This window comes from Sphingobacteriales bacterium, assembly GCA_016700115.1.
GTDB lineage: Bacteria > Bacteroidota > Bacteroidia > Chitinophagales > UBA2359 > UBA2359.
The window spans coordinates 692,057-807,399 of record CP064999.1 but is presented as its reverse complement, the minus strand read 5'-3'; the positions used below and the strand labels follow the sequence as shown (position 1 = coordinate 807,399).

The 115,343-nt window shown below is 45.6% G+C and carries 51 protein-coding genes, 4 tRNA genes and 3 rRNA genes (1 of these 58 cut by a window edge); 34 read left to right on the top strand and 24 right to left on the bottom strand.

Features of this window, described 5'->3' with window-relative positions:
* Positions 1-15: 15 nt before the first annotated feature.
* From IPM47_02775 to IPM47_02765, 3 genes are all read right to left on the bottom strand, one after another.
* A complete protein-coding gene (locus IPM47_02775) occupies positions 16-816 on the bottom strand; it encodes a triose-phosphate isomerase (protein QQS29895.1) in 801 nt (266 codons plus the stop codon).
* Between the two features lie 13 nt (positions 817-829).
* Positions 830-2,050, bottom strand: coding sequence for a GlmU family protein (locus IPM47_02770; GenBank protein ID QQS29894.1), 1,221 nt, complete (start codon positions 2,048-2,050; stop codon positions 830-832).
* Positions 2,051-2,155: 105 nt separating this feature from the next.
* Positions 2,156-2,413 carry a type B 50S ribosomal protein L31 gene (locus IPM47_02765; GenBank protein ID QQS29893.1) on the bottom strand — a complete coding sequence of 86 codons (258 nt, stop codon included), beginning with the start codon at positions 2,411-2,413 and terminating at the stop codon, positions 2,156-2,158.
* 278 nt (positions 2,414-2,691) lie between these two features.
* On the opposite strand from IPM47_02765, the gene IPM47_02760 reads away from it, so the two are divergent.
* Positions 2,692-3,162, top strand: a complete 471-nt coding sequence (locus tag IPM47_02760; GenBank protein QQS29892.1) for a hypothetical protein — start codon at positions 2,692-2,694, stop codon at positions 3,160-3,162.
* Between the two features lie 371 nt (positions 3,163-3,533).
* The gene (locus IPM47_02755) at positions 3,534-3,896 is read left to right on the top strand and encodes a GIY-YIG nuclease family protein (protein ID QQS29891.1); all 363 of its coding nucleotides are present in this window, start codon (positions 3,534-3,536) and stop codon (positions 3,894-3,896) included.
* A gap of 217 nt (positions 3,897-4,113) precedes the next feature.
* Here the strand turns inward: IPM47_02755 and IPM47_02750 are convergent, their stop codons facing one another.
* The 3 genes from IPM47_02750 to prfA form a co-directional block, all read right to left on the bottom strand.
* Positions 4,114-4,404, bottom strand: coding sequence for a hypothetical protein (locus IPM47_02750; GenBank protein ID QQS29890.1), 291 nt, complete (start codon positions 4,402-4,404; stop codon positions 4,114-4,116).
* Positions 4,405-4,426: 22 nt separating this feature from the next.
* Positions 4,427-5,656, bottom strand: coding sequence for a phosphoglycerate dehydrogenase (serA, locus tag IPM47_02745; protein QQS29889.1), 1,230 nt, complete (start codon positions 5,654-5,656; stop codon positions 4,427-4,429).
* Between the two features lie 162 nt (positions 5,657-5,818).
* Complete coding sequence (gene prfA, locus IPM47_02740) at positions 5,819-6,892, bottom strand: peptide chain release factor 1 (protein ID QQS29888.1); 1,074 nt, start codon at positions 6,890-6,892, stop codon at positions 5,819-5,821.
* A 208-nt stretch (positions 6,893-7,100) separates the two neighbouring features.
* On the opposite strand from prfA, the gene IPM47_02735 reads away from it, so the two are divergent.
* On the top strand, positions 7,101-8,183 hold the full coding sequence (locus IPM47_02735; protein ID QQS29887.1) for an AI-2E family transporter: 1,083 nt from the start codon (positions 7,101-7,103) through the stop codon (positions 8,181-8,183).
* 254 nt (positions 8,184-8,437) lie between these two features.
* Here IPM47_02735 and IPM47_02730 read toward each other — a convergent pair whose 3' ends face one another.
* Both IPM47_02730 and IPM47_02725 read right to left on the bottom strand, forming a co-directional pair.
* On the bottom strand, positions 8,438-10,030 hold the full coding sequence (locus IPM47_02730; GenBank protein QQS29886.1) for a ScyD/ScyE family protein: 1,593 nt from the start codon (positions 10,028-10,030) through the stop codon (positions 8,438-8,440).
* Between the two features lie 1,078 nt (positions 10,031-11,108).
* Positions 11,109-11,522, bottom strand: coding sequence for a hypothetical protein (locus tag IPM47_02725; GenBank protein QQS29885.1), 414 nt, complete (start codon positions 11,520-11,522; stop codon positions 11,109-11,111).
* A gap of 383 nt (positions 11,523-11,905) precedes the next feature.
* Here IPM47_02725 and IPM47_02720 point away from each other — a divergent pair, with 383 nt between their 5' ends.
* The 7 genes from IPM47_02720 to rrf all read left to right on the top strand — a co-directional run bounded on the left by IPM47_02720 (position 11,906) and on the right by rrf (position 18,714).
* Complete coding sequence (locus IPM47_02720; protein QQS29884.1) at positions 11,906-12,784, top strand: YicC family protein; 879 nt, start codon at positions 11,906-11,908, stop codon at positions 12,782-12,784.
* Between the two features lie 125 nt (positions 12,785-12,909).
* Entirely contained in the window at positions 12,910-13,503 is a 594-nt protein-coding gene (gene gmk / locus IPM47_02715) for a guanylate kinase (GenBank protein ID QQS29883.1), read from the top strand.
* Positions 13,504-13,906: 403 nt separating this feature from the next.
* Positions 13,907-15,157: ribosomal RNA gene (locus IPM47_02710) — 16S ribosomal RNA — on the top strand.
* A gap of 136 nt (positions 15,158-15,293) precedes the next feature.
* Positions 15,294-15,367: transfer RNA gene (locus tag IPM47_02705), tRNA-Ile, on the top strand.
* Between the two features lie 43 nt (positions 15,368-15,410).
* Positions 15,411-15,484: transfer RNA gene (locus tag IPM47_02700), tRNA-Ala, on the top strand.
* A 123-nt stretch (positions 15,485-15,607) separates the two neighbouring features.
* Positions 15,608-18,500, top strand: a 23S ribosomal RNA gene (locus tag IPM47_02695).
* 101 nt (positions 18,501-18,601) lie between these two features.
* Positions 18,602-18,714, top strand: a 5S ribosomal RNA gene (gene rrf / locus IPM47_02690).
* Together the 16S, 23S and 5S rRNA genes with 2 tRNA genes alongside form the textbook arrangement of a ribosomal RNA operon.
* A gap of 112 nt (positions 18,715-18,826) precedes the next feature.
* On the opposite strand, the gene IPM47_02685 is transcribed toward rrf, so the two are convergent.
* From IPM47_02685 to argH, 3 genes are all read right to left on the bottom strand, one after another.
* Entirely contained in the window at positions 18,827-20,869 is a 2,043-nt protein-coding gene (locus IPM47_02685) for a hypothetical protein (protein QQS29882.1), read from the bottom strand.
* 158 nt (positions 20,870-21,027) lie between these two features.
* On the bottom strand, positions 21,028-21,987 hold the full coding sequence (locus tag IPM47_02680; protein ID QQS29881.1) for an amidohydrolase family protein: 960 nt from the start codon (positions 21,985-21,987) through the stop codon (positions 21,028-21,030).
* 121 nt (positions 21,988-22,108) lie between these two features.
* The gene (gene argH, locus IPM47_02675) at positions 22,109-23,485 is read right to left on the bottom strand and encodes an argininosuccinate lyase (protein ID QQS29880.1); all 1,377 of its coding nucleotides are present in this window, start codon (positions 23,483-23,485) and stop codon (positions 22,109-22,111) included.
* 196 nt (positions 23,486-23,681) lie between these two features.
* Between argH and IPM47_02670 the strand changes: the two genes are divergently transcribed.
* Complete coding sequence (locus tag IPM47_02670) at positions 23,682-25,112, top strand: RtcB family protein (protein QQS29879.1); 1,431 nt, start codon at positions 23,682-23,684, stop codon at positions 25,110-25,112.
* Here the strand turns inward: IPM47_02670 and IPM47_02665 are convergent, their stop codons facing one another.
* Positions 25,113-27,083 carry an ABC-F family ATP-binding cassette domain-containing protein gene (locus IPM47_02665; GenBank protein ID QQS29878.1) on the bottom strand — a complete coding sequence of 657 codons (1,971 nt, stop codon included), beginning with the start codon at positions 27,081-27,083 and terminating at the stop codon, positions 25,113-25,115.
* 131 nt (positions 27,084-27,214) lie between these two features.
* Positions 27,215-28,459 carry a DUF1015 domain-containing protein gene (locus tag IPM47_02660; GenBank protein ID QQS29877.1) on the bottom strand — a complete coding sequence of 415 codons (1,245 nt, stop codon included), beginning with the start codon at positions 28,457-28,459 and terminating at the stop codon, positions 27,215-27,217.
* A 132-nt stretch (positions 28,460-28,591) separates the two neighbouring features.
* Between IPM47_02660 and IPM47_02655 the strand changes: the two genes are divergently transcribed.
* Both IPM47_02655 and IPM47_02650 read left to right on the top strand, forming a co-directional pair.
* Positions 28,592-29,176, top strand: coding sequence for a nitroreductase (locus tag IPM47_02655; protein QQS29876.1), 585 nt, complete (start codon positions 28,592-28,594; stop codon positions 29,174-29,176).
* A gap of 351 nt (positions 29,177-29,527) precedes the next feature.
* Positions 29,528-32,803 (top strand): UvrD-helicase domain-containing protein, encoded by a 3,276-nt coding sequence (locus IPM47_02650; protein QQS29875.1) that lies wholly within the window; start codon positions 29,528-29,530, stop codon positions 32,801-32,803.
* Between the two features lie 769 nt (positions 32,804-33,572).
* Here IPM47_02650 and IPM47_02645 read toward each other — a convergent pair.
* From IPM47_02645 to IPM47_02635, 3 genes are all read right to left on the bottom strand, one after another.
* Complete coding sequence (locus tag IPM47_02645) at positions 33,573-34,496, bottom strand: glycosyltransferase family 2 protein (protein QQS29874.1); 924 nt, start codon at positions 34,494-34,496, stop codon at positions 33,573-33,575.
* Positions 34,497-34,584: 88 nt separating this feature from the next.
* Positions 34,585-35,250 carry a hypothetical protein gene (locus tag IPM47_02640; protein ID QQS29873.1) on the bottom strand — a complete coding sequence of 222 codons (666 nt, stop codon included), beginning with the start codon at positions 35,248-35,250 and terminating at the stop codon, positions 34,585-34,587.
* Positions 35,247-35,975, bottom strand: coding sequence for a sigma-70 family RNA polymerase sigma factor (locus IPM47_02635; protein ID QQS29872.1), 729 nt, complete (start codon positions 35,973-35,975; stop codon positions 35,247-35,249). The genes IPM47_02640 and IPM47_02635 overlap by 4 nt, the downstream gene beginning before the upstream one ends.
* A 316-nt stretch (positions 35,976-36,291) precedes the next feature.
* Between IPM47_02635 and IPM47_02630 the strand changes: the two genes are divergently transcribed.
* From IPM47_02630 to IPM47_02620, 3 genes are all read left to right on the top strand, one after another.
* On the top strand, positions 36,292-36,705 hold the full coding sequence (locus IPM47_02630; protein QQS29871.1) for an OsmC family protein: 414 nt from the start codon (positions 36,292-36,294) through the stop codon (positions 36,703-36,705).
* Between the two features lie 212 nt (positions 36,706-36,917).
* A complete protein-coding gene (locus tag IPM47_02625) occupies positions 36,918-37,667 on the top strand; it encodes a hypothetical protein (GenBank protein QQS29870.1) in 750 nt (249 codons plus the stop codon).
* 10 nt (positions 37,668-37,677) lie between these two features.
* A complete protein-coding gene (locus IPM47_02620; GenBank protein QQS29869.1) occupies positions 37,678-38,760 on the top strand; it encodes a serine hydrolase in 1,083 nt (360 codons plus the stop codon).
* Positions 38,761-38,911: 151 nt separating this feature from the next.
* Here the strand turns inward: IPM47_02620 and IPM47_02615 are convergent, their stop codons facing one another.
* Positions 38,912-40,315 carry a hypothetical protein gene (locus IPM47_02615; protein ID QQS29868.1) on the bottom strand — a complete coding sequence of 468 codons (1,404 nt, stop codon included), beginning with the start codon at positions 40,313-40,315 and terminating at the stop codon, positions 38,912-38,914.
* 257 nt (positions 40,316-40,572) lie between these two features.
* Here IPM47_02615 and IPM47_02610 point away from each other — a divergent pair, with 257 nt between their 5' ends.
* From IPM47_02610 to IPM47_02590, 5 genes are all read left to right on the top strand, one after another.
* Positions 40,573-43,902, top strand: a complete 3,330-nt coding sequence (locus IPM47_02610) for a T9SS type A sorting domain-containing protein (protein QQS29867.1) — start codon at positions 40,573-40,575, stop codon at positions 43,900-43,902.
* 235 nt (positions 43,903-44,137) lie between these two features.
* A complete protein-coding gene (thiL, locus tag IPM47_02605; protein QQS29866.1) occupies positions 44,138-45,199 on the top strand; it encodes a thiamine-phosphate kinase in 1,062 nt (353 codons plus the stop codon).
* 299 nt (positions 45,200-45,498) lie between these two features.
* Positions 45,499-46,575 (top strand): hypothetical protein, encoded by a 1,077-nt coding sequence (locus IPM47_02600; protein QQS29865.1) that lies wholly within the window; start codon positions 45,499-45,501, stop codon positions 46,573-46,575.
* A gap of 132 nt (positions 46,576-46,707) precedes the next feature.
* Complete coding sequence (locus tag IPM47_02595) at positions 46,708-48,717, top strand: dehydrogenase E1 component subunit alpha/beta (protein QQS29864.1); 2,010 nt, start codon at positions 46,708-46,710, stop codon at positions 48,715-48,717.
* Between the two features lie 321 nt (positions 48,718-49,038).
* On the top strand, positions 49,039-49,482 hold the full coding sequence (locus IPM47_02590) for an NUDIX domain-containing protein (protein QQS29863.1): 444 nt from the start codon (positions 49,039-49,041) through the stop codon (positions 49,480-49,482).
* Between the two features lie 1,142 nt (positions 49,483-50,624).
* Here the strand turns inward: IPM47_02590 and IPM47_02585 are convergent.
* Positions 50,625-51,941 carry a UDP-N-acetylmuramoyl-tripeptide--D-alanyl-D-alanine ligase gene (locus IPM47_02585; protein QQS29862.1) on the bottom strand — a complete coding sequence of 439 codons (1,317 nt, stop codon included), beginning with the start codon at positions 51,939-51,941 and terminating at the stop codon, positions 50,625-50,627.
* Between the two features lie 651 nt (positions 51,942-52,592).
* On the opposite strand from IPM47_02585, the gene IPM47_02580 reads away from it, so the two are divergent.
* Positions 52,593-54,518, top strand: coding sequence for a right-handed parallel beta-helix repeat-containing protein (locus tag IPM47_02580; protein QQS29861.1), 1,926 nt, complete (start codon positions 52,593-52,595; stop codon positions 54,516-54,518).
* Positions 54,519-54,524: 6 nt separating this feature from the next.
* Positions 54,525-56,450, top strand: a complete 1,926-nt coding sequence (locus IPM47_02575; GenBank protein ID QQS29860.1) for a right-handed parallel beta-helix repeat-containing protein — start codon at positions 54,525-54,527, stop codon at positions 56,448-56,450.
* Between the two features lie 126 nt (positions 56,451-56,576).
* Here IPM47_02575 and IPM47_02570 read toward each other — a convergent pair whose 3' ends face one another.
* From IPM47_02570 to IPM47_02560, 3 genes are all read right to left on the bottom strand, one after another.
* On the bottom strand, positions 56,577-57,122 hold the full coding sequence (locus IPM47_02570) for an IS630 family transposase (protein QQS29859.1): 546 nt from the start codon (positions 57,120-57,122) through the stop codon (positions 56,577-56,579).
* Positions 57,100-57,378: a hypothetical protein gene (locus tag IPM47_02565; GenBank protein QQS29858.1), complete on the bottom strand. Its 279-nt coding sequence runs from the start codon at positions 57,376-57,378 to the stop codon at positions 57,100-57,102. The genes IPM47_02570 and IPM47_02565 overlap by 23 nt, the downstream gene beginning before the upstream one ends.
* A gap of 61 nt (positions 57,379-57,439) precedes the next feature.
* Positions 57,440-57,646, bottom strand: a complete 207-nt coding sequence (locus IPM47_02560) for a hypothetical protein (protein QQS29857.1) — start codon at positions 57,644-57,646, stop codon at positions 57,440-57,442.
* Between the two features lie 189 nt (positions 57,647-57,835).
* On the opposite strand from IPM47_02560, the gene IPM47_02555 reads away from it, so the two are divergent.
* Entirely contained in the window at positions 57,836-60,214 is a 2,379-nt protein-coding gene (locus IPM47_02555; protein QQS29856.1) for a penicillin acylase family protein, read from the top strand.
* Between the two features lie 141 nt (positions 60,215-60,355).
* Here the strand turns inward: IPM47_02555 and IPM47_02550 are convergent.
* Both IPM47_02550 and IPM47_02545 read right to left on the bottom strand, forming a co-directional pair.
* Positions 60,356-60,430, bottom strand: a tRNA-Pro gene (locus tag IPM47_02550).
* Positions 60,431-60,485: 55 nt separating this feature from the next.
* Positions 60,486-60,572 (bottom strand) — tRNA-Ser (locus tag IPM47_02545).
* Between the two features lie 223 nt (positions 60,573-60,795).
* Between IPM47_02545 and IPM47_02540 the strand changes: the two genes are divergently transcribed.
* From IPM47_02540 to IPM47_02505, 8 genes are all read left to right on the top strand, one after another.
* Positions 60,796-67,977 carry a hypothetical protein gene (locus IPM47_02540; GenBank protein QQS29855.1) on the top strand — a complete coding sequence of 2,394 codons (7,182 nt, stop codon included), beginning with the start codon at positions 60,796-60,798 and terminating at the stop codon, positions 67,975-67,977.
* A gap of 16 nt (positions 67,978-67,993) precedes the next feature.
* Positions 67,994-71,737, top strand: a complete 3,744-nt coding sequence (locus IPM47_02535; GenBank protein ID QQS29854.1) for a gliding motility-associated C-terminal domain-containing protein — start codon at positions 67,994-67,996, stop codon at positions 71,735-71,737.
* A 97-nt stretch (positions 71,738-71,834) separates the two neighbouring features.
* The gene (locus IPM47_02530) at positions 71,835-72,896 is read left to right on the top strand and encodes a di-heme enzyme (GenBank protein ID QQS29853.1); all 1,062 of its coding nucleotides are present in this window, start codon (positions 71,835-71,837) and stop codon (positions 72,894-72,896) included.
* 31 nt (positions 72,897-72,927) lie between these two features.
* Positions 72,928-74,715, top strand: a complete 1,788-nt coding sequence (locus tag IPM47_02525) for a hypothetical protein (GenBank protein QQS29852.1) — start codon at positions 72,928-72,930, stop codon at positions 74,713-74,715.
* Positions 74,716-74,724: 9 nt separating this feature from the next.
* Complete coding sequence (locus IPM47_02520) at positions 74,725-75,669, top strand: hypothetical protein (protein ID QQS29851.1); 945 nt, start codon at positions 74,725-74,727, stop codon at positions 75,667-75,669.
* 1,106 nt (positions 75,670-76,775) lie between these two features.
* Positions 76,776-87,212, top strand: a complete 10,437-nt coding sequence (locus tag IPM47_02515; GenBank protein ID QQS29850.1) for a hypothetical protein — start codon at positions 76,776-76,778, stop codon at positions 87,210-87,212.
* 24 nt (positions 87,213-87,236) lie between these two features.
* Positions 87,237-92,078: a SprB repeat-containing protein gene (locus tag IPM47_02510; protein ID QQS29849.1), complete on the top strand. Its 4,842-nt coding sequence runs from the start codon at positions 87,237-87,239 to the stop codon at positions 92,076-92,078.
* A 73-nt stretch (positions 92,079-92,151) separates the two neighbouring features.
* A complete protein-coding gene (locus IPM47_02505; protein QQS29848.1) occupies positions 92,152-94,155 on the top strand; it encodes a SprB repeat-containing protein in 2,004 nt (667 codons plus the stop codon).
* A gap of 349 nt (positions 94,156-94,504) precedes the next feature.
* On the opposite strand, the gene IPM47_02500 is transcribed toward IPM47_02505, so the two are convergent.
* The gene (locus tag IPM47_02500; protein QQS29847.1) at positions 94,505-94,714 is read right to left on the bottom strand and encodes a hypothetical protein; all 210 of its coding nucleotides are present in this window, start codon (positions 94,712-94,714) and stop codon (positions 94,505-94,507) included.
* Here IPM47_02500 and IPM47_02495 point away from each other — a divergent pair.
* Positions 94,713-105,773, top strand: coding sequence for a DUF11 domain-containing protein (locus IPM47_02495; GenBank protein ID QQS29846.1), 11,061 nt, complete (start codon positions 94,713-94,715; stop codon positions 105,771-105,773). The two genes, IPM47_02500 and IPM47_02495, sit on opposite strands and share 2 nt — an antisense overlap.
* On the top strand, positions 105,742-115,343 hold the 5' portion of the coding sequence (locus IPM47_02490) for a DUF11 domain-containing protein (GenBank protein ID QQS29845.1). The gene runs 1,207 nt beyond the window's last position; 9,602 of the gene's 10,809 nt are visible here — the first part of the coding sequence; the start codon lies at positions 105,742-105,744; its stop codon lies beyond the right edge, outside the window. The genes IPM47_02495 and IPM47_02490 overlap by 32 nt, the downstream gene beginning before the upstream one ends.

Here is a 115,343-nt window from a genome sequence, read left to right as displayed (position 1 = left end):
GCTTTAAACCAACTTTTAATCAGAATCTGAACCAGAAACAATGTAAATCATTTGGTTGGCGATTTCGGTAAAGTCTTTCGCCTTGAGCGATGCTCCTCCAATCAGTCCTCCGTCAACATCAGGTTGTTCAAACAATTCCTTTGCATTGGCAGGGGTACAACTTCCTCCATATAAAATTGAAATAGAATCGGCAATTTCGGAGTTGTAGTGTTTGGCAATAAGCTGCCGGATTGAAGCGTGCATTTCTTGGGCTTGTTCTTTGGTGGCTGTCTTTCCGGTTCCGATTGCCCATACCGGTTCGTAGGCAATGACAACCTTCTGTATTTCTTCATCACTCAGTTGAAAGAGCCCGTTTTGGATTTGCCGGTGTACGGTTTCATAATGTTGTCCCGATTCGCGCTGCTCTAATTTTTCACCACAACAAAAAATGGGGGATAGATGATGGACAAGGACCATCTCTGTTTTGGCTTTCAGCAATTCGTCAGTTTCCTTAAAATATTCCCGCCTTTCGGAATGCCCTACGATAACATAAGAAATCCCGACAGATTGCAGCATTAAGGCCGAAACTTCACCGGTATAAGCACCTGCGGACAGGTGATGGCAGTTTTGAGCACCTACTTTGACGGTATTGCTTTCTGATTGCTCAAACATTTCCATAGCTTTTAACAGATAAGGAAAAGGGGGGCAGATAATTATCTGAAATTGACTCGCAGACTGCATGGTGGGTAAATCCTGTCTAAACAACTCAAAAAGTTGGGTTGCTTCCTGAAGGGTTTTATTCATTTTCCAGTTTCCGGCCACTATTTTTTTTCGCATATCGGTATTTGGTTTAAGGAGTTGAACTTTCAGTTTGACGGACTTTTTCAAAAATCATTTTGAGCAGTGCAATTTCTGTTTCGGACATGGATTTGTTTCGTCTCAAATATACTGCTTTTGCGGATGATAAAAACAGGTTGAACTGATAGGTAACCAAGCCTTGTGCGCCTCCCCACGAAAAGGAAGGAATATTTTTTGGAGGAAAATCGCCACCAAATATATTACAGCCTACGCCCACTACCGTACCGGTATTAAACATGGTATTAATGCTGCATTTTGAGTGGTCGGCCATAAACAGACCGCAAAATTGCTGTCCGGTATCTATTTGTTTTTCTTCGGCAGTGCTCCAGATTTTTATAGGGGTATAGTTGTTTTTCAGGTTGGAAACATTAGTGCCTGCACCTAAATTGCACCATTCACCTATCACCGAATTACCCAAATACCCATCATGGGCTTTGTTAGAATATCCAAAAATTACAGAGTTGGATATTTCTCCTCCTACTTTTGAGTGCGGTCCTATTGTGGTGTCGGGGTAAATCTTTGTTCCCATTCGGACAATGGAATGTTCTCCAAGGGCAAAAGGCCCGCGGATTAGAGAGCCTTCCATCACTTCGCTATGAGCACCAATATAAACAGGACCTCCCGATGCGTTTAAAAAAGCACCTTCTACTTTGGCACCGGGTTCGATAAACACAGATTCAGGGTTAATAACCGTATTGGTTGAGCTAATCGCTTCAGAGGTTCGGTTTTGGGTAATAAGTTCAAAATCCTGGCGGATAGCAGCACTATTGAGTAAAAAAATATCCCAAAGTTGATTGATTTTGAGGTAAGGAGCATCCGGAGGCAGACATTCATAATCGTCAATCATCAATCGCATTTCGCCCGAACTGGTGTTAAGCAGGTTGGGATATTTGCCTTCCACCCTGAGCGCAATCAGGATTTCTCCATCGGTAATTGCCTGATTGGATTGCAAACGGGCTATCTGATAAGCGAGCAGGTCGTTTGGCAAAATGGAACCATTGATAAAAATATTATCCCTTTGCAATTGTAATGGATACCGGGATTGCAGATAGTTGATGGTCAGAGAGGAGGTGGTTTGAGAAAAATAGTGCTCCCATTTTTGACGGATGGTCAAAATACCAATCCGGATATCTGCTATTGGACGGGTAAAGGTAAGCGGCAGAAGTTGTTGACGGGTTTTACCATCGAACAAGATGAAGTTTAACTCGCTCATAAACAGCAAATTACATTTTAATTAAAATGACAAGGAACGGCATTAAACAAAAATAGCCCCGATACCGGTATCGAGGCTATTGAACACATTGTTGAAAAACAATGGTTACTTTTTATTAAATTTTGAATATTTGTTTTGGAACTTCTCAATTCTTCCTGCGGTATCTACAAATTTGGATTTTCCGGTAAAAAACGGGTGAGAAGCACTCGAAATCTCAAGTTTAATCAGGGGATATTCGTTGCCGTCTTCCCAAACAACTTTGTCTTTTGTCTCAGCAGTTGAGCGACCTAAAAAGGCGTAGTCGCAAGAAAAATCTTTGAAAACAACAAGTCTATAATTTGCGGGATGAATATCTTTTTTCATGGTAAAAATACTTTTGATTAAAACGGAGTGCAAATTTAAGAATAATTCTTGATTCTACCACTTCCGCTACTTATTTATCTAAAAAAAAAGATTTTTGGAACTAAACTAAGGAATGAACTTGTTACTTTCGCTTAATGAAAAAGTAAATTTCATACAAACAGTCTTGAATTAGTGAATTGAAGCTATTTAAAGGGATCGAAAACGTTGAAATTTATTTAATAATAACGTAACCCAAAGTTTATTTTATAGCATTTACTTTACAAGCAAAATCACATTTTATGAACAAATGGAGACGACTGAACGGCGAACAAATCGGATCTATTAAAAAAGCCGTTGAAGAAACCATTATTAAAGAAACTGCAATCGGAAACCGCCTAAAGGTTTGTATTGGCAGTGATTCACAAGTGCGTGGCGATTCTGTTGAATTTGCTACCGTCATCGTTTTTTTGCGCGAAAAAAAGGGTGGATTTATGTTTATTTATAACGAAAAATCCAGCCAAAACTATTCACTCAAAGAACGAATGTTGACCGAAGTAGCCAAATCTATCAGCATTGCTTATGAGCTTTGTGATCTGTTTGACCGCTATCAAATAGATATGGAAGTACATGCCGACATCAACACCAACCCAAATTTCGAATCCAATACAGCGCTCAAAGAAGCAATGGGCTATATTTTGGGCATGGGCTTTGCTTTTAAAGCCAAGCCCGATGCCTTTGCCAGTTCTTGCTGTGCCGATAAGGTAGTGTAACAAAAACAGGCAGGTGTTGCTTGATTGTAAAAGCCCCGTATTGTTAATACCGGACTAATGGGAGACAGCCCCCCTGTCAAAACCGGTTTTTCAACATCTTATACCAACCACGGATCCCGTCATTGCGGGCAAATCCCCGACCTTTAAAAAAGAAGAGCACTGTCAATACAAACCAATCAAAAGCCAAAACCACCTTTATATCAAATTCGACAAAGCAAGATACTACCTTCACCCTCCCCACACGGATCCTGTCATTGCGGGCATGACCCGCAATCCCCGACAACGAACCACACCTACTATTCATGTTATTCAATACTCTGCCGTCATCACAGGGTAATCAAAAACCACCCCCTAATTCAAAAAAACAAACAATGAAAAAACAGGCATACATATACTTCATGGCAAACCAACACAACAACGTTTTATACATTGGCGTAACGAACAACCTGAGTCGCAGAGTAGCGGAGCATAAAGCAAAAGTAGTCAAAGGGTTTACTTACAAGTATAATTGCGATAAGTTGGTTTACTATGAGGCGTTTGATTTAATCACAGATGCCATCAGCAGAGAGAAGCAGTTGAAAAACTGGAAAAGGGAATGGAAGAATAAATTGGTAAATGATGAAAACGCCGAATGGAATGATTTAAGCGAAAGCGTTGGTGTTGATGATGAATTGATTAACATAGTGAGGGAATACTATAAGGAGATTGCGGGTCAAGCCCGTAATGACGGGTAGTGTTGTGCTGTTGTGGGGATTGCGGGTCAAGCCCGCAATGACGGGTAGTGTTGTGCTGTTGTGGGGATTGCGGGTCAAGTTTGCAATGACGGGTAGTGTTGTGCTGTTTGGGGATTGCGGGTCAAGCTTGCAATTACGGTTGGGGTTGTTTTGTTGAGGGGATTGCGGGTCAAGCTTGCAATTACGGTTGGGGTTGTTTTGTTGAGGGGATTGCGGGTCAAGCCCGCAATGACGGTTGGGGTTGTGTTGTTTGGGGATTGCGGGTCAAGTTTGCAATGACGGTTGGGGTTGTGTTGTTTGGGGATTGCGGGTCAAGTCTGCAATGACGGGTAGTGTTGTGTTTTTGTGGGGATTGTGGGTCGAGCCCGCAATGACGGTTGGGGGTTGTTTTGTTGTTGGGATTCCGGGTCAAGCCCGCAATGACGAGTAGTGTAGTGTTGTTGTGGGGATTGCGGGTCAAGCCCGCAATGACGAGTAGTGTAGTGTTGTTGTGGGGATTGCGGGTCAAGTCTGCAATGATGGGTAGGGAATTAATACAATATCCTTGCTTTTATGGTGTGGTCTAAGTTTTTTATATCGTGAAGAATTTTATCGGTATGGAGATGTTCAATGTCGAGTACAACGTAACCGATTTGTTCGTTTGTTTTGAGAAACTGACCAACAATATTGACATTGGAGGCCGACAAGATTGAATTAATGGCTGACAGCACGCCCGGCACATTTTTGTGAATATGCAAGAGGCGATTTGTTCCGTGAACAGGGGTTAGGTTCAATTCGGGAATAGTGAGCGAGCCAACGGTTGAGCCTTTGTCTAAATAGCCGATGAGTTTATGAGCCACATCAATTCCGATATTGCTTTGAGCCTCTTCGGTCGAGCCTCCGATATGTGGGGTTAAAATAACGTTTTTTAAGCCTTGAAGCGGCGATTGGAACGATGCACCAACGACCTCAGGTTCAGAAGGGAAAACATCAATTGCTGCTCCTGCAAGTTGTTTGCTGTCGAGGGCAGCTTTTAAAGCATCAATGACCACTACATTTCCACGGCTGAGATTTAACAAAAATGAACCCTTTTTCATAAGGGTAAGGGTCTCGGCATTTATCATGTTTTTGGTCAGAGGAGTAGCCGGAACATGCAAAGTAACAACATCCGATTTTTCCAGCAATTCTTCTAACGAATCGGCAGGTGTGGCATTACCCATAGGCAACTTTGGCTCTATATCATAATAAATAACCTTCATGCCCATTGATTCAGCAAGTACGGATACCTGTGACCCTATATGGCCATAGCCTATGATGCCTAATTTTTTGCCGCGCACTTCATTGCTTCCACCCTTTGTGGTTTTTAACCAAGTGCCCTCATGACAGGCTTTGTCTTTTTCCGGAATGCGGCGAATCAGCATGATGATTTCACCAATGACCAATTCAGCAACAGACCGGGTATTGGAATATGGAGAGTTGAACACAGCAATCCCCGAATCCAGGGCTTGATTCAAATTGACCTGATTGGTGCCGATACAAAAGCAACCGATAGCTAACAATTTATCAGCTTGTTCAATCACCCTTTGAGTAACCTGGGTTTTGGAACGTATTCCTAAAATCCTGACCTCGTCCAGTTTTTCAATCAGCTCGTTTTCAGACATGGCTTTTGAATATTGTTCAATATTGGTATAGCCCGCTTTTTCAAACAAATCAACCGCCGAAGGGTCTATGCCCTCCAGCAACAAAACTTTAATTTTGTCTTTTGGAAAAGAAGTATGCATCTGAATGTTGTTTTGAGAGGTTTGCCATCCTGTCTGCACTGTTGGTTATACTCTGTATGAGTGCCGGGCAAGCCGGATATGGCATTGGTTATTAAAATAATGGCTGTTAAAAATTGTAAAGTCTTTTGCAGTTTGGACAACTTATGTTGAGAGGATAAATCATTATAATACCTCTCCCGCTTTTAATTTTTCGGCATTTTCAGCAACCTGAAGGGCTTGTATCAATGCCGTCAAATCGCCGTCCATCACGGCACTAAGGTTGTAAAGCGACAATCCAATCCGATGGTCAGTTACCCGCCCTTGCGGGTAATTATAGGTGCGGATTTTTGCCGATCGGTCACCGGTAGAAACCAAAGTTTTCCGGCGTTTGGCAATTTCGTCAATATGTTTTTGATATTCCGCTTCATATATTTTTGTGCGGAGCATGTTCATCGCAATTTCGCGGTTGCGGATTTGCGAACGCTCTTGCTGACATTCGGCCACTACTCCAGTTGGAATATGGGTAATACGTACCGCAGATTCAGTACGGTTAACATGCTGTCCGCCTGCACCCGATGCCCTGAACACATCTACCCTCAAATCGGCAGGATTGATAACAACATCTACTTCTTCGGCTTCCGGCATCACAGCAACTGAAGCAGCCGAGGTATGAACCCTCCCCTGGGACTCAGTAACCGGTACTCGCTGAACCCGGTGTACGCCCGATTCATATTTCAATTCTCCATAAATACCGGTTCCGGTTACCGACACAATGATTTCCTTAAAGCCGCCGGTGGTTCCTTCGCTCATGCTCATCAGTTCAGTTTTCCATCCCTTTTGTTCACAATAGCGCATATACATCCGGTACAGGTCGCCGGCAAAAATAGCCGCTTCGTCCCCACCCGTTCCGGCACGGATTTCGAGCATCACGTTTTTATCGTCTTCCGGATCTTTTGGAACCAGCAACTGCCTTACTTCCTCCTCTAAAACAATAAGTTGAGCCTCTAAAATATCTAAATCGGCTTTCGCAAGCTCCCTGAACTCGGGGTCTTTGTCGGTTTTAAGAACTTCTTTGTTAAACTCTATATTATCGGTTATATCTTTATATTTGTGATATGCCTGAACTATAGGCTCTAAGTCCCGGTATTCCTTGCTTAACTGCTTATAGCGTTTCATATCGCCCATAACCGAGGGATCTGCCAGTTTTTCCTCAATGTCTTCCCATCGGTGCATGATGGCTTCTAATTTTTCCAACACAGCGTATAAATTTTAGCATTCTATCCTGACTTTCTGAATCAGAAAAGCCGGTTTTCGAACTCATTACTTTATACTAAATGCACAAGTAATGAATTTTGGCGTGCAAAGATACTTGTTTTTACCCGTTTTTCTCAAAAAATCCGGCAAACACATGCTGCTACATTTGTTTTTGGATTTTTCGATGTACTTTTCGTACAAATTAAACAGTATGTCAAACGGTAATGCGAGAATTGTTTGGGCAAGCAATATTGCCCTGGGGACACTGGCTTTTTTCACCATATTATATCTTGGCAGAAGCTTCTTTATACCGGTGGCAGCATCCGTTATTTTGGCTTTAGCCATCTATCCATTGGTTACTTATCTGGAGCGAAAACTGCCAAGGGTTTTGGCCATCTTACTCGCGCTGCTTTTTATCTTTCTGGTATTGTCTTCCATTATTACTTTGGTGGGATTTCAGATAAGCGGATTTGTTTCAGAATTGCCCGCAATTTCACGTAAATTAGAGGGGTTATTGCTGTCATTGCAGGATTTTATTGACGACAAGCTTCAAATCAACCCTGAAAGACAGTTTTCCCTATTGAAAGACAATGTAATGAGCTTTTTTGACACCGGAATTAATATTGTCAGCACAACCATCAACGTAACCTCCGGCATTGCCTTTTATGCAGGCATAATGCCGGTCTATATCTTTTTTATGATTTACTACCGCGAAATCTGGACGAACTTTTTAGTAGAAATTTCTCCGGTTAACCGCCAATCGCTGATGGCAGAAATATTGGGTAAAATGAGTTCGGTCATTAGAAACTACGTGGGAGGAATGCTATTGGTCATGATAATTGTGAGTATTCTTAACACAATCGGCTTTGCAATTATTGGGCTAAAATACTCCTTGTTTTTTGGTGCTATCATCGCCTTTTTAGCTATAATTCCGTTTTTTGGAATTATGATAGGGTCTGTTTTGGCAGTGCTTTATTCCTTTATTTCACAGGACTCTCTGTTGCAACCGCTTGGTGTAATTATAGTAACCACCGTAGTTCAATTTTTAGAAGGCAATTTTATCACACCGACAATAATGCGTTCACAGGTACAGTTAAACCCGTTAGTAGCTATTATGGGACTTTTATTTGGAGGCTTTTTGTGGGGAGGTGTGGGAATGATTTTGTCTATCCCAACGCTTGCCATCCTAAAAATGGTTTTGGATAGTGTCGATTCATTCAAACCCTATGGCAGATTGCTTGGTGTTGATAGAGCTAAATTAACACCGCCGCCGCCGCCATCCGAAACTTCATAAGCCGAACAATCAAACATTGATTATTTTAAAAAAGGCGGTTAAGGCATATTCGCTTCATCGGGCACCGGGCACCAACCCTCAGGAAGTGTTCTGAGCAATTTCAGACCTCATCAATCAGCACTTGGGTCATCTCGCTATCAAATAGTTCTTTTTTGGGATTGTTTTCAATTAATAGAATTACAGTTTAAATACAAAATCCTGCCTTACTCAAGTAAGCAAGGCAGGATTTTGCTTTAACAGATAGTTGAAATGATTTACCAGATAAATTTACCGTTCAATATACTGTTGCCGGTATCTAACTGTAAAAGGTATAAACCTTTGTTCAATTCTTGCGGCAGGTTGAGTGAGAAGGAACTTTGGTTTGCTGTATTCAGGGTTTGTTGCAACAGCAATCGCCCGCCCAGGTCGTAAATGCGAGCAGCTACAGGTTGGGATATTTCAATGCCTGCAATCGAAGCGTATAGCATATTATCTTGCACCCTTATATGCAGGTTGGTTTCTGTCTGGTTTCGGGGTACATTTATAATTCCCAAAACATGAGTTTGTCCATCAAAGTCGGTTTGAACTAACCGGTAGTAATTATTACCGGTTACCGGTGTAAAATGGGTAAACGAGTAATTTTTACTTACCGAACTGGTTCCTGCACCGTTTAAGGTGGCAATTGTAGTGAATTGCACGGCATCGGGAGAATACTGTAATGAATAAAAGTCGCAATTGGTTTCGGATGCAGTTGCCCATTGTATAGAATTGCCGTTTTTTTGTGCTTTTCCTGTAAAAGAACTAAGCGTAACGGGCAGGGTGGTTATTTCAGTGAGTGCATAAACCTCACCCAGAAAAACACTCGTCATATAAATATCAGCTCCTACAAAAGTAACTCCGGTAAGATAATTTAGAAGTCCGACTACCGGCATTGCACCGCCACCGGGCAGTAATTCGATCAACATACTGGAGTTGGGCAGAAAGTCAAAAATATCGAGGCTAAACTCTCCCAGTTGAGTAACCATGAGGTTGCCGGTGATGGGGTTAATAACCATATCTGTGATAGTTGTAAGTCCGTCAAAAAAAGTAGTAACTGTACCATCCCAGTCAACATGAAAAACGCTGGCAGATCCTGGTAGAAACGGGAAACCGGTTAGTGAAGACACATAAAAACCGGAACCATCGGGGACAGCTAAAATATCGGTAGGTACTACGTTTATAAAAGGAGGACCAAACGGCAAAGGATTAGGGAAATCGGGGAAAGTAGCAAAAACGGAGTAATCTCCGGTAATGGCATCAACACGAACAATAGCATTTGCACCGGCATCGGCCACATACATGTTCCCGTCATTGTCCCACTCAGCGGCATAAGGGTTTGAATCAATAAAACCATTGGCATATACATAGTCGCCAATATGATCAACAGAGGTAATATCGGCGGTTGTTAATGGAGTATCTCCCGGCGAAAATCCTGAGTTGCTTACCCAAGCCACCGAAGCACCATAGTCAGTACCGGCCAATCCACCTATGGTTATTGCTACCATGTCGCCCGGGCGCAAGTACACACGCCAGGGGCCAACTACCTCGCCGGTTTCTTCTACATAAATTGAGGGCAATCCGGTAATAAATGGGTATTTGTTGCCATTGGGTGTTAAAATGCTGATTTGCCCATCCGTATTTCCTGTGCCAACTTCTGCAATCCACAGATTACCATTTAAATCTGATGTGATACCTATCGGACCATTAAGTCCTGAAGCAAAAGTAGAAAGTGTAAGCGGTTGTGCCGAGGTTGTAGGGCTGTAAAACATGTTTACAGCTAATAACAAGACAGTAAACCGTAAAACCAAACTTGTAAATTTGAAATTCATAATGTTTAATTTAAGCTAAAGAAATATGGTTTTAAGAAATGCACGACTTTTATGGTATATACACCTGTAATACACCGGGCTTGTAAAAATAGGGAAACAGGTTATTACAGTATATTTTTTATGCTTAATCTGCTCATTACAATAAATCAGCTTAGTTAGTCACTGAATTTTCAAAATAAGCTGCAATCATAATGTAAAGCTGTGGCATGAAACAATTTTTTACCATTCTAATCAAACAACATTAAATTTTTTTTACCACAAACTGAACGCTAATGTAACACTATGCTAACAAAAGATTTTACTACTGCAAATCTAAACGAATAAGTTGTATCAGCGTGAATTAAGAGTTTGTTGAGGAGAAATAATATTTCAAATATAAACGGGAATTTTTAATATCCCAAACAAGACTTAAAATTTTTTTTTGTACATATAAATATGTTTTTGAGTACTCCGGAAAATTTGATTGCCGATAAAAAATGGTTTGGGGTAAAAATTGCGGTTGACAACATGTTTATGCAGAGGTGCATAGAGTCATTGCAGGGGGACTTTGAGTTAATGCAGAGGTGCAAAGAGTTATTGCAAAGGCGATTTAAAGTTTTGTAGGGGTACATTAAGCCATTGCAGCAGTACATTAAGTCCTTGCAGGGGGACTTTAAGTTAATGCAAGGGTGCAATGAGTTATTGCAGAGGCGATTCAAGTTATTGCAGGGGTACATGAGGCTAATGCTGGGGTGCATTAAGTCTTTGCAGGGGGACTATGATTTAATGCAGAGTGGATTTATGCCTTAGCAGAGGTGAAAAATAGTTTTTATTCCCACCAAATTAGCTTTGAAACGCTTGAATTTTAGCACTCAGAATTTGTATGGTTCTCGAAAACAACAAGAAGCCGGCAGTAAGAAGTTAGAAATTGAAAATCAGGGTAAAAAAAATCCGGCAAACAGTTATTTCATTTTTTTGCTGTTTGCCGGATCAATACAAGTACTGAGATGCAAAAAAATCTATCTTTTGCCTAAGTAAATGTATTTAGTAATCATTCACAAAAAGACTTTAATCATCGTAGTCTGTTTGCAAATATTGATTATTTCTTATCACCCATTCCTAAAACAAATGCTACGGTAGCACCGGTGGCAGCACCCATAATAACACAAACGACTAAATCTATCAATGTGCCTTTTAAGGTCATGATATCTGCCGTAGCATACATGATAAAATCAATGTACATGCCTATTAGCAGCCCAATAATTGCACCTGCCTGAGCGCCGGTCATCCAGTTTGTAATGCCGGCCCATCTTCCAAAAATATAAGCGTACAACATACCACTGGCGAGATTACCCAAAATTAGTGCCCACCAAACCATTGAGTTTTCGTCACGCATCACATTGTTGGTGTATTCAGTTTCAAAAAGACCACTCAACAGCATTCCGTACAAAATCCATCCTAAGAAGAAAGCAACAACACCTCCTGCGAGGCCGGAGAGTAAAATTTTGTTCATGTTCATAATTGTTTGATTTATGTGGTTAGGAGAAAAATGTTTCAGCGAAAAACAACTGCTTATCAACTGTATAGCAAAAATTGCTTCATTCTAAACAGTCAAAGAAAGGCAGTTTCTTTAATCGCCTAAATTTAGTTGTTTTTAATTGACTATGCAAAAAATTTTTTCTTTTGTTAAAAAAGATAATGGTTTTTGGTGCTCTGACGGCTTTTAGAGCTTCAATCTTTCAAAATACACAATATGCGTATGGTTGCTAAAATCTATCAATAGACGCTAAGCAATCTTAAAACTTGACAAAAACAAGAATCAGATTCCGGTCCTATGTCGCAGTTTTTTACCTAATTCTGAACAAAAAGTAATAGGTTTGCAAAAAAATAGGCATTATGGTTTCTTCAATGACCGGTTTTGGCAGGAAGTCAGCTACAATAGGCGCTAAAACTGTAACTGTTGAGATAAAAGCGATTAATAGCAAGTATTTCGATATTTACCTGAAACTTCCTCAAATATTCCGTTCAAAAGAAACAGATATCCGGCGTCAGTTATCAGAAAAACTTTTCAGGGGTAAGGTAGAGGTTATGATTAGCACAGACGATACCGACCAGGATAGAGGATATAATATTAATAAGGCAGCAGTTTTCAGTTATTACAAACAATTGTTGGCAATATGTGCCGATTTAAACATTTCAAATACAGACGGACTAATGCCGGCAATTTTGAGAATGCCCGAAGTAATGTCGGGAGCCGGTTACGATTTACCCGAAGAAGAATGGCTTCAACTTTCTGCACTAATTTATGAAGCAATCTCTGAATTGGAACAATTCAGAAAATCAGAAGGTAAGTCTTTGCAAAAAGACTTTGAACATCAAATTGACACCATATTGAATCATCTTAAAACGATCGAAGATTTAGCACCTAAAAGATTGATTGCCATTAAAGAACGCCTGACCAAATCAATCGAAGATTGGCTGCTGTCTGAAAAAGCAGATATGAATAGGTTTGAACAGGAATTGATTTATTATTCTGAAAAACTCGACATAAACGAAGAAATCGTGCGTTTAAAAACTCACTGCACCTATTTTTCTGAAGAACTTTTTGCGTCACGTACAGATAAGGGAAAAAAACTGGGGTTTATTTCTCAGGAAATAGGAAGGGAAATTAATACCATTGGTTCAAAAGCCAATGATGCCACCATTCAGGTAGAAGTGGTGCAAATGAAAGACGCATTGGAGAGAATAAAAGAGCAACTTCTCAATATAGTTTAGTTCGCTTTGATATACAGGCAGGCAAAGCAAAAAGTAACCTTACTTAATTAATCAGGCAATTTAATCCAATGCATCAACCTATTATCCAAACACCTATTCCGGATATCCAAGCAACAGATAAAAATATGTCTGAAACATTTGCCAAACTAATCGTATTTACAGCCCCGTCTGGAGCAGGGAAAACCACACTTGTCAAACATGTCTTATCTCAGATGCCCGATAAAGTTGCCTTTTCGGTGTCTGCAACAACAAGAAAACAGAGAAGCAATGAGAAAAATGGAGTAGATTATCATTTCATTAGCCGCGAGGAGTTTGAAAGGCGGCTGCAACAAAATGAATTTTTGGAATGGCAGGAGGTTTATGACGGGAATTTTTACGGAACACTGTTAAGCGAGATTACAAGAATATGGAAGGAAGGAAAGGCAGTAATTTTTGATGTGGATGTTAAAGGCGCACTTAATATAAAAAAAATTTATGAAAACCAAGCCCTGACGGTTTTTGTAAAACCCCCTTCTCTCGCAATAATCAGAGAGCGCCTGATGCAAAGAAACTCAGAAACAAACGAAATGCTCGAAAAACGAATTGCCAAAGCAGCGATGGAATTGCAATATGAATCGCTGTTCGATACCGTTTTATTAAATGACGATATCACAGAGGCAAAAACAAAATCCATAGAGATAGTGAGCAGTTTTTTGGAAGGAGTTGAAAAAAAGGGGTAGCGGGGCTTGGCTGTTTTTTTAAAGAGTAGGGGAGTAATATCAATGTCGGAAGTCTTTATGGGAAGGTGTTTTCACAGATTTCGCGATTTTCCGGCAATTTTTTTCAAAAAAGTTATCGGTTGAGTTTGGAAAATGTCGCAGGAGTGATTACCTTTGCAGCCGCTTTGGGAGAGAGGGTGTTGGTGAGAGAAAAAAGTTAAGAAAAAAAGCGGTTTGGAGTTGCGGGATAAACAGAAAGTATGTAACTTTGCAACCCGTTTTGAATGAGAGGGGATAAGATATTTTCAAAGCGGAGAAAGTTCTTTAGATAATACTGGGTAAATAGGTAAGCGGAATTCTGTTTTTTTGGAAAGGAATTAAGATATTCAGCCGGACTAACTTAGAGGTTGTCATAAGAGATTATACAATGGAGAGTTTGATCCTGGCTCAGGATGAACGCTAGCGGCGGGCTTAATACATGCAAGTCGAACGGTAACAGGTCTTCGGACGCTGACGAGTGGCGGACGGGTGCGTAACACGTACACAACCTACCCTAAAGAGGGGGATAGCTCTGGGAAACCGGGAATAATACCCCATAGTACTTGATGGTCGCATGATTATCAAGTTAAAGGTTTACTGCTTTAGGATGGGTGTGCGGGCCATTAGGTAGTTGGAGAGGTAACGGCTCACCAAGCCGACGATGGTTAGCTGGTCTGAGAGGATGATCAGCCACACGGGCACTGAGACACGGGCCCGACTCCTACGGGAGGCAGCAGTAAGGAATATTGGACAATGGGCGGAAGCCTGATCCAGCCACGCCGCGTGCAGGAAGAAGGTCCTCTGGATTGTAAACTGCTTTTAACAGAGACGAATGGTTAGGATTTATCCTGATGTGACGGTATCTGTGGAATAAGCACCGGCTAACTACGTGCCAGCAGCCGCGGTAATACGTAGGGTGCAAGCGTTATCCGGATTTACTGGGTTTAAAGGGTCCGCAGGCGGTTTAATAAGTCAGTGGTGAAATATCAGGGCTCAACCTTGATGCTGCCATTGATACTGTTGAACTTGAGAGTAGTAGAGGTGGGCGGAATGTAGCATGTAGCGGTGAAATGCGTAGATATGCTACAGAACACCGATTGCGAAGGCAGCTCACTGGACTAAATCTGACGCTAATGGACGAAAGCGTGGGTAGCGAACAGGATTAGATACCCTGGTAGTCCACGCCCTAAACGATGTTCACTCGACATGTGGGTGTTTGTATTTATGTGTCTAAGCGAAAGCGTTAAGTGAACCACCTGGGGAGTACGTTCGCAAGAATGAAACTCAAAGGAATTGACGGGGGTCCGCACAAGCGGTGGAGCATGTGGTTTAATTCGATGATACGCGAGGAACCTTACCTGGGAACATGCGAGTGTAAGCTAATCCCCAAAACCTTATCTCAGTTCGGATTGCAGTCTGCAACTCGACTGCATGAAGTTGGAATCGCTGTAATCGTAGATCAGCCATGCTACGGTGAATACGTTCCCGGACCTTGTACACACCGCCCGTCAAGCCATGGAAGTTGGGTGCGCCTAAAGACGATAACCGCGAGGAGTCGTTTAGGGTGAAACCGATAACTGGGGCTAAGTCGTAACAAGGTAGCCGTACCGGAAGGTGCGGCTGGAATACCTCCTTTTTAGAGAAAAAATAAATACTCAAAGGAGGTCAGGCGGATAGATTGAGGAGACGAGGAGAAGCAGGAGGAAGACTACCTATTACCCATGTTATAATAATGCAGATATTTGAGGAGGAGGAGAGAGAGGAGATGATAGAGTCTCGTAGCTCAGCTGGTTAGAGCACTACACTGATAATGTAGGGGTCGGCAGTTCAAGTCTGCCCGAGACTACCTACAAGATAAAGAAGTGGGAGTAACGGGAGAGAGAAGAAGAGGGGGATTAGCTCAGCTGGCTAGAGCATTAGCTTTGCAAGCTAAGGGTCATCGGTTCGACTCCGATATCCTCCACAGCATTAAGCGAGAAGCAGGAAGTTATTTTGACATTGTTGGCAGAAGTAAGAAAACAGTAAAGGTGAAGATAGGATACAGACGTTTTTGAGTAATCATAAGCGGTGTATTAGGAATAAAGAGACGAAAGCGAATAAGGGCGCATGGGGGATGCCTTGGCTCTCAGAGGCGAAGAAGGGCGTGGTAAGCTGCGAAAAGCTTTGGATAGGCGCGAACGGCCGTTAGACCCAAAGATACCCGAATGGGGCAACCCGTTCCGATGAAGTCGGAACATCCGTAAAGGAGGCAAACCTGGGGAACTGAAACATCTAAGTACCCGGAGGAAGAGAAAACAACAGTGATTTCCTAAGTAGTGGCGAGCGAACGGGAAAGAGCCTAAACCGCTTTGCTTAGCGAAGCGGGGTTATAGGGCTTAACATGATGCAGATTATCTGGAATTGGAATTACCTGGAAAGGTAAGACGAAGAGGGTGAAATCCCCGTACAAGTAAAGCGATAATTTGTAGTTAAGTACCTGAGTAGCGCGAAGCCGGTGGAACTTTGCGTGAATTAGCCGGCACCATCCGGTAAGGCTAAATACTCCTGAGAGACCGATAGAGAATAGTACCGTGAGGGAAAGGTGAAAAGGACCCCGCACAGGGGAGTGAAAAGAACCTGAAACCATGCGCCTACAAGCGGTCGGAGCCAGTAAAATGGTGACGGCGTGCCTTTTGCATAATGAGCCTACGAGTTACTGTTCACCGGCGAGGTTAAGTTACAGGGAGTAACGGAGCCGTAGCGAAAGCGAGTCTGAATAGGGCGGAAATAGTCGGTGGACGTAGACGCGAAACCTGCGTGATCTACACATGGTCAGGATGAAGTTTCGGTAAAGCGAAATGGAGGTCCGAACTGATTAGCGTTGAAAAGCTACCGGATGAACTGTGTGTAGGGGTGAAAGGCCAATCAAACTGGGAGATAGCTCGTACTCCCCGAAATGCCTTTAGGGGCAGCCTTGAGGTAAAGTGTAACAGAGGTAGAGCTACCAATTGGGCTAGGGGGTTTCATCGCCTACCAACCCCTGATGAACTCCGAATGCTGTTACATATACTCAGGAGTGAGGCACAGGGTGCTAAGGTCATGTGCCGAGAGGGAAAGAACCCAGACCATCAGCTAAGGTCTCTAAATGTGTACTAAGTTGAAATAACGATGTGAGACTGCATAGACAGCTGGATGTTGGCTTGGAAGCAGCCATTCATTTAAAGAGTGCGTAACAGCTCACTTAGTCGAGTGGTTTTGCGCGGAAAATAATCGGGCATCAAGTACACTACCGAAGCTATGGTATTAACGGGAAGTTAATAGGTAGGGGAGCATTCTGACTGCGTTGAATGGCAAGTGTGAGCTTGTTTGGAGCGGTTAGAAAAGCAAATGTAGGCATAAGTAGCGATAAAGCGGGTGAGAAACCCGCTCACCGTAAGACTAAGGTTTCCTGATCAACGTTAATCGGATCAGGGTTAGTCGGGTCCTAAGGCAAACCCGAGAGGGGTAGTTGATGGGAAACGGGTTAATATTCCCGTACCGGCTTATACTGCGAAGTGGTGACGGAGAGGCGTAGCGGCTGCGTACTGACGGAATAGTACGTTGAAGACAGTAGGCGATGAGACTTGCAGGCAAATCCGCAAGTTGAGCTGAGCGTTGATAGTACCGAGAGTCTTTGGACGATTGGATAATGCCGTGAAGCGAACTTCCAAGAAAACCCTCTAAGCTAAAGGTATAAGGCGCTCGTACCGTAAACCGACACAGGTAGTCGAGGAGAATATCCTAAGGTGCTCGAGTGATTCACGGCTAAGGAACTCGGCAAAATGGTCTCGTAACTTCGGGAGAAGAGACGCCTACCCTCTCAAGAGGGAGGCCGCAGAGAATAGGTCCAGGCGACTGTTTAGCAAAAACACAGGACACTGCAAAGCCGCGAGGCGCAGTATAGTGTCTGACACCTGCCCGGTGCCGGAAGGTTAAGGAAGGGGGTTAGTCGCAAGGCGAAGCTCTTGACTGAAGCCCCGGTAAACGGCGGCCGTAACTATAACGGTCCTAAGGTAGCGAAATTCCTTGTCGGGTAAGTTCCGACCTGCACGAATGGTGTAACGATCTGGACGCTGTCTCGGCCGTGAGCTCGGCGAAATTGTAGTAGCGGTGAAGATGCCGCTTACCCGCAACGGGACGGAAAGACCCCGTGAACCTTCACTATAACTTTGCATTGGAACTGGTTAAATGATGTGTAGGATAGGTGGGAGACTGTGAGATAGTGTCGTCAGGCATTATGGAGTCGTCCTTGAAATACCACCCTTTGTTTAGTTAGTTCCTAACTTTTTGGATAAGAAGGACATTGCATGGTGGGTAGTTTGACTGGGGTGGTCGCCTCCAAAAGCGTAACGGAGGCTTCCAAAGGTACCCTCAGCACGGTTGGTAATCGTGCGAAGCGTGTATTAGCAGAAGGGTGCTTGACTGCGAGACAGACAGGTCGAGCAGGTACGAAAGTAGGGTAAAGTGATCCGGTGGTTCCGTATGGAAGGGCCATCGCTCAAAGGATAAAAGGTACTCCGGGGATAACAGGCTGATCTCCCCCAAGAGCTCATATCGACGGGGAGGTTTGGCACCTCGATGTCGGCTCGTCACATCCTGGGGCTGGAGAAGGTCCCAAGGGTTGGGCTGTTCGCCCATTAAAGTGGCACGCGAGCTGGGTTCAGAACGTCGCAAGACAGTTCGGTCCCTATCTGTTGCGGGCGATAGAAGTTTGCGGAGATCTGACTCTAGTACGAGAGGACCGGGTCGGACGAACCTCTGGTATGCCGGTTGTGTCGCCAGGCGCACCGCCGGGTAGCTATGTTCGGAAAGGATAAGCGCTGAAAGCATCTAAGCACGAAACCAACTCCAAGATGAGACTTCTTTTAAGGGTCGTGGAAGATGACCACGTTGATAGGTTGCAGGTGTAAAGCTGGAGATAGCAAAGCCGAGCAATACTAATAACCCGTAAGCTTTCATAAATAAAAAAGAGCCTTTTAGGCTGCTAAAGAAAAGGAGAAGATGTCTGTAGATAGAGCGAAAAACTTACTTCTGCCACAAAGTCAAAACTTAATAAAGAGCATAAGGTGGCTATAGCAGGGAGGTCCCACCTCTTCCCATTCCGAACAGAGAAGTTAAGCTCCCTAGCGCCGATGGTACTATTCGAAAGGATGGAAGAGTAGGTCGCCGCCAACCTTACTAAAAACCAAAGCCGTTGTCAGCCCACGCTGCAACGGCTTTTGGCTTTTTATCCCATCCAAAACCAAAACCCTCTAAACTAATCTAAACTCATGCAGCCAATTAATTTCTATCGCGTCTTGTTGAAAAAATTTAACACCGGAATATCTATACCGGCAAATACTCCAATTCTGTAGGCAGATGTCTTTTCTTCAACATTGTTTAAATTAACTTTGCGAACCTGAGGCCCATACTGAACGCCTCCTCCAATGGAAAGGGGGGTTTTTGGAATGCCATAAATAACATACGCTCCGGGAGCAAGCATGTTTTTAAACGTTAATTCCGGCAATCCGGTTGATTTTGAATCTTTAAAACGATAGCTGACCAACGCACCTACATCGAGAAAAGTAGTAAAAAGAGTAACAGAACCCGCTCCGGATAATCCGGTACTAAAAGCAATTCCAATAGGAGCAGTTATACCAATCAAAGCACCCCAATCGCTGGACGATGGGGTATCTAAAAGGTTTTCTCCACCGAAAAAAGGCCCGGTATAGGCATTGAGACTAATGTTAATTAAGGATTCGCGCTTAACTCTCGCACTGCCCGTTGGCAACGCGGCAGCTTCTAAAGCAAAATGCAGCTCCTGCGAATTTTGAGCAGAGGCAACATTTGCAATGAACATACTGTATCTCAAAATATCATCCTTAATGGCATTGTTTTGAGGTAAAGCACTTATAAGCAAAACATTGAGATCAATTACCGCAGCAGTATAGTCTTGTTTTTGAATTGATCGCCGCATATCTAAAAGAGCTGGAGCAACTCTAAGAAGTATATTTTGTTCCTGAGGAGAACCAAATGCAGCAGTTTTAAGGCCAAGACTTAGCAGGTCTGTAAAAATGTTTACATACCCCATAATCTCATCTGTGTCTATAGGCGTGCCGTTGCGGCGCTTAACTTTTAACTGCCCTAATTGCTCATCAATATCTGAAGTCAGGTCTAAAAAACTGTTGAAATAGGGTTTGAAAATATTGTAAGCAGCATTTGAAATGGAATCGTTAAGCGGCACATAGTTATCTGTGAAGTAATTAAGGCGATATGACCCTAAAACCTCATTCATTTTCACTTTTTCGTTATTGTTGTTCAGCTTGTTCCAATATAAATGGGTTTGATAGTTTATGGGTAATTCCCGCGGATTAACCTCCAACTGTTGTATGAGATGTCCGTATCGTTGCAGGTTCAAACCCATGAACAAGGCAGGACCGGAGGGAACAGTTTCCAAATAATCTAATTGTTGTTTGCTGATCCATGAATTTGGACTGTTCAGAGAATCTCTCAGACTGTTTGATACAAATGCCAGCGCATTGAAAGAACGGGTCAGATCATCGTTTGGAGAATTTTTGATGAAGTCTATTTTAGTAAGCTTATCAATAACTACTGCCGGATGATCCCGGTTGTCAATTAAATAGCCAATTCCTGCAGCAACCGCCAATGTTGTTTTTAAAGTAGGGCGCTCATTAATGTAATTGCGGTATTTTTCAGTTTGTGCCACTTTCATAAAAGTGCTGGGTATGTTGTTCATGTCTTTTTTAAAGGCATTTCGCAACACATCTATCATCAATCCCACCTCTTTGCCCTGACCTTCAAACACCACCATGTAATTGTAAGTGGCAGGGAAAAGCATTTGAAGTTCCTGCTTTTCCATAAAATCTTTATAAAAGCGTTCAAAGAAGGCTAACAGAACTTCTTGTTTAACCCTGTCAACAATAAACTTACTGATTCCATCAGCTAAGCTCATCGGACCAATACCACCACCATTTCCTCCGGTTGCAGTAGCAGTAGGGATTACATTGCCTCTACTACTGCTCGCAAAGCCGACAATATTTCTACCACTGATTTTTCGTTGATTGAATAACTCCGAATATTCAAGTAAAACGCTGTTTCCAGACTGAACCAATTTCTGATCTACTATTTTTTTGTCTGCTGAATTTCGGTAGGGAACACCTGCATAAGTAGCTATAATTTGATAAAAAGCCTCTTCTTGGTTGCTTTCTACAGCTTCAGACAATTTTATGGCATCATAAAAAGAATTACCGCTTTGAGCAGCAACGTCTATTGTGCTAAAACATGATAAATAGACAGCGATAATGACCAAATAAAAGGATAACCTAAACATACAACTCATTTAGTTTTTGTGAATAGTAACAGCAATTAGCTATTGGCTATTATCAAAGGTAGCACAAATCAATTGTAAGTGTTTATTTTTCTTCTACTCTTACTGTAAGGGCAGAAAATATGAGATTTCGGTTATCATACTTAAATACCGGACACAATTTAATCAATGCCAAGCACTTTAAGGCCATTGGTTGTAGCGATATTAACCAGTGTTTCTACGTCATACAAACGGCAGGCTTCAAGCATTACCCGCATTTCTGTCCATAGGTCTCCATCTGAATAAGGCTTATAGATATCGCTGATATTATCTGTGCCGAAACCAACAATAAGCCCTAATGGAGCCATTTCGTCAACCGGGGTAATTGAATTGTGGCTTGGGGCTAATTTTTCAGTTCTGTTGTGATCTATCCATGCAGTTGGACAGGAAATTACCATAACCCCCGCCTCTTTCATCATTGAATATAACTGATGGCGATACGCACGCGGATGTGCGGCTACAGAAATACAATGGACTGCGGCTACTCTTCCCTGCATACCATGTTCTATGGTTTTTCGGGTGAGGAGTTCGGTTTCGCGTTCTTCGTCTGTGTTAAACTGATCAACATGGACATGCACCATTTTCCCCATTGTTTTACCTGTTGATAATAAAACATCCAAATGCTCGTCTTCACGTCCACTGTCTTTGGCCGGCAGCCCCCCAATAATATCTACAAATTGAACTGCGATATCATACCAATAACGTGCTTTGGGTTCAATGACTCCTTTTAAAACCTGATTAACAAATCTCAGTTCAATATCTTTGCCATAATTATCGCGCAATTTTTGGGCAGCAATAATCGCTTTGTCTTCAATCACCTCATCTACATCAATAAAGGTACCTAATGCCTGCGTGCCCTGTTCCATAAAATATTCGACCGCTCTTGCCATACGGCCATAGATTTCATCCGGCGTGGCTTCCCGTTTCATTTTATCAATTAAGTACCACTTGTCTTTTAATGGGGCGTTGACGTACTGAAAATTTTCTTCAGTAAGGGTGTAAGCGCGATCTAAGTGCGCGTGGGTATTGACCCAACCACCTCGTTGGTGGATTTTGCCGATAACGACTTGTTTTAAGTTCATGTTTATAGTTTATTTGTGAATAGTTTTAGTTACGTAATATTAAAATAGCAACAGCATTGAACTGTATTGTATCGGGCATAAAAAAAGCGTTTACCGTATTTAGTAAACGCTTTTTGATGAATCAGTTGTCAGGATGATCGTGTTCTTGTTTTACAAAATCGGTATCGTCAGTTAAAAGCCGGTTTAAAGCCAAATGTATTTTTTCAAAACCAAAGTGATTCAGCGTTTGCTGCATTAACCGGTTGATTTCTTCGTTACATAAATTTCCAATGCTTCCTTCGTGGGTATGCTGAACCGTGAAACTTGGTTTATATTTTCCGGAAGCAATATCTTCACCTACTATTTTGTAGGCATCTCGGAAAGTTGTTCCTTCTACAACCAACTGGTTAACAACTTCGACGCTAAACATATAGCGGTAACGGTCGTCTTTTATTGCATCCGGATTTACCTTTATGTTTTCGAGCATAAAGCAGGTTATGGCAAGGCAGTTTTTTAAGTCTTCAAAAGCAGGTAAAAAATCTTCTTTGATAACTTGTAAATCACGGTGGTATCCAGATGGCAAGTTGGCGGTTATCATAGCTATTTGCTGGGGTAAAACAGCAAGTTTGTTGCATTTTGCCCGGATAAGTTCAAACACATCGGGATTCTTTTTATGTGGCATGATGCTCGAACCGGTGGTCAAATGGTCGGGCAAACTGACAAAACCAAAGTTTTGACTGATGTAAAGGCATACATCCTGAGCCAGTTTTGACATGGTAGCGGCAATAGAAGCCATTGCATCTGCTACGATGCGTTCGGTTTTACCTCTTCCCATCTGTGCATAAACCACATTGAAGTTAAGGGCATCAAATCCCATTAAATCGGTGGTCATTTGGCGGTTTAGCGGGAAAGAAGACCCATAACCTGCAGCAGAGCCGAGCGGGTTTTTGTTGGTAATTTTATAAGCTGCCTCTAATAATATCATATCATCAACCAAACTCTCGGCATAGGCTCCAAACCACAACCCAAACGATGAGGGCATGGCTACCTGATAATGGGTGTAGCCCGGCAAAAGGACATCTTTATATCGGTTGCTCAGGGTTATCAAGGTGTTGAACAAAGGTTCCACCAATTTGACTACCTCTTCAATTTCATGGCGGATGAAAAGTTTAAGATCTAACAATACCTGGTCATTTCGGGAGCGTCCGCTATGAATTTTTTTTCCCATTTCGCCCAATCGGCGGGTTAAAATAAGTTCTACCTGAGAGTGAACATCTTCAACACCCTCTTCGATTATAAATTTTCCTTGTTGAATTTCCTGATAAATGGTACGCAATTCAAGGGTGAGCGTTTGCCATTCAGGTTGAGTCAGAAGCCCGATGCTTAACAGCATCTTTATATGTGCGAGGCTGCCTAAAACATCATGAGCAGCTAAAAGAACATCTAAATCTTTATCTTTACCAATGGTAAAAACCTCAATTTCTTTACTAATCTCAAATCCTTTTTGCCAAAGTTTCATAGTTAATAAAGTTTTGCAAATGTACGTACTTTTTAAAGAACACCAAAGATTCTGAATAGATGGCCTTAGAAAATGTGAAATTGTTCCCAATCATAATTGAACAAGGAACCTTTTTCTTTCAAATGTGGTTGCAGGCAAGACACGATAAAATATGAGTTAACATATCATTGCTTCACTGTTGATTTTTTTCTGAAACATGAGTAGCACGACAATAAAAGGACGGGATTTATTAAAAATTGGTTTTACCGAAGGGCGAGTGATCGGTATTGCGCTTAATGTTTTGGCTAAAAAACCATTTAAGGGACAAAGCAAAGCACATAAACTCACTTTGCTGGAGGGTATTTTGAAAAACCCTGAAATGTTTTTACAAGACGAACAATTGGAGGTGATTGCCCGGGAATTAATCAAGGCTGAAAAATCGGCAAATGCTTCTAACCTTTTGCCCAAACTGCTTGACAAGCCAATTGATTTTAATATTTACGGTGCGCAGCATATAGAACCGGGTGCATTAGATCAAATGTATGTGGCAATGAAATTGCCGATAACCGTATCAGGTGCATTGATGCCCGATGCTCATCAGGGCTATGGGTTGCCAATTGGTGGGGTATTGGCAACTGAGAACACAGTCATGCCTTACGGGGTAGGGATGGATATAGGTTGCAGGATGTGCCTAAGTGTTTTTCCTTTAGAATCAAACTTTGTCAAGTCCCAACAAGCCCGGCTTAAACAAATGCTTCTCGAACATACCCGGTTTGGCGGAATGGAGGTTTTTACAAAACCTTTTGATGATGCGGTATTGAACAGGCCGGTGTTTAATGAAATAAACTTTTTGAGAGGGTTAAAAGATCTTGCTTTTAAACAAATCGGTACTTCCGGTGGGGGAAACCATTTCGTGGAGTTTGGAATTGTTGAATTGACAGAAACGGACAATGAGACAGGTCTGCCTTTGGGACAATATATGGGTTTGCTCTCCCACTCGGGTTCGAGAGGTTTGGGTGCTAAGATAGCTGCACATTATACAAAACTTGCAAAAGCACAATGCAAGCTGCCAAAAATTGCGGAAAACTTAGCCTGGCTTGATTTGGATACGGAATCGGGACAAGAATACTGGTTGGCCATGGAGCTTGCCGGAGATTATGCTTCTGCCTGCCATCACCATATACATCGCCGTATTGCCAAAGCATTGGGAGAACAGCCTTTGACAATGATAGAGAATCACCATAATTTTGCATGGAAAGAAACCCTGCCGGATGGAAGTACTGTGATTGTTCATCGAAAAGGAGCGACACCTGCTGGAGCGGGAGTATTGGGTATTATTCCAGGTTCTATGACAGCTCCGGGGTTTATCGTAAGAGGAAAAGGCAATAGTTCTTCGCTTAACTCAGCCGCTCATGGGGCGGGGCGATTGTTTTCGCGCAACAAAGCCAAAGAAATGATTACCAACTCTGAAGTGCGAAAATATTTAAAACAACACGGGGTTACTTTGATTGGCGGAGGATTGGATGAAGCGCCAATGGCATACAAAAACATTCATCAGGTAATGAATGCTCAAACTGAACTGGTAGCTGTTATCGGCACTTTTTTACCAAAAATCGTGCGTATGGCAGGAGACGGGGAACCGGAATAACTACCCTGATTCCTTACGTTGTTGCTCCAGTTCTTCTAACTCCAAGGCGAGAAGTTCCCAATTTTCGACTTCCTGTTGTAATTGTTGTTTGCAGCCCTGATAATGACTCATTGCAGATTTTAGCATTTCTTCCGGTTGAGCATAAAAATCTGAACCAGACATTTGTTGTTCGTATCCGGCAATGATGGTTTCTAATTCTGCAATTACCTGTTCTGATTTCTTAACTCTGCTTTCTTGTTTTTTAATATCCTTTTCAAGGTTTTTGAGGGCTTCGCGCCTGTTAATCCGCTCTTGTTTGGCTTCTGTTTCAGTAAGCTCTTTTTCTGGTGCTGTTCTGCTTTTCATGCCCAGTTCGTCCAGAGTTTGGATATTTGTGTCGCGCAGAAAGTCGTATATATCACCCTGATATTCGCGTATTTTTTTGTTTTGAAAATGATACACTTTATTGGTCAGCCCCTGAAGGAATTCGCGGTCATGAGATACTACAATGATAGAGCCGTTAAAACTTTTAAGGGCTTCTTTCAGGACTTCCTTTGCACGCACATCCAGGTGATTGGTCGGCTCATCCAGAATAAGCAGGTTGACCGGTTCGAGCAGCATTTTTGCCAATGCCAGTCTTGATTTTTCACCACCCGACAATACCATCACTTTCTTATCAACGGCTTCCCCGCTAAATAAAAAAGCGCCCAAAAGGTTGCGCACCCTGAAGCGCATATCACCGGTAGCAACATCATCTATGGTTTGAAAAACAGTCTGGTTGCCATCCAAAGTTTCGGCCTGCCGTTGCTCAAAATAACCAATACTGACGTTGTGTCCCAATTCAAACAACCCTTCATAAGGTTCGATTCCGCTGATAATTTTTGTGAGTGTGGTTTTACCTTCGCCGTTTTTTCCAATAAATGCCACTTTTTCACCCCGTTCCAAAGTAAAGTTGATATTGTCTAAAACTCGGGTTTTATCATAACTCTTACTTAGGTTTATCATATTTACAACCACTCTTCCCGATCTGGGTGCATCGGGAAATCTAAACCGGATGGCATCTTTTTCAAGGTCGTCTATTTCTACTTTTTCTATCTTTTCCAGTTTGGTTATCAGCGTTTGGGCAAACTTGGCTTTGCTTTTTTTTGCCCTGAATTTATTGATCAGTGTTTCTGTGTGTTCAATAAACTTTTCTTGTCGTTTTGCTTCTGTAACCTGTCTTTCGTGGCGTTGTTGGCGCAATGCCACAAACTCTGAATAAGGCACACGGTAATCATAGGCATTGCCATTTACCAACTCGACCGTGCGGGTGCTGACAGCATCCAAAAAAGCAATATCATGTGAAATGAGAACAACACCTCCATCGTAATGGATTAAAAAATCTTCCAGCCACATAATAGATTCGATATCCAGGTGGTTGGTCGGCTCATCTAATAAGATAAAGGATGGTTTTTGAAGTAAAATTTTGGCCAGCTCTACCCTCATTTGCCAACCTCCGCTAAACTCCGTCATTGGCCGGTCGAAATCTCCGTTGACAAACCCCAGCCCTTTCAGGATTTTTTCAATTTGTTCGCGCATGGTCAAACCATCCAGCCTTTGATAGTGATCCTGCGCATCAGTCAGGTCTGCTACTAACTTTAGATATTCGGGCGAATCATAGTCTGTGCGGTGGGTAAGTTCTTCGGTTTTTTTTTCGATTTCTGCTCCAAGCTGCAAAACAAGAGCAAAGGCAGTTGCTGCTTCTTCATACACTGTCTTTTGGGAATGTATGGGTATTTCCTGCGGCAGGTAGCCCAATGTAGTATTGTTGTCCTTGCTGATGCTGCCGCTTTCGGGCTTCATCAGTCCGATAATCAGTTTTAGTAAGGTGGATTTTCCTGCACCGTTTTTGCCTACTAATCCTATTCTGTCGGATTCGGTAATTGCCAAACTTATGTCGTCAAACAAAAACTGCCCGCTAAACTGTACCGAAACACCGGAGATTGAAATCATATAATTTTGCCGCTTCGTATTATATACGTGCAAAAGTACGGATTTTTGCAAAAATTTAGTTTAAGACTTTTCAAACATATATATGTCCGGCCATACAGACCCCTTTAATGGGTGAAGCTGAAAGCAGTTTTTTAAAATTCGTGTATGAACAAACCGCTTCTCAACTTTGGTTCAAACCATGTTGACTTAGGGGGCATGACTTCACCGGCATCTGCAACCTGAAATAGTTGTTTGACGGTAACCGGTGGTATGGCAAAAGCAACCTGCATTTCTTTACTGTTGACCCTGTTTTCCAGTTCGCTTATACCGCGAATTCCTCCTACAAAGTCTATCCGGCTGTCTGAACGCTGATCTTTAATACCTAACAAGTTATCTAATACATATTTGGACAAAAGGCTGACAGATAGTGATTCAATGGGGTGTTTGGTATTGACATACTCTTTTTTAGCAACTAAACGGTACCATTTTGAATTGAGATACATCCCAAACATGTTGTCTTTTGGAGGCTTAGGGTTTTCGGGGTCTGGTGTGATGTTAAAATATTGGCTTAGTTTTTCCAGAAACTGTTCAGGAGTATGTCCGTTAAGGTCTTTTACTACGCGGTTATAGTCCATGATGTTTACCTGATTGTCGGGAAACAAAACAGCCAGGAAGAAGTTAAAGCCTTCTTGTCCGGTATAGCCGGAGTTTTGGCTTCTCAGGCTGAGGCAGACTTTGGCTGCTGCTTCTGCCCGGTGATGCCCGTCGGCGATATAGAGTTCTTTAACCTGATTTTCGAAATATTCCTTTAAATAGACCACATCGGTCAGCCGGTAAGTAGTCCATAAAACATGCTCTACTCCATCGGGAGAAGTGAACTCATATACAGGCCTTGTATAGTCTGTGATGCGAAGTATGATTTCGTCAATGTCGTTGTCTTGTTTGTAAGTTAAAAATACCGGCTCTGAGTGCAGTTTTGTGGCTTGAATATGGTCAATCCGGTCTTTTTCTTTCTGATATCGGGTAAACTCGTGTTTTTTAATCCCATTGTTCAGATATTCATCAACAGAAACGAGTGTAACAAGACCGGTTTGTTTTTTGCCATTCATTGTTTGAGAATAGACATACAAAGAGGGCTGTTTGTCTTGAGTAAATAAACCCTGTTGCACAAATTGATCAAAATTGCTTCTTGCTTTGAGATAGACTTGAGGGTCGTAGTCATTTACGGTATCGGGCAAATCAATTTCGGCACGAGAAATATGGAGAAAAGAGAGCGGGTTGTTTTTGGCTTCATCTTTTGCTTCCTGACGATTCATTACATCATAGGGGCGGGCAGCGATTTTAACTGCCCATTTTTTAGCCGGACGCCAGGCAGCAAATGGTTTAATAATTGACATGTTTAAGATATTGGAGTATTTAATTTGTGAATTTATTATTTTGCGGCAAAAATAATAATTTAACATTAAGTTGCTGAAAGGTTAAACAGGATAAACTAAAGAATTGCAACTTGGAGTACAATTTGAAAAATTATGTTACCAGTTTCTGAAGAGTTTAATCATTTAATTGTAAACAGGCGTACTGTAAAACCGGAACATTTCAGCGATCGTCCGGTTGAACGCGAAATTATTGAGCAAGTCCTGGAAAATGCCAGATGGGCACCAACCCACGGATTAAACGAACCCTGGCACTTTGTGGTATTTTCGGGAGCTTCGCGCCATTTGTTGTCCGGTTTTTTGGCGGACTGGTATATCCGGCATACGAAAGCTGATAAATTTAATGAACTCAAACTTAGCTTGTTAAAAGAAAGGCCGTTGATGTCAGATTATATTATTGCGATTTGTATGGTAAGACCGGAAGATACTAAAATTCCCGAAATTGAGGATATTGAAGCGGTTGCATGTGCTGTTCAAAACATGCATCTCACGGCAACGGTTTATGGGTTGGTGGCCTATTGGAGTACTCCGGGGGCTACTTATTCAAAGGAGGTCAACAGTTTTTTGGGACTCGGTGAAAGAGACCGTTGCCTTGGATTTTTTTACCTTGGTTATCCTCAAAACAAACCACCTCAAGGTAAAAGGACCCCAATTGAACATAAATTGCAATGGTTGGAGTAAATTTATTGTCAAAAAAATCGCAATTTTGAAAAATTCTTTTCGTTTATGGTTTGATTATTCTCATAAAAAACATACTTTTACACGGTTTTTCATGGCTTTAGGTTTTTAGGGTTAAACAATAAGGGTCAGGCATAGCATTTTAACCAAATGCTATGCCACCCTAATTTACCTCCTCCCCCTTATTGTAGCTTCGCCTTTTCTTCTCCAGTTTCCTTTTTCCGTCACATTGGTGTTTTTGTAATAAGAATACGCTATTTATTCAGCGTAAACAGATTCATATTTACATTTCCGGGCTATTGATTATATTTCGGTTTTTTTGAAAATCGTTAATTCGCGCCTATTAATTAACCAATGCCCATAACAGTATATAAATCATCGGCAGGCTCGGGCAAGACTTATACTCTTGTGAGCGAGTATCTGCGGTTGCTCATTCACCAACCTTCCGAGTTCAGAAATATTCTGGCAATCACCTTTACCAATAAGGCTACTGCCGAAATGAAAAGCCGGATAGTTTCAGCCTTGGCAAAAGTTAGCAGGGGAGAATTTGCCGATTTGGAAGAGAAATTGTTGCAGGAGGTGTATGGCGGGCAAATAAAAACAGAGGAGGACATACAATTTTACCGCAGTGTTTTAAGAGAAAACGCCCGTAAAGCACTCACCAATATCCTGCACAGTTATTCCGAGTTTAATGTCAGCACGATTGACAGTTTTTTTCAGCAAATCTTGCGAAATTTTTCCAAAGAGCTGAAACTGCCTATGCGCTACGAAATTGAAATGGATACAGCCTATGCTTTGGATGAATTAGTAACTCAACTGATGCAGGATGTCGGCCACGACAAAGAGCTTACCAAATGGCTGGAGGAATTTGCCTTTTCACAGGTTGATGAAGACAAAGGCTGGGATATTGCCCAAAGCATTACTCACCTTGGAATGGAAATTTTCAGGGAAGAGGTATGGGCAAATCTGAATTTGACAGACTCGGACAATGAAGGAATGACCGTAGATACAGATGCTGAAAACGGGGAAAAAACGGAACAGGAGAGCAGGGAATTGAGGAATGTTCATTATGCTTTTCTTAAAAACCTGATCGGAGAGTTGTGGAAAATAAAGCAACATTTTGAGCAGAAAATGGACGCTTTTGGCAAAGAAGCTCAAGAACTTGCGGCCGGATATAACCTTTCGGAAAAGGATTTTAAGACCGGTACTTTTGCCTTTTTTAAAAAAATCAGGTTGCGGGAATTTGAAACCGGTGTTACACTTCAAAAAATTATCGAAGGGAATACTTCTGAATGGACTGTTAAAACGTCTGCAAACAAACAGAAGGTAGAGCAGTTGGTAAACCAGGGCGGGTTGCAAACCTTACTGCTCGAAACGGTGGACTACATGAATACGCATTTTAGAACGTATCGTTCTGCTATTGAGGTGCTCAAAAACATTTATGTCTATGGCATATTGCACGACCTTAAAGCCAAACTCCGTACCTACCGTTCAGAGAAAAACCTCATGCTTGTTTCAGATACCAACAATGTGTTGAGGGCAATTATATCACATGAAGATGATGCGCCGTTTATTTATGAAAAAGTCGGAACAGTATATAAACATTTACTGATTGATGAGTTTCAGGACACCTCAAACTTTCAATGGGATAACCTGCTCCCATTGGTTAAAAACTCACTGGGTAATAATGATACTGTTTTGATAGTAGGGGATGTGAAACAAAGTATTTACCGTTGGAGAGGGGGCGACTCGAAACAACTTTTATATGGACTAAAAACTGCCCTTGGCTTGTTTTTTACAGAAAAGACAGAAAAAGAACTGGCCTATAATTACCGGAGTGCTCAAAACATAGTAACCTTTAACAATGCTTTTTTTGAAACAGCCGTTCAATTGTTGACCGGGGCTGAGTCTCAAGTTTCAGATCAAAACCTGTTGAAAAACGCCTACGCTTCTGTAAGTCAGGGCATTAAAAGAACCTCAGCCGGATATGTGAAAGCAGAATTCTGTTCCGCCAATAGTGGAAATGACGATGAGGGTTCGTGGAAACAAATTTCTCTAAAAAAGTTATTAAACACCATCAACGAACTTGAATCCCGTCAATGTCCATGGAGGAATATGGCGGTATTGGTTCGTTCCAATGCAGAAGGTTCTGAAATTGCCCGGTTTTTAAGTGCAAATGATAAGCGGGTGGTTTCGTCCGAATCTTTGTTGTTAAAAGGTTCGGTAAAAGTGCAGCTCTTGATTTCTGTGCTTCATTATCTGGCAAATCCCAACAACGACATTGCCAAAACAGAAATACTGGTCAACTATCTCGCAATACATCATCCTGATATCTCACTAACAGACGAGGTTTTTTCAGACCACCTAAAGGATGGTAAGGAGTCGCTGTTCGACCGCATCTTGCAGCCAACGGGCTTTAAGCAAAAAACGGAAGAATTGGTTAAAAAACCATTATACGAAACTGTTGAGCTTTTGCTTAAGGTGTTGAACTTAGACCTTTTGCCGGATGCTTATATTCAGCGGTTTCAGGATTTAATTTTAGAATTCAGCCGCACTAAAAGTGCAGATATTTTTCACTTTTTAGAATGGTGGCAGGAAAATAAAGAGCGGGACAAAACCTCTATCATCGTTCCTGAAGGAGAAAACGCCATCACGATAATGACCATCCACAAAGCCAAGGGACTTGAATTTCCGGTGGTATTTGTTCCTTATGCCGATTGGAACATGAAACCCAAAGATGTTTTTTTGTGGACAAAATTAGACATGCCCCCTTTCGACAGTTTAGGCACCATCCCGATGCAATGGACATCGGCTTTGGAAAAGACCCACTTCGCTGAATATTATGCCACCGAGTTGATAAATTCCTATTTAGACAACTTAAATCTGTTGTATGTTGCCCTGACACGTCCGACGGAAGAGTTGTATCTGTTTTCTAAAACTGCCAAAAATATGGACAACAAAGTGGATGGTATATACAAACTGTTGTACAATACATTTGCCAATTTTGCCCTAAGCAATGATTTTAACCCCGATACACTAATATTTGAATTTGGGCAGCCAACAGATTGGACTAAAATATCTGCTAACAAGCAGGAAGAAATTGTCCCGTTAACACGCTATCTGACCAATGAGTACCACAGCAAAATAACTCTCCGTTCTGATTCGAAACGATTTTTTACCTTGTTTGACAATACAAAGTCGAAGGCCATCAAGTTGGGGCAAAAAATTCACAGGCTTTTGGAAAAACTCAACTCACCCAACGATATAGACAAGGAGTTCCGCAAACTACAGGTTCAGGGGCTGCTTTCTGCAGAAGATGAAGTACCTGTTAAAGAACGGCTGAAAAAGATTTTCGCCATACCACAGGTAAAGGATTGGTTTGATGCTCAGTGGGAGGTGTTTTCAGAGCGATCTTTACTTTGCGATGAACTGCGCCGGATTCCGGATCGGGTGATTGTCAAAAACAAGGAAGCCATAGTGATAGATTATAAAACAGGAACCCCCCATCAAAAACACCATCAGCAGTTGAAGGGCTATGTGCAGTGGTTACAGGATATGGGTTATACGGTAACCGGTCAGTATCTGTTGTATATTTTTGAAAATGAGGCAGAGGTGGTACCTGTTTTGTAACACAACTGCCGGCTTTGACAAGCGGTTCTTATACTAATTGACTTGATAAAATGGGTTAATGGATATAGAGGCAATGACCGTATCACCAATTTTTTGTTCAAGATGATTGAACTAATACAGACATACTTTGAGTCTTACCCCCCAACCCTTCAAGTACTGCAAAATGGAATAAAATCGGTTAAAAACGGCCTTTTCATTGCTATTTTGCACCCCTGCAATGACCCGTAGCACCCCTGCATTATGTTATTGCATCCTTGCATTGGGTTAATGTACCTCTGCATTGGGTTAATGTATCCCTGCATTGGGTCAATGTACCTCTGCATTGGGTTAATGTACCCCTGCATTGGGTTAATGTACCTCTGCATTGGGTCAATGTGCCTCTGCATTGGGTCAATGTATCCCTGCATTGCGTCAATGTACCCCTGCAATGGGTCAATGTACCCCTGCATTGGGTCAATGCACCCCTGCAATAACTTAAAGTACCCCTGCAAAAAGTTATTGTCCACCGTATTTTTTGCCCCAAACTGCGTTTTATTGCACTATTTACTTGAAGTATATGGGCAGTTTTTGGTCAATGGTTGCTGCCTTTTTGATAGAAGGGGGGTAATATTTGAAGAAAGGGCAGACGGTTTTTAAATTTTCCTCCTAAAAAAAGGGGTAGGCGGGTTATTCTTAGTGCAGTAAGCCGGGTTTAAAATCATTTCCAACCACGATGAAAATCAAATGTTTTCAGATTTCGTTGCTAAAGTATGGTTCACATTAAATGGTCTTAATACCACAATCTGCCCTTTACCGAGTGTATATACTGAAGGGTTTTTTCGGATATAGGCCTTCTTGGTGTGCGCCGTATTTTAGAAAAAAGGTTGCGGAAAGCAGTTAGCAAGGTGAGAAACCGGAAGCCGGATTTCCATAAAAAATATCCGCTCCAAAAAACCAGATGGGTCAAAACATACACCCAAGGCAGATATTTATAGGCAACAACGGTTTTGTTTTCTAAATTCCACCGGGTAAGGGTTACTTCGCCTTCTCTCCCTTCCGGACTTTTTTTATGCCAAACCGTGATGCTGTCGGTATATAAAATGCGGAAACCGGCATCGAGTGCTTTATATGCCAGGTCGTATTCTTCCATCCCGTAAAAAAACTCGGTCGTATAATTTCCTACGGTGTCGAAAACTTCGCGCTTAATCAAATGCCCGCTTCCTATATAGTAGTTGGTTAAAAACTCGGATTGTTGAGCAAGCTTTTTGTTTTTAGTAGCGATATAATAATCTTGGGTAGCAGTACGAAACTCGCGGAAAGCGATAATTTTAACATGGTGAGAGGTTTCGTATTGCTCGAGCAGTCTGAGTGCTATCGGGATGATGTTTGTCTTGGTAAATCCGGCATCATCGTCCATAAAAATCAGCAAATTGCCTTTGGCCATTGAGATGCCCAGATTTCGCCCTTTTGCTACTCCTAAGTTTTCGGAATGATGATGGTAAATGACCATTTCCCTTTCCGCAACAGAAAGAGAATCTAAAAAATTGCAAAGAGGTTGATAGGTATCTGTAGAACCATTATTGATTACTACGATTTCCTTTTGATAGCCGGATACGTCTTCCAATTCCAGCACATTTTTAATGGCGGCGATGGTATCGGCTGGGCGATTGTAGCTGATGATAATAAAAGAAATATAGGCAACTTCCGGTTTCATACAATAGAAAATCAAACAACCTTTAGTAAACGGGAGGTAACCAATAAGGTTCGTTGATGGTAGAAAAGGCTGTTTGACGAAATGAGGATTATTTTGGCATCAGTTCAGCCCCTATATAAAAGCTGCCCACTGCCACCCCATATCGGCGGCGAAGTTGCCGGTCGTCCGTTTCCGGCCGCAATTTCCAGTAATATTTACCCGGTTTCAACTGCTTTGGCAAAACAACCTGAAAACTGACGGCACCTGCAGGGATGATAGCATGAGCAAGCGGTATCTCGTTTTCGCGGTTGTCCATTATAGTTACAATCACCGGAACATCTGGCGAGGGGTTAAAGGCAAAATAAAGGATGTCGCCTTTGCAGTTTAGACCGTTTTCGGGAAGTAAAACGCTGTTTTGCAGCGATTCGGGAGGTAGAGAAACCCCGCTACGGTTAAGCATTTCTGCTTCTATATAGGCCAATGGACGAAACATGTCGAGCAGTTCTTCCAAAGTATATTCAGGCGCATTTTCCTGTACAGGCTTTTGTTCATGCTCAATGTCTGCAAATAAGTCATCTCCTAATGTAGCAACAATTTGTCGCGCTTTTTCGATAGGATGAGGTGCAAGGGCGAGCAGGGTTAGCTTTTCGGCAAAAGCACGTTGGAGCAGGGGCAGGTTGTTGCCCAAACGCTGTTCAAATTCTTTTACAAGCAAAGGCTCCAATTCGCCCCTTGCGTATTTTTCTATAAGAATTATATCTTGTTCGGAAATCATGATAATTTCGTTTTAGAGTGGTAGTTTAAAATTTTGTCTGTCAGTTCGGGATAGTTTGATATAAGTTCTTTAAGTTCTTTACTTTTCATCAGTTCTTGCATAAAAGGCTCTTTACATTCCACTTTTTGTTTGCGGATAGCACCTGCAGAAACTTTTTTTATTTCAGCGATTTCATCGTAAGTAAGTTCTTTCCGGTAATAAAGATTAAAAAAGTCGCGGCATTTAGGAATTAACCGGTTGACTAATTGCCAAATAAGATTGGCAGCGTTTTTCAAGGCCAAGGTTTCTTCCAGCTTGCTTTCATCTGCAAATCTTTCAACGTTAAATCCTTTAGAAATCGTATTTGAATTTCCGGTCAACTCGTCATTCTCTTCTGTTTGTGTTTCAACACTAAATTCGATAGTTTCTTTTTTTTGTTTAATTTCTCCTTCTCTTTGCAAATCCATCCACACATTGCGGTAAGCCCTTGAGATGTAAGCACCGAAGCCGGTATTTTGGTCTTTCAGTTCAAAACCGGCTTTTTGGCAGCGTTGCCAGAATTTGGTGATGGCCCGCCATGCAACATTTTCCGCATCTTCTTTCGCCCCCCCTCTGGTCATCACAAAGGCTTTAACATTAGGAATAATGATTTTATACACCGACACAATGATGTCTTGATTGTTGGTTCTAAAACCATTCACTATTTCTTCGTCTGTCAGAATCGGTTTTTCGGCAACTTTATCCATCTTTTTCACTTTTAAGTTGGGCAAATTGTTACCCATCTTTTAAAATAGTCCCTTATCTTTAAAAAATGAAACACGATGTAAGCAAACACACGATGTTTTTAACCACAGGGAGAAGTTCAGCAACAAAGTTAAAGTTTTTATTTGCTACATAAAGAAATTTGCCCAAAATGCTTCCTGTTGAACCACACAACCGCCTGTTATATTTTCAACGGTCTTCAGGCATCATCTTATGTCATTCTTGATTATGTTTTTCAGATTTAGTCGGTTTGTGCTATCTTTACACCCATTTCTCAACATCCAAAACAAAAATGTTACCATGATTAAACGTTCAGCAACCGCCAACTGGAAAGGCACCGGAAAAGAAGGCACAGGCACCGTCAGTACTTCAAGCACTGTTTTATCTAATGCTCAATATTCATTCAACACCCGGTTTGCCGATGGAGTAGGCACAAACCCCGAAGAATTGGTCGCCGCCGCACATGCCGGTTGTTTTTCGATGAAACTGAGTTTTGTTTTAACCGGCGCAGGGTTTATTCCAGACGATATTACCACCGTCTGTACGATTCATTTCGAAAACGGAGCAATTACCGAAAGTCATCTGGATGTTAAGGTTAAGGTAGCCGGACTCGAAGCCGAACAATTTGAAGAACTTGCCACCGAAGCCAAACTGAACTGCCCCATCTCAAAACTGTTGAACACCACAATCAGCATGAATGCTGCTTTGGTTTAAATCTTGCGGATGAAATGCCACTAAAATGGGCATTTTTTGATTAAGAACTGCTACCGGGATTGTTTACACGATGCTATATTAAATGCAATAATTGCAGCTTTAAATAGGGTGGTGATAAAAGGATTTTGCAAAACCATTAAATTGGAGGAACAGGGGATGTTGTAAGTGAACTAAAACAAAAACAGATAATCGGGCATTTAAAAAAAGTTCAGATGATAAAGCCAATGTTTTTTGTTGTTAGTTTGATGTTGCTGTTTTCCTTTGGCGAAGCAGTAGCGCAGGAAAAAAAATTTAATCGCAGTTCGTTTCTTCGTGTTGAAGCACAAGAGGTAAAGGAAGATGCCAATTTTGGTTTGGTATTCAGAGGTGCCGGCATCAGTTACGGCATGAGATGGGAAAATAAAACAGACAAAAAGCTGCTCTTTATAGAGTACGACCTGGTCGTTAAATTTATGTTTTCAAGAGGCATACCCGGAATTGGCTTTTACCTTAAGCCCATCGAGGTTTCGCAAATGTTTGGGGTGTCTTTAAAAGGAAAACGGCTGTATTTTGGACCTTTTTTTAAAGCCGAATACAATTATTTTCTATACCCCGATTTACAGGCCGGTTTCGACTATTGGCTGTCTCATTTTAGTATAGGGCCAAACTTGTCCTATTCTTTTGGCTGTAAAAACTCGCTCATTACTCTCAACGCCGGTACTACCATATTAGGATTGACCTCTCGGCAACCGTTTATCCGCAACCCATATTATTACGATTTGGGGTTTAAGCACGCCCTCAAACATTTACATCAGGACATCCGTTTCGGTTCTTTTAACCGCTTCAATTCTACAAGAATAGAATTGTTATGGCAACCAAATCCTGAAAAAGAGTTTGGATTGGGTTATGCGTTAAATTTTACCGGATATTATCGTGCGCCGGTATTTGCACAGTTTTGCCATAGCCTGAAACTCGCCTTTTAAAGATTAGAATATGAGAAAGATAGGATTACTTGCAATTATATTGGCTTCGATGGTTTCCTGTTTAAAGGAAAGTCAACTTAAAAAGCCATTCATCACTTTACAGCCCTTCCAGATTTATGACGGGTGGGAATTGTCTAATCCGCAATCGGAATCGATAGATTCAGCAGGGTTGACAGAAATTTATAAATCATTTCACGAAGATGATGAACTATGGCAGGTGAGAAGTTTGCTGGTATTCAGAAATGCAAAACTTGTTGCCGAGAGTTATACTAAAGATGAGACTGATTTAACCAGACCAAGAGCAATTTGGAGTGCCACCAAACAGGTAGTAGGAATTTTAACCGGAATTGCGCTCGAACAGCAGTTGATACAATCTTTAACCGACTCTATCTACCATTACCTTCCTGAAACAGCACAGCATCCCGACAAAATTGGAATAACTGTTGAACATTTGCTCACCATGCGGTCCGGAATTAAATACAGCAATGACGGACTTAGCGGTCAGACGGATGATATTTTAAGGCAATTACCCGACAATATTACAGCATTTATTCTGAGTTTGCCAATGTCAGCTACTCCCGGTGAGCTTGTTGCCTATAAAGACGGCGACCCTCAGTTAGTTGCTTCAATCATTCAATCTCAATGCGGGAAAACTACCTACCAATGGGCAAAAGAAGTGCTGTTCGATCCGCTTGAAATTCAACATCTTGATTGGGTAAGTTACAAAGACGGTACTACGTTGGGCGGGTTTGGAATTATGACAACCCCCCGAGAAATGGCTAAGTTCGGACAATGTGTGATGGACGGTGGCCAATGGAAAGGCGTACAACTTGTAAGTAACGATTGGATTGATGAGATGACCTCCGTAAAAATTCAGGATATTTACGGATACCAGTTCGGTTATTTATGGTGGAAAGACGAAAGCAGGGGACTAATTTTTATGAGCGGACACGGAGGACAATATGTTTTTCTGATGCCGGCAAAAAACCTGATGATCGTTATGACAGCAGAGGTCAACACGCAGGGAGATTTCCAGTTTAACAGGGATAAAGCGTTAAAATGGGTGGATGAAATTATTGAAATTGCTTTTTAAAAATTTGAAAGGTCTTATTTAGAAACTTGGTATAGAATTTAAGATACCAGAAAAGAAGGGCGGGTCAAAAGCATAAACAAATTTCACAGTACCAAACAATATAGGCTTCAAGTTTGGAACAATGGTTTTCAAATCTCAAAAAAACCTTGCCTTATAACTGCTGCAGCAGCCATCGTTTATCTGCAATTGCCGGAGTTTTGGTAATTTCGGTAAGCAGGTCTTTTCGTTTTTTTGTTTCATTAGGCGGTATTTGAATGAGTTTTCGCAAAAAATAGAGCAAGTTGCGATAGGTTTGTTGTCGTGGTTTGCTGATTTCTTTGGTACGGTTGAGCCATTGTTTAAAGCTGTCAATCAATGACAATAGCGCTTCAAACTCCTTCAGCTCATAGTAGGTTTTGAGCAGCAATGTGCGGGCATCAAGGCTGTAAAACACCTCGTCATAGCTCACCTGCTGAAGCAGACGGATGGTTTGAGGATATAAACCTTTAAAAAAGTAATAATTCGCACGGTTGTAGGTATAGGCGTTTATCTGATGTTGCGGGGGTAAAAAAGTTTGATATTCTTCAATAAATTGAAGAGTCCAGTCGTAATTGCCTTGCCTTAGCCCTACAGTAACAATGTTTTTGTAGTTCCAGGGCGAAAGAACGCTGTTTTCAAAAATGAGTTGAGTGCTTAATCCAAGCTGATATAAGGTAAAAATTTCCGAAAGATATCCGGTTTGACCTGCGTTAATTTTTTCGGCGCAGTAGTTGAGCAGAAAATAATAGATTTCCCGGGATTCCACATCGGGGAGTGTGCTGTTATGATTGCCGAATAGTTGGTTCAGCCGGTCGAAATATTGGCGTTCGGAAGGTTGTGTTATTGCCATGACAATATAATAGTAAAGGGCTATAACAGGAATTTGAAGATAGTTGCTGTTCTGAAATATGGCGATGATTTCCTGTATCAGGTCAATATTGTGCGGAGAATCTATGACTTTTTTCAGGGTAGCCATTTGAGCAGCCATGCGCAGTTTGTTGGCTATATAATAGGTATCCAAAGCTTCGGAGGCATTAGACAGGTAGCGTTGTTTGTGAATTTCATTGCGGTTTTCGGTAAACAGGTCTTGATTTTGCCAAAACATAAAAGCATTGTGAAAATATGAAGCGTGTCGGTAGGTATCATTGTTAAGCAGGGTTTCCAATTGGACGGAAACATTTTTGTAGTGTTTTGCAAGATGTTTGGTGCGATAGAGTTCCATGAGTTGCAGATGAAAATGGTATGGGTCGGCAATGCTGTAATAAGCAGCAAGCGCTTGTTCGGCATGTTGGAGCGTTTCGGCGGCAAGGTGTCTCAGTTTCAGATCGTTAAAGGGAATTTCCGGAAAAAGGTGGTGAAATATTTCTTCGCGCTTCAATTTGCCGGGCTGTTCCAGATGTTGGAGGATGTAGTTGAGCAAAGCCGGCATAGCCGGATGTTTTTCAGAGTAATAGGGTTGATAAAAATAGGCCATAACGGTTTTCTGTTCTTTTGAGGACAGGTGTTTTAAGAAAGTGTATAGCTTGCTTTTTTGCATAATGTCGTATTTTTGAAGGGTAAAGCTACATTTTAAAAACAACAGGAAATTTATTTTTCGGACAAATGCGGTTAGTTTGTACCGATATTTATTTTAATACTTACTTGTTTTACTAACATTAAGATAATTTGGGCGGTTAAATTTCAGAATTGTTTTTCAGACAAACAGTAAATTTTGTATTTTTTTGAAACCGAAAGTTGAAGGACTTTTGTATCGTGAAAATCAATTTTGCCACATCCAGCTAAACACGTTTTATTATGCGCTACTTTTTATTTTGCTTATTCTCTTTAATGCTAACTTTTCAGTCTCAGGCACAGACCTTATATGCCGAAGACGATTACTATACGACTATCTCGGGGAACGCCCTCACGATGTCTGTGTTGGACAATGACTTTTCGATAACAGGCTCATTTGGCGAAATCGTCATCTCTGCCCCTCCTGTTTCGGGAGCAGAATTAATGTTAGTACCCGGCGGTTTGATTGTGTATATTCCACCAGCCGGTTTTGTTGGGGATGACGTTTTTACCTATACTCTTACCGACTTTTTTGGCGGTACTGCCTCCGCCAATGTATATGTTTCGGTAATTGAGGGCTGTCCCGATTTATTTGCCGTGCTGACCGCCACTTCACCCATCGTTTGTTATGGCTCTTGTAATGCAGTGATGACCATAGCAGTTTGGGGAGGTACAGAGCCGTACTCGGTGGTTTGGGAAACGGGAGAAACCGGAATGACCATCAGCAATGTTTGTTCGGGTCTTCATTCGGCTTATGTAACAGATGGATCGGGTTGCACCACCATTGCCACCTTATTTATAAACGAAGCGCCTCAAATTTCGGTTACCACTTCGGCAAACCCTGCTATTATTGACCTCGGCGATAGTTCTCAACTCAATGCGGTTGTTTCGGGCGGAACTCCTCCTTATGCGTTCCAATGGTGGCCGGCAACAGGCTTGAGTAACCCTTCAATATCCAATCCCATAGCAACACCAACTACAGTTACAACTTATATGGTCTATGTTACCGATGCCAACGGCTGTACTGCTAATCAATATGTTGTTGTAGGAGTTGACGGCGGTGGCGGCGGTATTTTGGCCGTTGATGATTATTACGAATCTCCTGCCCCCGGACCTTTTACCATGAATGTACTGAGCAACGATGTATATTCCGGTTCAGTAGCTATTTCTATTTCCGGAGCACCTTCTTACGGAACGGCTACTGTGAGTGGTGAATACATCATTTATGTTCCCAATCCTTTGTTTGCAGGATATGACACCCTTTCTTATACCATCTGCAATTTCTTTGGAGAATGTAGTACAGCAACAGTAGTTATTTATGTAAATCCCGGCGGAGGTTCTTGCGATGATTTTGTCGTGAACATCAATGTCTTTTCATATTCCCTTTGTAGCGGTGAATGTACCGGAACAGCCATTCCGGTTGTAACCGGAGGAACTCCGCCTTATACCTATATGTGGTCGGATGGTTCAACCGCTCCTTCATTAAACAATGCCTGCGCAGGACTTTATATCCTGACGGTTGCCGATAGCAACGGTTGTTCCTATACTGCTACCGTTCTGTTTACCGAATCTCCATCAATGGTAGCCACAGCAGTAGCCTCGCCTTCTGCCATCAATGCAGGTGAAACCTCACAACTTAACGCTGCCGTAACCGGAGGCACACCACCATATTCATTCCAATGGACACCGCAGGCCACATTGAGCAATGCGGGAATTTCAAACCCAGTTGCAGCACCTTCAGCTACCACCACCTACTTAGTTGTTGTAACAGATGCCAACGGCTGTACTGCGCAATATCCTGTGGTAGTCATAGTCGGAGGAGGTGGCGGATGCGTCCTGACGACGATGAACGCAATTTCTCCAACTTGCTGGGGCGGTTGTGACGGAAGTATGTTTGTATCTGTCACGGGCGGAACACCTCCATATTCTTACCAATTGTCAGGCCCGGATGGGTTTTTCAGCATATCCAACCCCGTTACAAACCTTTGTGCCGGAGAGTACCTGCTTGTTGTTATGGATGCCGCAGGTTGCGCATTGACAAGCAACTTTGTTCTGACCGACAGTGCTACGCCAATTGCTGTTGCAACCACTACCGACAATCCGGTTTTGGCTCCAGGCGAAACTGCAACAATCAATGCGATTGCGAATGGAGGTGCTCCTCCATACTTTTATCAATGGAATACCGGACAGACCGGAAACACAATTGAAGCCCTTTTTGCCGGAATTTACTGCGTTACAGTGGTAGATACCAACGGCTGTACTTCAGAGAGTTGTATAACCATCACCGACGAGTCTTTTTTCCCACTCGTTCTCAATAACGACACCATTTATGTAGAGGTAGGTCAGATTGCATTGATAGACCCATTAGCCAACGATGACGGAATCGGTCCTTTACAATTGGTTTCTGCTGTATCAGAAGCACCCTTTACCATTGATTACGACAATGACCAAATCAGCCTGACCGCTCCCGGCGAACCGGTAACGCTTTATATCAGTTATGTTGTTGTAGATGCTATGGGGGTTACGGCAACAGGAACAATAGTGGTGGTGGTTGTACCTGCGGGCACTTGCAACAGCTACTGCGTTTGGCCGGGAGATACCGATAACGATGGAGTAGCCAATAATTTTGATGTGCTCAATATAGGATTAGGATATGGTTTTAACGGAGTTGCGCGTGCCGATCAATCTATAGGATGGTATGCCCACAGCGCTTCAGACTGGGACAATAGCTTTTCCGATGGAACAAACTTTAAATATGCCGATTCTGACGGAAACGGTTCCATCAATGCGGCCGATACCACGGCCATCAGCCTGAACTATGGGATGACGCATGGAAAAAACGAAGGCGAGTCTGAACTCGGTGCCCCGATGTATTTCATGCTCGAAAATCAAACGGGTTCGGAAATTGGCGATATCATAACTCTCAATATTCATTTGGGAGATGCCTCCAATCCGGTAACAGACTTTTACGGCATAGCATACAGCATCAGCTACGATGCCACTTTGCTTCAGCTTACTCAACTAAACCTTCCGCCTGCCTCCTGGGCAGGAACTGCCGGCAACACACTGTTTTTCAGGAAAAATGTGGGTAATACCCAAACCGATGCAGCGTTGACCCGCACTGACCAAACCAATGTTTCGGGACAGGGATTGATTGCACAGGCTACTTTTGTGATTATTGAAAATATTGACGGAAAAAACGAAGAAGAAACAAGCTTTGACCTCAGTTTCGACTTGCAGAACATTCGTTGTATCAGCAACACAGGACTCGAAATTCCCGTTGATGGCCAAAACTTTAACCTAAGCAATACCTCCACCTTACCGGAAGAGGCCGCAAACGACATCCTGATTTATCCCAATCCGGCCAAGGGCAGCCTGCATATTCAGGGTTCTCAGGCATCGCAAATTCAGGTGATGAATATCTTGGGTCAAACGGTTTATCAAAACAACCGGCCCGAATCTGAAACATTGACCATAGACACCCGGCAATGGCAAACAGGATTGTATTTAGTTTCGGTTTCAGACTCAAAAGGCAAAAAACAAGTGTTTAAGGTGATGGTGGAAGCAAATTAGAGGGATATAATCAAACATAAGAAATCAGATCAGTAGGTTTGAGCTGTACGCATTTCAAAAATTAAAACCATACAGTTGAGAAAACCTGCCCAATAATGTTCGATGAAATAAGAATGGAAAAAGCCATTTTCAAGGGTAAAAAAAAACTTAATCAACGGCAAGTCTGTTTCAGTTATTTGCATCATATTGAGTTTGATACATTGAAAATGCTTTTTCCTTTTTTTACGATTTGACCATGAACAACCATCACAATCAGTCTTCAGGCAACAATTCCTCAGATCTGACTCCCATCAGCAAACTGGGGGAATTCGGGTTGATTGACCACCTGACCAAAAACTTTGGACTTCGGCAGCCTTCAAGCATCAAAGGGGTAGGCGATGATGCTGCAATCATTGACAATCGGGGCAAACTGACTGTTGTAACCACTGATATGCTTGTGGAGGGCATCCACTTCGATTTTATGTACACTCCCCTGATTTATTTAGGCTATAAATCGGTGGTTGTCAATTTGTCGGATATCTATGCCATGAACGCCATACCCAAACAAATCACGGTTTCTGTTGCTATTTCAAGTCGGTTTACCGTTGAGGCTATGGAAGAACTGTATGCCGGCATTGAACGTGCCTGCAACTTTTATGGCGTTGACCTGATTGGCGGCGATACTACAAGTTCCAACAAGGGCATGATAATTTCGGTTACGGCCATTGGTGAAGCTGTTGAAGAGGATTTGGTTTACCGCAACACAGCCCGCGAGGGCGATTTCATCTGCATTACCGGTGATTTGGGAGCAGCTTATTTCGGACTTCAAATTCTGGAGCGCGAAAAAAGATTATATCTCGAAGACCCGACCATTCAGCCCGATACGGAATCGCATAGCTATTTGATTGGCAGACAGCTAAAACCCGAAGCACGCGGAGATATCATTGAAATACTGCGCAACCTGAAAGTAAAGCCTACTTCAATGATTGACATCTCAGACGGGCTATCCTCTGAAATGCTGCATATCTGTAAACAATCCAAGGTAGGTTGCCGGTTGTTTGAAGAAAACATACCCATTCATCCCGACAGCCTCGAAGCAGCACAAATGTTTAACCTTTCCCCCATTACCGCAGCCCTCAACGGAGGGGAGGATTATGAGTTGTTGTTTACCGTCAGTCCTGCCGATATCCATCTGTTGGAAGACCTTGTCGGCATCTCCATCATCGGACGAATCACCAATCCTGCCGAGGAGGCCAAACTATATACGGGCGGCGGGCAATCTTACCGGCTTGTCGCACAAGGTTGGCAGCATTTGTAACAATTCCTCCGCACTATTCGTATAATTTTGTATATTAACAAGTTCTTTTGCCCTTGATGCCCGCTTTATTTTGTTAATTTTTGCGGTCATCATATTTTCTTTGTGGATAAAGGCGTTAAAAGACTTTCGGGAGCTTGTAAATATGCAAGGTTAGCATTAATGAACATTTGCAATAGCAGTTGAACACGGTTTTTGATAGTATCTAAACCTTGAATAAACCTATCAGACGGCTTGCTTCCCCCGTTTTCGGGGATTTGGGGTGATTCTGATGATTTTTTGCAATAAAAAAACTACTTACAATGCGCACAACTCTGAGAATTCCAATGTTGATTTTCTTGGTTATGACTACAAGCCTGATTCAGGCACAGTCAGTTTTTGACAGTTATATGTCTGACCCCGATGAACCGGCTGCAAACAATTACTTCATCTATGTAGGCAGATTTGCAAACAGCGAACTTTGGTCATTTAACCGGCTGAACAATTTGGATAAAATGAACAGCAAAATGATTGCCGATAGTTCGGATGTGATAAACGGCCCTTACAGAACGCAAACAGAAGCCGAAAATGCATGGATTTCGATGAAAATTTCCGGATTTACCAAAGCCAGAGTATATCAGGGAGCGTTTGAAATAACACCTATGCAGGCTCAGGCTGAAGCCGAAATTGCCGCAACAGAAACGGAAGAGCCGGTATATGTGGAGCCTGTACAGGAAAATCTGCCCATGACCATCACTACCACCACCACGACCAACAGCACATCATCAAAAGAGCATGTTCCCCCCCCTGTATTTCCGGAGTCATCGGCACAAAAAAACAAAACGGATATCGTATATACGCCGCCGCCATCTTCTCAACAGGAATATGAGTATCAAAATCTCGAACTGGATCAACTCATTGCCAATGCCGACAGTGAAGAAAACTTACCCATAGAGCGGGGAATTGACGAATATACTCCGGAAATGATTGCCAATGCCGACAGCGAAGAAAACTTACCCATAGAGCGGGGAGTTGACGAAAAAACCCCGGATGTTATTGCACCGATAAATGTGCCTGAGACAATCTGCGAAGTAAAACAGCTCTATTTTGTACAGTTAAGCGCTATGCCCGATATCAACGGAGAGCCGCATCAGCATCTGGCAAGCCGGTATAATGTTTATGTTTTCGAAGACGAAAAAGACCATCTGTTTAAAATCCTTGTCGGGCCCTTTGAGAAAAAAGAAGAGGCGAATCAGACAGTCAGAGAATTGAAAAAAACGCCAAAGTATGCCAAAGTATTTGTCAGGGAGATGTGTTATGATATTGGCCAACTGAACAATCCAGTAACACAAAATGATAAACAGTTTATGCAGTTGACAGTACTGTATAACCAACAGTAAGGCAACAGACAAGGTATATTGCCATTAAGTATTTAGTAGTACCTTTGCAGCGGTAAAAATCGGATAGCTTGAATGAAAGCTCCGGTTTTTACCGTTTTTCATTGAACAAACGCCAAACCCAACTTTTACCAAATGTCTGCTACTGCCACCCTTCCGGTATATATTCACTACAACCGCCGCGATTATTCTGACAAACTGCTGCTGGAACTTTACGAAGCCATCAAACTGCCCCGTCTGATTGAAGAAAAAATGCTCAATCAACTGCGGATGAACAAAATCAGCAAATGGTTTTCGGGCATAGGGCAGGAGGCAATTGCAGTGGGTGTTACAATGGCATTGGAACCGGATGAATACATCCTTCCGATGCACCGCAATTTGGGAGTATTTACCGCCCGCAACATGAGCCTGCAACAACTGTTTGAACAATGGCAGGGTAAATACAACGGTTTTTCGAAAGGGCGGGAACGGTCTTTTCACTTTGGCAGCAACCCTCATCATATTGTCGGCATGATTTCGCACCTCGGCCCGCAGTTGGCTGTTGGCAGCGGAATTGCCCTTGCTCATTCACTCAGTAAAGAACCCAAAATAGCGGTGGCCTTTAGCGGAGAAGGCGGCACCAGTGAAGGCGATTTTCACGAAGCGCTGAATGTTGCCGCTGTTTGGCAGCTTCCGGTCATTTTTATGATAGAAAACAACGGCTATGGATTGTCAACCCCTACCAACGAACAATACCGTTGCAAACATCTGGTAGATCGCGCAATAGGCTATGGCATGGAAGGCGTTCAGATTGACGGCAACAACCTGCTCGAAGTTTATCACACGGTTCATTCACTTGCCAAATCCATGCACAAAAGCCCGCGACCGGTGTTGATTGAAGCCATGACCTTCCGCATGAGAGGACACGAAGAGGCCTCCGGCACAAAATACGTGCCTCAGGAGTTGATGGACGAATGGGCGGTAAAAGACCCGGTTACGAATTATGAAAACTATCTCCTGAACGATGGGGTATTAACCCCTGATGCAAAAAAACAAATAGAAGCAACCCTGACCAAACGAATCTATGCCGACCTGAAAGCCGCCTATTCGCAACCGGAAGTTACTCCCGATACGGAACATGAATTGCAGGATGTTTACAAACCGCATATTCCCGTTGTTTTGACCCCTAAAACGGAATCGCAAAGCAGCAAGCGGTTTATTGAAGCCATATCAGATGGGTTGCGTCAGGCAATGGACATTTATCCAAACTTAGTGCTGATGGGGCAGGATATTGCCGAATATGGAGGAGCATTTAAAATCACGGAAGGTTTTATCGGGAGGTATGGAAAAGAGCGGGTGCGCAATACGCCGATTTGCGAGTCTGCAATTTTAGGTATTGCTTTAGGTTTGTCGGTCAAAGGTTACAAAAGTATGGTCGAAATGCAGTTTGCCGATTTTGTTACCTGCGGGTTTAATCAAATCATTAATAACCTGGGCAAGAGCCATTACCGATGGGGGCAGAACGCCGATGTTGTTGTCCGGATGCCGACCGGTGCCGGGGTTGGTGCAGGACCCTTCCATTCGCAAAGTAATGAGGCCTGGTTTTTTCACACGCCCGGGCTGAAAATAGTTTACCCCTCCAACCCTTATGATGCAAAGGGGCTGTTGCTTGCCGCTTTTGACGACCCCAATCCGGTGATGTATTTCGAACATAAAGCTCTCTACCGAAGTATCAACACTTTGATACCTGACGAACCCTATACCGTACCTATCGGCAAAGCCGCTTTGGTAAACGAAGGCACCGATCTCAGTATCATTACCTACGGCATGGGGGTTCATTGGGCACTCAAAGCCCTTAAAGACCTTCCTGATATCAGCGCCGAGGTGCTGGACCTACGCACCCTCCTGCCTTTGGATACGGAGGCTATTTTCCAAACTGTTCGCAAAACAGGTAAAGCCCTTGTGCTGCATGAAGATTGCCTGACCGGAGGGATAGGTGCTGAGGTGGCTGCCCTTATCAGCGAACATTGTTTCCAAGATTTAGATGCTCCGGTAGTGCGTTGCGGGTCTTTAGATTCACCCGTACCTTTTGCAATTCCCTTAGAGCAGAATTTTCTGCCCGAAAAAAGATTTCAACAAGCATTGATAAAGTTAGCAGAATATTAACCGGCAGAGAGGCTTTCAAATTTTCAAATTCTAAATCCTCCTCGTTGGGCTTTATGAAATAGTCGGCAATTTTGTAACTATCCGCTATCGGCTTATACAGCATTTGACCCGCTTGTTGATTTAACCGGTATCATCAATTTAGAAGTAAAAAACGGCAACAAGTAAATACAATACCCTTTTTACCTTTTTAAAACGGGAATATGGTAATAAGGTCGCGAATGCGAAACGAACACGATACTTTACAACTATTTAAGAAGGTAAATTATGACAATAGTTCGCTGAATTTTATACGAACTGTTGAATTTGAAAAGTAACTGAAAAATGTCAAGAACCTTTCCGTTTAATGTGCGGGTATATGGATTGTTAGTCAACGAAAATCGGGAAGTGCTGATTTGCGACGAAGATATTGACCTTTGGCATATCACCAAATTTCCGGGAGGAGGGCTTGAGTTTGGAGAAGGACTTAGTGATGCTCTTGTTCGCGAATTTAAAGAAGAAACCAACGCAGACATCGAAATTGAACGGCATTTTTACACCACCGACTTTTTTGTACCCTCGGCCATTGACGACCTCACTCAGGTCATTAGTGTTTTTTATCTGGTTCGGCCAACGGGACATTTTGTACTGCCCCCTAAAACCATTCAAAACGATGGTAGGGTCATAATACAGTTCAGATGGGTGTCAATCGAAACGCTGACTCCCGATGAAGTAACCTATCCCATCGAAAAAAAAGTGGTGGAGCTGTTAAAGGACAACTTTATTTAGTCACAGCCTTATTTGCCCTAAAGCCAAAGCAGGGGGATTACTACCTCATCACCGCCACCTTCTCCCTCGCCAAAACAACGCCTCCTACAGATGAGATATTGATATGGTTTTCACATTCATTTCCGTAGGTTTCACATACGGCTATTCATATTTAACCCCTTCAGGGTTTTTTGCAATTGACAATTAACCATTGACAATTAACAATGGATATTCATGTTTAGCCCCATCAGGGTTTTCTTGCTTTTCACTTTTCACTTTTAGTTTTTCACTTTTCACTTCCCCACCGCCACCTTCCCCCGCGCCAAAACAACGCCTCCTACAGATGAGATATTGATATGGTTTTCACATTCATTACCGTAGGTTTCACATACGGCTATTCATATTTAACCCCTTCAGGGTTTTTTGCAATTGACAATTAACCATTGACAATTAACAATGGCTATTCATGTTTAGCCCCATCAGGGTTTTCTTGCTTTTCACTTTTCTCTTCCCCCGCGCCAAAAAACCTCCCAATCTTATTGCAAAAAAACGAAAATCGGGTCAAAAAAAAGGGTTGACATTAAGTCATTGCAGGGGTGCATCAACCTATTGCAGGGGCACAATAAGTCAATGCAGGGGTGCATTAACTCATTGCAGGGGTGAATTAACTCATTGCAGGGGTGCATTAACTCATTGCAGGGGTGCATTAACTCATTGCAGGGGTGCAATAAAGCTTTGCAGGTTGACATTGGCTTAATGCAGGGGCGAATTAAAGCAATGCAGGGGTGAATTAAAGTTTTTTAGAGGTGAATTAAAGTTTTGCAGGTTGACATTGACTTAATGCAGGGGCGATTTAAAGCAATGCAGGGGCGCATTAAGTCTTTGCAGAGGTGAATTAAAGTTTTGCAGGTTGACATTGACTTATTGCAGGGGAGCAAAAAAGCTATGATTACCTTCAGGGCGGCTGAAAAACGGGATGATTTTCCCACGTAGAACTATAAAGTGCCGGTTTGCCTAATCATGAAGGATTGTCGGATAGCGGGGCGGTTAGAAAAGGGGGGTATGTTTTTACACCAATGTTCAGGGTGTTGATATGGAGTGCTCGGGCATCCCGCAAACAAGATTGATACTTTGGAAGGTAAAAAACAGAATCTTTGTCGCAGCTACTCCAATATCTTTTCCAACGCCATTCCCCTTGAGCCTTTGAGGAGAATATGGGTTTGCTCAAAATGTTGAGTCTGAAACCATTCTTTGGCTTCTTGGGCGGTGTTAAAATGCAAAAAGTTGCTCTTGCCAATGACTTTGCCAAATTGGGGGCCTATCAGAACGACTTGTTTAAAAGACAGTGTTTGCAGTAAATTGACCATGCGAAGATGTTCCGCCTCGCTAAACTCCCCCATTTCCAACATATCGCCTACTATGGCCACTTTGTGTTGTGCCGGCATGTCTTCAAAATTCATCAGGGCATGAGTCATGCTTGTCGGGTTGGCATTGTAAGCATCTAAAATGAGGGTGTTGCTGCCTTTTTGCATAATTTGCGAACGGTTGTTTTGCGGGATATAAGAGGCGATGGCGTTGACTATATCGAGCGGTTCTACTTTAAAATGCAACCCTACAGCAATAGCAGCCAAAACATTATCGGTATTGTAGGTTCCGGTCAGGTGGGTGTTGATGTCTAAATAGGGGGTGTCCATCTCTTGGCTCAACGATTTGGGCAAATGCCAACGTATTTGCAAAAACGGACGACAACCCAGCGACTCGGCATACACTTTTGCGCGTTTGGCACTGCCGTAAGTGGTTACTTTTTGCAGGTAATAAGCCAAGTCTGCCACATTGGAGTCGTTCAGGTTGACAAAGGCCCGTCCTTCTGCGCCTTCCAAATATTCAAACAGTTCACCTTTGCCTTTTATGACCCCTTCTACTCCGCCAAATCCTTCTAAGTGCGCTTTGCCTATATTGGTAATCAACCCGAAATTGGGAAGGGCAAAACTGCAAAGCTGATTGATGTCGCCTTGCCGGTTTGCTCCCATTTCGATCACGGCAATTTGTGTTTGAGGAGTTATGGAGAGCAGGGTTAACGGCACGCCGATATGATTGTTGAGATTTCCTTTAGTGGCCAAAGTTCGGTAGGCGGTGCTCAACACGGCGGAGACCAATTCTTTGGTGGTGGTTTTTCCGTTACTGCCGGTAATGGCGATAACCGGAATCCGGAGTTGCTTGCGGTGGTGCAAGGCCAAGTCTTGCAGGGCAGTCAGGGCATCGGGCACTAACAGATATTGACCGTTTTGTTTGTCGAATTCGGGACGGTCAATGACCACATATCGCGCACCCGATTGCAAAGCGTTATCGGCAAAGGCATTGCCATCCGTATTTCCGCCTTTCAGCGCAAAAAACAGGTTGCCCGGTTCAACAGTACGGCTATCTATGGAAATACCACTACATTTTAAAAAGGCGGTATATAGTTGTTCGGTTGTCGTCATCGGGTTGGGGTCTTTGGTAAATATTGTAGGAAGGGTAATTTGCGGGAGGTCTTGTTGAACTACAAATAAACTGCAAAGGTAACAAACTTGTTTTTGCCATCATTTTATAGAGGGGCATCTTGCAGGTTTCCCATACCGGTTGGTGTTGGTTAAAGCCTACCTTCCGCACCCCTTTGTATAAAATTTGGGAATTATACCTATTTAGGCTGTTATGCCAACTATGATTTAATTTTGTACCACGCATGAATAGCTAAAGTCTTTAAATTCCCCTCCTCGGAGGGGTTGGGGTGGGATATTTTTGACTATGTAGTGGTATAAAACGATTGTCATACCCGCTTTGAAAATATATTTTGACAAAAGTTTAAATGTTTTCAGTCGATTGATAGCCGCTTGTCCATCTTTTTTCGTTTACATTTTATTGCTGTATGAGGTATTTAACAATCAAAAATGATGGATAAGCAATTAAAAATTGTTGTTTGCCCATTCGATTTTGTACTAAAACAACAAAAAATAACCCTGCAATCTAAAAAAATGATTAAAAAGTACAATCATCATACCCGTGTATTTTAATTAATGATTAAATTGGCAGATGATGGAACCGGCACATCGAGCTATCTATTTATTTCCACCAATTATATAAACAACAAAATTATGAAAGCAATCTTTACCACGAAAAGTAAATCAATTTCAATTAACAGCCTGATTGTTGTGTTGTGTTTAATGATACATTCCTTTGGAATAAACGCAACAGTGCGTTATGTAAAACCAATTGCATCGGGCACTGCCGATGGGAGTAGTTGGGACAATGCCCATTCTGACATTCAAACCATGATCAACGCTTCCTCAGCAGGTGACAGCGTTTGGGTGGCAGCAGGGGAATATAAGCCAAATTCATATCCGGCTAATTGTGTCGGATGTAATGACTCACGCCATTATTCTTTTTGGATTAAAGGCGGCATTAGGTTGTTTGGCAATTTTGTAGGCACTGAAACAGACATCACTCAGCGTGATTTTAGTGGCAACACCACTATTTTGAACGGAGACTTGAATGGGGATGATATAGTTAGTAGTAGTTTTCCAAATTTAGAAATTTCCGGTAATGACGAAAATGTTTACCATGTCATATTGGTTTCTGATATAAATACAGTTGCTTTTAAGGTGATAATAGATGGATTTACCATTAAAAATGGAAATTCAAATATTCCGTCTGCTTATACTGTAAATGGAAACATGGTTACAATGAATGAAGGAGGAGGTATTTATGTTCAAAATCAACAGAATCTTACAACCAACTGTGTTATTATCAATAATTCAGCATTATTTGGTGGTGGAGTCAATAGTTATGCTTATTTTACTACTATAAGTAACAATATTATCGTAAACAACATCTCGGTAATGCACGGAGGAGGAATTCATTTTAACAATATTACTGGGCAAATTTTAAATAATAGCATAATTGGAAACTTAGCTTTAAATAGAGGTGGTGCTGTTTATAGTATAGGTGTCAATACTGAAATAGGTTATAATGAAATAGTTGGAAATAATTCCGGAAATGATGGTGGTGGTCTTTGTATAAGAGGAGGTACAAGTTTAGTTTATTTGAATGTGATAACCGATAATTATGCCGCAAATAATGGTGGTGCTATTTTTCACGAACTTAACTCAATCACTATAAGAAAGAATATAATTGCTTATAATGCAGTTGGTATCAGTGGAGGAGGTTTATATTTATCTTTTGATTCAAAAACAGTCGAAAACAATGTTATTTACAATAATAGTGCTGAAATGAATGGCGGAGGATTGTATATTGATGCTACTTCCAACTTTGTTACCAATAATACCATAATTGAGAATATAGCAAACAATAAGGGTGGAGGAATATATGTTAATGCAGGATCAAACAATATAAGAAACAATATATTTAGTGATAATTGGCTAAATACAGAACAAAATGTGATAAGCACAGACCTGTTTTTAAACGGAGGAACAAACACTTTCCAAAACAATATCCTTCAATTAGATAGTACACTTTATACTGGCACAAACTATAATCTTGGTGCAACCGCTCAGGGAAATTTATTTGCACAAGACCCTATGTTTTTAAACAATACCACTCCCGAAGGTGAAGACCTAATATATTTTACCGGAGATGATGGCCTGCGATTGCAAACAAACAGCCCGGCCATAAACGCCGGAACATTAATCAATGCTCCCACAACGGACATTTTAGGAACATTTCGCGACACTCAACCGGACATAGGAGCGTATGAACACGGAGTATTTGTAGGCATCCAACCCAACCAGAATGGAAAGCCAACTATCTCCTTAGACGCTTTTCCAAACCCCGCAACCGAGTCCATCACCTTCACCTTCACCACCCCAACAACTGACATCACCTCCCTAATCCTCTACGCAATAGACGGCAAAAACAAAGTTTCTTTATATAAAGGAACAACCCAAGCCAACGAAACCAACACTGTAATCGTTTATACCAATAACTATACCCCCGGCATCTATTGCGCAGCCCTACGATGCGGTACCGGAATGGTCGAACATCGAACTATAATCATTAAATAGAAAATTATGAAAGCAATCCTATCTATTTCATGCAAATCCTCATCAATCAACACCCTAATCATGCTGTTTTGCCTAATAATTTACTCGCTGGGAGCAAGCGCAACGGTGCGGTATGTAAAACCAATTAATTCGGGCGCAGCCGACGGCAGCAGTTGGGCAAATGCTAATTCAGACATTCAAGCCATGATCAACGCTTCCGCCCCCGGCGACAGCGTTTGGGTGGCGGCGGGCGTGTACAAGCCCAATTCCTGCCCGCCCAATTGCCTTGAATGTGACAATCCTCGATTTTATACCTTTTATATAAAAGACGGAGTTAGCTTGTTTGGCAATTTTATCGGCAACGAAACAGACATCAATCAACGCGACTTTAATGGTAATACCACTTTGTTAAAAGGAGATTTTAATGACGATGATGTCTTGATTGATAGCACTTTTTACAAGATAATTAACGGTAATGACGAAAATGCTTACCATGTAATATTGGTTTCCGATACAAGTGCCGGCAATTTACCGGTAACAATTGATGGGTTTAACATCAGTGGTGGAAATGCAAATGAATATTTTAGTTATCTTGTAAGCGGTATGACTATTTCAACTTTAGAAGGAGGCGGCATTTATATCAATAATGAATGGATCAACATAACAAATTGCTTTTTTTATTATAATTCTGCATTTTTTGGAGGAGGAATATTAAGCAATTCTCAAAATACAGTTGTTAATAACAATATCTTTGCTAACAATATAGCATTATCGAGTGGAGGAGGCCTTGCCACCTACAATAATTATAGCACTATATCAAACAACAGTTTTATTGGAAACTTTGCGAGTCGGCGTGGCGGAGGTGTTCATAGTTTCTTATCTGAATTCAATCTACTAAACAACGTATTTAATGGAAATACAACCGCAATGCAAGGGGGTGGTATATTTTTTTGGGGTGGAACAAATTCCGTTTCTTATAATACTGTAACAAACAACTATGCAGCATTCTCCGGTGGTGGCAGTTTCGACCAAAGTAGCACAAATACATACAGCAACAATATCATAGCGAACAATACAGCCGGGCAAAATGGTGGTGCTTTATTTATAAATTTGAGTTCAAACACGGTCGTAAACAACGTTATTTATAAAAACAGTACAAGCTCTTTTGGAGGTGGAATATATAGCACCAATAGTTTGAACACTATAACAAACAATACGATTAGTCAAAATACTGCGAACAGCGGAGGAGGTGCAATATGTGTTGATTCAGGGACAAACGACATAATCAACAATATAATTTGGCAAAATGAACAAGATATGGAAGCAAATGTATCAGGTGCAGACTTATTTATAAACATCAGTACAAACACTTTTAAAAACAATATCCTTCAGTTAGACAGTTCGCTCTACATAGGCACAAACTTTAGTCTTGGTGCTAACGCTTCGGGCAATCTGTTTGCTCAAAATCCCGAATTTTTAAGCGACAGTAATCTGACAGGTGAAGACATACTTTATTATACCCAAGACGACGGCTTGCGATTAAAAACAAACAGCCCCGCCCTAAACGCCGGAACAACAGAAAACGCCCCCGAAACCGACATTTTAGGCACAACCCGCGACTCCCAACCCGACATAGGAGCGTATGAACACGGAGTATTTGTAGGCATCCATCCCAACCCCAACCATAAGCCGACCGCCTCGCTCAACGCCTACCCAAATCCCGCAACCGATGCCATTACCTTCACTTTTACCACCCCAACAACCGACAACACTTCCCTAATCCTCTACGCAATAGACGGCAAAAACAAAGTTTCTTTATATAAAGGAACAACTCAAGCCAACGAAACCAACACTGTAATCGTTTATACCAATAACTATACTCCCGGCATCTATTGTGCAGCCCTACGATGCAGCACCGGGCTGGTCGAACATCGGACTATTATCATTAAATAGAAAATTATGAAAACAATGCTTTTACTCTATGCAAATCTCAGTTCATCAACAGTCTGATAAAGGCAAAGGAAAGGCAAAATACCTAAACTGCTTGCCCAAGACTATAAATTATACGAAAATGACATTTTAAACAGCCCAAAAGGTATTTAAGCAGATATATTGGTAACTACAGATAGATTTTACCATATCCGGTGTAATGTTATTTATTGTTTCAGTAAAGAAGTTGCTGATTAGTTCAAGGCTTGTGAAGTGTTTGTTGGTGAACTTTCTTTTGATGTGGTGCCATATTTTTTCAGCTGGATTGAGTTCGGGACTGTAAGGAGGCAGAAAGACAAGAAAAATATTTTCGGGTATTTTGAGCTTTTTTGCCTTGTGGAAAGCCCCGTTGTCTAAAACAATGATTTTGTATTCAGCAGGAGTTTGAAGGGAAAATTCATGGAGAAACACCTGAAAGGTATTTGCACTGCAACAAGGCATTTCCAACTGAAACTGATCCCCGGTTACGGGAGAAAATGCTCCGAAAAGATAAGTGTATTGAAACACCTGCTGAAAATTGCAAACCGGCTGTATGCCTTTGGCGGTCAATCCCCTCCCGTGCCTGGTATGCAGACCAAAGCGGCTCTCGTCCTGAAAGTATAAATTTATGCTGTCATAGCATGGCGGAACAGACAACGCTATTTCCGCTATTTTTTGAACTAAAGTTTTTTAAAAAAACTACAGCCTCCGCATCCTTTTTCACATGACTTTTGCGTGCTGCCTTCACTTTGCTGCCAAATTTCCTGCCCGCATATTTTAGTAGCGTGTTATACTTAACTTCCTTTTTAAATTCCTGCTCTACCCATTGCTGCAACTCTATATACCCCGCCAAACCATTATTGGGATCCTTTAACTTCTCTTCTATTCTATCTTGTTCTTCTTGCGTAAACACCGAGTGTCTGCCTGTTTTTCCTTTTCTGCCATTGTGAAGCAAGGCTTCTATTCCCCCTGTTCTATAATTTTTTACGCCATGTGTTAATACTTTGACCCCATACCCCTACTCGTTCCATTAACTGCTGCTTCGTAATACCTTTTTCTCCGACCTTCTTCATCTCTATCAACATCAACAGTCGTAAACGAATCATCGCAGGTGACTGACGAAGTAGTTTCCTTATTTCCTCAAAACTCTCTTTTACAGGTATATATAGTGCCTTTGACATAACTATGACTCGGTTTTAAAATGACAAAGATAAAATTAATAACACAATTACTAAATCAAGGCTAAATTGTTTTTCATTTCTGTATAAGTCATCCAAAAATCTACCGGAAGCATTGGGGTTTTGTGTGAATTTCAGGTGGCAATGTTTACCTTTAATCGGTCATTGTTCACCGTGTAAAAACATTCAGTTATGTCGCTCTTGTTCGATGTATTAGGTGCCGCCGGAAAAATCGGGCTGACCGGATTAAGCAAACGAAGCCTGCCCAAAACGCAAGGTAAAATCGAGTTGAAGGGTTTGCAGTCAGAAGTAGAAATTATCCGCGATGCCTGGGGCATCCCGCATATCTATGCTCAAAATCTGCCCGATTTGGCGTTTGCGCAAGGGTTTACCCATGCCCAAGACCGTTTCTGGCAAATGGAGCTAAGTCGCCGTGCCGCCACAGGAACGCTGAGCGAGTTGTTTGGTAAAATAGCCCTGCCGACCGATATAGCAAGCCGGACTTTTGGGTTTAACCGGTTGGGAAAGAATGACCGGGATGCATTGCCGGAAAATATAACAGACCTTCTTCGTGCTTATGTGGATGGGGTAAACGCTTATCTGACCAACCACAAAAATCGAATATCGGTAGAATTTAGCTTGCTGCGGCACGAACCCGGGTTATGGACACTGGAGGACACCTTTGCCTTCAGCCGCCTGATGAGCTGGCAACTCTCCCATGCCTGGCAGGGCGAACTTATCCGCGCAAAACTGACAGACCTGGCAGGCAAAGAACTTGCCGCAGAATTAGATATCCAGTATCCACACGGAAACCCCGATATATTACAAACGGCAGCCTCGGTCAACCTGTTGGGAAATGCAGTGCTGAACGGAACCGACAACCCCCTGTTGCAGCAAAACAACGGCAGCAATTCCTGGGCTATTTCGGGCGGACGCACACAATCAGGGCTGCCTTTATTGGCAAACGACCCGCATCTTCACCTCGGAACTCCCGCTATCTGGTACGAAAACCACCTGCACTGCCCCGAACTGCACGCCACCGGCGTAACAATTGCAGGACTTCCCCTCGTTCTGATTGGGCATAACGAGCATATTGCCTGGGGCATTACCCTCGCCTACACCGATTGCGAAGATTTATACATCGAAAAATTTACTGACCCTCAAACAGGACGGTATCAATACAAAGACTCCACCGAACAGGCGCAGATCATTGAAGAGTCAATCAAGGTGAAAGGACAAAAAGAACCGTTTGTCGAAAAAGTATTCATCACCCGTCATGGGCCGGTGATTTCGGAAGTAATAGATTACCCGCAACACCGGATTGCCCTTCAATCTATGGCATTATTGCCAAAGCAGCCCTTGTTCCGGGCATGGTGGCAACTCAACCGGGCTAAAAATTACAATGATTTTATTGAAGCCCTTAGTTTTATGAGTGCGCCTCAATTGAACATCGTTTTTGCCGATACCAAAGGCAATATCGGCTATTGCACGACCGGAAAAGTACCCGTCAGGCAGCAGGGGGACGGCAAACTACCTGCTCCCGGATGGACAGGAACCCACGAATGGACTGATACCGTTCCGTTTATGCACATGCCCCATGCCCTGAACCCCGATAAGGGATTTATTATCACGGCAAACAACCGCATCGTTTCCGGTGATTATCCCTATTTTCTGGGCGATGTGTGGATGAACGGTTATCGTGCCAACCGGCTCGAAGCCCTGATTTCCCAAAAGAACCCGATCGGATTGCTGGACTGCATGGCCATGCAAACCGATGTCTATTGCATTCCGGGCAAGGCGGTGGCCGAAATATTTAAAGCGCATCTTGCAGTTGCCGAAAACCTGCCGGTTCGCTACCGCCGGATTTGGTACCTGCTTGCCGATTGGGACGGCTATCTGACGGCCCATACTGTTGGCGGCACGATCTATGAGCTGGTGCGCAAGTTTGCCGTTCAAATTCTTCTCAAAGAATCGTTAGGTCAAAATTTTTTAGACACCTTTACCGGTAAAGGATTTGACCCGGTGCTGAAAAACTTCAGCGAATACATGGGGCACGATATCAGTGCTCTGATACGGATTTTGAACAGTCCCGACAGTTTATGGCTGAAAAATGCCGGCGGAAAACCGGCCTTGTTGCAACGAAGCCTGACCATGGCTGCCAACTGGCTGACCGATCGCATCGGCAAGCATCCCGAACAGTGGGAGTGGGGTAAACTCCATAAATTTGTTGCACCTCATGCCCTTGGAATCAAAAAACCCCTGGATAAAATATTCAACCCAAAACCCGTACCAATGGGAGGAGACGGCGATACCCCCCTGCAGGCAGGAACTCCCGACAACGAAATTCCCAACTCGCACCTCGTGAGTGCCTCCTACAGGCAGGTAATTGACCTGAGCGACTTCGGACGTTCTTTGGCAGTTATTCCAACCGGACAATCGGGACATCTGAGCAGCCCCCACTACAAAGACCAGACCGACTTATGGCTAAAGGGGCAGTTGCGCCCCATGCTATGGGATAGGGAGCAGGTGTTGGCTTACAGCCGCGAGCAATTGATGCTGCGACCGGATTAAGGTTTGGTAAATATTGGAATTTTTACGGGTAGTGTTAGCATTTCAGACTGCCGGAAGCACGGGATATGGCGGAACGAAAAAAGGCAGGTACCCACGAAGATACCTGCCTTTTAACACTTTGAAATTTCATCTGTTGTTTTGTCGGGGTGACTGGATTCGAACCAGCGACCCTCTGCTCCCAAAGCAGATACGCTAACCGGACTGCGCTACACCCCGAAAACCTTAAAAGAAAGCCCGAAAATGCAGATGAATACCTTCGGGGCTTTCTTTGCGGTGAGGGCGGGATTCGAACCCGCGGTACCCTTTCGAGTACGACAGTTTAGCAAACTGTTGGTTTCAGCCACTCACCCACCTCACCAAGGCTTTTTAAAAACGGCTGCAAATATAGCAACCTTTACTTCATATTAACCCCCTTAGCCGCAACTTTTTGTATTTTTTCGTTAAATTTAAATGGACAGCCCTCCTAAAACATGATTTTTTACAAAAAAACTCCCCTAAAATAAATTATTCCTAACTTTATACGCTTTTTTTCTACGCATAAATCATTTTAATAAAGAATAATCACTACACGAAAATAGAGTATGAAAAAAATTTTACTACTCAGTTTGTTTACAATTACTAACTTCCTCAATACAACTGCGCAGCAACTACCGCTCTACTTTGAACCGGAGCAGGATTGCATCAGTGCAACACCTATTTGCGGGAACTCTTACTATCAGGATGATTATTATCTTGGTTTTGGAGAAAACTTTGAAGCACTGCCATTACAAAACTGTATTGAGCCGGGCGAGATCAACTCTGTTTGGTATGTATTCAGCATAGCTTCAAGCGGAACACTGGGATTTACCATCAATTCAAGTGTGGACTTTGATTTTGCTATTTGGGACATCAGTGTCGGAGGATGCGGAGAGATAGGACAAGCCCAGCCTATCCGGTGCAACTATTCGGGGTCAAATTCTCCAACAGGCATGACGGCTGCTACTACTGTGGCCGGAAATCTGAGCTACGGGGATTCTCAGCCTCCCATTATGCCGGGTATTAACGCGGTTGCCGGACAAACTTTTGCACTTTGGGTCAACAACCTCTGGCTCAATCCGTTTACGTTCAGCGGGTATAATATCAACTTTAGCGGCAGTGCTACTTTGGTGGGAAGTGCATCGCCACCTCCCACAATTACGGTGGAAGCCTGCAATATCGGACAACCTATTGTGGTCTATACCTCAGCCCCTATTGATTGCAACACCATTGACAACGGCGCTTTTACGATGAGCGGTGCCGTAATTACCGACATCACCGGTCTTGATTGCGGTGATTTTAGCACGCGTATAGAGATAGAATACACGCTGATCGGTGCGCCGGCAGCCTCTTATACCCTAACCCCGACCGGGTTGACCGATTTATGCGGTAATGTGGTTACAGCTCCGACAAACTTCACCTTTCCAACACCTATACAACTTACCGCCTCTGCAAATGCTATTTGTGGAGGAATTGGCGCAAGCGTTACCATTACTTCCAATATTCCGGGAGACTGGAGTACCGGAAGTTCGGGTAGTTCCATCACCGTTTCTCCCAATGCAACTACCATATATTCGATTGAGGTAATCAACGGTAATTGTTCGAGAACAGAGTCTATTGAAATCACAGTTCATCCGACAGCTTACGCTCAAATTACCCCGCAAAACCCGGCAGTATGTACGGGAGGTTCAGCTTCTCTCAGTGTTTTAGCGCCGGCCGGCTCTTCCATCACCTGGTCAGGAGGGCCGTTTAGCGGCAGCGCAAATGCACAGACTATTCAGGCGACCCCTTCGACCAATACCACTTACAATGTGAGCATCACTACCCCCGAAGGCTGCACCGCCACCAACAGTACTATGGTCTATTCCGGTGCTCCGGCACCTGACCCGGCCTGTGTCAACCTCTATGTAACACCCGGCGGCAGTCCGAGCGGAGACGGAACAAGGGTTGATCCGGTCAACCTGCCCACAGCCATCTCGTTGGCACAGTGCAACAATGCAGTGATCAAATTGTCGGTTGGGGTTTACAACTTTAACCAAACCATTCAACTGTTTGATTATATCACCATAGAAGGCGGCTTCCTGCCCGGTTCTGATTGGGAAAAAGTCAGTACAGACGGTACGCCTGCCACGACTACCATCATCAACCGCACAGCAAGCGGGGCATATCCTTATGACGGAATAGCAGGTGCGCCTGCACTCATCGCTGTTCAAGGTAACAGCATCAGCAATTTCAGATTACAAGACCTTACTTTTACAACCGCTAATGCCCCTGCTTCAACTGTGGAGGGGGTATCTACTTATGGTATATATCTGAACAACTGCTCCAACTACAATGTAGTCAGATGCCGTGCCTTGCCGGGCAATGCTTCGGCAGGGGCTAATGGTGTTGCCGGAACAGCCGGTGCTGCCGGAAGCCCGGGCGGAAACGGAGCAGTAGGGTGCAGCGCAGCACCGCTCGGTTCTCCCAGCGTGAATTGTTCCGGTAATGTGTCGAGCGCGCCCGGTACCGGCGGTGGTGCTGTCAATGCATCTGGTGCAGGCGGGGCAGGGTCAAATGCCGGCGGTCAGGGCGGAAAAGGAGGCTGGCGCTCGTTTAACATGGGCAACGGTCTGAACAACGGACAAAGCGGCGCAGCAGGTGCCGGCCCGGGCGGCAACGGTGGAAACGGCGGTACAGGAAATGGCCCCGGGGGAATCAATATTTACAACTGTGTCTGCGATGCAACAGCTATCACGAACGGTACCAATGGTCAACCCGGTTCGGCAGGATCTGCCGGAACTCCGGGTTCGGCAAGTGGCATTACACCTACTTATTCGGTATTGTTTATTCCGGGTGGGTTGGGCAGCAATGGCACTAATGGAACAAACGGCACCGGCGGCGGCGGCGGTGGGGGCGGCGGTGGTCAGGACTCGGTAGAAGGGTTTTGTCTTCCCAATCCTCCTTTTGGAAACGTATGTATCAGTGCTGACCTCGGCAGCGATGCCGGTGCAGGCGGCGGTGGCGGCGGTGGCGGAGGATATTTGGGCACAGGCGGAACCGGAGCATATAGCGGTGGCGGCTCTTTCGGAATTTTCCTTTGGGCCAACGGGGCCAATGGCAATTTTGTGGATGCTAATGCGGCTGCAGGTGCTGTAGGACCGGGTGGCAACGGCGGTGCCGGTGGCGCAGGCGGAGCCGGTGGTGCTGCCGGAAATGGCGGACAGGTTTTTGCATGCAACCTCGATTGTATAACTTGTTTGCTTCCTAATCCTCTTCCTTTTGGACCGAGTTGTCTGATCAGTATCTCTCCGGGTTTTCCCGATTTTGACCTAAGCCCGCTATCAGTTGGCAATAACAACTGGGAGCGCGATTTTGGAAGCGGGGGTAATGGCGGTGCCGGTGGAGCAGGCGGTGCAGGTGGTGCCGGTGGAAACGGACATCCTGGACAAGCCCAGGCTGTATATATTAATGGAACTCCTTTAACAACCAATATTACCAACTTCAACCTAACTGCACAACCGGTTATTCAGTATAGCGGTGAAAGCTGTGTGGATACCGATATCACCTTCTCCGGCCCTTCTTCACAATCCTGGAACTTAGGTATTAATGCCAATCCCGCAACCCTTAGCGGAGCTTCGGTTACTACTCAATATGATGATATCGGCAGAAATACCATCACCTACGGCAGCCAAACTTATACCGGTTTTGTCAATATCGTTTTGGACTATGTGCCCGAAGCCGATTTCTATACAATGGCCGCCCTCATCCCACCCACTATTGATGAATACCAAGCCTGTGCAGGCGATGCCATAGATTTTCAGGCATTACAACTCGGCATTGATTACGAGTGGGAGTTTATCACCATCAGCGGTGGACCGGCACCAAGTCCTTCAGTTTACCCAAGCAACCCACTTTCACCCTGGGAAACGCTGAACGACATCGTTTTTGCCAATGCAGGCGTGTATAATATCCGTCACCGCGTAAAATCGGACTGTTGCGGATGGTCTGAGTGGGAGTTGATTATCTTAAACGTCGAACCGGTACCGGATTTTACCATACTTCCCAATCCGGCCTATCTCTGTGGATCAGGCACGGTTACATTGAACGTGGTGATTAACAACCCCGCAAGTGTAGATCCAACAACTATTTTATGGACTCCTGCTACGGGATTAAGCGACCCGACAAGCCTAAGTCCAACGGTGAGCGCACTCATCAGCACCACTACCTATACAGTCTTGGCCTATAACCCGGCGGGAAATTGTTATGAAGAAGAAACCATTACGGTCAATGTACAAAACGACCTTGCCTTAGCCGCAACGGTCAATCCCGCCAACTGCGGACCCAATGGCAGCATTGTTATCAACAGTGTTCTCAACGGCATTGGCCCATACACCTACACCTGGCAGCCACCGCTTAGCGGCTCCGGAACAAGTGTAAGCAATTTGGCTGAAGGAATGTATGGCGTTTCGGTTACAGACAACACGACTGGATGCACCGTTTTACAGGAATTTGCCATCAATCCTTCTGCGACAAGTTTGCAGGTTTCGGTCAAAGACATTGTGCCCAATTGTAATGGCGGTGGAAGCAACAACGCCTCGGCGGAGATTAACTGGCTGAATGGCATAGGAGCGTTTACCTTTACCTGGTCAGGTCCTACATCGGGCACAGTACCTGTTGCTGCAGGTGAAATGGGTTATATTCTGACCGCTTTACCGACAGGTTCATACAGCGTTACGGTTACCGATGCCGGAAACGCCAACTGCGCGGATATAGTTACCTTTATTGTTCCCGATGCCATTCCTATGTTCCTTAACCTGCTGACGAGTACCGGTGAAACCGGATGCGGCACAGGAGATGGCACGGCAAGCGTTGTTGCTACCGGAGGAACACCTCCATCCGACCCTTTTATCCCGCAATATACATATTCATGGAGCCAGGATCCTGCGCTCAATTCGCCCGATGCTGCCAATCTTGGGGCAGGCACTTATACGGTGTCTGTTACCGATGATGCGGGTTGTGTGGTGTCGCTCGATGTGGTCATTGATGAACCGGTGCTTGTTTTTACGCTCAATCCCCCTCCCAGTCTTTGTGCGGGAAGCAGCCTCGATTTAAGTACCCTTAACGGAACAGGTGCCGGCACATTTGCATGGTTTGACGCTGCTCCGCCTGCAGGTAATCCCATTACTACGGTATCGCCTACAGTCAACACTACCTATTGGGTGGTTTATTCAGAAAGTGGATGCTCCGAAGTATCCAGTATCACGGTTACCATTAGCGGAGCGCCTACCTTTAGTGTGAATACCCCACCCGAATTATGTGCCGGCGAATCGTTAGACCTCAATAGTCTCAATGGTTTTGGCGGCGGAACTTTTGAATGGTTTGACAATCAACCTGCTTCGGGAAATCCGGTAAACACGATTACCCCTGTTGGAACTACGACTTATTGGGTGCTTTATTCTGAAGGAACCTGTAACGACTCTACCACTATTACGGTGGTTGTAAATCCAACACCGGTATTTACTGTTACCCCGGATGCTACCATTTGTCTGGGCGACAGTTTTAATTTGCCCGACCTGAACGGCCCCGAACCCGGTACTTTTGATTGGTTTGATGCCGAACCGGCTTCCGGTAATTCTGTAACCTCTGTTTCTCCGGCAACCACTACAACTTATTGGGTGCTTTATACTGAAAACGGTTGTACCGATTCAACACAAGCTGAGATTATCATCGCTCCCGTTCCCGATTTAAGCCCAATGACCAACCCACCCGTCTATTGCTTGGATGTGGGGGGTACGATAGACCTTACTTCTTTTAATCCCACCGAAATAAACGGCCTGACCGGAACTTATCAATGGTATAGCGATGCCGGGTTAAGCAACCCTGTCCCCGACCCCACATCTGTGGCTAACGGAGGCACTTATTACGTAGTCTTTACCTCTGCCGATGATTGTACCGATACCGAAAGCATTACCATTGATACCAGTCAGTTGCCTGCTCCGCCGGATAGTCCTGCCGATGCCATCGCTTGTTTCGGGATGCCGATGCCAGATATTTCGGTTGCAGACCCGGGTGCAGGGTTTATCATTACCTGGTATGATGCGCCTTCGGGAGGCAGTGTTTTAGGAACAGGAAACATACTGACGGCACCCTCTCCCGGTACTTTTTACGCCACGATGACCGACATTACCAACGGTTGCGAAAGTACGGCAATCCCGGTATTAGTAACTGCCGGCAATCTGCTTATACTTGGTGAACTTGGCACAACTTGTGCCGCCGATTTGCAAACTTTTGAAATTATTGTGTTTCCTGCCGGAGGCAGTGGTATGGGATATTCGGTTGATGCAGCCCCTTATACCGCTACCTTGAATGTTGATAACAGCTATACCATTAGCGGTATTCCGAATGGCACCTCAATTCCTGCAACCCTAACCGACAGCAACGGTTGCAGCACAACCTTCGACCTAAGTCCTGCTTTATGCGCCTGTCCGGTAATTGCTCCTCCAACCGGTGCTGTCAATGCCGTAGCTTGCCCGGGTGAACCCCTGCCTCAGGTTTCGGTTGCCGATCCGGGAGCCGGATATGCCATCTATTGGTATGATGCCCCAAGTGGGGGTAACTTGTTGGGTGCAGGAAACCCCTTTACCCCATTTTCATTGGGCACTTTATACGCCTCAGTTGTTCAGGTGGTGAACGATTGTGAAAGCAACACCATCCCTGTAACAGTTACAGAAAATCCAGCTTTGCTGTTTAGCGAAACCGGGTCAGACTGCTCGGCAGATTTAACTTCATTCAGCCTAAACCTGTCGGTTAGCGGGGGAAGCGGTTCGGGATATACGATCAATGCTGTGCCTTATACCGTAACCAATAATGGTGGAGGTAGTTTTACGGTTTCGGGGATTCCCAACAATACAACAGCTACGATAACGATTACCGATTCTAATGGTTGTTCGACAACGGGCAATTTGTCTTCGATTGATTGCAGTTGTCCGGTAATTCCGTCACCAACTAATCCGGTTGGGGCAACAATTTGCTTTGCAGGAGTTCCAACGGGTATTTCAGTAACCGATCCGGGAGCAGGATTTACCGTCAACTGGTATGCTACTGCGGCAGGAGGCGCGCCAATTGGAACCGGCGCATCTTTCGTTCCACCGGCTTCGGGCACCTATTATGCCGAGGTGGTAGAAAACGCTACCGGTTGCGCGAGTTTGCGGACTCCAGTTACCCTGACCGAAGCCTCACAGTTGCAGTTTAACATGGACGGAATGAGTTGCTCGGCAGACCTCAATTTTTACAATGTGGATATTACTGTTTCGGGAGGTACGCCTCCTTATACCGTTGATGGAGACATTTACATCGTTTCCGACAATGGAGGCGGCTCTTTCACGTTGATGGATGTGCCGGTAACCACAATGTCGGCGGTCAATATCAGTGATGCGCTTGGATGCAGTATGCCGACCATAGATTTTATCCCGCCTTCCTGTCCATGTCCGGCTGTTATACCTCCGGCAAACCCAGCCGATGCCTTTATTTGTAACGGAGACCCGTTAGCGGATTTATCTGTTGCAGACCCGGGTGCCGGGTTTACCATAGTTTGGTTTGATGCAGCAACCGGTGGAACTCTTGTGGGAACGGGCAATATGTTTACCCCTCCATCAGCAGGAACCTGGTATGCTGCCGTTCAGGACAATGTAAACGGATGTGTCAGTACTACTACTGCGGCTACGCTGACAATTGGTTCTGCCGTTATAGCTGCTTGCGGTCAATAGCACTTGTTCCGCCGATTTGAACAGTTTTACCGCTCAAATCAGTGTGAGCGGCGGAACTGCTCCCTATACCATTGATGCAGGAGGATTAGGTGTTACGGATAACGGCGATGGCACTTACGACATTGCGGGTATTGCCGATAATACAGCAACTTCAGTACAAATTACCGATGCTCAAAACTGCGCTATTCAGCTCAATATCCCCGCACTTGATTGTGTTTGCCCTGTCATAGCACCTCCGGCCAATCCGGCCGGCAATTTCTATTGCTTTGGCGAAACCCCGTCTGCCCTTTTGGTGGATGATCCGGGAGCGGGTTTTGAAGTAAATTGGTACAACTCGCCGATTGGCGGTGCATCTTTAGGAAACGGCATTACCTACACTCCGGCAGCTTCCGGCACTTATTATGCCGAAGTTACCGAATTGGTCAACGGTTGTGTGAGTACCCGCATTCCGGTGGTGTTGACAGAAACCCCGCAAATTTTAGTTATACAGGGAATACATACCTGTTCGACCGACCTGCTTACCTACGATGTGGACATCACAGTCAGCGGAGGTACAGCACCCTATACCGTCAATGCCGGAGCAGCAACAATTACCGACAATGGCGGAGGAAGTTATACTGTTGCAGGAATAGCAAGCAACACCGCAGCAACGGTGAATATTACCGATGCCAACGGTTGTATTGTTTCAACCGGTCTTAATCCGGTGAACTGTAGTTGCCCGCCCATAGCGCCACCTGCTAACCCCATAAATGCTTTCGTATGTTTCGGACAATCATTGGTTTCTTTAAGTGTGGATGATCCGGGCGCAGGGTTAACCGTCAATTGGTACGATGCTCCTGTTGGAGGCACAATGGTGGGAACGGGTACAAGTTATACCCCTTCAACACCGGGAACCTACTATGCTGAAATAGAAGATATTTCCGGATGCAACAGTACGCGTGTTCCTGTTGCGCTTACTCAGGGCGCAGATCTCAATATTGTGCAGATTGACGGCTATTGCTCGGCAGACCTGAATACCTATAATGTCAATCTGCTTATCAGCAATACTTCAGGGTTGGTTACCGCAACCGCTACCGACGACGGTGGGGTGAGTTATGTGGTGAGTGATATGGGCGGTGGTGCTTATTTAGTACAAGATTTGCCGTCAAATGGCACCGGCATCATCACCGTAACGGTAACAGATGCCACCAATTGTGTGGAAACGCTGGTCATTGGCCCCGTTCCTTGCAACTGTCCGGTCATTACCCCGCCTGCTAATCCCGCCGATGCCTTTGTTTGCTTTGGCGATGCACCGGTAGCATTGTGTGTGGACAATCCGGGTGCCGGCTTTACAATAGAATGGTACGATGCTGCAAGCGGAGGCGCGCTGTTGGGTACGGGCAGTTGCTTTACCCCTACGGTAGCAGGAACGTTCTATGCCCTTGCGGTTGAAGATGTTAATGCCTGTATAAGTACAACAGTCGCCGTAACCCTGTCACAAGGAACTGCTATCAACATAAGTCAGACCCCCGGCACTTGTGCGCCCGATTTATTAACCTTTGAAGTACCGGTTACCGTCACCGGCGGCACAGCTCCCTATACCGTAGCAGCAGGAGCAGCAACAGTAACCGATAACGGGGGTGGAAGCTATACCATATCGGGTATTCCAAATACCACCTCCATTACGGTCAGCATCACCGATGCAGACGGTTGTTCGCAAACACTTGCCTTGGCTTCTTTAAACTGCTCTTGCGCCACTACCCCCGAACCTGCCAACCCTGCGGATGCGTTTATTTGTGCCGGCGATGCTCCGGTGGCTTTATCGGTCAGCAACCCCGGTGCAGGATACGTGATCAACTGGTATGATTCTCCTGTAGGAGGAGTACTGTTGGGTACGGGAACAACTTATACGCCCCTTACTCCGGGCACTTACTATGCCGAAACCGAAGAAGTGGCAACCGGTTGCTTCAGTGCGCGGGTTCCGGTAACGCTTTCACAGGGAACTTCCATCAGCATCACCGATGCCGGCGCTGCCTGCTCTGCCGATTTGTTGACTTATGATGTAACTGTTTCGGTTACTGGCGGCACTGAGCCTTATACATTTGATGCCGGTGGTTATACAGTAACCCCGATACTCGATGCGTGGATAATTGAAGATATTACAAGCGGCACTTCAGTTGTGCTGAACGTTACAGATGCCGATGGTTGTCCGGCCTCGCTCGATTTGGGCGTAACTACCTGTAACTGTGCAGTAGTCGCTCCTCCTGCAAATCCGGTCAATAGTGCTTATTGTCAGGGAGCAACTCCTACATCCCTCAGTGTGGATTCCCCGGGTGCCGGCTTTGTCGTTCAATGGTACGATGTGCCTGCCGGCGGTACTCCTGTTGCTACAGGCAACAGTTTTACCCCACCTGCTGCAGGCACCTATTATGCTGAAATACTGGAAACTGCCACCGATTGTGTGAGCAACAGAATCGCCGTAACACTAACCATGACTTCCTTACCTCCTGCGCCCGTAGCTGCATCGCCCAATCCATATTGTGAGGGTGCTGTCATCAATGCTCTCGGCGCAACCGGAACAGGAGGCACGCTAACCTGGTATTCCGATGCTGCTTTAACTACTCAGGTGGGAACCGGCGCAACCTTGAACCCTGTTGCACCCACTGCCGGCAACTCGGTCAGTTATTGGGTTGCTGAAACACTCAACGGGTGTCAGGGTCCGGCAACAGAGGTAACTGTTTCGGTCATCGTTTGTAACTGTATTACCCCCGATCCGCCTGTATTGGATATAACCGGTCAAACAGTATGTGAAGGCGATCCTATCGCCGCTTTTAACGCTACTGCTGCCGCAGGTTTGGAAATCAGGTGGTACTTCGGAGGCGCATTGGTAGGAACAGGCGTTTCGTTTACCCCCACCCAAGCAGGCACTTATACCTTGACCGCTTTTGACACAGCAGAAGGATGTGAAAGCGCTCCGGTAACGGCAGCCCTCATCATCCTCTCCACACCTGTTGCCAACTTTAGTTTACCGGACAATACCTGTCTGGGCGATGCAGTCAGTATTGCCTTTACCGGCACTGCCTCGGCAACGGCTGTTTATTTGTGGGATTTTGGCGCAGATGCCACCCCTGCAACGGCAACAGGCTCTGCCCCTCAATCAGTGAGTTGGAATACTGCAGGAATAAAAACGGTAACACTAACCATTGACGATAATGGATGTATTCATACCCTTTCGCTTCCCATTGCCGTTTCCGATGTGACGGCAAGCATCAGCCCGGATAATAGTTTTATTGATCAGGGGCAGAGCGTAGTGCTGGAAGTATCGGCAACTTCGGCTTTGGGAACCGTACTTTCCTATGAGTGGATTCCAGATACCGGTTGCCCGGATTGTGCTTCAGTTACCGTTACCCCAACCGGCAGTGTCAATACATATACCGTGATTGTCAGCGATGAATACGGTTGTACGGAAACGGTGCTGGCAACGGTAAATGTTATTGCTCGAAACGAGGTAGTTATTCCCAATGCCTTTTCGCCGAATGGCGATGGTATGAACGATATCTTCCGTCTGACCGGTTTTAACGTCAGCGAAGTGAAACTGCATGTATATAACCGTTGGGGCAACGAGGTCTATTTTAATGTATCGTCCAGTCTGACCGATGGGTGGAACGGGGAGTATAAGGGTAAACAACAGGAAATAGGGGTGTATGTATATTATGCAACCGTTACCTTTACCGATGGTACTACCGAAACCTTAAAAGGCAATGTTACACTCATTAAATAAATGATAGAATATCCTCGGGTATTAGTAAACGTTAAGAATAACCCGATTGTTTTTATACTGAAATAAGGTGTTTTGGTTATAGATCAAAGTTATTGCCATGCAATTCAACTGGTTTAATCTTGCGTTGCTGATAGTTGGATTACCGTTAGCAATCAGTTCGATGTTGACAATAGGGCAGCCTCCTCAAACAAAGGGCAATCAAGAAGTTGCCACCGAGTTGGGACGGCATCTTTTTTACGATTCCCGGCTTTCAGCAACAGGGGAGAAGTCCTGCGCTACCTGCCATGACCAGCGATTTGCCTTTACCGATGGTCATCGCCGCAGCCCGGGTTTGTTTGGAGATATGGTTAAGCACAATAGCCTGCCTTTGTTCAATCTGGATTATTACCGCTCGTTTACCTGGGACAATCCGGCTTTGGAAACCCTTGAACAACAGTTGTTGCTTCCGATGTTTGGCGACAGCCCGCCCGAAATGGGGTTAAAAGGACATGAAGAGGAGGTGTTGAACCGGTTAAAAAGGGATACCCTCTATCCGGCAATGTTCCAACAGGCTTACGGTGAAAACGCAATAACTATGGACAATGCCATTAAGGCTTTGGCTCAGTTTTGTAACAGCATCGAATCGTTTAACACACCCTTTAACAACGGCACTATGAGCGAAAGTGCCGAAAGAGGTTGGTTGTTATTTACGTCCGACCGGTTGAAATGTTTTAACTGCCATGCAGGCCCCAACTTTAATCAAACTCCCGAGAAGGAAGGAGCAGAAGGAAATTTTGCAAATGTGGGATTATACAATGCAGGATCAACCGGAGCATACCCCATACACGATCAGGGATTGATTGCATTTACCAAACAAAGTGCAGATATGGGTAAATTCCGCACCCCGTCCTTGCGCAACCTGGCATTTACTGCCCCATATTTTCATGATGGAAGTGCCCGCACTTTAGAGGAGGTGATAGAAATTTACGATCGCGGCGGACGTAACTGGGATGGCGCTTTGGATACAGGAGATGGGAAAGATAATCCGTACAAAAACGAAGATATTGCTCCGCTCAATCTTACAAAACAAGAAAAGGAAGATTTGATTGATTTTTTGATGAGCCTGAACGATACGTCCTTGATGACCAATCCTAAGTTTTCAGACCCATTTACCCATTAATCTTTTTTATTTTCACCATTTTCTGACTAACATGATTGTAAAACAAATTAACAGGGCCAGCCTTAGCCAATTCTGGTTCTTTGCGCTTCTTTTTACAATATTGATACCGGCTTGCTCTGTCGGGAAACAACCATCGGCAAAACTGCCAACTGAGACCAACAAGCAACAGGATATCTCCTACCTCAAAACCGGTACATCATCCGGTCAGCAAAAAGATAGTATCATTTTAAACAGAAAAGCCGCGATTGAACAGGCACTTCAACAGAAAATTCCGGTGTTACTTTTATCAGAAGGTATTAGTGAAAAGCAATTGTTTGCACAACACCTTGCCATTCGCTCGGAAACCTTTATACAACACACGCGAAGTCAGGACAACCTACCCTACCTGAATGAAATATTCGGCATTTACCCCGCCCGACAGAGCGATCTGCCGGATGGTATGCGAAACATTGGCAATCTGTTCAGAATTGAGATGTATAATTACGGGTTGAACCTGGCGACTGTGGCTATTGCAGATATCAATAGTTCTCAAATGATTTGGGTCAATCATTATCCGAATATGCAACCCGATATACCGCCACATTTGGTTGCTCTTGCTTTACACATAGCCACGGAATCGGCTCAGGTGCAGCAGGCATTGGGTTTTAAACCTACGCCGGATTCAGCGTTGATGTCCAATACCAAGACAGCCCTGAACAGAAGCCGGTGTGAGCGCAGTTTACATTTGTGCATAGCCCCTACTTTTGTAAAAGGCGACAAAGCACTATGGGCAATTGTTGATTTAACCGACCTGAAACTGGTTGGTTCGCGGTGGACCAATGTGGGTGATAGTCAGGCGGTAACAGAGCGGCGATATCAAAATGCAAATATGATGGAATGTTATTGCCTGAAGGATTCCCTGTTGGTTCAAAACAATTGGAGAATGAATTTTACCCTGACGAGTTCGGATGGTTTGCGGGTCAGCAATGTAATGTACAAAAACAAGCTGATCCTGCAAAGCGCTAAACTGGTAGATTTTCATGTCAGTTATTCCAATGCAGATGGCTTCGGCTATTCGGATGCAATTGGTTGTCCGATGTTTAGTCAGGCCGCAGTTGTCGCCATCACACCTCCGGAGGTTAAAAACATTGAAGAGGACGGGGTAAATACCGGTTTTGCTCTTGAGCAGAATTTCTTTAGCGAAGGTTGGCCGGCTCCCTGCAATTACAACTACCTGCAACGTTATGAGTTTTACAACGATGGGCGGTTTAGAGTATCGGTAGGAAGTCTTGGCAGAGGTTGTGGAAACGACGGCACTTACCGCCCGGTAACCCGAATCGCATTTGCCCCTGATTTTAATAAATTCTATGAATGGAAAAATAACAACTGGCATCCATGGACAACAGAACAATGGCAGTTGCAGCATTTACAAACAAACTATACTTCGGAAGGCTATCAATATAAGCTTGCCGCTTCCAACAAAAATGGATTTTATATTGAAGCAAACACAGGGCAGTTTAACGACAATGGCAGAGGAGATGAGGCGTTCACCTATATCACCAAACACCATCCCGACAAGGACGAAGGAGACAGCGACCTCATTACGATAGGACCTTGTTGTAATGCAGACTTTAGACAAGGCCCTGAAAAATTTATTGAACCGGAACCTGAATCCATCGAAAACAGCACTTTGGTTTTGTGGTATGTTCCACAACTTAAAAACGATGACACGCCCGGAAAAGAATACTGTTGGGCACAGTCTTACGTTGAAAATGGCATCATTAAGGTGAAAACATTTCCCTGTATGTCCGGACCTATGTTCGTGCCTTTTAAACCTTAAACTCCTGCCATGAAAAAGAATTTCATCCTTTTTGTTGCACTTTATTTTGCACTTTCAGGGATTTCAGCTCAGAATACTGAAACGAAGAAAATTCCTGTAGCCCCCCCCGATTGTAGAAACAACCCGATATTTCTACATCAAATTCCAAACATCAACCCCGCAAAAGCAGCGATAAGCACAACTGAAAAAAAGCTTCGCGGCTTGACGGTTATAGAACTTCAGTCGGCAAAAGACCCCGGTGCTAACAGAACAAATACCTATCAACACCCAACCTGGGATGATGCCGGTTATCTTGGTGCTTTTGTCCTTGATTATGCAGGAAATATCTTTGCAATACCGGCTCCTATGGTATCCGTACTTTATAACCCGCAGTCCGATCAGAATACTATTTTTAAAGTAGATTCGAAAACTGCGGAATTAAAGGCATTTTTTCAAATTCCACACAACGCACCGGACGACCGGTATAATCCTGCCAACCCTTATGGTTTGCTTGGCATTTTTTATGATTGCGACAACCATACGCTCTATGCTTCTTCCGTGTTCGGTTCTGATGCACAAAACGAAATCGGCAAACTTGTACATATTGATATTGCCACACAAACCATTACTGCACAATACGATAACGTAGATCCTTTCGGTTTGGCAGTTGCCCGCTCTACCGGTGAAAAACGCCTGTATTTTGGCAAAGCCCGAAGCGGGGATGTATTTTCTCTGGCTTTGGATAGTTTGGGTAATTTTACAGGACAACCGAGGTTTGAATTCTCCATTGAAGGAATGGGGCAAAGAGGGGATGACCGAGTCAGGCGAATAAAACCTCTTCCAAACGGCGATTTGCAAATTACCGGATTAGAGTTTTACTATAATTTGATAGCACCCACCGAAAAGCCGGAAACAACCTATTATTTCTCTTATGATTTAAAACTTAACAAGTGGTTCCTGATTGGTTTTGAATAATTCTAAAGGAAAATATTTTCATCCCTCAAATTCCCTTGCCGGTTAGCAGCACCCTGTCCGGTGCATAGGCCTACTAAGTTCGATGTTTTGTTCAATATAATTGGGCTATAAAAAACCTGCAATCAATATAAAGAGCGCATCATTCAAGTTCTAAAAAATGGAATGGATTTGGGTGAAAACAACCTGTTCAAAAGCTTTAAGTCTCTCCACAAAGCTCCAAAGCCTCCCTACATTCACTTAGAATCCCCCTGCAACGCTTAAAATCGCCTGTACAATAACTCATTGTACCCCTGCAAAGCATTAAAGCCCCTCTGCATTGCCCTAATATCCCCTTGCAGCACGTTAAATCGCCTGTGCAATAACTCATTGCACCCCTGCAAAGCATCAAAGTCCCTCTGCAATAGCCTGATGTCCCTCTGCAACACGTTAAATCGCCCCTGCAATAACTCATTGCACCCCTGCATGAACGTATTGTCAACCTTAATTTTAGCCGAAAATCTTGTTAAAATGCAATGATTGGCAAAAAAAATGGAGTAACCCTGACATCTTCGCAACCCTCCAATACATGCCATGCAAAGTTAGCCCTATAACAACAGCATCTGCAACTGTCTAAAAAGCACTCTTTAATAAAAGGCTTTTTCCCTGGTCTTAGGGCGAATCTCCCGGTTCTACAAAGCATAAGTTTTATTGGTAACCGATTTTTTATCTGACCACAAGCAGAATCAATTTGGATTGGTAATTCTACTCTTTTAGGTTGAATTAAGATACAGAAGTTGCATATTTTTTCATGCAATAGAATTTTAAAATTATTCAAGCTGTACACATTCAGGGGTTTGATTCATTGAAACAAGATACTGGAATATAGAAAGAGAAAACCTCCCGGCAATAAAACTTCAAAAAACGGTGAATGGAGCTAAGCAAGAACAAAGTGAGAAAAGTACTTAGTCAAGTATTCGGCACAGAATTTGTTTTAGAGCCTTGTGTAAAATGTTTGTTTTGGGCAAAATAGCGCAAAAACAACCACATATTACAGTTTCAGCTTGTGCAAGCTGGTTGTATTGGGGCCTCAAATTCAATTCTGTATTGGCGTTTAAAAAATCAATTCCATGAATATCTTTTACAAGGGCTTTTTAAATTATGGTTTATTATTAACGGCTATTCTGACATCTGAAATGTTATTCGGCCAAGCTCCATGTCCTCCAACCGTGGTTACAGTACCATACATAGGTGGTAAAGTTTTCTTAGATTATGGTCAGGATGGCGCATTTAATACGGGGATAGATCAACCGATATCAGGAGTAACAATATCAGTTTATTCTGCTTCAAATACCTTGGTAGGAACAGCCACTTCAACTGCGGATGGCAACTATATATTTGAAAGTGCATCCATGACAAACGGATCTCGCTACAGGTTAGAATTTACCAATGGCCCAACAGAATATGAACAAACTTTTGCAGGTACAGACAGCAAAACCTCGGTTCAGTTTGCCACAGCAAGCGGTTGTAACATCAACTTTGGATTAATGGATCCGGTTTTATATTGCCAAACCGACCCGCGGTTTGCAACCAACCGATTTGTAGAGGGTAATAATTCAGGAACCGATAATGTGATAGTATCGGTTGCATATAATGCTGCAGCTTCTGCCAATGAAAGCAACGACCCTTCTTTATCCTCTCCCGAGGCGGTCGCCAATGTTCTGGGTACTACGCTTGGGTTAGCCTATCAACGGAGTTCAAAAAACTTGTTTGTTACCGCTTATATGCGACGGTTTACCGGATTTGGCCCCGGTGGCCCCGGTGCTATTTACCGCGTGCCAAATCCACATGATGGATTGTTATCGGGATCCTTGTTTGTCAATTTAAATACCCTGTTCGGTTCTTCTGTTGCAGGAACCGACCCTCATAACTTCACTACCCAAACTTCAGGAGGAGATGTCATTGATGCAAATGCTTTTAATCAGGTCGGACGTGTGTCTTTTGGAGATTTAGATATATCAGATGACGAACTCAGTTTATGGGCAGTTAATCTTAACGACCGATCTCTGTATCGTATTCCTTTGGGTTCAGACCCTACGAATCCGGTAGCCCCTACTTTATCTTCACAGGTAACTGTTATACCACTTGCTTCGGTAGGTAGCCCGCTACCAAATCTGCCCTCAGGTATAACCAATGCTGAAATTCGACCATTTGGGTTGAAGTTTAGAAAAGGTAAAGTGTATATAGGGCTGGTTACCAATGGACAGGATGGCGGACCTATACGGGGGTTGGTTTATTCTTATGATATTGTTGCCACAACCTTTACTAAGGAATTGGATTTTTCGTTAGTATATAACAGGGGATGTGGCTTTGGACTAAATTCGACTTGTTACGGCCCTGCCACCTGGCAGCCGTGGTTGAATAGTAATGTATGGCCGACTCCTACGGTAAGTTCGTCTCAGGAATCAGGGTACCCACAACCTATGTTAACGGATATTGAGTTCGATGCCGCAGGAAATATGATCTTAGCACTTCGGGACAGATGGGGCGATCAGGGCGGAAGGAGTGCACCACAACCGAACAGCCCTTTTACGCTTCGCACGAGTGATGCTTTTGGAGACCTGCTTATGGCAACCAAAAATACAGGCGCAGGTTGGACTTTAAACATTGCAAATTTTACGGACCCCAGTACGGCAAGCGGTACTTCCGAACCCTGGTTTGGAAATGATAATTACGGGCCGGAAGATGGTTATTATCATGAAGAAACAGGAATGGGTGGTTTGGCAGTTTTAATGCGTCAGAATACAATGGTGGTTCCTGTTATGGATTCAAGAACAGCGGCATTTACGAATGGTGTGGATTGGTATAATTTAGCCGGAAGCGGATTGCCGCGTTATAAATCAATTACCTTATTATCCGGTGCAGCAAATCCATTTGGGAAAGCGCATGGATTGGGGGAAGTAGAGCTTTTATGCGATTTGGCACCTTTAGAAATTGGTAATTTTGTTTGGCTGGATAGCAACCTAAATGGCATTCAGGACCCGGCTGAAACGGCAATTGCCAATGTTTCTTTAGAACTTTATACAGATCCGAACGGAGACGGAAATCCTGCCGATGGGACTTTGGTTGGTACGACAACAACAAATTCGACCGGTAATTATTATTTTAATTCAAGCAATGTCAACCTGAACGGAGCTACCGGGTTGCTTCCTAATACAAACTATACCGTTCAGGTAGGTTCTTCAGATTGGTTTAGTGGGGCAGGGATTGCAGATTTGTTGGGTTATCAATTGACTTTGAGTAATATTGGAGGAGCCGGACAACCAAATGTTCGGGACAATGATGCTGCGTTAATTGCAGCTCGACCGAGAGTTCCTGCTACACTGGGAACTAATGGAAAAACTGATCATACATTTGATATTGGTTTCCGTCCTGTCTGTAATCTTTCGGCAGTTGGTAGCGGTACAAATGTAAGTTGTAATGGGGGGAGCAATGGCACTGCTACTGTTACGGTTAGTGGAAATTTAATACCGGTTACATATTTATGGAGTACCGGTGCTACTACTCAAAGTATAACAGGGCTTGCAGTGGGTACATATAGCGTTACAGTTACAGAAACTGTTGAATGTACAGCCGTAGCCAGTTATGTCGTAACACAACCTCCGGTGTTGAGCCTTAGCAGGACAATAACCAATGTATTGTGTTTTGGCAACTCGACAGGCGCGATCAATTTAACGGTAACCGGCGGCACAAGCCCCTACACCTATAACTGGGGCGGAGGTGTAACGACCGAAGACCGGACGGGTTTGGCTGCGGGCACTTATACGGTAACAGTAACCGATGCAAACGGTTGTACCGGGACATCGAGTGCAACGGTAACCCAGCCGGCAGCAGCATTATCCTTATCCAGGACAATAACCAATGTCTTATGTTTTGGAAATTCGACGGGTGCGATCAACTTAACGGTAACCGGTGGCACAAGCCCCTATACCTATAACTGGGGCGGAGGCATAACCACCGAAGACCGGACGGGTTTAGCTGCAGGCACTTATACGGTAACAGTAACTGATACAAACGGTTGTACCGGGACATCGAGCGCAACCGTAACCCAGCCTGCAGCAGCATTATCTTTATCAACGAGCGTGACGAATGTCTTGTGTTTTGGAAATTCGACGGGTGCGATCAACTTAACGGTAACCGGTGGCACAAGCCCCTACACCTATAACTGGGGTGGAGGTGTAACGACTGAAGACCGGACCGGCTTGGCTGCGGGCACGTATAACGTAACGGTAACCGATGCAAACAACTGTACCGCAGTGACGAGCGCAACCGTAACCCAGCCGGCAGCAGCCTTATCCTTATCCAGGACAATAACCAATGTATTGTGTTTTGGAAATTCGACGGGTGCGATCAACTTAACGGTAACCGGTGGCACAAGCCCCTACACCTATAACTGGGGTGGAGGCATAACGACCGAAGACCGGACGGGTTTAGCTGCAGGCACATATACGGTAACAGTAACTGATACAAACGGTTGTACCGGGACATCGAGCGCAACGGTAACCCAACCGGCAGCAGCATTATCCTTATCAACAAGTGTGACGAATGTATTGTGTTTTGGCAATTCTACCGGTGCGATTAACTTAACAGTAAGCGGCGGCACAAGCCCCTACACTTATAGCTGGGCGGGAGGCGTAACGACCGAAGACCGGACGGGTTTAGCTGCGGGCACTTATACCGTAACAGTCACCGATGCAAACAACTGTACAGCAGTGACGAGCGCAACGGTAACCCAGCCTGCAGCAGGGTTATCCTTATCAACAAGTGTGACGAATGTCTTGTGTTTTGGAAATTCTACCGGTGCAATTAACTTAACGGTAAGCGGCGGTACAAGCCCCTATACCTATAGCTGGGCTGGAGGCGTAACGACCGAAGACCGGACCGGCTTGGCTGCGGGCACCTATAATGTAACGGTCACCGATGCAAACAACTGTACCGCAGTGACGAGCGCAACGGTAACTCAGCCGGCAGCAGCATTATCCTTATCAACGATTGTAACTGATGTATTGTGTTTTGGTAATTCTACCGGTGCAATCAATTTAACGGTAACCGGTGGCACAAGCCCCTATACCTATAGCTGGGGTGGAGGCGTAACGACCGAAGACCGGACCGGCTTGGCTGCGGGCACCTATAATGTAACGGTCACCGATGCAAACAACTGTACCGCAGTGACGAGCGCAACGGTAACTCAGCCTGCAGCAGCATTATCCTTATCAACGATTGTAACTGATGTATTGTGTTTTGGAAATTCTACCGGTGCAATTAACTTAACGGTAACCGGCGGCACAAGCCCCTACACTTATAGCTGGGCGGGAGGCGTAACGACCGAAGACCGGACGGGTTTAGCTGCGGGCACTTATACCGTAACAGTCACCGATGCAAACAACTGTACCGCAGTGACGAGCGCAACGGTAACCCAGCCTGCAGCAGGATTATCTTTATCAACAAGCGTGACGAATGTATTGTGTTTTGGTAATTCTACCGGTGCAATCAACTTAACAGTAAGCGGTGGCACAAGCCCCTACACCTATAGCTGGGCTGGAGGAGCAACCACCGAAGACCGGACCGGCTTGGCTGTGGGTACTTATACCGTAACAGTCACCGATGCAAACAACTGTACAGCAGTGACGAGCGCAACGGTAACTCAGCCGGCAGCAGGATTATCCTTATCAACGATTGTAACTGATGTATTGTGTTTTGGCAATTCTACCGGTGCGATTAACTTAACGGTGAGCGGTGGCACAAGCCCCTACACCTATAACTGGGCGGGAGGCGTAACTACCGAAGACCGGACCGGCTTGGCTGCGGGCACTTATACCGTAACAGTCACCGATGCAAACAACTGTACAGCAGTGACGAGCGCAACGGTAACTCAGCCGGCAGCAGGATTATCTTTATCAACGATTGTAACTGATGTATTGTGTTTTGGTAATTCTACCGGTGCAATCAACTTAACGGTAAGCGGCGGTACAAGCCCCTATACCTATAGCTGGGCGGGAGGTGCAACCACCGAAGACCGGACCGGCTTGGCTGCAGGCACTTATACCGTAACAGTCACCGATGCAAATAATTGTACAGCAGTGACGAGCGCAACGGTAACCCAACCGGCAGCAGCCTTATCTTTATCAACAAGCGTGACAGATGTATTGTGTTTTGGTAACTCGACAGGCGCAATCAATTTAACAGTAACCGGCGGCACAAGCCCCTACACCTATAACTGGGGTGGAGGCGTAACGACCGAAGACCTGACCGGCTTGGCAGCGGGTACTTATACCGTAACAGTCACCGATGCAAACAACTGTACCGCAGTGACGAGTGCAACGGTAAATCAACCCCCGGTGTTGGCAGTAAGCACGACAATGACCCCGGTACTATGCAACGGCGGACCGACGGGTGGAGTGAACCTGACGGTAAGTGGAGGAACGACCCCCTATAGTTATCTTTGGTCTAATGGAGCGACCACGGAAGATATAAGCGGAGTAGTAGCAGGAACTTACACAGTAACGGTAACCGATGCAAACAACTGTACGGCGGTAACAAGCGAGACTGTCACCCAGCCGTTAGAATTATTGGTAACTTGCAGTAAAGTGGATGTGAGTATAACAAATGGCAGTGATGGAGCAGCAAACGCAAGTGTTAGTGGAGGAACGACACCTTATACATATTTGTGGAGTAATGGAGCAACGACATCAGAGATTACTGGTATTACAGTTGGAACTTATACCGTTACAGTTACAGATGCGAATAATTGTACCACTTCATGTACTACAACCCTGACAGAGCCTCCGTGCGGCATCGTGCTGAACATCAGTGCGGAAGATGCCTTGTGCAACGGAGATGCGAACGGCAGTATTGATTTGACGATAACAGGCACCCAGGGAGCGGTGAGTATCTTGTGGAATGACGGCGCAACGACCGAAGACCGGACAGGCTTAACGGCAGGCACGTACAGTGTAACCGTCACGGATGAAGGAGAATGTACCGCCACAATCAGTGTAACGGTGGACGAACCGGAAGTGTTGAGCATGACGGGAACAGTGACGAATGTAACGATCACGAACGGCAACGACGGCACGATCAACGTAAGTGTCACAGGCGGCACGACCCCGTACAGTTATCTCTGGAGCGATGGAGCAACCACGCAAGACCGGACAGGCTTACCGGCGGGCACGTACTCAGTAACGGTAACGGACGCAAACGACTGTGCAGACGAAGCGAGCTTCACCCTGACAGAGCCTCCGTGCGGCATCGTGCTGAACATCAGTGCGGAAGATGCCTTGTGCAACGGAGATGCGAACGGCAGTATTGATTTGACGATAACAGGCACTCAGGGCAGTGTATCCATCTTATGGAACGACGGGGCGACATCCGAAGACCGGACAGGTTTAACAGCAGGCACTTACAGTGTAACCGTCACCGACGAAGGAGAATGTACCGCCACGATCAGTGTAACGGTGGACGAACCGGAAGTGTTGAGCATGACAGGAACGGTGACGAATGTAACGATCACGAACGGCAGCGACGGCACGATCAACGTAAGTGTCACCGGTGGCACGACCCCGTACAGTTATATCTGGAGCGATGGAGCAACCACGCAAGACCGGACAGGCTTACCGGCGGGCACGTACTCAGTAACGGTAACGGACGCAAACGACTGTGCAGACGAAGCGAGCTTCACCCTGACAGAGCCTCCGTGTGGCATCGTGCTGAACATCAGTGCGGAAGATGCCTTGTGCAACGGAGATGCAAACGGCAGCATTGATTTGACGATAACAGGCACCCAGGGAGTGGTGAGTATCCTGTGGAACGATGGTGCGACGACCGAAGACCGGACAGGCTTGGTGGCAGGCACGTACTCAGTAACCGTCACGGATGAAGGAGAATGTACCGCCACAATCAGTGTAACGGTGGACGAACCGGAAGTGTTGAGCATGACGGGAACGGTGACGAATGTAACGATCACGAACGGCAACGACGGCACTATCAACGTAAGTGTCACAGGGGGCACCACCCCGTACAGTTATCTCTGGAGCGATGGAGCAACCACGCAAGACCGGACAGGGTTAACTGCGGGAACTTATAGTGTTACTGTAACGGATGCGAACGACTGTGCCGACGAAGCGAGCTTCACCCTGACAGAGCCTCCGTGCGGCATCGTGCTGAACATCAGTGCGGAAGATGCTTTGTGCAACGGAGATGCGAACGGCAGCATTGATTTGACGATAACGGGCACACAGGGCAGTGTATCCATTTTATGGAATGACGGCGCGACAACCGAAGACCGGACAGGTTTAACGGCAGGCACATACAGTGTAACCGTCACGGATGAAGGAGAATGTACCGCCACGATCAGTGTAACGGTGGACGAACCGGAAGTATTGAGCATGACGGGAACAGTGACGAATGTAACGATCACCAACGGCAATGACGGCACGATCAACGTAAGTGTCACCGGCGGCACAACCCCGTACAGTTATCTCTGGAGCGATGGAGCAACCACGCAAGACCGGACAGGCTTGGTGGCAGGCACGTACTCAGTAACGGTAACGGATGCCAACGACTGTGCCGACGAAGCGAGCTTCACCCTGACAGAGCCTCCGTGTGGCATCGTGCTGAACATCAGTGCGGAAGATGCGCTGTGCAACGGAGATGCGAACGGCAGCATTGATTTGACGATAACAGGCACCCAGGGAGCGGTAAGCATCTTATGGAACGACGGCGCAACGACCGAAGACCGGACAGGCTTGGTGGCAGGCACATACTCAGTAACCGTCACGGATGAAGGAGAATGTACCGCCACAATCAGTGTATCGGTGGACGAACCGGAAGTGTTGAGCATGACAGGAACGGTGACGAATGTAACGATCACCAACGGCAGCGACGGCACGATCAACGTAAGTGTCACAGGCGGCACGACCCCGTACAGTTATTTCTGGAGCGATGGAGCAACCACGCAAGACCGGACCGGACTGACTGCGGGCACCTATTCAGTAACGGTAACGGATGCGAACGACTGTGCAGACGAAGCGAGCTTCACCCTGACAGAGCCTCCCTGCGGCATCGTGCTGAATATCAGTGCGGAAGATGCACTGTGCAACGGAGATGCGAACGGCAGCATTGATTTGACGATAACGGGCACGCAGGGAGCGGTGAGTATCCTGTGGAACGACGGGGCGACAACCGAAGACCGGACAGGTTTAACGGCAGGCACGTACAGTGTAACTGTCACCGATGAAGGAGAATGTACCGCTACAATCAGTGTAACGGTGGACGAACCGGAAGTGTTGAGCATGACGGGAACCGTGACGAATGTAACGATCACGAACGGCAGCGACGGCACGATCAACGTAACGGTAACCGGCGGCACGACCCCGTACAGTTATCTCTGGAGCGATGGAGCAACCACACAAGACCGGACAGGCTTACCGGCGGGCACGTACTCAGTAACGGTAACGGATGCGAACGACTGTGCAGACGAAGCGAGCTTCACCCTGACAGAGCCTCCGTGTGGCATCGTGCTGAACATCAGTGCGGAAGATGCGCTGTGCAACGGAGATGCGAACGGCAGTATTGATTTGACGATAACAGGCACCCAGGGAGCGGTGAGTATCCTGTGGAATGACGGGGCAACGACCGAAGACCGGACAGGTTTAACGGCAGGCACGTACAGTGTAACCGTCACGGATGAAGGAGAATGTACTGCCACGATCAGTGTAACGGTGGATGAACCGGAAGTGTTGAGCATGACAGGAACGGTGACGAATGTAACGATCACGAACGGCAATGACGGCACGATCAACGTAAGTGTAACCGGAGGCACGACCCCGTACAGTTATCTCTGGAGCGATGGCGCAACCACGCAAGACCGGACAGGACTGACGGCGGGCACCTACTCAGTAACGGTAACGGATGCAAACGACTGTGCAGACGAAGCGAGCTTCACCCTGACAGAGCCCCCCTGCGGCATTGTGCTGAACATCAGTGCGGAAGATGCACTGTGCAACGGAGATGCGAACGGCAGCATTGATTTGACGATAACAGGCACGCAGGGAGCGGTGAGTATCCTGTGGAATGACGGGGCGACAACCGAAGACCGGACAGGTTTAACGGCAGGCACGTACAGTGTAACCGTCACGGATGAAGGAGAATGTACCGCCACAATCAGTGTAACGGTGGACGAACCGGAAGTATTGAGCATGACGGGAACGGTGACGAATGTAACGATCACGAACGGCAGCGACGGCACGATCAACGTAAGTGTAACCGGTGGCACCACCCCGTACAGTTATCTTTGGAGCGATGGAGCAACCACGCAAGACCGGACAGGACTGACGGCGGGCACGTACTCAGTAACGGTAACGGATGCGAACGACTGTGCAGACGAAGCGAGCTTCACCCTGACGGAGCCTCCGTGCGGCATTGTGCTGAACATCAGTGCGGAAGATGCGCTGTGCAACGGAGATGCAAACGGCAGCATTGATTTGACGATAACAGGCACCCAGGGCAGTGTATCCATTTTATGGAATGACGGCGCAACGACCGAAGACAGAACCGGGTTATCAGCAGGCACATACAGTGTAACCGTCACGGATGAAGGAGAATGTACCGCCACGATCAGTGTAACAGTGGACGAACCGGAAGTGTTGAACATGACGGGAACAGTGACGAATGTAACAATCACGAACGGCAGCGACGGCACGATCAACGTAAGTGTCACAGGTGGCACGACCCCGTACAGTTATCTCTGGAGCGATGGAGCAACCACGCAAGACCGGACAGGCTTACCGGCGGGCACGTACTCAGTAACGGTAACGGACGCAAACGACTGTGCAGACGAAGCGAGCTTCACCCTGACAGAGCCCCCCTGCGGCATCGTGCTGAACATCAGTGCGGAAGATGCGCTGTGCAACGGAGATGCAAACGGCAGCATTGATTTGACGATAACAGGCACTCAGGGAGCGGTGAGTATCCTGTGGAATGACGGCGCGACAACCGAAGACCGGACAGGTTTAACGGCAGGCACGTATAGTGTAACCGTCACGGATGAAGGAGAATGTACCGCTACAATCAGTGTAACGGTGGACGAACCGGAAGTGTTGAGCATGACAGGAACAGTGACGAATGTAACGATCACCAACGGTAACGACGGCACGATCAACGTAAGTGTCACCGGTGGCACCACCCCGTACAGTTATATCTGGAGCGATGGCGCAACTACACAAGACCGGACAGGACTGACTGCGGGCACCTACTCAGTAACGGTAACGGATGCGAACGACTGTGCAGACGAAGCAAGCTTCACCCTGACAGAGCCCCCCTGCGGCATCGTGCTGAACATCAGTGCGGAAGATGCACTGTGCAACGGAGATGCAAACGGCAGCATTGATTTGACAATAACAGGCACGCAGGGAGCGGTGAGTATCTTGTGGAATGACGGCGCGACAACCGAAGACCGGACAGGTTTAACGGCAGGCACGTATAGTGTAACCGTCACGGATGAAATATAATGTACCGCTACAATCAGAGTAACCGTGGACGAACCGGAAGTGTTGAGCATGACAGGAACAGTGACGAATGTAACGATCACCAACGGTAACGACGGCACGATCAACGTAAGTGTCACCGGTGGCACCACCCCGTACAGTTATATCTGGAGCGATGGAGCAACCACGCAAGACCGGACAGGACTGACTGCGGGCACCTACTCAGTAACGGTAACGGACGCAAACGACTGTGCAGACGAAGCGAGCTTCACCCTGACAGAGCCTCCGTGCGGCATCGTGCTGAACATCAGTGCGGAAGATGCCTTGTGCAACGGAGATGCGAACGGCAGTATTGATTTGACGATAACAGGCACCCAGGGAGCGGTGAGTATCTTGTGGAATGACGGCGCAACGACCGAAGACCGGACAGGCTTAACGGCAGGCACGTACAGTGTAACCGTCACGGATGAAGGAGAATGTACCGCCACAATCAGTGTAACGGTGGACGAACCTGAAGTGTTGAGCATGACAGGAACGGTGACGAATGTAACGATCACCAACGGCAACGACGGCACGATCAACGTAAGTGTAACCGGTGGCACGACCCCGTACAGTTATCTCTGGAGCGATGGCGCAACCACGCAAGACCGGACAGGCTTGGTGGCAGGCACGTACTCAGTAACCGTCACGGATGCGAACGACTGTGCAGACGAAGCGAGCTTCACCCTGACAGAGCCTCCCTGCGGCATTGTGCTGAACATCAGTGCGGAAGATGCGCTGTGCAACGGAGATGCGAACGGCAGTATTGATTTGACGATAACAGGCACCCAGGGAGCGGTGAGTATCCTGTGGAACGACGGAGCGACGACCGAAGATCGGACAGGTTGGGTGACAGGCTCGTACAGTGTATCCGTCACGGATGAAGGAGAATGTACCGCCACAATCAGCGTAACGGTGGACGAACCGGAAGTATTGAATATGACAGGAACAGTGACGAATGTAACGATCACCAACGGAAACGACGGCACGATCAACGTAAGTGTAACCGGTGGCACGACCCCGTACAGTTATATCTGGAGCGATGGAGCAACCACGCAAGACCGGACAGGCTTACCGGCGGGAACTTATAGTGTTACTGTAACAGATGCAAACGACTGTGCAGACGAAGCGAGCTTCACCCTGACAGAGCCTCCCTGCGGCATTGTGCTGAACATCAGTGCGGAAGATGCCTTGTGCAACGGAGATGCGAACGGCAGCATTGATTTGACAATAACAGGCACCCAGGGCAGTGTATCCATTTTATGGAATGACGGCGCGACAACCGAAGACCGGACAGGCTTGGTGGCAGGCACGTACAGTGTAACTGTCACCGATGAAGGAGAATGTACCGCCACAATCAGTGTAACGGTGGACGAACCTGAAGTGTTGAGCATGACAGGAACGGTGACGAATGTAACGATCACCAACGGCAACGACGGCACGATAGACGTAAGTGTCACCGGCGGCACGACCCCGTACAGTTATCTCTGGAGCGATGGAGCAACCACGCAAGACCGGACAGGACTGACTGCGGGCACCTATTCAGTAACGGTAACGGATGCAAACGACTGTGCAGACGAAGCGAGCTTCACCCTGACAGAGCCTCCCTGCGGCATTGTGCTGAACATCAGTGCGGAAGATGCACTGTGCAACGGAGATGCGAACGGCAGCATTAATTTGACAATAACAGGCACCCAGGGAGCAGTGAGTATCCTGTGGAATGACGGTGCGACGTCCGAAGACAGAACCGGGTTATCAGCAGGCACATACAGTGTAACTGTCCTGGATGAAGGAGAATGTACCGCCACGATCAGCGTAACGGTGGACGAACCGGAAGTGTTGAGCATGACAGGAACGGTGACGAATGTAACGATCACGAACGGCAACGACGGCACGATCAACGTAAGTGTCACCGGTGGCACCACCCCGTACAGTTATCTCTGGAGCGATGGAGCAACCACACAAGACCGGACAGGCTTACCGGCGGGCACGTACTCAGTAACGGTAACGGATGCCAACGACTGTGCAGACGAAGCGAGCTTCACCCTGACAGAGCCTCCGTGCGGCATCGTGCTGAACATCAGTGCGGAAGATGCACTGTGCAACGGAGATGCAAACGGCAGCATTGATTTGACGATAACGGGCACCCAGGGCAGTGTATCCATTTTATGGAATGACGGCGCAACGACCGAAGACAGAACCGGGTTATCAGCAGGCACATACAGTGTAACCGTCACGGATGAAGGAGAATGTACCGCCACGATCAGTGTAACAGTGGACGAACCGGAAGTGTTGAGCATGACAGGAACGGTGACGAATGTAACGATCACCAACGGCAGCGACGGCACGATCAACGTAAGTGTCACAGGCGGCACGACCCCGTACAGTTATCTCTGGAGCGATGGAGCAACCACGCAAGACCGGACCGGACTGACTGCGGGCACCTATTCAGTAACGGTAACGGATGCGAACGACTGTGCAGACGAAGCGAGCTTCACCCTGACAGAGCCTCCCTGCGGCATCGTGCTGAATATCAGTGCGGAAGATGCACTGTGCAACGGAGATGCGAACGGCAGTATTGATTTGACGATAACAGGCACCCAGGGAGCGGTGAGTATCCTGTGGAACGACGGAGCGACAACCGAAGACCGGACAGGTTTAACGGCAGGCATGTACAGTGTAACTGTCACGGATGAAGGAGAATGTACCGCCACGATCAGTGTAACGGTGGACGAACCGGAAGTGTTGAACATGACAGGAACGGTGACGAATGTAACGATCACGAACGGCAACGACGGCACGATCAACGTAAGTGTCACCGGAGGCACGACCCCGTACAGTTATTTATGGAGCGATGGCGCAACCACGCAAGACCGGACAGGCTTACCGGCGGGCACTTACTCAGTAACCGTCACGGACGCGAACGACTGTGCAGATGAAGCGAGCTTCACCCTGACAGAGCCTCCGTGCGGCATCGTGCTGAACATCAGTGCGGAAGATGCGCTGTGCAACGGAGATGCAAACGGCAGCATTGATTTGACAATAACAGGCACCCAGGGAGCAGTGAGTATCCTGTGGAATGACGGCGCGACAACCGAAGACCGGACAGGTTTAACGGCAGGCACGTACAGTGTAACCGTCACGGATGAAGGAGAATGTACCGCCACAATCAGTGTAACGGTGGATGAACCGGAAGTGTTGAGCATGACGGGAACGGTGACGAATGTAACGATCACCAACGGCAGCGACGGCACGATCAACGTAAGTGTCACCGGTGGCACGACCCCGTACAGTTATCTCTGGAGCGATGGCGCAACCACGCAAGACCGGACAGGATTGACGGCGGGCACGTACTCAGTAACGGTAACGGATGCTAACGACTGTGCAGACGAAGCGAGCTTCACCCTGACAGAACCTCCGTGCGGCATTGTGCTGAACATCAGTGCGGAAGATGCGCTGTGCAACGGAGATGCGAACGGCAGTATTGATTTGACGATAACAGGCACCCAGGGAGCGGTGAGCATTTTGTGGAATGACGGCGCAACAACCGAAGACCGGACAGGCTTGGTGGCAGGCACGTACAGTGTAACTGTCACCGATGAAGGAGAATGTACCGCCACGATCAGTGTAACGGTAGACGAACCTGAAGTGTTGAGCATGACAGGAACGGTGACGAATGTAACGATCACCAACGGCAACGACGGCACGATCAACGTAAGTGTCACCGGTGGCACGACCCCGTACAGTTATCTCTGGAGCGATGGCGCAACCACGCAAGACCGGACAGGACTGACTGCGGGCACCTATTCAGTAACGGTAACGGATGCAAACGACTGTGCAGACGAAGCGAGCTTCACCCTGACAGAACCTCCGTGCGGCATTGTGCTGAACATCAGTGCGGAAGATGCACTGTGCAATGGAGATGTGAACGGCAGTATTGATTTGACGATAACAGGCACTCAGGGCAGTGTATCCATTTTATGGAATGACGGCGCGACAACCGAAGACCGGACAGGCTTGGTGGCAGGCACGTACAGTGTAACTGTCACCGATGAAGGAGAATGTACCGCCACAATCAGTGTAACGGTGGACGAACCTGAAGTGTTGAGCATGACAGGAACGGTGACGAATGTAACGATCACCAACGGCAACGACGGCACGATCAACGTAAGTGTAACCGGTGGCACGACCCCGTACAGTTATCTCTGGAGCGATGGCGCAACCACGCAAGACCGGACAGGCTTGGTGGCAGGCACGTACTCAGTAACCGTCACGGATGCGAACGACTGTGCAGACGAAGCGAGCTTCACCCTGACAGAGCCTCCCTGCGGCATTGTGCTGAACATCAGTGCGGAAGATGCGCTGTGCAACGGAGATGCGAACGGCAGTATTGATTTGACGATAACAGGCACCCAGGGAGCGGTGAGTATCCTGTGGAACGACGGAGCGACGACCGAAGACCGGACAGGCTTGGTGGCAGGCACGTACAGTGTAACCGTCACGGATGAAGGAGAATGTACCGCCACAATCAGCGTAACGGTGGACGAACCGGAAGTATTGAATATGACAGGAACAGTGACGAATGTAACGATCACCAACGGAAACGACGGCACGATCAACGTAAGTGTAACCGGTGGCACGACCCCGTACAGTTATATCTGGAGCGATGGAGCAACCACGCAAGACCGGACAGGCTTACCGGCGGGAACTTATAGTGTTACTGTAACAGATGCAAACGACTGTGCAGACGAAGCGAGCTTCACCCTGACAGAGCCTCCCTGCGGCATTGTGCTGAACATCAGTGCGGAAGATGCCTTGTGCAACGGAGATGCGAACGGCGCATTGATTTGACAATAACAGGCACCTAGGCAGTGTATCCATTTTATGGAATGACGGCGCGACAACCGAAGACCGGACAGGCTTGGTGGCAGGCACGTACAGTGTAACTGTCACCGATGAAGGAGAATGTACCGCCACAATCAGTGTAACGGTGGACGAACCTGAAGTGTTGAGCATGACAGGAACGGTGACGAATGTAACGATCACCAACGGCAACGACGGCACGATAGACGTAAGTGTCACCGGCGGCACGACCCCGTACAGTTATCTCTGGAGCGATGGAGCAACCACGCAAGACCGGACAGGACTGACTGCGGGCACCTATTCAGTAACGGTAACGGATGCAAACGACTGTGCAGACGAAGCGAGCTTCACCCTGACAGAGCCTCCCTGCGGCATTGTGCTGAACATCAGTGCGGAAGATGCACTGTGCAACGGAGATGCGAACGGCAGCATTAATTTGACAATAACAGGCACCCAGGGAGCAGTGAGTATCCTGTGGAATGACGGTGCGACGTCCGAAGACAGAACCGGGTTATCAGCAGGCACATACAGTGTAACTGTCACGGATGAAGGAGAATGTACCGCCACGATCAGCGTAACGGTGGACGAACCGGAAGTGTTGAGCATGACAGGAACGGTGACGAATGTAACGATCACGAACGGCAACGACGGCACGATCAACGTAAGTGTCACCGGTGGCACCACCCCGTACAGTTATCTCTGGAGCGATGGAGCAACCACACAAGACCGGACAGGCTTACCGGCGGGCACGTACTCAGTAACGGTAACGGATGCCAACGACTGTGCAGACGAAGCGAGCTTCACCCTGACAGAGCCTCCGTGTGGCATCGTGCTGAACATCAGTGCGGAAGATGCGCTGTGCAACGGAGATGCAAACGGCAGCATTGATTTGACGATAACGGGCACCCAGGGCAGTGTATCCATTTTATGGAATGACAGCGCGACAACCGAAGACCGGACAGGCTTGGTGGCAGGCACATACAGTGTAACCGTCACGGATGAAGGAGAATGTACCGCCACAATCAGTGTAACGGTGGACGAACCGGAAGTGTTGAACATGACAGGAACGGTGACGAATGTAACGATCACGAACGGCAGCGACGGCACGATAGACGTAAGTGTCACCGGCGGCACGACCCCGTACAGTTATCTCTGGAGCGATGGCGCAACCACGCAAGACCGGACAGGACTGACGGCGGGCACGTACTCAGTAACGGTAACGGACGCGAATGACTGTGCAGACGAAGCGAGCTTCACCCTGACAGAGCCCCCCTGCGGCATTGTGCTGAACATCAGTGCGGAAGATGCACTGTGCAACGGAGATGCGAACGGCAGTATTGATTTGACAATAACAGGCACCCAAGGAGCGGTGAGTATCCTGTGGAACGATGGCGCGACAACCGAAGACCGGACAGGTTTAACGGCAGGCACGTACAGTGTAACTGTCACGGATGAAGGAGAATGTACCGCCACGATCAGTGTAACGGTGGACGAACCGGAAGTGTTGAGCATGACAGGAACGGTGACGAATGTAACGATCACGAACGGCAGCAACGGTACCATCAACGTAACGGTAACAGGTGGTACCTTGCCCTACAGCTATATCTGGAGCGATGGGGCTGTCAGTCAGGATAGAATTGGCTTACCGGCAGGCACGTACAGCGTAACGGTAACGGACGCGAACGGTTGTACAGACGAAGCGAGCTTCACCTTGACAGAGCCTGGTTGCGAGTTACTTGATGCAGGGATAGTTGTGGTTTGTAACGATAATGGAACTACATATACACAAACTGATGATTATTTTAATGTTCTGATTCATCCAACAGGTAATGGATTAAGCAATACATACTCTGTTTCGGGAGATATAACAGCAAACAATATTTCCTACGGAGTTCCTTATCAGGTAAGCTTAAATTATTTGATCACAGGAGGAAATTTAATCATCACCATCACAGATGACATCTCTAATAGTTGTCAACTCCTTGATGTACCGGTTATTGCTCCCGGACCTTGTTCAAATTGTCCGGTTCAGATTTGTGTTCCGGTTTCTGTAACCAAAAATTAGAATAGTGTTAATGCTCCCTGCATGATTGATAGAATGCAGGGAGCATTTAACAATGTTACAGAAATGAAAATATCTCAGGATATGGATTGAATAAACAGTGCTAAAAAATTCGTGCTTAAACGAGAGTTAATGTAGTACTTAAACTACCCAACTTAAATAAACTAACTAAATGCATTAAACACAACGAATTCATTTTTTGGGTATAAAAATTATGACTGAACAAACCTCTAAACTTTTAATATATATGAAATACATTAAACTATAAAGCGAAGGTAAAAATAGTTTAGAGCCTTAGCAATAATAGGATTTACAGAATTGAATATAATCAAGAACATAAGTAAAGAGACAGCTAATCATGTAATCGGCATAGATTTTGTTTTACAGCATCGGTGAATTGTACTTGTTTGAACACTTTAACTTTTGAAATAACAATCTCTTGCGGTTTTACAGTACTCAAATTATCAAAGTTAACCTGATAGTTTAGGATTTCGAGAACGAGTTGGCAGGGTCGAATTTTCACATTAAACAGTGTATTGGCATTTAAAAAATCTAATTCCATGAATATCGTTTACAAGAGTTTATTAACCTACGGTCTGTTTTTATCGGCTTTTTTAACTACCAATCTTATATTTGGTCAAGCCCCATGTCCTCCAACAGTAGTAACTGTACCATATATAGGCGGTAAAGTTTTTTTAGATTATGGTCAGGACGGCGCATTTAATACAGGTATAGATCAACCGGTATCAGGGGTTACAATATCTGTTTACTCTGCTTCAAATACTTTGGTAGGAACTGCCACATCAACAGCAGATGGGAATTATATATTTGAAAGCGCTTCAATGACCAATGGAGCTAGATACAGACTAGAATTCACCAATGGGCCTTCAGAATATGAGCAAACTTTTGCAGGAACAGACAGCAAGACCTCTGTTCAGTTTGCTACAGCCAGTAGTTGCAATATCAACTTTGGCTTAATGGATCCTGTACTGTATTGTCAGACAGGTCCGAGGTTTGCAACAAATCGTTTTGTAGAAGGCAACAACAGTGGAACAGACAATACAATTGTGTCTATAGAGTTTAATGCAGCTGCCTCTGCAAGCGAAAGCAATGACCCATCTTTAGCTTCTGCTGAAGCCGTGGCGAATGTAACAGGTACTACTCTTGGATTAGCATATCAGCGGAGTTCAAAAAATTTATTTGCTTCTGCCTATATGAGGCGTTTTGCAGGTTTTGGTCCGGGCGGAACCGGCGCTATTTACCGTATCCCAAATCCACATGACGGGGCTTTGTCAGGCGGGTTGTTTGTCAATTTGAATACCTTATTTGGATCTTCTGTGGCGGGAACTGACCCTCATAATTTTACCACAGAAACATCGGGGGGAGATGTTATAGATGAGAATTCATTCAATCAGGTTGGGCGGGTTTCGTTTGGCGATATAGACATTTCAGATGACGAACTCAGTCTTTGGGCAGTCAATCTTAACGATCGGTCTTTATATCGCATACCTTTGGGGTCAGATCCGGCAAATCCGGTTGCTCCAACTTTGTCTTCCCAGGTTACAGTCATACCGTTAGCTTCTACGGTAAGTCCGCTGCCGAATTTGCCTTCGGGAGTGGCTAATGCAGAACTACGGCCGTTTGCTTTAAAGTATAGAAAGGGCGTTGTTTATATCGGGATGGTAACAAATGGCCAGTCCGGAGGGCCTTTGCTGGGTTTGGTTTATTCGTACAATACCACAACTTCAACTTTCACCAAGGAGTTAGAATTTTCATTGACATATAACAGGGGATGTGGATTTGGACAAAACACAACTTGTTATGGTTCTGCCAATTGGCAAGCCTGGTTAAACAGTAATGTCTGGCCTACTCCAACAGTTAGCGGTGCCGGAGAAGCTGGTTACCCGCAACCAATGTTAACAGATATTGAATTTGATGCTGCCGGAAATATGTTATTAGCACTCCGCGACAGATGGGGAGATCAGGGCGGCAGGAACGCCCCCCAGCCCAACAGCCCCTATACACTTAGAACCAGCGACGCTTTTGGGGATTTGTTAATGGCAACAAAGAATTCAGGAGCAGGGTGGAGCATCAATATGGCTAACTTTACAGATCCAAGTACTGCAAGCGGCACATCCGAACCGGTATTCGGAACGGACAATTATGGTCCTGTGAGCGGATACTACCATGAAGAAACAGGAATGGGGGGTATGGCTGTTATGATGCGCCAGAATATGTTGATAGTTCCGGTGATGGATGCGAGAACATCTGCTTTTACCAATGGTGTTGACTGGTATAATTTATCAACATCCGGACTACCCCTTAGTAAATCAATTACATTATTATCCGGGGCAGCTAACCCTTTTGGGAAAGCACATGGCTTAGGTGAAGTAGAGCTATTATGCGACCTGGCACCTCTTGAAATTGGTAATTTTGTTTGGTTCGACAGCAACCTAAACGGTATTCAGGACCCGGCTGAAACTGCAATTGCCAATGTTTCTTTAGAACTTTATACAGATCCGAACGGAGACGGGAATCCTGCGGATGGGACTTTGGTTGGTACAACAACAACAAATGCTACCGGTAATTATTATTTTAATACAAGCAATGTCAACTTGAACGGAGCTAACGGGCTGCTTCCAAATACAAATTATCTTGTCCAGATTGGAACAGCAGACTGGACAGGTGGAGCTGGAGTTGGAGATTTAGCAGGCTATCAACTGACATCAGGTAATGTCGGAGGAACGGGTCAGCCCGATGTACGGGATAATGATGCAACCTTGATTGCTTCAAGACCGAGAATTCCGCTGACAACAGGAGCAAACGGAAAAACAAACCATACATTTGATATTGGTTTTAAACCTGCCTGTAACCTTTCTGCAACCGGTAGTGGAACTAGTGTAAACTGTAATGGAGGGAATAATGGAACTGCAACTGTTACCGTAAGCGGAAACTTTATTCCGGTTACATATTTATGGAGCAATGGGGCAACATCTCAAAACATAACAGGCCTCGTGGCAGGCACTTATAGTATAACTGTTACAGAATCCGCAGATTGTACTGCAGTCGCAAGTTATGTGGTTACCCAACCTCCGGCACTAAACCTTAGCACTAGTGTAACTAATGTATTGTGTCATGGCAATGCTTCTGGTGCAATCAACCTGACGGTTTTAGGCGGAACATCTCCTTATACCTATAACTGGGGAGGCGGTGTAACAACGGAAGACCGAACCGGACTTGTTGCAGGAAACTATTCGGTAACGGTAACAGACGCAAATAGCTGCACAGCAGTAACAAGTGCGACAGTATCCCAGCCTGCTGCTGCGTTGTCATTATCCACCGGAGTTACTAATGTTTTATGTAATGGAGGTGCTTCTGGTGCAATCAACCTGACGGTTTTAGGCGGAACATCTCCTTATAACTATAACTGGGGAGGCGGTATTACGACAGAAGACCGAAGCGGGCTGATTGCCGGCACTTATACGGTTACTGTAACTGACTCGAATGGTTGTAGTGCAACAACAAGTGCTTCAATTTCTGAACCTACAGTTCTGAGTGCCGGTACATTGACAACGCCTGTTTCTTGTAATGGCGGGTCAAATGGAATGATCAATTCAACCGTTAATGGAGGTACTCCCGGATATTCGTATAACTGGGGTGGAGGTGTAACGACCGAAGACCGGACGGGCTTGTTAGCGGGCACTTATACCGTAACAGTAACAGATGCAAACGGTTGTACCATCACAACCAGTGCAACCATAACAGAACCTACTGCTCTTTTGATAAGTTGCAGTAAAACAGATGTAAGTATTACAAACGGCAGCGATGGGTCTGCAACAGTGAACGCAAACGGAGGAACAGTTACCTATAGTTATTTGTGGAGCAATGGTCAAACAACATCAGTGATTAATGGAATTTCAGCCGGAACCTACAGTGTAACTGTAACAGATGCAAATGGATGTTCAGCATTTTGTTCTACAACGCTGACAGAACCATCTTGTACCCTGGGCTTGGCAATTTCTGCCGAAGATGCCCTCTGTAATGGAGATTCTAACGGAAGCATTGATTTAACCATTTCCGGTGCTCAGGGCAGCATAGCGATTTTATGGAATGATGGAGCGACTACCGAAGACAGGACCGGATTAACTGCCGGAACCTATAGTGTTACAGTTACTGATGATGGTAATTGTACCGCTTCAATCAGCATCACAGTAAATGAGCCGGAAGAGTTGGCTATGGCAGGAACAGTTACGGATGTAACAATTACCAATGGAACTGATGGCACAATAGATATTGCAGTTATGGGCGGAACTTTGCCTTATAGCTATCTTTGGAGTGATGGCAGTACAGATGAAGACAGAAGCAATTTGCCTTCCGGTATGTATTCAGTAACGGTTACTGATGCAAATGGATGTACTTTGGATGAAAGTTTCAGCATCAATGAACCGGGTTGTGCGCTTAGTTTAAATATAACTGCAGAAGATGCCCTCTGTAACGGGGATGCCAACGGCAGCATAGATCTGACGATTACCGGTGCTCAGGGCAGTATATCAATCGTATGGAATGACGGAGCTACCAGTGAAGACAGAACCGGATTAACTGCCGGAACTTATAGCGTAACTGTAACAGATAGTGGAAACTGTACGGCGACTATCAGTGTAACCGTCAATGAACCGGATGTATTGGGAATGACAGGCAATGTTACGAATGTAACTATTACCAATGGAAGTGACGGAACAATCAGTGTTACAGTAACCGGAGGCACTCTGCCATATAGCTACCTTTGGAGTGATGGAGCAACCACCGAAGACAGGACGGGTTTAACCGCAGGCACTTACAGTGTAACGGTAACCGATGCAAATGACTGTGCAGATGAAGCGAGTTTCACGCTGGCAGAGCCTCCTTGTAGTTTAGAATTGGATATAAGCGCCGAAGATGCCCTTTGTAATGGAGATGCCAACGGCAGTATAGATCTGACGATTACCGGTGCTCAGGGCAGTGTAACCATTTTATGGAATGATGGAGCGACTTCCGAAGACCGGACAGGATTAACCGCCGGCAATTACAGCGTAACAGTTACCGACAGCGGAAACTGCTCGGCAACCATCTCCGTTACGGTCAACGAACCGGAGGTATTGGGTATGACAGGCAGTGTTACGAATGTAACCATTACCAACGGCAGCGATGGAACTATCAGTGTAACTGTATCCGGAGGCACAACCCCATACAGTTATTTATGGAATGATGGCAGCATAGATGAAGACCGCATCAATTTGCCGGCAGGCACATACAGTGTAACGGTAACAGATGCCAACGGATGTTTGTTAGAACAAAGTTTCAGCATTAATGAACCCGGATGTGCACTTGAGTTGGAAATAGATGCTGAAGATGCCCTTTGTAATGGAGATGCCAACGGCAGTATAGATCTGACGATTACCGGTGCTCAGGGCAGTGTAACCATTTTATGGAATGATGGAGCGACTTCCGAAGACCGGACAGGATTAACCACCGGCAACTATAGTGTAACAGTTACTGACAGTGGAAACTGCTCGGCAACCATCTCTGTTACGGTCAACGAACCGGAGGTTTTGGGCATGACAGGCAGTGTTACGAATGTAACAATTACCAACGGCAGTGATGGAACAATCAGTGTAACTGTATCAGGCGGCACAACTCCATACAATTATTTATGGAATGATGGCAGCACAGATGAAGACCGTATCAACTTGCCGGCAGGCACGTATAGTGTAACGGTAACAGATGCCAACGGATGTTCATTGGAGCAAAGCTTCACGATTAATGAACCCGGATGTGCACTTGAGTTGGAAATTGATGCCGAAGATGCCCTTTGTAATGGAGATGCCAACGGCAGTATAGATCTGACGATTACCGGTGCTCAGGGCAGTGTAACCATTTTATGGAATGATGGAGCGACTTCCGAAGACCGGACAGGATTAACTGCCGGCAATTATAGTGTAACAGTTACTGACAGCGGAAACTGCTCGGCAACCATCTCTGTTACGGTCAACGAACCTGAAGTTTTGGGTATGACAGGCAGTGTTACGAATGTAACAATTACCAACGGCAGCGATGGAACTATCAGCGTAACTGTATCCGGAGGAACAAGCCCATACAGCTACTTATGGAATGATGGCAGCACAGACGAAGACCGCATCAACTTGCCTGCCGGCACGTATAGTGTAACGGTAACAGATGCCAACGGATGTTCATTGGAGCAAAGCTTCACGATTAATGAACCCGGATGTGCACTTGAGTTGGAAATTGATGCGGAAGATGCCCTTTGTAATGGGGATGCCAACGGAAGCATTAATTTAATTATTATGGGAGCACAAGGTAGTTTAACTTTCTTGTGGAATGATGGAGCAACATCCGAAGACCGTACAGGATTAAGCGCCGGCACATACAGCGTTACAGTTACAGATAGTGGTAACTGTACAGCGAGCATCAGTGTAACGGTCAATGAACCGGAGGTATTGGGCATGACAGGCAGTATAACGAATGTAACAATTACTAACGGCAGCGATGGAACTGTCAATATCACCGTAACCGGAGGCACTCTACCATATAGCTACCTTTGGAGCGATGGAGCAACCACCGAAGACAGGACCGGTTTATCAGCCGGCACATACAGTGTAACGGTAACTGATGCCAACGGATGTTCGGAGGAAGCGAGTTTCACCCTGTCAGAGCCTCCTTGTAGTTTAGAATTGGACATAAGCGCCGAAGATGCCCTTTGTAACGGAGATGCCAATGGCAGCATAGATCTGACCATTACCGGTGCTCAGGGTAGTGTAACCATTTTTTGGAATGACGGAGCAACTACCGAAGACAGAACCGGATTAACTGCCGGAACCTATAGCGTAACTGTAACAGATAGTGGAAACTGTTCGGCGACTATCAGTGTATCGGTCAATGAACCGGAGGTATTGGGCATGACAGGCAGTATAACGAATGTAACAATTACTAACGGCAATGATGGCACAGTCAGTATCACCGTAACCGGAGGCACTTTGCCATATAGTTACCTTTGGAGCGATGGAGCCACCACCGAAGACAGGACGGGTTTATCAGCCGGGACATACAGTGTAACGGTTACTGATGCCAACGGATGTTTGGATGAAGCGAGTTTCACGCTGGCAGAGCCTCCTTGTAGTTTAGAATTGGATATAAGTGCCGAAGATGCGCTGTGTAACGGAGATGCCAATGGCAGCATAGATCTGACCATTACCGGTACTCAGGGTAGCGTAACCATTTTATGGAATGATGGAGCAACTACCGAAGACCGGACAGGATTAACAGCCGGCACATACAGTGTTACAGTTACGGATGACGGGGAATGTACGGCGAGCATAAGTGTTTCTGTGAATGAGCCTGAGGTGTTGGGCATGACAGGCAGTGTAACGAATGTAACGATTACCAACGGCAGCGATGGCACTGTCAGTATCACCGTAACCGGAGGCACTCTGCCATATAGCTACCTTTGGAGCGATGGAGCTACTACCGAAGACAGGACGGGTTTAACCGCAGGCACGTACAGTGTAACGGTTACTGATGCCAACGGATGTTTGGAGGAAGCGAGTTTCACCCTTTCAGAGCCTCCTTGTAGTTTAGAATTAGATATTAGCGCCGAAGATGCACTGTGCAACGGAGAGGCCAATGGCAGCATAGATCTGACCATTACCGGTGCTCAGGGTAGTGTAACCATTTTATGGAATGATGGAGCAACAACTGAAGACCGGACAGGATTAAGTGCCGGCACTTACAGTGTTACCGTAACGGATGATGGGGAATGTACGGCGAGCATCAGTGTAACAGTCAACGAGCCGGAGGTATTGGATATGACAGGCAGTGTAACGAATGTAACGATTACCAACGGCAGCGATGGCACTGTCAGTATCTCCGTAACCGGCGGCACTTTGCCATATAGTTACCTTTGGAGTGATGGAGCAACCACTGAAGACAGGACGGGTTTAACCGCAGGCACGTACAGTGTAACGGTAACCGATGCCAACGGATGTTTGGAGGAAGCGAGTTTCACCCTTTCAGAGCCTCCTTGTAGTTTAGAATTAGATATTAGCGCCGAAGATGCGCTGTGCAACGGAGAGACCAATGGCAGCATAGATCTGACCATTACCGGTGCTCAGGGTAGTGTAACCATTTTATGGAATGATGGAGCAACAACTGAAGACCGGACAGGATTAAGTGCCGGCACCTACAGTGTTACCGTAACGGACGACGGGGAATGTACAGCTAGCATCAGTGTTACTGTAAATGAGCCTGAACCTTTAACGATTAATGCCGATATTGACCATGTTAGTATATATGGAGGCACAAACGGAGCTATCACCTTAACGGTAACCGGTGGCACTTCGCCTTATAGCTATGTGTGGAACGATGGGGTTACAACCAAAGACCGTGCAAATCTTATTGCAGGCACCTATAGTGTTACGGTAACCGATGCAAATAATTGTTCCGAAGAAGCGACTTTTACAATCACAGAACCATATTGTGAAATTACGGATGCGGGATATCAGGTATTGTGTCATGATAATGGTACTCCGACAAACCTCAGTGACGACACTTTTTCAGTTACCTTTAACCCTACAGGTATTGGGATAGGTACTACTTACAATATTAGTGGGGATATTGTTGCGAACTTAGTGCCTTATGGCGCAAATTCACAACCATTTGGCTACTTCCCGATTGCAAATGGCAATCTGGTAGTAAATATCGCAAATTCAGCTTCACCGGCTTGTCAGTTGACGAACATTACAATTGAACCACCGGAGCCTTGTTCTTATGCGGCTGATTTGTCTTTATCAAAATCAGTCAATAACAGCCAGACAACTATCGGTGCAACAGTTACCTATACATTGACAGTTACCAACGAAGGAACAATTGATGCTACGGGAGTCGAAGTAACCGATGTTTTACCGGTCGGGGGTGTATCTTATGTTTCATCAACACCTGCTCAGGGAAGTTATGATGAAAATACCGGAGTTTGGTCAGTTGGAATGGTTGCAGTGGGTCAATCAGCTACTATAACCATAGATGTATTGGTCTTAGCAGCAGGAGTTTGGCTAAATACTGCTGAAATCACATTTATGAATGAAGAAGACATAGACTCTACACCGGATAACGAAGATCCCACGGAAGATGACATTGATAGGGCATGTATTACTATTCCGCTGCCCTGGTGTTTGGGAGAAACCTTTACGGCTTCGGTACCCGATGAGTATGAAAATGTTCAATGGTATAAAGATGGTGTTTTATTTGGAACAGGTAACACAATCATCTTAAATGATGTTGGCGAATATACCTATACTGCTACAAATGCTCAATGTCCTGCGGACGGTTGTTGCCCAATTATCATTGAGCATGACAGTTGTATTTTCGACCTTGCATTAATCAAACAACTGGCGACAGGTCAATCTTCAACCGTATCTCAGGGGGATGTGGTGAACTATACAATTACGGTATATAATCAGGGAGAATTAGATGCTAAAAATATAACGATAACTGATTACATTCCGGTAGGGATGACTTTAGCCGATGCCAACTGGTCAGACAACGGAGACGGTACAGCGAGCTACACAATAGCGGGTCCATTAGAAAATGGAACAAACACAACGATTAATATTTCCTTACAGGTAGGCGCGACGTTCCAAGGCACGAGCCTGACAAATGTTTCCGAAATCAGTGAGGCATTTGATGGTTATGATAATCCCACGACAGATGTTGACAGCACCCCCGACACCGATCCGGACAATGACACAGTGGGTGGCAATGATGTTACAGACAACAGTGACGATGACGAAGACGACCACGACCCTGAAACCATCGAGGTTTATCAGGAATTTGACCTGGCGTTGATCAAACAGTTGTCAGGTGGTCAGTCGTCATTGGTCAATCAGGGAGATATTGTGAACTACACGCTGACGGTGTACAACCAGGGCACCCTGACAGCGACGAATGTAACAATCACCGATTATATCCCGGTGGGAATGACCTTGTCCGATGCCAACTGGACAGACAACGGAGACGGCACGGCGAGTTACACGATAGCAGGTCCGATAGCCCAGAGCACGAGCACGACGGTAACGATCGCGTTACAGGTAGGTGCGACGTTCCAGGGCACGAGTCTGACGAATGTGTCGGAGATCAGCGAGGCGTATGACGGAGACGGCAACCCGGGAGACGATATAGACAGCACTCCGGACACGAATCCGGATAACGATACGAATGGCGGCAACGATGTTACGGATAACAGCAACGGCGATGAAGACGACCACGACCCTGAAACCATCGAGGTTTATCAGGAATTTGACCTGGCGTTAATCAAGCAGTTGTCAGGAGGTCAGCCTTCGTTGGTCAATCAGGGAGATATTGTGAACTACACGCTGACTGTCTATAACCAAGGCACCCTGACAGCGACGAATGTAACGATTACCGATTATATCCCGGTGGGAATGACCTTGGCCGATGCCAACTGGACAGACAACGGAGACGGAACAGCGAGCTACACGATTGCAGGTCCGATAGCTCAGAGCACGAGCACAACGGTAACAATCGCGTTACAGGTAGGCGCGACGTTCCAAGGCACGAGTCTGACGAATGTGTCGGAGATCAGCGAGGCGTATGACGGAGACGGCAACCCGGGAGACGATATAGACAGCACTCCGGACACGAACCCGGATAACGATACGAATGGCGGCAACGATGTTACGGACAACAGCAACGACGACGAAGACGACCACGACCCTGAAACCATTGAGGTTTATCAGGAATTTGACCTGGCGTTAATCAAGCAATTGTCACCTGGTCAACCCTCATTGGTCAATCAGGGAGATATTGTGAACTATACCCTGACGGTGTACAATCAGGGCACCCTGACAGCGACGAATGTAACGATCACCGATTATATCCCGGTGGGAATGACCTTGGCCGATGCCAACTGGACAGACAACGGAGACGGTACGGCGAGCTACACAATAGCAGGTCCGATAGCTCAAAGCACGAGCACGATGGTAACGATTTCGTTACAGGTAGGCGCGACATTCCAGGGCACGAGCCTGACGAATGTGTCGGAAATCAGCGAGGCGTATGACGGAGACGGCAACCCGGGAGACGATATAGACAGTACCCCCGACACCGATCCGGACAATGACACGAATGGTGGCAATGATGTTACGGACAACAGCAACGGCGATGAAGACGACCACGACCCTGAAACCATTGAGGTTTATCAGGAATTTGACCTGGCGTTAATCAAGCAGTTGTCAGGAGGTCAGCCTTCGTTGGTCAATCAGGGAGATATTGTGAACTACACGCTGACTGTCTATAACCAAGGCACCCTGACAGCGACGAATGTAACGATTACCGATTATATCCCGGTGGGAATGACCTTGGCCGATGCCAACTGGACAGACAACGGAGACGGAACAGCGAGCTACACGATTGCAGGTCCGATAGCTCAGAGCACGAGCACAACGGTAACAATCGCGTTACAGGTAGGCGCGACGTTCCAGGGCACGAGCCTGACGAATGTGTCGGAAATCAGCGAGGCGTATGACGGAGACGGCAACCCGGAGACGATATAGACAGTACCCCGACACCGATCCGGACAATGACACGAATGGCGGCAATGATGTTTCGGACAACAGCAACGGCGACGAAGACGATCACGATACTGAAACCATTGAGGTTTATCAGGAATTTGACCTGGCGTTGATCAAACAGTTATCACCTGGTCAATCCTCATTGGTCAATCAGGGAGATATTGTGAACTATACCCTGACGGTGTACAACCAGGGCACCCTGACAGCGACGAATGTAACGATTACCGATTATATCCCTGTGGGAATGACCTTGTCCGATGCCAACTGGACAGACAACGGAGACGGCACGGCGAGTTACACGATAGCGGGTCCGATAGCCCAAAGCACGAGCACGACGGTAACGATCGCGTTACAGGTAGGCGCGACGTTCCAGGGCACGAGCCTGACGAATATGTCGGAGATCAGCGAGGCGTATGACGGAGACGGCAACCCGGGAGACGATATAGACAGCACACCGGACACGAACCCGGATAACGATACGAATGGCGGCAACGATGTTACGGACAACAGCAACGGCGATGAAGACGATCACGACCCTGAAACCATCGAGGTCCATCAGGAATTTGACCTGGCGTTAATCAAGCAGTTGTCACCTGGTCAATCCTCATTGGTCAATCAGGGAGATATTGTGAACTACACGCTGACTGTCTATAACCAAGGCACCCTGACAGCGACGAATGTAACGATCACCGATTATATACCGGTGGGAATGACCTTGGCCGATGCCAACTGGACAGACAACGGAGACGGAACAGCGAGCTACACGATTGCAGGTCCGATAGCTCAGAGCACGAGCACAACGGTAACAATCGCGTTACAGGTAGGCGCGACGTTCCAGGGCACGAGCCTGACGAATGTGTCGGAAATCAGCGAGGCGTATGACGGAGACGGCAACCCGGGAGACGATATAGACAGTACCCCCGACACCGATCCGGACAATGACACGAATGGCGGCAATGATGTTTCGGACAACAGCAACGGCGACGAAGACGATCACGATACTGAAACCATTGAGGTTTATCAGGAATTTGACCTGGCGTTGATCAAACAGTTATCACCTGGTCAATCCTCATTGGTCAATCAGGGAGATATTGTGAACTATACCCTGACGGTGTACAACCAGGGCACCCTGACAGCGACGAATGTAACGATTACCGATTATATCCCTGTGGGAATGACCTTGTCCGATGCCAACTGGACAGACAACGGAGACGGCACGGCGAGTTACACGATAGCGGGTCCGATAGCCCAAAGCACGAGCACGACGGTAACGATCGCGTTACAGGTAGGCGCGACGTTCCAGGGCACGAGCCTGACGAATGTGTCGGAGATCAGCGAGGCGTATGACGGAGACGGCAACCCGGGAGACGATATAGACAGCACACCGGACACGAACCCGGATAACGATACGAATGGCGGCAACGATGTTACGGACAACAGCAACGGCGATGAAGACGATCACGACCCTGAAACCATCGAGGTCCATCAGGAATTTGACCTGGCGTTAATCAAGCAGTTGTCAGGCGGTCAGCCTTCGTTAGTCAATCAGGGAGATATTGTGAACTACACTCTGACTGTCTATAACCAGGGCACCCTGACAGCGACGAATGTAACAATCACCGATTATATCCCTGTGGGAATGACCTTGTCCGATGCCAACTGGACAGACAACGGAGACGGCACGGCGAGTTACACGATAGCAGGTCCGATAGCCCAGAGCACGAGCACGACGGTAACGATCGCGTTACAGGTAGGTGCGACGTTCCAGGGCACGAGCCTGACGAATGTGTCGGAGATCAGCGAGGCGTATGACGGAGACGGCAACCCGGGAGACGATATAGACAGCACTCCGGACACGAACCCGGATAACGATACGAATGGCGGCAACGATGTTACGGACAACAGCAACGGCGACGAAGACGACCACGACCCTGAAACCATCGAGGTTTATCAGGAATTTGACCTGGCGTTAATCAAGCAGTTGTCACCTGGTCAACCCTCATTGGTCAATCAGGGTGATATTGTGAACTATACCCTGACGGTGTACAACCAAGGCACCCTGACAGCGACGAATGTAACGATCACCGATTATATCCCGGTGGGAATGACCTTGTCCGATGCCAACTGGACAGACAACGGAGACGGTACGGCGAGCTACACGATAGCAGGTCCGATAGCACAGAGTACGAGCACGACGGTAACGATTTCGTTACAGGTAGGCGCGACATTCCAGGGCACGAGCCTGACGAATGTGTCGGAGATCAGCGAGGCGTATGACGGAGACGGCAACCCGGGAGACGATATAGACAGCACTCCGGACACGAACCCGGATAACGATACGAATGGTGGCAACGATGTTACGGACAACAGCAACGGCGATGAAGACGACCACGATACTGAAACCATTGAGGTCCATCAGGAATTTGACCTGGCATTGATCAAACAGTTGTCAGGTGGTCAGCCTTCTGTGGTGAATCAAGGAGATATTGTGAATTTCACAATTACCATATTTAATCAGGGTACGTTAGATGCCTTCAATGTAGCTGTTGTAGATTATATACCGGATGGTATGGATTTGGTTGACTCAAATTGGTCGCCGGGTACAGGTAATATGGCAAACTACAACACATTGCTTTCTATACCTGCCGGTGAAAGTGTTTCCATCAATATAGCCTTGCAGGTATTCGATACCTTTGAAGGAGCAAGTTTGACCAATTATGCTGAAGTTACAGGTGCCGACAATATTCCTGACTATCCGGATATTGACAGTACTCCCGATTCTGAACAAGGAAATGATATTGTCGGCGGCGATAATGTCATTGACAACAGTAATGAGGATGAAGATGACCATGACTATGCTTCAGTTGGGGTAAATCAGACCTTTGACCTTGCCCTGATTAAAACCTTAGCCGATGGACAGCCTTCGACAGTTTCACTGGGAGATGATGTTGAATTTACCATCACTGTATTTAACCAGGGAACACTTACTGCAACCAATGTTCAAATCAACGACTATTTATTAGGCTCTATGACCTTGAACGACAGCGATTGGAGTATGGTCAGCGGCACTATAGCACATTTAAATACGCCGATATCCGAAATTGCACCCGGTGATAGTTACAGCGTAAACATTACCTTAACCGTCAACAGCAACTTCCAGTTTAACGTGGCGACCAACCGTGCTGAAATTGCAAGTGCAGATAATGCACTCGGATTGCCCGATATTGACAGTACACCGGATGATGTATGGGATAATGACTTGTTTGGAGGTGATAATATAACCGATAATACCAATGGTGACGAAGACGATTCAGATCCTGCACCGGTTAACGTACTGCAAACCTTTGACCTTGCCTTAATCAAACAGTTATCACCCGGCCAAGTTACAACTACGGCTCAGGGAGAAACTGTGAACTTCTCAATTACAATATTTAATCAGGGAACCTTAGACGCATTCAACGTAGTGATTACCGATTATTTCCCCGACGGATTTGAGTTGACGGATGCCGCATGGACTTTGACAGGTGCAAACTCGGCAACTTATAATACTCCGGTTACGGTTCCAGTAGGACAAAGTGTGGTAATTAACATTGCTTTAAGAGTTTCTGATACCTTCGAGGGAAATCAACTGATCAACTTTGCAGAAATCAGCGATGCTGAAAACGGATTGAACTATCCGGATGTGGACAGTACGCCTGACACCGACCCATTAAATGACACTATTGGCGGCGATGACATTGTTGATAACACCAATAATGATCAGGATGACCACGACTATGCTACTATCGAAGTCTATCAGGAGTTTGATTTGGCACTGATTAAGCAATTGGCAGATGGACAGTCGGATGAAGTAGCCCAGGGTGAAACCGCTACCTTTACCATCACTGTTTTCAATCAAGGCACGCTTAGTGCTACGCTGGTTGCCATTACCGACTACATCCCTGAAGGAATGATTCTGGCCGATGCTAACTGGACGGACAATGGCAATGGCACAGCGAGTTATGTGCTGCCCGACCTTATTGCCCCCGGCAACTCAGCACAGGTTAACATTACTTTGATGGTTGAAGACGGTTTTGAAGGCATTACCGTAACCAATTTTGCTGAAATCAGCGGTGCAAAGGACGGACAAGGAACAGATGTAGTTGATATAGACAGTTCTCCGGATACGTATCTACAAAATGACATCGTGGGTGGAGACAACATTATTGACAATACCAATAATGATGAAGACGACCATGACTTTGCGCCTATTGGAATTATACAGGTATTTGATCTCGCTTTAATTAAACAGTTGGCAAATGGTCAGGCTTCGACGGTTGCTCTGGGTGAAACCATTACCTTTACCATCACCGTGTTTAACCAGGGAACACTAACTGCAAATAATGTAACCCTAACCGATTACATTCCTGCAGGAACCACCTTGGCCGATTCAGACTGGACAAACAACGGCAATGGAACAGCTTCTTACACCTTGCCCGGCAGTATTGCTCCCGGCGCTACTGCAACAGCAGATATTACCCTTATGGTGAACCCATCTTTTACCGGTGGCGACCTCACCAATTATGCAGAAATCAGCAATGCTGACAATGCAGTGGACTATCCTGATGAGGACAGCACGCATGATACCAATCCAAATAATGATGTCGAAGGCGGTAATGATCTTACAGACAACAGTAATGGAGACGAAGACGACCATGATGGCGAAGCTTTCACGGTTTGCAACATCGCTTTGGTAACTATTAACACGCTTTGTGATGATAACGGAACCGGAGCCAGCGCAGATGACCTGTTTACATTTACCATTTCGCCTTCTGGAATCGGATTGAGCGGCACTTACGGTATTGTAGGAGATGTGAACGCAAGCGGATTGGATTACAGCATTGAACAGCAATTCGGACCTTTTGCAATTTCAAACGGCGACCTGAATTTTGTAATTGCCGACGAAGCGACCGGTGGTTGTATCCGAACTTCTTATGTAGTGGCCCCCGAACCTTGTTCTACCTGCGCCATTAATGGAGTAAGCGTTCAAATCAACTGTACGGATAACACAACAGGAAATCCGGCTGACGACTTGTTTACATTTACGTTGAATCCGTTTGGAATTGGTTTAGGCGGTTCTTATAGCCTTACCGGAGATGTCGTTGCCCAAGGTGTTGCTTATGGCAGCGAATCCAATCCGTTCGGACCTTACGACATCAGCGGTGGCGACCTGAGTATTACCATTACGGACGATGCTGAATCAACCTGCGCACTCAACGTAGTTGTTGAAGCACCGCTACCTTGCTCTACCTGTGCTATTGTTCAGGCCAACGAGGGGGTTTACTGTGATGATAATAATACGGGAGCTTCTTCGGACGATCTGTTCTATTTTACCCTTAATCCGGTGGGTGTCGGATTAGCTTCAACTTATAATATAAGTGGGGCGACTACGGCTACAGGATTAGCCTATGGAACACCACAGGTATTCGGACCCTTCCCGATTTCGGGCGGCGACCTCACCATCACCATCACCGATGGAATAGTTGGTGGATGTACGCATACGCTCACCATTTTTGCTCCGGAACCTTGTTCTACCTGTACGCTTGAAGATGCCGACCTGATAGTTTATTGCAATGACAACGGAACAGGCACAAGCAGCGACGACTTGTTCTATATTACGTTGAACCCAACAGGAACCGGTCTTGGAGCTACTTATAATATCAGTGGCGATATTTCGGCAACAGGTATTGCTTATGGGTTGTCCAATACATTCGGTCTTTATCCGATTTCGGGCGGCATCCTTAACATCACCCTGACCGACAGTGCAGCAGCAGAAGATGGTTGTTCCCTCGATTTGGAGGTGACTCCTCCCGATCCTTGCTCTACTTGTGAACTGAGCGGCGCAAACGCTACCGTTCAATGCGACGACAACAATACCGGAACACCGTCAGACGATGTATTCTATATTACCTTGAACCCCGATGGCATAGGACTTGGCAGTACCTACAGTTTAAGCGGGGATGTTATCGCAACAGGAGTTGCTTATGATTCACCACAAGAGTTCGGGCCTTTCCCGATTTCGGGTGGCAACCTCAACATCACCCTGACCGATAATGCAGCAGCAGCAGATGGGTGCACACTTGATTTTCTGGTTACAGCCCCTGCTCCTTGTTCAACTTGTAGTATTGAATCCGCAAACATCGAAGTACAATGTGATGATAACAACACAGGTATCAGCACGGACGATATGTATTACTTTACCATGGCTCCAACAGGCTCCGGTCTGAGCAGCACCTACCATATCAGTGGCAGTTTCACCGCAGCAAACGTTCCTTACGGCAATGTTCAAATGTTTGGCCCATTTGCAATTTCGGATGGCGACCTCAGCATTACCATTACGGATAACGATGTGAACGGATGTACCTTCGAGGTAATTGTTACAGCCCCTGAACCCTGTTCAATTCCGGTGTATGACCTTGCCTTAGTGAAAACACTGGCACCCGGCCAAACCGGTTCTGTGATTAGCGGCGCACCAGTCAACTTTGCACTTACCGTTTACAATCAGGGCGATGTGCCGGTGCAAAACATACAGTTGATAGAGTATATACCGGAAGGTTTGATTCTGAACGATCCGGATTGGTCGGATAATGGTAATGGCACGGCTTCATTTACGATGTTCGAAATTCTGAACCCGGGACAAAGCGCATCCGTACAAATCTCATTTACTACCTCGGTACAAACTCCGACCATCGTAGTAAACCGTGCAGAGATTATTGCAGCAGAAGACATGCAGGGCAACCCCATAGTTGATGAAGACAGTAACTTTGATACAGATCCTGATAATGATACTGTTGGAGGCAACAACTTCATCAATAATGAAAACAACGATGAAGACGACCACGATTATGAAAACATCAATGTGATGGTACCGCCCTGTAATCTTGGTAATTTTGTATGGCATGACCTCAACCAGAACGGCGTTCAAGACCCGGGAGAACCCGGAATCCACAATGTACTGGTTTCTCTGTACACAGCAGACGGATGGTTGGCTGCAACTCAATATACCAATGTTGCAGGTTCATATCTCTTTGTAGATTTAGCTCCCGGCTCTTACTATGTAGTCTTCTCTACGCCGTCAGATGCAAGCGGAACGCTCATGATACCGACTTTGCATAATGTCGGAGATGATTACTTAGATAGTGATGCCGACCCTGTAACGGGACAAACCCAAACGGTTACCCTTGTTCCGGGTGAAACGAACCTGAGTATTGATGCCGGATATTATATGGAAGAGCCTCCCATATTGCTTGGCTCAATAGGCGACTTTGTATGGTTAGACCAGAACCAGAATGGTCAGCAAAATGCGGGCGAACCGGGTATCAGTGGCGTATGGGTTACCTTATACAATGCAAGCACCAATTCTATCGTCAGCATTACCACCACCGATATAAACGGGTACTATCTGTTTAGCGACCTGCCGGCGGGCAATTACTATGTTGTTTTTGGAACACCAACCGGACATACGCCATCGCCTGCAAACTCAGGAAACGATGCTACCGACAGCGATGCGGGGCCGGGCGGACAAACAAGTGTGATTGTACTCGCTCCGGGTGAAAACAACCTCACAGTTGATGCCGGGTTCTATATTGAAACGCCTCCCGTACTTTTAGGCTCTTTGGGCGACTATGTGTGGTTAGACCAAAATCAGAACGGCCAACAGGATTCAGGCGAGCAAGGTATAGCCGGGGTAGATGTTACCCTGTATAATGCGGCGACAAACACATTCGTCAGCACTACGGTTACCAATGCAAACGGGTTCTATTTGTTTAGCAACCTTCCGGCGGGCAACTACTATGTTGTTTTTGGAACACCAACCGGCCATACGCCATCGCCTGCAAACTCAGGAAACGACGCTACCGACAGCGATGCAGGTACGGGCGGACAAACAAATGTAATTGTACTCGCTCCGGGCGAAAATAACCTCACCATTGACGCAGGATTCTTTATTGATACCCCGCCGAACTTAGCTTCATTGGGTGATTTTGTGTGGTTGGATGCAAATGAGAACGGCCAGCAGGATGTAGGTGAGCAAGGTATTTCCGGGGTAGCCGTTACGCTGTACAATGCCGCTACAAACACTTTTGTCAGCACTACGGTTACCAATGCAAACGGGTTCTATTTGTTTAGCAACCTGCCTGCCGGCAACTATTACGTTGTTTTTGGTACACCAACAGGCCATACGGCCTCACCCACCAATGTCGGCAACGACGTAACAGATAGCGATGCGGGAATTGGCGGTCAAACTACGGTCATCACGTTAGCTCCGGGTGAAAATAACCTTACTATTGATGCAGGGTTCTATATTGATGGACCACCGGCATTGCTCGGCTCTATCGGCGACTATGTATGGTTTGACCAAAACCAGAACGGCCAACAAAACTCAGGTGAACCGGGTATCGGCGGTGTTACTGTGATGCTGTTTAATGCGGCAACTAATACAGTGATTGCCACAACAACGACCAATCCGAGTGGTTACTACCTGTTCAACAACCTGGTGGCCGGCTCTTACTATGTGGTGTTTGTAACTCCTTTAGGGTATAGCTCAGCACCGGCCAATACCGGTAATGATGCAACAGACAGCGACGCACTTACAGGAGGTCAGACCAACGTTATCAACCTGGCACCCGGTGAAAACAACCTCACGATTGATGCAGGATTTACCTTACCCGGAGCGATAAGCGGCACGTTATGGGTTGATTTGAACCAAAACAACACCATCAACCCAACCGAGCCTTTGTTGTCAGGTGTAACAGTCGTGCTGATAGACAATAACGGCAATGTAATTGCTACAACGGTTACCGATGTGAACGGCTTCTACCAGTTTACAGGCTTGGTGCCCGGTAATTACACCGTTCAGGTTCCGCAGGTAGTACCTACTCCTACCGGAAACGTGATTTTAAACACGCCTAACAATCTGACAGTTACAGTAATAGCCGGGCAGACATCAACCAACAACAATTTCGGATATATTCCGCCTGCTGTGTTGAGTGATGTGGTTTGGTTGGATATAAACGGAAACTGTATTTTAGAAACCAACGAAGAAGGACTTGCAGGCATTGAACTGATTGTTTACAACAGCTTAGGTCAGCAGGTGGCTACAGTCGTAACCGGAGTAAACGGTTCGTTTACCATCAACAACCTGCCTGCAGGCATTTATACGGTAACAGTTGTTGCCACAACCTTACCCGATGGCACTCAAATCAGCCAAGGCTCCATCACTTATGACATGGCAACAGGAGAGGTATTGTTTGCTGAAAACTTCTGTGTAACAGAAGACGATATCATTACCCCCTGCACACATCCCGACCTGTTCTTGTGTACCGAACCTATGACACCGTTAACGATATGTCCGGAGTTCTGTCTACCCGATGGATGGACCTTCAGTTCTGTTCAAACAACCTATAACTGTAGCTTAGTGATGTTGGATGACTGTATTCAATATACTCCGCTGCCGCTGTTTGCCGGTACCGATGTTATTACCATCGTTGCTTGTTACAACGGGGTATGTGAAAC

Excerpts from the sequence above, each read along its gene's own strand:
- IPM47_02630 (QQS29871.1), top strand. The coding sequence starts at position 36,292 with ATGATTAAACGTTCAGCAACCGCCAACTGGAAAGGCACCGGAAAAGAA.
- IPM47_02670 (QQS29879.1), top strand. The coding sequence starts at position 23,682 with ATGAGTAGCACGACAATAAAAGGACGGGATTTATTAAAAATTGGTTTT.
- IPM47_02600 (QQS29865.1), top strand. The coding sequence starts at position 45,499 with ATGCGCACAACTCTGAGAATTCCAATGTTGATTTTCTTGGTTATGACT.
- IPM47_02530 (QQS29853.1), top strand. The coding sequence starts at position 71,835 with ATGCAATTCAACTGGTTTAATCTTGCGTTGCTGATAGTTGGATTACCG.
- IPM47_02680 (QQS29881.1), bottom strand. The coding sequence starts at position 21,987 with ATGAACTTAAAACAAGTCGTTATCGGCAAAATCCACCAACGAGGTGGT.
- IPM47_02555 (QQS29856.1), top strand. The coding sequence starts at position 57,836 with ATGTCGCTCTTGTTCGATGTATTAGGTGCCGCCGGAAAAATCGGGCTG.
- IPM47_02655 (QQS29876.1), top strand. The coding sequence starts at position 28,592 with ATGTTACCAGTTTCTGAAGAGTTTAATCATTTAATTGTAAACAGGCGT.
- IPM47_02560 (QQS29857.1), bottom strand. The coding sequence starts at position 57,646 with ATGTCAAAGGCACTATATATACCTGTAAAAGAGAGTTTTGAGGAAATA.
- IPM47_02610 (QQS29867.1), top strand. The coding sequence starts at position 40,573 with ATGCGCTACTTTTTATTTTGCTTATTCTCTTTAATGCTAACTTTTCAG.
- IPM47_02580 (QQS29861.1), top strand. The coding sequence starts at position 52,593 with ATGAAAGCAATCTTTACCACGAAAAGTAAATCAATTTCAATTAACAGC.
- IPM47_02595 (QQS29864.1), top strand. The coding sequence starts at position 46,708 with ATGTCTGCTACTGCCACCCTTCCGGTATATATTCACTACAACCGCCGC.
- IPM47_02760 (QQS29892.1), top strand. The coding sequence starts at position 2,692 with ATGAACAAATGGAGACGACTGAACGGCGAACAAATCGGATCTATTAAA.
- argH (QQS29880.1), bottom strand. The coding sequence starts at position 23,485 with ATGAAACTTTGGCAAAAAGGATTTGAGATTAGTAAAGAAATTGAGGTT.
- IPM47_02660 (QQS29877.1), bottom strand. The coding sequence starts at position 28,459 with ATGTCAATTATTAAACCATTTGCTGCCTGGCGTCCGGCTAAAAAATGG.
- IPM47_02575 (QQS29860.1), top strand. The coding sequence starts at position 54,525 with ATGAAAGCAATCCTATCTATTTCATGCAAATCCTCATCAATCAACACC.
- IPM47_02725 (QQS29885.1), bottom strand. The coding sequence starts at position 11,522 with ATGAACAAAATTTTACTCTCCGGCCTCGCAGGAGGTGTTGTTGCTTTC.
- IPM47_02730 (QQS29886.1), bottom strand. The coding sequence starts at position 10,030 with ATGAATTTCAAATTTACAAGTTTGGTTTTACGGTTTACTGTCTTGTTA.
- IPM47_02520 (QQS29851.1), top strand. The coding sequence starts at position 74,725 with ATGAAAAAGAATTTCATCCTTTTTGTTGCACTTTATTTTGCACTTTCA.
- gmk (QQS29883.1), top strand. The coding sequence starts at position 12,910 with ATGTCTGAAACATTTGCCAAACTAATCGTATTTACAGCCCCGTCTGGA.
- IPM47_02685 (QQS29882.1), bottom strand. The coding sequence starts at position 20,869 with ATGTTTAGGTTATCCTTTTATTTGGTCATTATCGCTGTCTATTTATCA.
- thiL (QQS29866.1), top strand. The coding sequence starts at position 44,138 with ATGAACAACCATCACAATCAGTCTTCAGGCAACAATTCCTCAGATCTG.
- serA (QQS29889.1), bottom strand. The coding sequence starts at position 5,656 with ATGCATACTTCTTTTCCAAAAGACAAAATTAAAGTTTTGTTGCTGGAG.
- IPM47_02615 (QQS29868.1), bottom strand. The coding sequence starts at position 40,315 with ATGCAAAAAAGCAAGCTATACACTTTCTTAAAACACCTGTCCTCAAAA.
- IPM47_02640 (QQS29873.1), bottom strand. The coding sequence starts at position 35,250 with ATGATTTCCGAACAAGATATAATTCTTATAGAAAAATACGCAAGGGGC.
- IPM47_02635 (QQS29872.1), bottom strand. The coding sequence starts at position 35,975 with ATGGATAAAGTTGCCGAAAAACCGATTCTGACAGACGAAGAAATAGTG.
- IPM47_02665 (QQS29878.1), bottom strand. The coding sequence starts at position 27,083 with ATGATTTCAATCTCCGGTGTTTCGGTACAGTTTAGCGGGCAGTTTTTG.
- IPM47_02755 (QQS29891.1), top strand. The coding sequence starts at position 3,534 with ATGAAAAAACAGGCATACATATACTTCATGGCAAACCAACACAACAAC.
- IPM47_02525 (QQS29852.1), top strand. The coding sequence starts at position 72,928 with ATGATTGTAAAACAAATTAACAGGGCCAGCCTTAGCCAATTCTGGTTC.
- IPM47_02625 (QQS29870.1), top strand. The coding sequence starts at position 36,918 with ATGATAAAGCCAATGTTTTTTGTTGTTAGTTTGATGTTGCTGTTTTCC.
- IPM47_02650 (QQS29875.1), top strand. The coding sequence starts at position 29,528 with ATGCCCATAACAGTATATAAATCATCGGCAGGCTCGGGCAAGACTTAT.
- IPM47_02495 (QQS29846.1), top strand. The coding sequence starts at position 94,713 with ATGAATATCGTTTACAAGAGTTTATTAACCTACGGTCTGTTTTTATCG.
- IPM47_02720 (QQS29884.1), top strand. The coding sequence starts at position 11,906 with ATGGTTTCTTCAATGACCGGTTTTGGCAGGAAGTCAGCTACAATAGGC.
- IPM47_02620 (QQS29869.1), top strand. The coding sequence starts at position 37,678 with ATGAGAAAGATAGGATTACTTGCAATTATATTGGCTTCGATGGTTTCC.
- IPM47_02515 (QQS29850.1), top strand. The coding sequence starts at position 76,776 with ATGAATATCTTTTACAAGGGCTTTTTAAATTATGGTTTATTATTAACG.
- IPM47_02540 (QQS29855.1), top strand. The coding sequence starts at position 60,796 with ATGAAAAAAATTTTACTACTCAGTTTGTTTACAATTACTAACTTCCTC.
- IPM47_02645 (QQS29874.1), bottom strand. The coding sequence starts at position 34,496 with ATGAAACCGGAAGTTGCCTATATTTCTTTTATTATCATCAGCTACAAT.
- IPM47_02590 (QQS29863.1), top strand. The coding sequence starts at position 49,039 with ATGTCAAGAACCTTTCCGTTTAATGTGCGGGTATATGGATTGTTAGTC.
- IPM47_02775 (QQS29895.1), bottom strand. The coding sequence starts at position 816 with ATGCGAAAAAAAATAGTGGCCGGAAACTGGAAAATGAATAAAACCCTT.
- IPM47_02770 (QQS29894.1), bottom strand. The coding sequence starts at position 2,050 with ATGAGCGAGTTAAACTTCATCTTGTTCGATGGTAAAACCCGTCAACAA.
- IPM47_02735 (QQS29887.1), top strand. The coding sequence starts at position 7,101 with ATGTCAAACGGTAATGCGAGAATTGTTTGGGCAAGCAATATTGCCCTG.
- IPM47_02765 (QQS29893.1), bottom strand. The coding sequence starts at position 2,413 with ATGAAAAAAGATATTCATCCCGCAAATTATAGACTTGTTGTTTTCAAA.
- IPM47_02585 (QQS29862.1), bottom strand. The coding sequence starts at position 51,941 with ATGACGACAACCGAACAACTATATACCGCCTTTTTAAAATGTAGTGGT.
- IPM47_02500 (QQS29847.1), bottom strand. The coding sequence starts at position 94,714 with ATGGAATTAGATTTTTTAAATGCCAATACACTGTTTAATGTGAAAATT.